At 70.8% G+C, this 113,978-nt stretch carries 99 protein-coding genes and 1 tRNA gene (2 of these 100 only partly in view); 40 read left to right on the top strand and 60 right to left on the bottom strand.

Going from position 1 to position 113,978, the window contains the following annotated elements; translation table 11 throughout:
- The 23 genes from atpD to ACFVT1_RS12480 all read right to left on the bottom strand — a co-directional run.
- On the bottom strand, positions 1-1,188 hold the 5' portion of the coding sequence (gene atpD / locus ACFVT1_RS12590) for a F0F1 ATP synthase subunit beta (RefSeq protein ID WP_389794489.1). It extends 255 nt beyond the left edge of the window; only the first 1,188 of its 1,443 coding nucleotides appear in the window; it begins with the start codon at positions 1,186-1,188; its stop codon lies off the left edge, out of view.
- The gene (locus tag ACFVT1_RS12585) at positions 1,188-2,105 is read right to left on the bottom strand and encodes a F0F1 ATP synthase subunit gamma (RefSeq protein WP_389794488.1); all 918 of its coding nucleotides are present in this window, start codon (positions 2,103-2,105) and stop codon (positions 1,188-1,190) included. The genes atpD and ACFVT1_RS12585 overlap by 1 nt, the downstream gene beginning before the upstream one ends.
- Before the next feature lie 3 nt (positions 2,106-2,108).
- Complete coding sequence (gene atpA / locus ACFVT1_RS12580; RefSeq protein WP_389794487.1) at positions 2,109-3,680, bottom strand: F0F1 ATP synthase subunit alpha; 1,572 nt, start codon at positions 3,678-3,680, stop codon at positions 2,109-2,111.
- A gap of 138 nt (positions 3,681-3,818) precedes the next feature.
- Positions 3,819-4,634, bottom strand: coding sequence for a F0F1 ATP synthase subunit delta (locus tag ACFVT1_RS12575; protein WP_389794485.1), 816 nt, complete (start codon positions 4,632-4,634; stop codon positions 3,819-3,821).
- A complete protein-coding gene (locus ACFVT1_RS12570; RefSeq protein WP_072483719.1) occupies positions 4,631-5,176 on the bottom strand; it encodes a F0F1 ATP synthase subunit B in 546 nt (181 codons plus the stop codon). The genes ACFVT1_RS12575 and ACFVT1_RS12570 overlap by 4 nt, the downstream gene beginning before the upstream one ends.
- 37 nt (positions 5,177-5,213) lie before the next feature.
- Positions 5,214-5,447 (bottom strand): F0F1 ATP synthase subunit C, encoded by a 234-nt coding sequence (locus tag ACFVT1_RS12565; protein ID WP_072483720.1) that lies wholly within the window; start codon positions 5,445-5,447, stop codon positions 5,214-5,216.
- A gap of 72 nt (positions 5,448-5,519) precedes the next feature.
- Positions 5,520-6,356: a F0F1 ATP synthase subunit A gene (gene atpB, locus ACFVT1_RS12560; RefSeq protein WP_389794619.1), complete on the bottom strand. Its 837-nt coding sequence runs from the start codon at positions 6,354-6,356 to the stop codon at positions 5,520-5,522.
- A 210-nt stretch (positions 6,357-6,566) separates the two neighbouring features.
- Positions 6,567-7,004, bottom strand: coding sequence for a hypothetical protein (locus ACFVT1_RS12555; RefSeq protein ID WP_389794484.1), 438 nt, complete (start codon positions 7,002-7,004; stop codon positions 6,567-6,569).
- A 262-nt stretch (positions 7,005-7,266) separates the two neighbouring features.
- Positions 7,267-8,670, bottom strand: a complete 1,404-nt coding sequence (locus tag ACFVT1_RS12550) for an MraY family glycosyltransferase (protein WP_389794482.1) — start codon at positions 8,668-8,670, stop codon at positions 7,267-7,269.
- Between the two features lie 92 nt (positions 8,671-8,762).
- Positions 8,763-10,028: a serine hydroxymethyltransferase gene (gene glyA, locus ACFVT1_RS12545; protein WP_389794481.1), complete on the bottom strand. Its 1,266-nt coding sequence runs from the start codon at positions 10,026-10,028 to the stop codon at positions 8,763-8,765.
- A 328-nt stretch (positions 10,029-10,356) separates the two neighbouring features.
- Entirely contained in the window at positions 10,357-10,998 is a 642-nt protein-coding gene (locus tag ACFVT1_RS12540; RefSeq protein ID WP_389794480.1) for a protein-tyrosine-phosphatase, read from the bottom strand.
- A complete protein-coding gene (locus ACFVT1_RS12535; protein WP_114246670.1) occupies positions 10,995-11,642 on the bottom strand; it encodes an L-threonylcarbamoyladenylate synthase in 648 nt (215 codons plus the stop codon). The genes ACFVT1_RS12540 and ACFVT1_RS12535 overlap by 4 nt, the downstream gene beginning before the upstream one ends.
- Before the next feature lie 64 nt (positions 11,643-11,706).
- Positions 11,707-12,552 (bottom strand): peptide chain release factor N(5)-glutamine methyltransferase, encoded by an 846-nt coding sequence (prmC, locus tag ACFVT1_RS12530; RefSeq protein ID WP_362204641.1) that lies wholly within the window; start codon positions 12,550-12,552, stop codon positions 11,707-11,709.
- Positions 12,553-12,593: 41 nt separating this feature from the next.
- Entirely contained in the window at positions 12,594-13,670 is a 1,077-nt protein-coding gene (prfA, locus tag ACFVT1_RS12525; protein WP_362204638.1) for a peptide chain release factor 1, read from the bottom strand.
- 155 nt (positions 13,671-13,825) lie between these two features.
- Positions 13,826-14,050, bottom strand: a complete 225-nt coding sequence (gene rpmE, locus ACFVT1_RS12520; RefSeq protein WP_351204959.1) for a 50S ribosomal protein L31 — start codon at positions 14,048-14,050, stop codon at positions 13,826-13,828.
- Between the two features lie 142 nt (positions 14,051-14,192).
- The gene (locus ACFVT1_RS12515) at positions 14,193-15,296 is read right to left on the bottom strand and encodes an LCP family protein (protein WP_389794479.1); all 1,104 of its coding nucleotides are present in this window, start codon (positions 15,294-15,296) and stop codon (positions 14,193-14,195) included.
- Between the two features lie 412 nt (positions 15,297-15,708).
- On the bottom strand, positions 15,709-17,724 hold the full coding sequence (rho, locus tag ACFVT1_RS12510) for a transcription termination factor Rho (protein WP_389794478.1): 2,016 nt from the start codon (positions 17,722-17,724) through the stop codon (positions 15,709-15,711).
- Positions 17,725-18,108: 384 nt separating this feature from the next.
- Entirely contained in the window at positions 18,109-19,026 is a 918-nt protein-coding gene (gene thrB, locus ACFVT1_RS12505) for a homoserine kinase (protein ID WP_362204627.1), read from the bottom strand.
- Between the two features lie 358 nt (positions 19,027-19,384).
- On the bottom strand, positions 19,385-20,455 hold the full coding sequence (thrC, locus tag ACFVT1_RS12500; RefSeq protein ID WP_389794476.1) for a threonine synthase: 1,071 nt from the start codon (positions 20,453-20,455) through the stop codon (positions 19,385-19,387).
- Positions 20,456-20,461: 6 nt separating this feature from the next.
- The gene (locus tag ACFVT1_RS12495; RefSeq protein WP_389794475.1) at positions 20,462-21,811 is read right to left on the bottom strand and encodes a homoserine dehydrogenase; all 1,350 of its coding nucleotides are present in this window, start codon (positions 21,809-21,811) and stop codon (positions 20,462-20,464) included.
- Positions 21,812-21,936: 125 nt separating this feature from the next.
- Positions 21,937-23,328, bottom strand: coding sequence for a diaminopimelate decarboxylase (lysA, locus tag ACFVT1_RS12490; RefSeq protein WP_389794474.1), 1,392 nt, complete (start codon positions 23,326-23,328; stop codon positions 21,937-21,939).
- A 26-nt stretch (positions 23,329-23,354) separates the two neighbouring features.
- Positions 23,355-24,350, bottom strand: coding sequence for an ArgS-related anticodon-binding protein NrtL (gene nrtL / locus ACFVT1_RS12485; RefSeq protein ID WP_389794472.1), 996 nt, complete (start codon positions 24,348-24,350; stop codon positions 23,355-23,357).
- Between the two features lie 55 nt (positions 24,351-24,405).
- Positions 24,406-24,888: a response regulator gene (locus ACFVT1_RS12480; RefSeq protein ID WP_362204612.1), complete on the bottom strand. Its 483-nt coding sequence runs from the start codon at positions 24,886-24,888 to the stop codon at positions 24,406-24,408.
- A 170-nt stretch (positions 24,889-25,058) separates the two neighbouring features.
- Here ACFVT1_RS12480 and ACFVT1_RS12475 point away from each other — a divergent pair.
- A tRNA-Arg gene (locus tag ACFVT1_RS12475) sits at positions 25,059-25,130 on the top strand.
- 241 nt (positions 25,131-25,371) lie between these two features.
- Here ACFVT1_RS12475 and ACFVT1_RS12470 read toward each other — a convergent pair.
- On the bottom strand, positions 25,372-25,749 hold the full coding sequence (locus ACFVT1_RS12470; RefSeq protein ID WP_362204602.1) for a hypothetical protein: 378 nt from the start codon (positions 25,747-25,749) through the stop codon (positions 25,372-25,374).
- Between the two features lie 547 nt (positions 25,750-26,296).
- On the opposite strand from ACFVT1_RS12470, the gene ACFVT1_RS12465 reads away from it, so the two are divergent.
- Both ACFVT1_RS12465 and ACFVT1_RS12460 read left to right on the top strand, forming a co-directional pair.
- Positions 26,297-26,656 carry a hypothetical protein gene (locus tag ACFVT1_RS12465; RefSeq protein ID WP_389794470.1) on the top strand — a complete coding sequence of 120 codons (360 nt, stop codon included), beginning with the start codon at positions 26,297-26,299 and terminating at the stop codon, positions 26,654-26,656.
- A 172-nt stretch (positions 26,657-26,828) separates the two neighbouring features.
- Positions 26,829-28,778, top strand: a complete 1,950-nt coding sequence (locus ACFVT1_RS12460) for a protease pro-enzyme activation domain-containing protein (protein WP_389794469.1) — start codon at positions 26,829-26,831, stop codon at positions 28,776-28,778.
- A 277-nt stretch (positions 28,779-29,055) separates the two neighbouring features.
- On the opposite strand, the gene ACFVT1_RS12455 is transcribed toward ACFVT1_RS12460, so the two are convergent.
- The gene (locus ACFVT1_RS12455) at positions 29,056-30,180 is read right to left on the bottom strand and encodes a Ku protein (RefSeq protein ID WP_389794468.1); all 1,125 of its coding nucleotides are present in this window, start codon (positions 30,178-30,180) and stop codon (positions 29,056-29,058) included.
- A gap of 251 nt (positions 30,181-30,431) precedes the next feature.
- Between ACFVT1_RS12455 and ACFVT1_RS12450 the strand changes: the two genes are divergently transcribed.
- From ACFVT1_RS12450 to ACFVT1_RS12405, 10 genes are all read left to right on the top strand, one after another.
- The gene (locus ACFVT1_RS12450; RefSeq protein ID WP_389794467.1) at positions 30,432-30,653 is read left to right on the top strand and encodes a hypothetical protein; all 222 of its coding nucleotides are present in this window, start codon (positions 30,432-30,434) and stop codon (positions 30,651-30,653) included.
- 306 nt (positions 30,654-30,959) lie between these two features.
- Positions 30,960-31,649 carry a hypothetical protein gene (locus ACFVT1_RS12445; protein WP_389794466.1) on the top strand — a complete coding sequence of 230 codons (690 nt, stop codon included), beginning with the start codon at positions 30,960-30,962 and terminating at the stop codon, positions 31,647-31,649.
- 57 nt (positions 31,650-31,706) lie between these two features.
- Positions 31,707-32,603 carry a non-homologous end-joining DNA ligase gene (gene ligD / locus ACFVT1_RS12440; RefSeq protein WP_389794465.1) on the top strand — a complete coding sequence of 299 codons (897 nt, stop codon included), beginning with the start codon at positions 31,707-31,709 and terminating at the stop codon, positions 32,601-32,603.
- Positions 32,604-32,984: 381 nt separating this feature from the next.
- The gene (locus ACFVT1_RS12435; protein WP_389794464.1) at positions 32,985-35,165 is read left to right on the top strand and encodes a PBS lyase; all 2,181 of its coding nucleotides are present in this window, start codon (positions 32,985-32,987) and stop codon (positions 35,163-35,165) included.
- Positions 35,162-35,497: a zinc-ribbon domain-containing protein gene (locus ACFVT1_RS12430; protein ID WP_362200922.1), complete on the top strand. Its 336-nt coding sequence runs from the start codon at positions 35,162-35,164 to the stop codon at positions 35,495-35,497. The genes ACFVT1_RS12435 and ACFVT1_RS12430 overlap by 4 nt, the downstream gene beginning before the upstream one ends.
- Positions 35,498-35,631: 134 nt before the next feature.
- A complete protein-coding gene (locus ACFVT1_RS12425) occupies positions 35,632-36,396 on the top strand; it encodes a hypothetical protein (RefSeq protein ID WP_389794463.1) in 765 nt (254 codons plus the stop codon).
- A 77-nt stretch (positions 36,397-36,473) separates the two neighbouring features.
- Positions 36,474-37,784 carry an ATP-binding protein gene (locus ACFVT1_RS12420; protein WP_389794462.1) on the top strand — a complete coding sequence of 437 codons (1,311 nt, stop codon included), beginning with the start codon at positions 36,474-36,476 and terminating at the stop codon, positions 37,782-37,784.
- Between the two features lie 127 nt (positions 37,785-37,911).
- Positions 37,912-39,291 carry an FtsW/RodA/SpoVE family cell cycle protein gene (locus ACFVT1_RS12415; protein ID WP_389794461.1) on the top strand — a complete coding sequence of 460 codons (1,380 nt, stop codon included), beginning with the start codon at positions 37,912-37,914 and terminating at the stop codon, positions 39,289-39,291.
- A 76-nt stretch (positions 39,292-39,367) separates the two neighbouring features.
- Entirely contained in the window at positions 39,368-40,825 is a 1,458-nt protein-coding gene (locus ACFVT1_RS12410; protein WP_389794460.1) for a peptidoglycan D,D-transpeptidase FtsI family protein, read from the top strand.
- A gap of 67 nt (positions 40,826-40,892) precedes the next feature.
- Positions 40,893-42,083 (top strand): amidase, encoded by a 1,191-nt coding sequence (locus tag ACFVT1_RS12405; protein ID WP_389794459.1) that lies wholly within the window; start codon positions 40,893-40,895, stop codon positions 42,081-42,083.
- Between the two features lie 47 nt (positions 42,084-42,130).
- On the opposite strand, the gene ACFVT1_RS12400 is transcribed toward ACFVT1_RS12405, so the two are convergent.
- On the bottom strand, positions 42,131-43,027 hold the full coding sequence (locus tag ACFVT1_RS12400) for an ADP-ribosylglycohydrolase family protein (protein WP_389794457.1): 897 nt from the start codon (positions 43,025-43,027) through the stop codon (positions 42,131-42,133).
- 118 nt (positions 43,028-43,145) lie between these two features.
- Here ACFVT1_RS12400 and ACFVT1_RS12395 point away from each other — a divergent pair, with 118 nt between their 5' ends.
- Positions 43,146-44,027: an alpha/beta fold hydrolase gene (locus ACFVT1_RS12395; RefSeq protein ID WP_389794456.1), complete on the top strand. Its 882-nt coding sequence runs from the start codon at positions 43,146-43,148 to the stop codon at positions 44,025-44,027.
- 92 nt (positions 44,028-44,119) lie between these two features.
- Here the strand turns inward: ACFVT1_RS12395 and ACFVT1_RS12390 are convergent, their stop codons facing one another.
- Entirely contained in the window at positions 44,120-45,247 is a 1,128-nt protein-coding gene (locus ACFVT1_RS12390) for a ferritin-like domain-containing protein (protein ID WP_389794455.1), read from the bottom strand.
- Positions 45,248-45,427: 180 nt separating this feature from the next.
- Between ACFVT1_RS12390 and ACFVT1_RS12385 the strand changes: the two genes are divergently transcribed.
- The 5 genes from ACFVT1_RS12385 to ACFVT1_RS12365 all read left to right on the top strand — a co-directional run bounded on the left by ACFVT1_RS12385 (position 45,428) and on the right by ACFVT1_RS12365 (position 51,865).
- A complete protein-coding gene (locus ACFVT1_RS12385) occupies positions 45,428-46,363 on the top strand; it encodes a diiron oxygenase (RefSeq protein ID WP_389794454.1) in 936 nt (311 codons plus the stop codon).
- A gap of 47 nt (positions 46,364-46,410) precedes the next feature.
- Positions 46,411-47,166 carry a TetR/AcrR family transcriptional regulator gene (locus tag ACFVT1_RS12380; RefSeq protein ID WP_362200901.1) on the top strand — a complete coding sequence of 252 codons (756 nt, stop codon included), beginning with the start codon at positions 46,411-46,413 and terminating at the stop codon, positions 47,164-47,166.
- A 17-nt stretch (positions 47,167-47,183) separates the two neighbouring features.
- Positions 47,184-47,450, top strand: coding sequence for a hypothetical protein (locus ACFVT1_RS12375; protein WP_351202691.1), 267 nt, complete (start codon positions 47,184-47,186; stop codon positions 47,448-47,450).
- A gap of 82 nt (positions 47,451-47,532) precedes the next feature.
- Complete coding sequence (locus ACFVT1_RS12370) at positions 47,533-50,244, top strand: PQQ-binding-like beta-propeller repeat protein (RefSeq protein ID WP_389794453.1); 2,712 nt, start codon at positions 47,533-47,535, stop codon at positions 50,242-50,244.
- Between the two features lie 433 nt (positions 50,245-50,677).
- Positions 50,678-51,865, top strand: a complete 1,188-nt coding sequence (locus ACFVT1_RS12365; protein ID WP_389794452.1) for an NlpC/P60 family protein — start codon at positions 50,678-50,680, stop codon at positions 51,863-51,865.
- Positions 51,866-52,539: 674 nt separating this feature from the next.
- Here ACFVT1_RS12365 and ACFVT1_RS12360 read toward each other — a convergent pair.
- From ACFVT1_RS12360 to ACFVT1_RS12340, 5 genes are read right to left on the bottom strand one after another with little or no spacing between them, the layout of a single operon-like run.
- The gene (locus ACFVT1_RS12360; protein WP_389794451.1) at positions 52,540-53,778 is read right to left on the bottom strand and encodes a styrene monooxygenase/indole monooxygenase family protein; all 1,239 of its coding nucleotides are present in this window, start codon (positions 53,776-53,778) and stop codon (positions 52,540-52,542) included.
- Positions 53,779-53,808: 30 nt separating this feature from the next.
- On the bottom strand, positions 53,809-54,459 hold the full coding sequence (locus ACFVT1_RS12355; protein WP_389794450.1) for an ATP/GTP-binding protein: 651 nt from the start codon (positions 54,457-54,459) through the stop codon (positions 53,809-53,811).
- A complete protein-coding gene (locus ACFVT1_RS12350) occupies positions 54,440-54,853 on the bottom strand; it encodes a DUF742 domain-containing protein (protein WP_266357999.1) in 414 nt (137 codons plus the stop codon). The genes ACFVT1_RS12355 and ACFVT1_RS12350 overlap by 20 nt, the downstream gene beginning before the upstream one ends.
- A complete protein-coding gene (locus tag ACFVT1_RS12345; protein ID WP_389794448.1) occupies positions 54,850-55,329 on the bottom strand; it encodes a roadblock/LC7 domain-containing protein in 480 nt (159 codons plus the stop codon). The genes ACFVT1_RS12350 and ACFVT1_RS12345 overlap by 4 nt, the downstream gene beginning before the upstream one ends.
- Entirely contained in the window at positions 55,326-58,361 is a 3,036-nt protein-coding gene (locus tag ACFVT1_RS12340; protein WP_389794617.1) for a nitrate- and nitrite sensing domain-containing protein, read from the bottom strand. The genes ACFVT1_RS12345 and ACFVT1_RS12340 overlap by 4 nt, the downstream gene beginning before the upstream one ends.
- A 365-nt stretch (positions 58,362-58,726) precedes the next feature.
- Here ACFVT1_RS12340 and ACFVT1_RS12335 point away from each other — a divergent pair, with 365 nt between their 5' ends.
- Complete coding sequence (locus ACFVT1_RS12335; RefSeq protein ID WP_389794447.1) at positions 58,727-59,512, top strand: protein phosphatase 2C domain-containing protein; 786 nt, start codon at positions 58,727-58,729, stop codon at positions 59,510-59,512.
- Positions 59,513-59,696: 184 nt separating this feature from the next.
- On the opposite strand, the gene ACFVT1_RS12330 is transcribed toward ACFVT1_RS12335, so the two are convergent.
- A complete protein-coding gene (locus tag ACFVT1_RS12330; protein WP_389794446.1) occupies positions 59,697-60,194 on the bottom strand; it encodes a MarR family winged helix-turn-helix transcriptional regulator in 498 nt (165 codons plus the stop codon).
- A gap of 226 nt (positions 60,195-60,420) precedes the next feature.
- Here ACFVT1_RS12330 and ACFVT1_RS12325 point away from each other — a divergent pair, with 226 nt between their 5' ends.
- Both ACFVT1_RS12325 and ACFVT1_RS12320 read left to right on the top strand, forming a co-directional pair.
- Positions 60,421-61,278: a lysozyme gene (locus ACFVT1_RS12325; protein ID WP_389794445.1), complete on the top strand. Its 858-nt coding sequence runs from the start codon at positions 60,421-60,423 to the stop codon at positions 61,276-61,278.
- A gap of 224 nt (positions 61,279-61,502) precedes the next feature.
- A complete protein-coding gene (locus ACFVT1_RS12320; RefSeq protein WP_389794615.1) occupies positions 61,503-62,261 on the top strand; it encodes a polysaccharide deacetylase family protein in 759 nt (252 codons plus the stop codon).
- Positions 62,262-62,603: 342 nt separating this feature from the next.
- Here the strand turns inward: ACFVT1_RS12320 and lon are convergent, their stop codons facing one another.
- The gene (lon, locus tag ACFVT1_RS12315; protein WP_389794444.1) at positions 62,604-65,036 is read right to left on the bottom strand and encodes an endopeptidase La; all 2,433 of its coding nucleotides are present in this window, start codon (positions 65,034-65,036) and stop codon (positions 62,604-62,606) included.
- 289 nt (positions 65,037-65,325) lie between these two features.
- On the opposite strand from lon, the gene ACFVT1_RS12310 reads away from it, so the two are divergent.
- On the top strand, positions 65,326-66,174 hold the full coding sequence (locus ACFVT1_RS12310; protein ID WP_389794443.1) for a nucleotidyltransferase: 849 nt from the start codon (positions 65,326-65,328) through the stop codon (positions 66,172-66,174).
- On the opposite strand, the gene ACFVT1_RS12305 is transcribed toward ACFVT1_RS12310, so the two are convergent.
- Complete coding sequence (locus ACFVT1_RS12305; RefSeq protein ID WP_389794442.1) at positions 66,101-66,949, bottom strand: rhomboid-like protein; 849 nt, start codon at positions 66,947-66,949, stop codon at positions 66,101-66,103. The two genes, ACFVT1_RS12310 and ACFVT1_RS12305, sit on opposite strands and share 74 nt — an antisense overlap.
- A 413-nt stretch (positions 66,950-67,362) precedes the next feature.
- On the opposite strand from ACFVT1_RS12305, the gene ACFVT1_RS12300 reads away from it, so the two are divergent.
- The 4 genes from ACFVT1_RS12300 to ACFVT1_RS12285 all read left to right on the top strand — a co-directional run bounded on the left by ACFVT1_RS12300 (position 67,363) and on the right by ACFVT1_RS12285 (position 74,168).
- Positions 67,363-68,055, top strand: coding sequence for a spermidine synthase (locus ACFVT1_RS12300; protein ID WP_389794441.1), 693 nt, complete (start codon positions 67,363-67,365; stop codon positions 68,053-68,055).
- Positions 68,056-68,278: 223 nt separating this feature from the next.
- A complete protein-coding gene (locus ACFVT1_RS12295; RefSeq protein ID WP_389794440.1) occupies positions 68,279-69,016 on the top strand; it encodes a response regulator transcription factor in 738 nt (245 codons plus the stop codon).
- Positions 69,013-70,089 (top strand): ATP-binding protein, encoded by a 1,077-nt coding sequence (locus tag ACFVT1_RS12290; protein WP_389794439.1) that lies wholly within the window; start codon positions 69,013-69,015, stop codon positions 70,087-70,089. Before ACFVT1_RS12295 ends, ACFVT1_RS12290 begins: the two co-directional genes overlap by 4 nt.
- A gap of 257 nt (positions 70,090-70,346) precedes the next feature.
- Positions 70,347-74,168 (top strand): multifunctional oxoglutarate decarboxylase/oxoglutarate dehydrogenase thiamine pyrophosphate-binding subunit/dihydrolipoyllysine-residue succinyltransferase subunit, encoded by a 3,822-nt coding sequence (locus ACFVT1_RS12285; protein ID WP_389794438.1) that lies wholly within the window; start codon positions 70,347-70,349, stop codon positions 74,166-74,168.
- A gap of 84 nt (positions 74,169-74,252) precedes the next feature.
- Here ACFVT1_RS12285 and fxsT read toward each other — a convergent pair whose 3' ends face one another.
- From fxsT to ACFVT1_RS12245, 8 genes are all read right to left on the bottom strand, one after another.
- Positions 74,253-77,246, bottom strand: coding sequence for an FxSxx-COOH system tetratricopeptide repeat protein (fxsT, locus tag ACFVT1_RS12280; RefSeq protein ID WP_389794437.1), 2,994 nt, complete (start codon positions 77,244-77,246; stop codon positions 74,253-74,255).
- A 79-nt stretch (positions 77,247-77,325) separates the two neighbouring features.
- Complete coding sequence (locus ACFVT1_RS12275) at positions 77,326-78,771, bottom strand: aKG-HExxH-type peptide beta-hydroxylase (protein WP_389794436.1); 1,446 nt, start codon at positions 78,769-78,771, stop codon at positions 77,326-77,328.
- Positions 78,768-79,982 carry an FxsB family cyclophane-forming radical SAM/SPASM peptide maturase gene (locus tag ACFVT1_RS12270; protein ID WP_389794435.1) on the bottom strand — a complete coding sequence of 405 codons (1,215 nt, stop codon included), beginning with the start codon at positions 79,980-79,982 and terminating at the stop codon, positions 78,768-78,770. Before ACFVT1_RS12270 ends, ACFVT1_RS12275 begins: the two co-directional genes overlap by 4 nt.
- Before the next feature lie 225 nt (positions 79,983-80,207).
- A complete protein-coding gene (fxsA, locus tag ACFVT1_RS12265) occupies positions 80,208-80,405 on the bottom strand; it encodes an FxSxx-COOH cyclophane-containing RiPP peptide (protein ID WP_389794434.1) in 198 nt (65 codons plus the stop codon).
- 242 nt (positions 80,406-80,647) lie between these two features.
- A complete protein-coding gene (locus tag ACFVT1_RS12260) occupies positions 80,648-84,211 on the bottom strand; it encodes an SAV_2336 N-terminal domain-related protein (protein WP_389794433.1) in 3,564 nt (1,187 codons plus the stop codon).
- Positions 84,212-84,218: 7 nt separating this feature from the next.
- On the bottom strand, positions 84,219-85,250 hold the full coding sequence (locus ACFVT1_RS12255) for an AAA family ATPase (protein ID WP_389794432.1): 1,032 nt from the start codon (positions 85,248-85,250) through the stop codon (positions 84,219-84,221).
- Between the two features lie 103 nt (positions 85,251-85,353).
- Positions 85,354-87,465 (bottom strand): trypsin-like peptidase domain-containing protein, encoded by a 2,112-nt coding sequence (locus ACFVT1_RS12250; RefSeq protein ID WP_389794430.1) that lies wholly within the window; start codon positions 87,463-87,465, stop codon positions 85,354-85,356.
- On the bottom strand, positions 87,462-88,094 hold the full coding sequence (locus ACFVT1_RS12245; protein WP_389794429.1) for a CU044_2847 family protein: 633 nt from the start codon (positions 88,092-88,094) through the stop codon (positions 87,462-87,464). The genes ACFVT1_RS12250 and ACFVT1_RS12245 overlap by 4 nt, the downstream gene beginning before the upstream one ends.
- A 185-nt stretch (positions 88,095-88,279) precedes the next feature.
- Between ACFVT1_RS12245 and ACFVT1_RS12240 the strand changes: the two genes are divergently transcribed.
- Positions 88,280-88,462 carry a DUF6104 family protein gene (locus tag ACFVT1_RS12240; RefSeq protein ID WP_003961784.1) on the top strand — a complete coding sequence of 61 codons (183 nt, stop codon included), beginning with the start codon at positions 88,280-88,282 and terminating at the stop codon, positions 88,460-88,462.
- Between the two features lie 24 nt (positions 88,463-88,486).
- On the opposite strand, the gene ACFVT1_RS12235 is transcribed toward ACFVT1_RS12240, so the two are convergent.
- Positions 88,487-89,347 carry a hypothetical protein gene (locus ACFVT1_RS12235; RefSeq protein ID WP_389794428.1) on the bottom strand — a complete coding sequence of 287 codons (861 nt, stop codon included), beginning with the start codon at positions 89,345-89,347 and terminating at the stop codon, positions 88,487-88,489.
- A 163-nt stretch (positions 89,348-89,510) separates the two neighbouring features.
- Here ACFVT1_RS12235 and ACFVT1_RS12230 point away from each other — a divergent pair, with 163 nt between their 5' ends.
- Together ACFVT1_RS12230 and ACFVT1_RS12225 are read left to right on the top strand one after the other, a co-directional pair.
- Positions 89,511-90,368: a DUF4097 domain-containing protein gene (locus ACFVT1_RS12230; protein ID WP_389794427.1), complete on the top strand. Its 858-nt coding sequence runs from the start codon at positions 89,511-89,513 to the stop codon at positions 90,366-90,368.
- Position 90,369: 1 nt separating this feature from the next.
- Complete coding sequence (locus tag ACFVT1_RS12225; RefSeq protein ID WP_389794426.1) at positions 90,370-91,407, top strand: helix-turn-helix transcriptional regulator; 1,038 nt, start codon at positions 90,370-90,372, stop codon at positions 91,405-91,407.
- A 100-nt stretch (positions 91,408-91,507) separates the two neighbouring features.
- On the opposite strand, the gene ACFVT1_RS12220 is transcribed toward ACFVT1_RS12225, so the two are convergent.
- From ACFVT1_RS12220 to ACFVT1_RS12200, 5 genes are all read right to left on the bottom strand, one after another.
- Positions 91,508-92,071 (bottom strand): Clp protease N-terminal domain-containing protein, encoded by a 564-nt coding sequence (locus tag ACFVT1_RS12220; protein ID WP_389794425.1) that lies wholly within the window; start codon positions 92,069-92,071, stop codon positions 91,508-91,510.
- A complete protein-coding gene (locus tag ACFVT1_RS12215) occupies positions 92,071-92,280 on the bottom strand; it encodes a helix-turn-helix domain-containing protein (protein ID WP_389794424.1) in 210 nt (69 codons plus the stop codon). The genes ACFVT1_RS12220 and ACFVT1_RS12215 overlap by 1 nt, the downstream gene beginning before the upstream one ends.
- A gap of 124 nt (positions 92,281-92,404) precedes the next feature.
- Positions 92,405-93,811 carry a cellulase family glycosylhydrolase gene (locus ACFVT1_RS12210; protein ID WP_389794423.1) on the bottom strand — a complete coding sequence of 469 codons (1,407 nt, stop codon included), beginning with the start codon at positions 93,809-93,811 and terminating at the stop codon, positions 92,405-92,407.
- A 32-nt stretch (positions 93,812-93,843) separates the two neighbouring features.
- Entirely contained in the window at positions 93,844-94,809 is a 966-nt protein-coding gene (locus ACFVT1_RS12205; RefSeq protein ID WP_389794422.1) for a zinc-binding dehydrogenase, read from the bottom strand.
- A 265-nt stretch (positions 94,810-95,074) separates the two neighbouring features.
- Entirely contained in the window at positions 95,075-96,286 is a 1,212-nt protein-coding gene (locus tag ACFVT1_RS12200) for an NADP-dependent malic enzyme (RefSeq protein WP_362200803.1), read from the bottom strand.
- A gap of 534 nt (positions 96,287-96,820) precedes the next feature.
- On the opposite strand from ACFVT1_RS12200, the gene ACFVT1_RS12195 reads away from it, so the two are divergent.
- The 3 genes from ACFVT1_RS12195 to ACFVT1_RS12185 are packed head-to-tail and all read left to right on the top strand — an operon-like array spanning position 96,821 to position 99,509.
- Positions 96,821-97,771 carry an ABC transporter substrate-binding protein gene (locus ACFVT1_RS12195; RefSeq protein WP_389794421.1) on the top strand — a complete coding sequence of 317 codons (951 nt, stop codon included), beginning with the start codon at positions 96,821-96,823 and terminating at the stop codon, positions 97,769-97,771.
- A 29-nt stretch (positions 97,772-97,800) separates the two neighbouring features.
- Positions 97,801-98,751: an amino acid ABC transporter permease gene (locus ACFVT1_RS12190; protein WP_389794420.1), complete on the top strand. Its 951-nt coding sequence runs from the start codon at positions 97,801-97,803 to the stop codon at positions 98,749-98,751.
- Positions 98,748-99,509, top strand: a complete 762-nt coding sequence (locus tag ACFVT1_RS12185) for an amino acid ABC transporter ATP-binding protein (protein ID WP_389794418.1) — start codon at positions 98,748-98,750, stop codon at positions 99,507-99,509. Before ACFVT1_RS12190 ends, ACFVT1_RS12185 begins: the two co-directional genes overlap by 4 nt.
- Before the next feature lie 61 nt (positions 99,510-99,570).
- Here ACFVT1_RS12185 and ACFVT1_RS12180 read toward each other — a convergent pair whose 3' ends face one another.
- The 3 genes from ACFVT1_RS12180 to ACFVT1_RS12170 form a co-directional block, all read right to left on the bottom strand.
- Positions 99,571-100,329, bottom strand: coding sequence for a hypothetical protein (locus ACFVT1_RS12180; protein WP_389794417.1), 759 nt, complete (start codon positions 100,327-100,329; stop codon positions 99,571-99,573).
- Positions 100,326-100,814, bottom strand: a complete 489-nt coding sequence (locus ACFVT1_RS12175; protein WP_389794416.1) for a SigE family RNA polymerase sigma factor — start codon at positions 100,812-100,814, stop codon at positions 100,326-100,328. Before ACFVT1_RS12175 ends, ACFVT1_RS12180 begins: the two co-directional genes overlap by 4 nt.
- A gap of 154 nt (positions 100,815-100,968) precedes the next feature.
- Complete coding sequence (locus tag ACFVT1_RS12170) at positions 100,969-101,772, bottom strand: class I SAM-dependent methyltransferase (protein ID WP_389794415.1); 804 nt, start codon at positions 101,770-101,772, stop codon at positions 100,969-100,971.
- A 47-nt stretch (positions 101,773-101,819) separates the two neighbouring features.
- Here ACFVT1_RS12170 and ACFVT1_RS12165 point away from each other — a divergent pair, with 47 nt between their 5' ends.
- Positions 101,820-102,449, top strand: a complete 630-nt coding sequence (locus tag ACFVT1_RS12165) for a CGNR zinc finger domain-containing protein (RefSeq protein ID WP_389794414.1) — start codon at positions 101,820-101,822, stop codon at positions 102,447-102,449.
- On the opposite strand, the gene sodX is transcribed toward ACFVT1_RS12165, so the two are convergent.
- Positions 102,353-102,793, bottom strand: a complete 441-nt coding sequence (gene sodX, locus ACFVT1_RS12160; RefSeq protein WP_389794412.1) for a nickel-type superoxide dismutase maturation protease — start codon at positions 102,791-102,793, stop codon at positions 102,353-102,355. The two genes, ACFVT1_RS12165 and sodX, sit on opposite strands and share 97 nt — an antisense overlap.
- 198 nt (positions 102,794-102,991) lie before the next feature.
- On the opposite strand from sodX, the gene sodN reads away from it, so the two are divergent.
- Positions 102,992-103,387, top strand: a complete 396-nt coding sequence (gene sodN, locus ACFVT1_RS12155) for a superoxide dismutase, Ni (protein ID WP_093899557.1) — start codon at positions 102,992-102,994, stop codon at positions 103,385-103,387.
- A 7-nt stretch (positions 103,388-103,394) separates the two neighbouring features.
- On the opposite strand, the gene ACFVT1_RS12150 is transcribed toward sodN, so the two are convergent.
- Positions 103,395-104,546, bottom strand: coding sequence for a tyrosine-type recombinase/integrase (locus ACFVT1_RS12150; protein WP_389794411.1), 1,152 nt, complete (start codon positions 104,544-104,546; stop codon positions 103,395-103,397).
- Positions 104,547-104,570: 24 nt separating this feature from the next.
- On the bottom strand, positions 104,571-105,071 hold the full coding sequence (locus ACFVT1_RS12145; protein ID WP_365726057.1) for a helix-turn-helix transcriptional regulator: 501 nt from the start codon (positions 105,069-105,071) through the stop codon (positions 104,571-104,573).
- Positions 105,072-105,192: 121 nt separating this feature from the next.
- On the opposite strand from ACFVT1_RS12145, the gene ACFVT1_RS12140 reads away from it, so the two are divergent.
- From ACFVT1_RS12140 to ACFVT1_RS12120, 5 genes are all read left to right on the top strand, one after another.
- A complete protein-coding gene (locus ACFVT1_RS12140) occupies positions 105,193-105,387 on the top strand; it encodes a helix-turn-helix domain-containing protein (protein WP_358978449.1) in 195 nt (64 codons plus the stop codon).
- 520 nt (positions 105,388-105,907) lie between these two features.
- A complete protein-coding gene (locus ACFVT1_RS12135; RefSeq protein WP_389794613.1) occupies positions 105,908-107,197 on the top strand; it encodes a DUF3631 domain-containing protein in 1,290 nt (429 codons plus the stop codon).
- Between the two features lie 315 nt (positions 107,198-107,512).
- Positions 107,513-108,088 (top strand): hypothetical protein, encoded by a 576-nt coding sequence (locus ACFVT1_RS12130; protein WP_389794612.1) that lies wholly within the window; start codon positions 107,513-107,515, stop codon positions 108,086-108,088.
- A complete protein-coding gene (locus ACFVT1_RS12125) occupies positions 108,078-109,775 on the top strand; it encodes a relaxase/mobilization nuclease domain-containing protein (RefSeq protein ID WP_389794410.1) in 1,698 nt (565 codons plus the stop codon). The genes ACFVT1_RS12130 and ACFVT1_RS12125 overlap by 11 nt, the downstream gene beginning before the upstream one ends.
- A gap of 193 nt (positions 109,776-109,968) precedes the next feature.
- On the top strand, positions 109,969-110,841 hold the full coding sequence (locus tag ACFVT1_RS12120; protein WP_389794409.1) for a hypothetical protein: 873 nt from the start codon (positions 109,969-109,971) through the stop codon (positions 110,839-110,841).
- Positions 110,842-110,852: 11 nt separating this feature from the next.
- Here the strand turns inward: ACFVT1_RS12120 and ACFVT1_RS12115 are convergent, their stop codons facing one another.
- From ACFVT1_RS12115 to ACFVT1_RS12095, 5 genes are all read right to left on the bottom strand, one after another.
- Positions 110,853-111,737, bottom strand: a complete 885-nt coding sequence (locus ACFVT1_RS12115) for a TIR domain-containing protein (RefSeq protein WP_389794408.1) — start codon at positions 111,735-111,737, stop codon at positions 110,853-110,855.
- 18 nt (positions 111,738-111,755) lie between these two features.
- The gene (locus ACFVT1_RS12110) at positions 111,756-112,331 is read right to left on the bottom strand and encodes a hypothetical protein (protein ID WP_389794407.1); all 576 of its coding nucleotides are present in this window, start codon (positions 112,329-112,331) and stop codon (positions 111,756-111,758) included.
- Positions 112,332-112,555: 224 nt separating this feature from the next.
- On the bottom strand, positions 112,556-113,167 hold the full coding sequence (locus tag ACFVT1_RS12105; protein ID WP_389794406.1) for an HAD domain-containing protein: 612 nt from the start codon (positions 113,165-113,167) through the stop codon (positions 112,556-112,558).
- 31 nt (positions 113,168-113,198) lie between these two features.
- Positions 113,199-113,891 carry a class I SAM-dependent methyltransferase gene (locus ACFVT1_RS12100; protein ID WP_389794405.1) on the bottom strand — a complete coding sequence of 231 codons (693 nt, stop codon included), beginning with the start codon at positions 113,889-113,891 and terminating at the stop codon, positions 113,199-113,201.
- A gap of 1 nt (position 113,892) precedes the next feature.
- Positions 113,893-113,978, bottom strand: the end of a protein-coding gene (locus ACFVT1_RS12095; RefSeq protein WP_389794404.1) for a phosphotransferase family protein. It continues 826 nt past the right edge of the window; only the last 86 of its 912 coding nucleotides appear in the window; its start codon lies beyond the right edge, outside the window; it ends in the stop codon at positions 113,893-113,895.

Below are 113,978 nucleotides of genomic sequence, written 5' to 3'. Positions count from 1 at the left end.
ACCGAGGATCGCGATGATGTCCTGGAGGTCCTTGTACTTCTGCAGGATTCCCTTGACACGGCTGGCCGCGTCGTAGTGCTCCTGCGTGATGTAGCGCGGGTCCAGGATGCGGGACGTGGAGTCCAGCGGGTCCACGGCCGGGTAGATGCCCTTCTCGGAGATCGGACGGGAGAGAACCGTCGTCGCGTCGAGGTGGGCGAACGTGGTGGCCGGGGCCGGGTCGGTCAGGTCGTCCGCGGGGACGTAGATCGCCTGCATCGAGGTGATCGAGTGACCACGCGTCGAGGTGATGCGCTCCTGGAGCACACCCATCTCGTCGGCCAGGGTCGGCTGGTAACCCACTGCGGACGGCATACGGCCGAGCAGCGTGGAGACCTCGGAACCGGCCTGCGTGAAGCGGAAGATGTTGTCGATGAAGAGCAGCACGTCCTGCTTCTGCACATCGCGGAAGTACTCCGCCATGGTCAGGGCGGACAGCGCGACCCGCAGACGGGTGCCCGGCGGCTCGTCCATCTGGCCGAAGACCAGCGCGGTCTTGTCCAGGACGCCCGAGTCGGTCATCTCGTCGATGAGGTCGTTGCCCTCACGGGTGCGCTCACCGACACCGGCGAACACCGACACACCCTCGTGCAGCTTCGCCACACGCATGATCATTTCCTGGATGAGGACCGTCTTGCCGACGCCCGCACCACCGAACAGACCGATCTTGCCGCCCTTGACGTACGGGGTCAGCAGGTCGACGACCTTCAGGCCGGTCTCGAACATCTCGGTCTTGGACTCGAGCTGGTCGAAGGCCGGGGCCTTGCGGTGGATCGGCCAGCGCTCGGTGATCTGCGCCTCGGCCTCCGGCTCGTTCAGGATCTGACCGAGGGTGTTGAACACCTTGCCCTTGGTGATGTCACCGACCGGGACGGTGATGCCCGCACCCGTGTCGGTCACCTGAGCCTGGCGAACCAGACCGTCGGTGGGCTGCATCGAGATCGCGCGGACCAGGCCGTCGCCCAGGTGCTGGGCGACCTCGAGGGTCAGCGTCTTGCGGGCGCCGTCCTCGGCCGGGTCCGCCACCTCGACGTGCAGCGCGTTGTAGATCTCCGGCATCGCGTCGACGGGGAACTCCACGTCGACGACCGGGCCGATGACCCGGGCGACGCGGCCCGTGGCAGCGGCCGTCTCAACTGTCGTCGTCATTACTTGTCACTCCCCGCGGACGCGTCGGCCAGAGCACCTGCACCGCCGACGATCTCGCTGATTTCCTGGGTGATTTCGGCCTGGCGGGCCGCGTTGGCAAGCCGGGAGAGGCTCTTGATGAGATCCCCGGCGTTGTCGGTCGCCGACTTCATCGCTCGGCGGCGGGCGGCGTGCTCGGAAGCGGCAGCCTGCAGCAGTGCGTTGTAGATACGGCTCTCGACGTAGCGCGGCAGGAGGGCGTCGAGAACGTCCTCCTGCGACGGCTCGAAGTCGAACAGCGGAAGGATCTCGCCCTTCGTACCGCTCTCCTCGGCAACCTTGTCGAGCGAAAGCGGCAACATCCGGTCGTCGACCGCGTTCTGCGTCATCATCGACACGAACTCGGTGAAGACGATGTGCAGTTCGTCGACGCCGCCCTCGGCCGAGTCCTTCTGGACGGCCTCGATCAGCGGCGCAGCGACGTTCTTGGCATCCGCATACGTCGGGCTGTCGGTGAAGCCGGTCCAGGAGTCCGCGACCTTGCGCTCGCGGAAGCCGTAGTAAGCGACACCCTTGCGGCCGACGATGTACGTGTCGACCTCCTTGCCCTCACCTGCGAGCCGCTCCCGGAGCCGCTCCGCCGCCTTGATGGCGTTGGAGGAATAGCCGCCGGCCAGACCGCGGTCGCTCGTGATGAGCAGAACCGCGGCGCGGACCGGGGACTCGGCCTCGGTGGTGAGCGGGTGCTTGGTGGTGGAGCCGGTCGCCACCGCGGTCACCGCACGGGTGAGCTCGGTCGCGTACGGCATCGACGCCGCCACCTTGCGCTGCGCCTTGACGATGCGCGAGGCGGCGATCATCTCCATCGCCTTGGTGATCTTCTTGGTCGCGGTGACGGCTTGGATGCGGCGCTTGTAAACGCGAAGCTGAGCGCCCATCGATCAGCCCTCGCCCAGGAGCTTGCCGTCCGAAGTCTCGAACTGCTGCTTGAAGGCGGCGATCGCGTCGGCGATCGACTGCAGCGTGTCGTCGGACATCTTGGCGCCCTCGGCGATGCTGGTCAGGAGGTCCTTGCGCTCACGGCGCAGGTACTCCAGCAGCTCGCTCTCGAAGCGGCGGATGTCCTCGACCGGGACGTCGTCCATCTTGCCGGTGGTGCCGGCCCAGACGGAGACGACCTGCTCCTCGACCGGGAACGGGGCGTACTGCGGCTGCTTCAGCAGCTCGACCATGCGCTTACCGCGCTCCAGCGACGCCTTCGAGGCCGCGTCCAGGTCGGAACCGAAGGCGGCGAACGCCTCCAGCTCGCGGTACTGGGCGAGGTCGACACGGAGTCGGCCGGAGACCTGGCGCATCGCCTTGTGCTGGGCGGAGCCACCGACACGGGAGACCGAGATACCGACGTTCAGGGCCGGACGCTGGCCGGCGTTGAACAGGTCGGACTCCAGGAAGCACTGGCCGTCGGTGATGGAGATGACGTTGGTCGGGATGAACGCCGACACGTCGTTCGCCTTGGTCTCGACGATCGGGAGGCCCGTCATCGAACCGGCGCCCATCTCGTCGGAGAGCTTGGCGCAACGCTCCAGCAGACGCGAGTGGAGGTAGAAGACGTCGCCCGGGTAGGCCTCACGGCCCGGCGGACGGCGCAGCAGAAGCGACACGGCGCGGTAGGCGTCGGCCTGCTTCGAGAGGTCGTCGAAGATGATCAGGACGTGCTTGCCCTGGTACATCCAGTGCTGGCCGATGGCCGAACCGGTGTACGGCGCAAGGTACTTGAAGCCGGCCGGGTCGGACGCCGGGGCGGCGACGATGGTCGTGTACTCGAGCGCGCCGGCCTCTTCCAGGGCACCACGCACGGAGGCGATGGTGGAACCCTTCTGACCGATGGCGACGTAGATGCAGCGCACCTGCTTGTTCACGTCGCCCGAGCGCCAGTTGTCGCGCTGGTTGATGATCGTGTCGACGGCCAGAGCGGTCTTACCCGTCTGACGGTCGCCGATGATCAGCTGACGCTGGCCGCGGCCGATCGGCACCATGGCGTCGACGGCCTTGTAGCCGGTCTGCATCGGCTCGTGCACCGACTTGCGGACCATGACGCCAGGGGCCTGCAGCTCGAGGGCGCGGCGGCTGTCGGTCGCGATCTCGCCGAGACCGTCGATCGGGTTGCCGAGCGGGTCGACGACGCGGCCGAGGTAGCCCTCGCCCACACCGACGGAGAGCACCTCACCGGTGCGCTGCACCGGCTGGCCCTCTTCGATGCCGCTGAACTCGCCGAGAACGATCGCACCGATCTCGCGCTCCTCAAGGTTGAGGGCGAGACCGAGGGTGCCGTCCTCGAACTTCAGCAGCTCGTTCGCCATGGCCGAGGGAAGACCCTCGACCTTCGCGATGCCGTCGCCGGCAACGCTGACCGTACCGACCTCCTCGCGCGAGGCCGCGTCCGGCTTGTACGACTGGACAAAGTTCTCCAGCGCGTCCCGGATCTCCTCCGGCCGGATCGTGAGCTCCGCCATCTGGGTTCCCTGCTCTCCTTGTTGGGCCCGAAGTTTCTTAAGGGGGTCTGGGGGCCGACCCCCAGGAATCTTCTGCAATTTCTGCACGGCCCAACCGGGCCGCTGGTCTTGCTCTGTTCTGTTGCTGCGCTGTGCTCGTCAGCCGGCCATGCGACGGCTCGCCTCTTCGAGGCGCTCCGCGATGGTTCCGTTGATGACCTCGTCACCGACCCGCACCGTGATCCCGCCGAGGACCGTGGGGTCCACATCGAGGTTCAGGTGCATCGGCCGGCCGTAGATCTTCGTCAGTGCGGCGCCGAGGCGCTGCTTCTGCTGATCGCTCAGCGGCACTGCCGAGGTGACCACGGCGACCATGCGGTCCCGGCGCTCCGCGGCGAGCTTGGAGAGGGACTCGAGTCCCGCTTCAAGGCTACGTCCACGCGGCTGGGTCACAAGCCGCACGACGATGCGCTCGGTGGCGGGCCGTGCCTTGCCGCCGAGCAGGCTGCGGAGCAGCTCGCCCTTGGCGGCGGCGGACCCGGACTTGCCGGTGAGCGCTGAGCGCAGCTCCTTGTCGGAGGCGACGATCCGGCCGAACCGGAACAGCTCGTCCTCCACGTCGTCGAGGTCTCCGCCGCGCTGGGCGTCGGTGAGGTCTGCGATGTTCGCCAGTTCCTCGACCGAGTCGACCAGGTCGCGCGACTGGGACCAGCGGGAGCGGACCATGCCCGAGATCAGGTCGACGGTCTCGCCGCCCACCTGACCGCGCAGCAGTCGTCCGGCCAGCTCGGCCCTCGCCTCGCCGGCCTGCGACGGGTCGGTCAGGACCCGTCGCAGTGAGACCTCGCGCTGGAGCAGCGCCGTGACGGCGGCCAGCTCCTCGGCGAGCTTCGCCGCGTCGACCGACGTGCTGTCGGTCAGCGCGTCGAGACGCTCACGTGCGGCAGCCAGTGCCTCGCGGCTCGCGCCGTTCATCGGACAGCCTCGGCCTTCGCCTCGAGCTCGTCGAGGAAACGGTCGACGGTGCCGCTCTGCCGGGCGTGGTCCTCCAGGGACTCGCCGACGAGCTTGCCGGCCAGGTCGGTGGCGAGCTTGCCCACGTCCTGGCGCAGCGCCGAAGCAGCGGCCTTGCGGTCGGCCTCGATCTGGGCGTGGCCGGCAGCGATGATCTCCTCACGCTGCCGCTGGCCTTCCGCCCGCATCTCCTGCAGGATCACGGCGCCCTGCTCCTGAGCCTCCTGGCGCAGGCGCGCGGCTTCGTGGCGGGCCTCGGCGAGCTGAGCCTTGTACTGCTCAAGCACGCTCTGGGCCTCGGTCTGGGCCGCATCGGCCTTCTCGATACCGCCTTCGATGGCCTCGCGACGCTCTTCCAGAACCTTGTTGATGTTCGGGAGGAGCTTCTTGGCGAGGAAGCCGAAGACGATGACAAAGGCGATGAAGCCAATGACGAGCTCAGGGATCGGCGGGACGAGCGGGTTTTCCGGCTTCTCCGCCGCGAGCTGAACCAGAGGGTTCACGTCAGTGCCTTCCGTCGAATGGTCTGTTCCCGACCAGTCAGGAGGTCGGGTAGACGAACGGCATGACCAGACCGATCAGGGCGAGCGCCTCACAGAAGGCGAAGCCGAGGATCTGGTTGGCGCGGATCAGGCCGGCAGCCTCGGGCTGACGGGCGAGAGCCTGCGTGCCGTTACCGAAGATGATGCCGACGCCGACGCCGGGGCCGATGGCGGACAGGCCGTAACCAACGGAGCTGAGGGAACCGGTGACGGCGGCAAGGGTCTGGGACATGCCAGTTCTTCCTTCTCTTTCACGGACCGGCGGGGGTTGGCCACCGGACGACTGGGGGTATGGGAGGCGCGATCAGTGGTGCTCGGCGACAGCGCCCTGGATGAAGGTGCACGCCAGGAGCACGAAGACGTATGCCTGAACGGCCTGGATGAAGAGCTCGAAGGCCGTCATCACGATGACCATCACGAACGACACACCCGCGTAGGCGATACCGATGCCGTTCAGCAGGTACCAGCTGGCGATGGTGAAGAGCAGCAGCAGCGTGTGACCCGCGAACATGTTCGCGAAGAGTCGGACCGCGTGCGTGAAGGGGCGGACCAGGACGTTCGAGAAGAACTCGATGACCATGATCAGCGGCAGAACGCCGCCGAGCGACTTGTCGTAACCCGTCAGATTCTTGAGGCCGCCGACGAAACCGTGCCTCTTGAAGGTGACGCTCATCCAGAGGACGTAGACGATCAGGGCCAGAGCAGCCGGGTACGCGATGATCGACGTCACCGGGAACTGGGCGAGCGGGATGATCGACCAGAGGTTCATCATCCACACGAAGAAGAAGATCGACACCATCAGCGGGACGTACTTCTCGCCCTCGCGCTTGCCGAGCGTCTCGTAGACGATGCCGCGGCGGACGAAGTCGTAGCCGGCCTCGGCGACCATCTGCAGCTTGCCCGGAACGACCTTCGGCTTACGGAAGGCAGCCCAGAAGAAGCCGACGATGATGACCGTACCGAGGAGCGCCAGCAGCATCGTCTTGTTGAAGTAGACGTTGCTGTTCGCGTCACCGAAGATCGGCTCGAACAGGAAAGAGTGCAAGCCAGGACCCGGGAAACCACAACCGGAGTAGATGTGGCAATCGGTCTCGAAGGCGAGCACCTGTGTCGGGTCAGCACTCACCGCGGGCTCCTTCAGCGTGGCGCATAGGTACGGCAACCTCGTTGTGTCGGCGCGGCGCGAAGCCGCGGTTCGGCACTGGACTGGTGTTACGGATGTGTGAGCGGCAGTCAGGCATTGAGCCTCGCGATCGAGCAGGCGTCAGCTCACATGCCCGCGCCCGCAGTGCCGCAGTTGGAACCGGACGATAGCAGGGTCCCGGACTTCCACTTATTCCGCCCCTACCCTTCACGTCTTCGACCCAGTGTTCTTGGGCTTCTCGCCCTTGTCGGACTCGGGTTCGACGTAAAGGATCTTGGCCTTCATGTGCGCACGCGTCTGTGCGCCGATCCACACGAGAGTCGTCGCGACCAGCGTGATCGCGAAGGCCCTCGGGTTGAACATGGTGGTGTTCTTGAATACGGCGACGAAGACGAACAGCAGGAGAAGCTGAGTCGTATAGAGCATCAGCCCCATCGCCTGGAACAGGTGGGGCAGGGACCGCGCGGTCCGCTGCAGGACCATGAGTCCGATCCCCATGAAGAGAATCACCACGATCGTCGCAACGACCGCGCCCAGGGCTCCCTTGCCGCCGGCCAGGCCACCACTGATCGCGGCGGCGACAGCACCGGCGACAGCGGTGGGTACGGCGGCTTGGAGGAGAGTCCGGACGTCGTTGGACGGCATGGCGGCAGCTCCGCTTGGAGGGGGTGGGCAGTGTGTCGTCATGGACGAGCGTAGGCCCGGTCCGAGTCGATGCCTCGGGCCGATGGACCGTGGTACTCAGGTCCTTCAACTCCGTCACCGGGCTTCGTGAACGGTATCACAAACTATTTGATGAGGTCTTTACCAAGAAAGTGTGCCTACTGTCACACGTGAGGGTGAACCTGCCCGTGTGAGCAAGACAACTCATTGCCTTGTCTGGTATTGCCCCTCGATGACCGAATCGTCAACGCGAAGAATCGGCCTTATCTCTGTCCGAAAAACGCGAACGGGGGCCGATCGCAGTCGCCCCGTTGACGCCGGAGACTCCCACGGCGATCGGGGTCCTCTCCTGGAGCTCCTGCCCCTCCTGCCCCATCTGCGTTTCCGGGCACCGCTGTTGGGCCTCGTCCGGAGATGACGCTGCCGCCGGAGATGACGGTTCCGCTTCGGGCGCCTCGCCCTTGCCGCGGTGCCTGCGGTAGCGAGGCGGTACGAACCGTTCCGCCCAGTACGGCGTCTGCGGGGTGAACCGGGGCATCAGCAGCAGTACGAGGCCCAGCGCGCTCAGCCCCATGACGACCAGCACGATCCACAGGGACGCCGAGTGCACCGAGTAGCCGACCGCGCCGAAGGCGATCAGGGCCGACCAGAAGTACATGATCAGCACGGACCTGCTGTGCGAATGACCGATCTCCAGGAGCCGGTGGTGGAGGTGCCCGCGGTCCGCCGCGAACGGCGACTGGCCGTTCCAGGTACGCCGCACGATCGCCAGCACCAGGTCGGCGGCCGGGATCGCGATGATGGTCAGCGGCAGCAGCAGCGGGATGAAGACCGGCAGCATCGCGTGGGTGGCCTCGCGCTCGCTGCCCGCGAAGAGCTTCATCGTGTCCGGGTCGACCTGCCCGGTGACGGAGATCGCGCCGGCCGCCAGCACGAGGCCGATCAGCATCGACCCCGAGTCCCCCATGAAGATCCGGGCCGGGTGCATGTTGTGCGGCAGAAAGCCCAGGCACATGCCCATCAGGATCGCCGTGAACAGCGTCGCGGGGGCCGCCGCCTCGATCATGTGCCCGTACCAGAGCCGGTAGGTGTACAGGAAGAACGCGGCGGAGGCGATGCACACCATGCCCGCCGCGAGACCGTCCAGGCCGTCGACGAAGTTGACCGCGTTGATGGTGATGACGACCAGGGCGACCGTGAGCAGCGTGCCCTGCCACTGGGTGAGCGCGACGGTGCCGACGCCGGGGATCGGCAGCCACAGGATCGTCAGGCCCTGGATGACCATGACCGCGGCGGCGATCATCTGCCCGCCGAGCTTGATCAGTGCGTCGATCTCGAACTTGTCGTCCAGGACACCGATCAGCCAGATCAGCGCGGCCCCGGAGAGCAGCGCCCGAGGTTCGTTGGAGAGCTGGAAGACGCCGTCGAGGTTGTACAGATGGGCCGCGACGATCAGTCCCGCGCACAGTCCGCCGAACATGGCGATGCCACCGAGCCGCGGTGTCGGTTCTCGGTGGACGTCACGCGCACGGATCGCGGGCATCGCCCCGACCGCGATGGCGAACTTGCGCACCGGGCCGGTCAGCAGATAGGTCACCGCGGCCGTGACACAGAGCGTCAGCAGGTAATCACGCACGGGCTGCCCCACAGATTTCGCCGGCCATCTCAGCCCACACCTTAACTACGTCGGACTCATGGTTGAGGACACGGAGACCGGGCGGACGGTTGCACCGACCACGTCTACCCCGGATACGGCGGATATTTCCGGGCCAGCTCCCGGACCGCCGCCCGGATGTCGCCCTCCTCACGTACCGCCGCGCCGAAGAGCACCGCCAGCCGCGCCATGTCGGTGTCGTCCATGCCCTGGGTGGTGACGGCCGCGGTGCCGAGCCTGATGCCCCGGGCGTCCCCGTACGGAAGCGCGCAGGTGTCCAGCACCAGGCCCGCCGCCGCCAGCCGGGCACGGGCGGTGGGCCCGTCGGTGCCGAGCGGTGCCGGGTCCGCGACGATCAGGTGGGTGTCCGTGCCGCCCGTGGTGACCTCGAAGCCCTCGGCCTCCAGACCGGCGGCCAGCACTCGCGCGTGGGCCACCACCCGGTGGGCGTACTCCGTGAACGCGGGTGTCGACGCCTCCCCGAAAGCGACGGCCTTCGCGGCGACGGTGTGCATCTGCGCGCCGCCCTGGGTGAAGGGGAAGACCGCCCGGTCGATCCGTTCGGCCAGCTCCGCACCGCACAGGATCATCCCGCCGCGCGGGCCGCGCAGCACCTTGTGCGTGGTCGCGCAGACCACATCGGCGTACGGCACCGGGCTCGGTGCCGCTCCCCCGGCGATCAGCCCCATCGGGTGGGCGGCGTCGGCGATGAGGTACGCGCCCACCTCGTCGGCGATCTCCCGGAAGAGCTCGTAGTCGGGGTGGCGGGGGTACGAGATCGAGCCGCTGACGATCGCCTTGGGGCGGTGTGCACGGGCCAGGGTGCGCACCTGCTCGTAGTCGATCAGGCCGCTCTCGGAGTCGACCCCGTATCCGATGAACTCGAACCAGCGGCCGGAGAAGTTGGCGGGCGAGCCGTGGGTGAGGTGTCCGCCGTACGGGAGGCCCATCGCCAGGACGGTGTCGCCGGGGCGCAGCAGGGCCGCGTACGCGGCGAGGACGGCGGAGGAGCCGGAATGCGCCTGGACGTTGGCGTGTTCGGCGCCGAACAGCGAGGTGGCCCGTCGGCAGGCGATGCGTTCGGCGGCATCGGCCTGCTCGCAGCCGCCGTGGTACCGGGCATCGGGGTAGCCCTCGGCGTATTTGTTGGCGAGCGGTGAGCCGAGGGCGGCGAGGACCGCGGGCGAGGTGAAGTTCTCGGCGGCGATCAGCTGGAGGGTGGTCGACTGCCGGTGCAGTTCGCCCAGCAGTACGGCCCCGATCTCCGGGTCCTCCCGCAGCAGGGCGCCGAAGTCCTGCGGCAGGGTGGTCCCGGTGTCGGAGGGGGGTGCGGCAGGAGTGGTGACCGGCATCTGACGGCTCCGGGCCTGGGGAGGGGTGCGCTGGCGACAACTTCAAATGTAGGCCCGGGAAGGCCCTCCTGCCCGCTGTGCGGCGACGTCGTACACCCGTTGGGCCCTCTGTACCCGGGCCCCGCGTACGGCTGTCAGAGTGGCGCGGGCACACCCGCCCTTCAGCGCGGGGCCGGCCCGCCGGTGAGCGCCGTGACAACCGGATCGAGGGCCTGGTCGAACACCATTCCCGACGCGCCCCTCGCACCGCTCGGCCCCGAAGGGCCTCCCCGGCTTCGGCCCGCTGCGCCGGCCTCCGGCCGCCGGGACGGGCGGCAGAGCCGCGACCTCAGCGGTCGGCCGTGATGCCCGTCAGGGCGGTGACAACCGGATCGAGAGCCTGGTTGATCTCGTCGCCGACGGACCGGAAGAACGTGATGGGGGCGCCGTACGGGTCGTAGACCTCGTCGGCCTCGGCGGTGGGGGCCAGCAGCCAGCCGCGCAGCGCGGCCGCGGCGCGGACCAGGGCGCGGGCGCGTTCGACGACGCCCTCGTCGCGGGCGTCGGGCAGCGTGGCGGGGTCTATGGCCCGGACCAGCCGGGTGAATTCCTTGAGGGTGAAGGTCCGCAGGCCGGCCGAGTGACCCATCGAGATGACCTGGGCCCGGTGGTCGCGGGTGGCGGTGAGCACCAGGTCGGCGCGGATCACGTGCTCGTCGAGCAGTTCCCGGCCGACGAAGCCGGTGGTGTCGGCGCCGAAGTCGGCGAGGACGATCTCGGCGTTGGCCTCCATGGGGGCGCCTTCGTGGCCCCAGGTGCCCGCGCTCTCCACGATCAGACCGCCCTGCCGCGGATCGCCGAGGCGGTCCACCAGGGCGTGCCGGGTCAGCCGCTCGGTGATCGGTGAGCGGCAGACGTTGCCGGTGCTGACGTGGAGGATGCGGAAAGTGTCGGCCTGCCCCGCTATGCCACGCCCCTCAGGGGCGGTCAATTGGCCACCTCGAGGTCGGGTACCACCTTGCGGAGTTCCTCGACGGAGAGCGCGCCCGCGCGCAGCAGAACGGGGACCTTGCCGGTGACGTCGACGATGGACGACGGCACGATGCCGGGTGTCGGACCGCCGTCGAGATAGACGGAGACGGAGTCGCCGAGCATCTCCTGGGCGGCGTCGCAGTCCTCGGGGGCCGGGTGTCCGGTGAGGTTGGCGCTGGAGACGGCCATCGGACCGACCTCGGTGAGCAGTTCGATGGCGACCGGGTGCAGCGGCATCCGGATGGCGACGGTGCCGCGGGTGTCGCCGAGGTCCCACTGGAGCGACGGCTGGTGCTTGGCGACGAGCGTGAGGGCGCCGGGCCAGAAGGCGTCGACGAGCTCCCAGGCCTGCTCGGAGAAGTCGGTGACCAGTCCGTGCAGGGTGTTCGGGGAGCCGATCAGGACGGGTGTCGGCATGTTGCGGCCGCGGCCCTTGGCGTCCAGCAGGTCGGCGACGCCCTCGGAACTGAAGGCGTCCGCGCCGATCCCGTACACGGTGTCGGTGGGCAGCACGACCAGTTCGCCGCGGCGGACGGCCGACGCGGCCTCACGCAGACCCGTCGTACGGTCGGTCGCGTCGTTGCAGTCGTATCGCCGTGCCATCAGCCGGCCTCCTCAAGCGTGTACGGGTATGGCGGGTACGGGTCGTGCGGGTGGTGGCCACCGGTCACGGCATGGCCTTGCGGGCCGTGGCGAACCGCGGCCGGTTGTTCAGGTCGGGGTGGTCGGCCGCGTCGGCCCAGCCGCGTTCCTCGGTGAAGATCCACGGCACCTGGCCGCCCTGGGTGTCGGCGTGCTCGATGACGACGAGACCGCCGGGGCGCAGCAGGCGGTGTGCGGTGCGTTCGATGCCGCGGATGGTGTCGAGGCCGTCCTCGCCGGAGAAGAGGGCCATCTCCGGGTCGTGGTCGCGGGCCTCGGGCGCCACGTACTCCCATTCGGTGAGCGGGATGTACGGGGGGTTGGAGATGACCAGGTCGACCTGGCCGTCGAGCTCGGGGAGGGCCGTGAGCGCGTCTCCCCGGTGGACGGTGACCCTGGACCCCTCGGCGTTCTTCCTGGTCCATTTGAGGGCGTCGTCGGAGAGCTCCACGGCGTGCACGCGGGAGCGCGGCACCTCCTGGGCCATGGCCAGGGCGATGGCGCCCGATCCACTGCACAGGTCGACGACGACCGGTTCGACGACGTCCATCGCGCGTACGGCGTCTATCGCCCAGCCGACGACCGATTCGGTCTCCGGGCGGGGGACGAAGACGCCGGGCCCGACCTGGAGTTCCAGGTAGCGGAAGAAGGCGCGTCCGGTGATGTGCTGGAGCGGTTCGCGGGCCTCGCGGCGGGCGATGGCCTCCCAGTACCGGGCGTCGAAGTCCGCGTCCGGCACATGGTGCAGCTCGCCCCGCTTGACGCCGTGCACGAACGCGGCGAGTTCCTCCGCGTCGAATCGCGGCGAGGGCACACCGGCGTCGGCCAGCCGCTGAGTGGCCTGGGCCACCTCGGCGAGCAGCAGGTTCATCGCGGTTCTCCGTACGGGTTACGGGGCGGGGCGGGCTTTGCTTACGCGGCGGCGAGCTTGGCGGCCGAGTCGGCGTCGACGCAGGCCTGGATCACGGCATCCAGGTCACCGTCGAGCACCTGGTCCAAGTTGTACGCCTTGAAGCCGACGCGGTGGTCCGAGATCCGGTTTTCCGGAAAGTTGTACGTACGGATCTTCTCGGACCGGTCGACCGTGCGCACCTGGCTGCGTCGTACGTCCGAGGCTTCCTGCTCGGCGGCCTCCTGGGCGGCCGCGAGCAGTCGCGAACGCAGGATACGCATGGCCTGCTCCTTGTTCTGGAGCTGGCTCTTCTCGTTCTGGCAGGAGGCGACGACACCGGTCGGCAGGTGGGTGATGCGGACCGCCGAGTCGGTGGTGTTGACGGACTGGCCGCCGGGGCCCGAGGAGCGGTAGACGTCGATGCGGAGATCGTTGGCGTGGATCTCGACGTCGACCTCCTCGGCCTCGGGCGTGACGAGCACTCCGGCGGCGGAGGTGTGGATACGGCCCTGGGACTCGGTGGACGGCACCCGCTGCACCCGGTGCACCCCGCCCTCGTACTTCAGCCGGGCCCAGACGCCCTGGCCGGGCTCGGTGGCGCCGTTGCCGCCCTTGGTCTTCACGGCGACCTGGACGTCCTTGTATCCGCCGAGCTCGGACTCGGTGGAGTCGATGATCTCGGTCTTCCAGCCGACGCGCTCGGCGTAGCGCAGATACATCCGCAGCAGATCGCCGGCGAACAGGGCGGACTCGTCGCCGCCCGCGCCCGCCTTGATCTCCAGGAGCACGTCCTTGTCGTCGCTGGGGTCGCGCGGGACCAGGAGGAGGCGGAGCTTCTCGGTGAGCTCTTCGCGCTGCTTCTCCAGGTCCTTGACCTCGGCGGCGAAGTCGGGGTCGTCGGCGGCCAGCTCGCGGGCCGTCCCGATGTCGTCCCCGGCCTGCTTCCAGGAGCGGTACGTGGCGACGATCGGGGTCAGCTCGGCGTAGCGCTTGTTGAGCTTGCGCGCGTTTGCCTGGTCGGCGTGGACCGCCGGGTCCGCGAGCTTCTTCTCGAGATCGGCCTGTTCGCCGATCAGTTCCTCGACCGCCTCGAACATCTTCGGGCTCCTGGTTTCTTCACTCAAACGTGCCTGCTGGACGGCGTGGTGCTGTCCGGGCGGGGTGCGGGGACGGCCCGTACCCCGGGCCGGAAAAAAACGCCGGTCTCGGCGCCCCCCGGGAAGAGGGCGCCGAGAACCGGCGCAGTGGCTCGCTACTTGCTGGCGGAGCCGGCAGCCTTGCCGAAGCGGGCCTCGAAGCGGGCCACGCGGCCACCGGTGTCGAGGATCTTCTGCTTGCCCGTGTAGAACGGGTGGCACTCGGAGCAGACGTCGGCACGGATGCTGCCGCCGCCGATGGTGCTCCGGGTCGTGAACGAGGCGCCACAGGTGCAGCTGACCTGCGTCTCGACGTACTCGGGGTGAATGTCGCGCTTCAAGGGTTTCTCCTAGGTTCGGGAGGGCACCGGGTCGTACGCGCGGATTGCGCGTCCGTGAACCGGGGCCGACGTACCAGTCTGCCAGGACCGGCCGTATCTCCCAAAACCGGGGGCAGGCCGCACCTATTCCCGGCCCGCCCGCTCACCGCACGACGCGGCCCGCGACGCCCTTGTCGCCCGCCGACTTCTCGGTGGCGGAGGCGGGGATCGCCCGGTCCTGCTTGAGCGCCGTCCAGACCTGCTGGGCGGACTCCTCCAGCGGTACGACGCGGTTCGGGTCGGCGGGGTCGTACTGCACGGGCAGGGTGACCATGTGGACGTTCTTCGAGGCGAGCCCCTTGAGGCCGTTCGCGAAGCCGGTGAGCTGCTTGACCGAACCCAGGTCGGAGTCGGTGGTGATGGCCTTGGTCGCGGTGTCGGCGAGGTCGAAGAGCGTCTTCGGGTTCGAGAACACCCCGACGCTCTTGGCCTGTTCCATCAGCGCCTTGATGAACGCCTGCTGGAGCTGGATGCGCCCGAGGTCGCTGCCGTCGCCGACGCTCTTGCGGGTGCGGACGAGGCCCAGCGACTGCTCTCCGTCGAGGGTGTGGGTGCCGGGCTCCAGATCCAGATGGCTCTTGGAGTCGTGGATCGCCTCGGTGGTGGTGATCTCCACGCCGCCCAGCTCGTCGATGAGCTTCTTGAAGCCGGTGAAGTCGACTTCGAGGTAGTGGTCCATGCGGATACCGGACATGGATTCGACGGTCTTGACCGCGCAGGCCGGGCCGCCGACCTCGTACGCCGTGTTGAACATGGCGCGCTGCTCGCCCGCGACGGTCTTGCCCGAGGTGTCGCCGGTGCAGTCGGGGCGGGTGACGAGGGTGTCGCGCGGGATGGAGACGACGGAGGCCGTCTTGTGGCCCTTGTTGAGGTGGACGATCATCGCGGTGTCGGAGCGGGCCGAGCCCTCGTCGGCGCCGTAGGCGGAGTTCGCGCCGGAGCGGGAGTCGGAGCCGAGCACGAGGATGTCCTCGGAGCCGTTGTCCACGTTGTCGGGGCGGTCCTTGCCGAGCGCCGCGTTGATGTCGACGGCCTTGAGATTGCCGTTGAGCTTGAGATAGGCGTATCCGAGTCCACCGCCACCGACGACCACGACACCGGCCAGGGTCCAGACGGCGATCACCGTCGCCCTGCGCCGGCGTGACGGCTTCTTCCGGCGCTTGCCGGTGGGACGTATTCGGCCGCCGCTCCCGCTCTGCTCGGTCATCCGTCTCCTTCGGTCGTCAGCTGTTTCCCGGCTGCCCCCAGCAGCGGTGTTCGAGCACGGGCGCATCGGCTCTTTCGTCTGCTTTGGCGACTTGTCGGTACTTCGTACGACGCCGCGGCACGAAGAAGGGTTGCACAGCGACCTGTCACGTCCGGATGAGGACGATGCAGGGACAAAAGGGATGCGCGGCGCCGGTGAACGGCTGGTGATCCCGCGCTCACCTGCGGTTTCTTGTCCAGTGCAGCCATGGGAGCGGCACCGGTCGCGACGCCCGTCATGTGGTGAAGGTCTCGGATCGACCGAAAGGGCCGGATCGACTGCGTCACATCCGCGCACCCCCACGGCACAGGGCCGCCCCCGTCACCGAAGTGACGGGGGCGGCCCTGTGGAATCAGTCGATCCGGTACGGCGGTCAGTCGTTGCCGTTACCCGGAGCCGGCGTCGTCTTCTGGATCTGGAGCAGGAACTCCGCGTTGGACTGGGTCTTCTTCATCCGGTCCAGGAGGAGCTCGATCGCCTGCTGCTGGTCGAGCGCGTGCAGCACCCGGCGCAGCTTCCAGACAATCGCCAACTCGTCGCTGCCGAGCAGGATTTCTTCCTTGCGGGTGCTGGACGCGTCGACGTCCACCGCCGGGAAGATGCGCTTGTCCGAGAGCTTCCGGTCGAGCTTGAGCTCCATGTTGCCGGTGCCCTTGAACTCCTCGAAGATCACCTCGTCCATGCGCGAGCCGGTCTCGACGAGCGCGGTGGCCAGGATGGTCAGCGAACCGCCGTCCTCGATGTTGCGCGCGGCACCGAAGAAGCGCTTCGGCGGGTACAGCGCGGTCGAGTCGACACCACCGGACAGGATGCGGCCGGAGGCGGGGGCCGCGAGGTTGTACGCGCGGCCGAGGCGGGTGATGGAGTCCAGCAGGACGACCACGTCGTGACCCAGCTCGACGAGACGCTTCGCGCGCTCGATGGCCAGCTCGGCGACGGTGGTGTGGTCCTCGGCGGGACGGTCGAAGGTCGAGGAGATGACCTCGCCCTTCACCGACCGCTGCATGTCGGTGACCTCTTCCGGACGCTCGTCGACCAGGACGACCATCAGGTGGCACTCGGGGCTGTTGACCGTGATCGCGTTGGCGATCGCCTGCAGGATCATGGTCTTGCCGGTCTTCGGCGGGGCCACGATCAGGCCTCGCTGGCCCTTGCCGATCGGGGCCACCAGGTCGATGATCCGCGTCGTCAGGACGTTGGAGTCGGTCTCCAGCCGGAGCCGGTCCTGCGGGTAGAGCGGGGTCAGCTTCTGGAACTCCGGGCGGCCGCGGCCGGTTTCGGGCGCCATGCCGTTGACGGAGTCGAGGCGGACCAGCGCGTTGAACTTCTCGCGGCGCTCGCCGTCCTTGGGCTGGCGCACCGCACCGGTGACGTGGTCGCCCTTGCGCAGGCCGTTCTTGCGGACCTGGGCGAGCGAGACGTACACGTCGTTCGGGCCCGGCAGGTAGCCGGAGGTCCGGATGAACGCGTAGTTGTCGAGGATGTCCAGGATGCCCGCGACGGGGATCAGGACGTCGTCGTCGGAAACGGGGACCTCGTTGGCGAACTCCTCCCGCCCACGGCGCCCGCGGCGGTCGCGGTAGCGGCCGCGACGGCCGCGGCGGCCACCCGCCTCGTCGTCGTAACCGTCGTCCTGCGGGCCGCTGCTCTGCTGGCTCTGACGCTGCTGGCGCTGGCCGCCCTGCTGGCCCTGGCCGCCGCCCTGCTCGTCGCCCTTGCCACGGCGGTCGCGCTGACGGTCGCGGCGCTCCCCGCGCTCGCCGCGCTCCTGGCGGTCGCCGCGCTGGCCGCGGTCCTGACGGTCGCCCCGGCGGCCCTCGGCCGTGTCGGCGGCCGCTTCGGCCTTGGCGTCGGCGCGGTCGTCGCCCTTCGGCTCGGCCTGCGTCTCCCCCTTGGCCTCGGCGGACGGCTTGCTCTCCGCCTTGGTCTCCGGGCTGCCCGCCTGAGCGGTGGCACGGCGCCGACGGCGCTCGCCCGCGGGCTGGTCGTCGCTGGCCGGCTGACCGGGAATGTCGATCTGCTGCTGGGCAGCGGCCTTCTCGGCGGGCGCGGCGGCCGCCGCCGCGTCCCCGGTGCGCGCCTTGGAGGTGGCACGGCGCTTCGGCTTGGTCTCGGCGTCCGCGGCGGGCGCGGCGGCCTTGGGCGCGGCCGTGCTACCGGCCTGCGTCTCCTTGATGACCTCGATCAGCTGGCCCTTGCGCATCCGCGCGGTGCCCTTGATGCCGAGGCCGGACGCGACCTGCTGCAGCTCGGCCAGGACCATGCCGTCAAGGCCGGTGCCGGAGCGGCGGCGCCGTGCGGTGGTGCCAGTGGCAGCACCTTCGGCGGGCGCAGCGCTGTCGACGCTCTTGTCGGCAGTCACGCCCATCAGATCGGTGGTGTCGCTCACGAAGGGTCCTTCCCTGGAGCGGACGTCGGCCTTCTGGCTCGGCGACCGGTTGTGCTGTCCGACTGCGGTCTTTTCTTGCGGACCGGGCCGGGGCGGTGGTCCGCCGGGTACGGCGGAGAGATGAAGGTGTGCAAGGGTCCGGCGCGAGCATCCCCCTGCTCGGCCCACTCCTGGACAAGCGAGGGGTGTCGTGCCGGTTCCGGAGCGTGCACGAAACTGCTCAGGCAGGCTGCTCAGGCAGTTGGGGAGGCTCCCGGAAGAATTGGTGGTCCCGGAAAGGGACACGAAGCAACGCGCCACATAGACGTCGGTTGCAGACTTGAGGTTAACACTACCGGCTCCAACAAACATTCCCCCTCTCACTCACCGGCAATCACGTCTCGGCTACGGGGCGAGCGGCAGCACACTCGCACCTGGGGCGTCGAGAGCGAGCCGATTGGCCGCCCATCCCTCGCCCGCCAGCCGTGCGACCTTGTCGGCCGCACCGTCCTCGACCAGTGCGAGCACGGTCGGCCCGGCACCGGAGATGACTGCGGGTACGCCGTCGGCGCGCAGTCGGTTCACGAGTTCCACGCTCTGCGGCATCGCCGGGGAGCGGTACTCCTGGTGCAGCCGGTCCTCGGTGGCGGTGAGCAGCAGCTCGGGGCGCCTGGTCAGGGCCTCGACGAGGAGCGCGGCACGGCCTGCGTTGAAAGCCGCGTCGACATGTGGGACCGCGCGTGGCAGCAGTCCGCGGGCGGTCTCGGTCAGGACCGGTCTGCCGGGGACGAAAACCACCGGAACGATGGAATCGGCGGGGTCCATCCTGATCGCGCGGGCCGATCCGCCGTCCGTCCAGGCAAGGGTGAAGCCGCCCAGCAGACAGGCCGCGACGTTGTCGGGGTGGCCCTCGATCTCGGTGGCGAGTTCCAGCAGCGCGGCGTCGTCGAGGCGGGCGTCACCGCCGGTCGTCACGGCGCGGGCCGCGACGATTCCGGCGCAGATGGCTGCGGAGGACGAGCCGAGGCCGCGCCCGTGCGGGATGCGGTTGGCGCACACGATCTCCAGGCCGCGGGGCTGTCCGCCGAGCAGGTCGAAGGCGGTGCGCAGGGAGCGTACGAGGAGGTGGCTCTCGTCGCGGGGCAGCGTGTCCGCGCCCTCACCCGCGATGTCGATGTGCAGTCCGGAATCGGCTACGCGTACGACGACGTCGTCGTACAGGCCCAACGAAAGGCCGAAGGCGTCGAAACCCGGGCCCAGGTTGGCGCTGGTCGCAGGGACGCGCACCCGGACGGCGGCGGCTCGGAAGGCGGGACCGGCCATCGCTTAGACGACTCTCCTTGTGAGGCGGCGGGGGTGGTGGAGCGGTTTCTCGAAGACGGCGGGAAGTCGTGGCGGCGGGGAGTGGAATTCCGGGGAGACCGACGGCCGCAACGGCCCATGCGCCGCGACAGATGCGGCGGGGTGGGTTGGTTACAGCTTATCGAAGGAAGGTTCTGTCGCGACATAGGGCGCACAGGAGGCGCACGATGCGTGTCGCCCGCCTCCTATGCGCTCTCCGCCCCGAAAAGGGACGGTTGGGCCGGGTTCCTGCCGACAGGTCGCCGCAGTTCCTGTCGGCGGTGCGCCGGGGACCCGCCGCCGGCGGGCCGGGCCGCCCGCCGACGACCGGTCCCGGCCGCTAGACGAGACCCAGCCTCTCGGCGGCGGTGGCCGCGTCGACCGGGACCGTGACCGGCTGCGGAGCACCTGCGACGGCCCAGTCGGGGTCCTTGAGCCCGTTGCCGGTGACCGTGCAGACGATCTTCTGGCCGGGGTCGACCTTGCCCTCCTCGGCGGCCTTCAGCAGACCGGCGACGGAAGCGGCCGACGCGGGCTCCACGAAGACGCCCTCCTGCGAGGCCAGCAGCCGGTAGGCGGACAAAATCTGGCGGTCCGTCACCTCATCGATGAAACCGCCCGATTCGTCCCGGGCGTCCAGCGCGTACTGCCAGGAGGCCGGGTTGCCGATCCGGATCGCGGTGGCGACGGTCGACGGGTCCTTGACGATCTCGCCGCGGACGATGGGCGCGGAGCCGGAGGCCTGGAAGCCCCACATGCGCGGGGTGTGCGTGGCCATGCCGTCGCCCGCGTACTCCTTGTAACCCTTCCAGTACGCGGTGATGTTGCCCGCGTTGCCGACCGGGAGGACGTGGATGTCCGGGGCGTCGCCGAGCGCGTCGACGATCTCGAACGCCGCGGTCTTCTGGCCCTCGATACGGACCGGGTTGACCGAATTGACCAACGCCACCGGGTAGTTGTCCGACAGCGAGCGGGCCAGCGTCAGGCAGTCGTCGAAATTGCCGTCGACCTGGAGGATCTTGGCGCCGTGCACGAGCGCCTGCCCCATCTTGCCGAGCGCGATCTTGCCCTGCGGCACGAGGACGGCGCAGACCATGCCGGCCCGTACCGCGTACGCGGCGGCGGAGGCGGAGGTGTTGCCGGTGGAGGCGCAGATGACGGCCTGCGCGCCCTCCTCCTTGGCCCGCGTGATGGCCATCGTCATACCGCGGTCCTTGAAGGACCCGGTGGGGTTGGCGCCCTCGACCTTGAGGTGCACCTCGCAGCCCGTGCGCTCGGAGAGGACCTGAGCGGGGACGAGCGGCGTACCACCCTCACGGAGCGTGACGACCGGCGTCGTGCTCGTGACCGGAAGGCGGTCCCGGTACTCCTCGATGATGCCGCGCCACTGGTGGGTGCCCTTGCTGGTCATGGGTCCTCACTCCCCTTCAACACGCATGATGCTGGCGACACCGCGCACGGTGTCGAGCTTGCGCAGCGCTTCGACGGTCGCCGAGAGGGCGGCGTCGGGCGCGCGGTGGGTGACGACGACGAGGGAGGCCTCGCCGCCCGCCCGTCGCCCGTCGCCACCCTGCTCGACGGCGGTTTCGTCGCCGCTGCCTGGATTCCTGCCCTGCTGGCGGACGGTGTCGATCGACACGCCCTGCTCGGCGAAGACCGTCGCGACCTGGGCGAGTACGCCAGGCCTGTCGGCCACGTCGAGGCTGATGTGGTACCGCGTGACGACCTCGCCCATGGGGCTGACCGGCAGACGGGTGTACGCGGACTCGCCGGGGCCGGTGGCCTCGTTCAGCTTGTTGCGGCAGACCGCGACCAAGTCGCCGAGGACCGCGGACGCGGTCGGCGAGCCGCCGGCACCGGGGCCGTAGAACATGAGCTGCCCGGCCGCGTCGGCCTCGACGAAGACCGCGTTGTACGCCTCGCGGACGGAGGCCAGCGGGTGGCTCAGCGGGATCATCGCGGGGTGCACACGCGCGGTGACGGACTGCCCGTCGGCAGCCCGCTCGCAGATGGCGAGGAGCTTGACGGTGCAGCCCATGCGGCGGGCCGAGGCGATGTCGGCGGCGGTGACCTCGGTGATGCCCTCGCGGTGCACGTCACCGATCCTGACCCGGGTGTGGAAGGCGATGCCGGCCAGGATCGCGGCCTTGGCGGCGGCGTCGAAGCCCTCGACGTCGGCGGTCGGGTCGGCCTCCGCGTAACCGAGAGCGGTGGCCTCGTCGAGCGCCTCGGAGTATCCGGCTCCGCTCGTGTCCATCCGGTCGAGGATGAAGTTGGTGGTGCCGTTCACGATGCCGAGGACCCGGTTGACCTTGTCGCCCGCGAGGGATTCGCGCAGCGGCCGTACGAGCGGGATGGCACCGGCCACGGCGGCCTCGTAGTACAGGTCCCGGCCGTGCTGCTCGGCGGCGGCGTGCAGTGCGGCGCCGTCCTCGGCCAGCAGCGCCTTGTTGGCGGAGACCACGCTCGCGCCGTGCTCGAAGGCGGTCGTGATGAGCGTACGGGCGGGCTCGATGCCCCCGATGACTTCGATGGCGACGTCGATGTCGCCCCGTTTGACCAGGGCCGTCGCATCGGTGGTGATCAGTGCGGGGTCGATGCCCTCCCGCACCTTGGAAGGCCGTCGCACGGCGACACCGGCGAGCTCGACCGGTGCGCCGATGCGCGCGGCGAGGTCGTCGGCGTGCGTCGTCATGATGCGCGCCACCTCTGAGCCGACCACTCCACAGCCCAGCAGCGCCACCTTCAGCGGACGCGTACGCATCATCCGACCTCGTTTCCTTTACATCTGATGTGTGGTCCAGTCTCACTCACCGGACGGGCGTTCCTGCCACCCGTCCGGATCCTGAGACATCTATGGGGGTCCTGGGGTAAACCCCGGGAAAAACGGCATCAGCCGACATCCAGACGCAGGAGATCTTCCTCCGTCTCGCGCCGGACGATCACGCGCGCCTCTCCGTCGCGCACGGCGACGACGGGCGGGCGAAGAGCATGGTTGTAGTTGCTCGCCATGGAGCGGCAGTACGCACCGGTGGCGGGGACGGCGATCAGGTCGCCGGGCGCCAGGTCGGACGGCAGGAACGCGTCCTTGACGACGATGTCGCCGCTCTCGCAGTGCTTGCCGACGACGCGGACGAGCATGGGCTCGGCGTCGGAGGTGCGCGAGACGAGCGCCACGGAGTACTCGGCGTCGTACAGCGCGGTGCGGATGTTGTCCGACATGCCGCCGTCGACGCTGACGTACGTGCGCAGCCCCTCCAGGGGCTTGATGGTGCCGACCTCGTACAGCGTGAAGGCGGTGGGGCCGACGATGGCGCGTCCCGGCTCGACGGAGATCCGGGGGGTGGCGAGCCCGGCCGCCTCGCACTCGCGGGTGACGATGTCGCCGAGCGCCTTGGCGATCTCGTGCGGCTCGCGCGGGTCGTCCTCGGAGGTGTAGGCGATCCCCAGCCCGCCGCCCAGGTCGATCTCGGGCAGCTCGACGCCGTGCTCGTCGCGCACCTCGGCGAGGAGCTGCACCACGCGCCGGGCGGAGACCTCGAAGCCCGCCATGTCGAAGATCTGCGAGCCGATGTGCGAGTGGATGCCGATGAGTTCCAGACCGTCGAGGGTGAGTGCCCGGCGCACCGCCTCGGCGGCCTGCCCCCCGGCCAGCGCGATCCCGAACTTCTGGTCCTCGTGCGCGGTCGCGATGAACTCGTGGGTGTGCGCCTCGACACCGACCGTCACCCGGATCTGCACCCGCTGCCGCTTGCCGAGCCGCTGCGCTACGTGCGCGACCCGGGCGATCTCCTGGAAGGAGTCGAGCACGATCCGTCCGACACCCGCGGTGATCGCCCGCTCGATCTCCGCGACGGTCTTGTTGTTGCCGTGGAAGGCGATGCGCTCAGCGGGCATCCCGGCGTCCAGCGCGCAGGTCAGCTCGCCCCCGGAGCAGACGTCGAGGTTGAGTCCCTCCTCATGGAGCCAGCGCACGACGGCCCGCGACAGGAACGCCTTGCCGGCGTAGAACACATCGGCGTTCCGCCCGAAGGCGACGGCCCAGGCCCGGCAGCGGGCCCGGAAGTCGCTCTCGTCGAGGAAGTAGGCGGGAGTGCCGAACTCCTCGGCCAGCCGCGTCACTTCGATCCCGCCGACGGTGACCGCGCCGTCCGCGTTCCGGGCGACGGTACGGGCCCAGACCTTCTCGTCCAGGGCGTTGAGGTCGGCGGGCGGGGCCGTGTAGTGCCCCTCGGCCAGGACATCGGCGTGGCGGGGTCCGGCGGGGTGTGCGGATCGGCTCATCGTGTTGCTCTGCTCTCTCGGGTCTCTCAGAGGACTTCGGGTGCGCTGATGCCGAGCAGGGACAGGCCGCCTGCCAGCACCGTCCCGACGGCCTCGGCGAGGGCGAGCCGGGAGCGGTGGGCGGCCGAGGGTTTCTCGTCACCGACGGGGAGCGGCGGGGCACCGTCGTGGAAGTCGAAGAACGCCTGCGCGACCGCTTCCAGCTGCCGGGCGACCCGGTCGGGCTCGCGGTGGCGGGCGGCGGCGGCGAGCACACCGGGATGGTCGGCGAGAAGCGCACCGAGCACGGGTGCCTCCACGCTCTCCTCGTACGCGGCGCCGAACCCGAGCTGCTCGGCGTTCCGGCTCAGGGCGCGGGTCCGGGCGTACGCGTACCGCACCAGGAACAGCGGGTTGCCCTCCCGCTGCACGAGGAGCTCGCCGCTGCCCGCGCCCCGGGCGCGGTCGTGCGGGGCGGGCCGCAGCAGTGCCCAGCGCGCGGCGTCGGTCCCGAGCCGCTCGAAGAGATCACGGTCCGGGGCGGGCACGGGCACCACGTGCAGCGCTTCCCCGCCGGCCGCCCGGTCCCCGACCTCGGCCCCCTGGGCCCGGAGCAGCCGCTCGACGGTCTCGGTGACGACGCGGGCGCGCAGCTCGCCGACGGGCGCGAAGGAGGCCGTGACGCCGGCGAGGGCGTCCCCGTGCCCGTACTCGGTACCGCCCGCCCCGATGGCCCGGACCAGTGCGTCGACGGGGTCCTGGCCGCCGAGGGTGAAGTTCAGGAACCCGGGCCCGGTGACCTCGACGCCGCCGATTCCCGGCGCCCCCTGCACCCGCTCCCGAAGGATCTCGGCGACCTCCCTGGCCGGCAGCGCGGCGGGCCCGGCCAGCTGGAGGGCGACGGCGCAGGCGTAGTCCCCACGCCCGCCGGGCCGGGTCCGTTCCACCCGCACGCGCGCGGGCACGGGCGCGCGCAGGGCGTCCTCGTCGACCGCGCGGCGCACGGCGTGCAGCACGGTCCTGGAGAGATCGGCGGGGGTCACAGGACAAGCGTATGGGAGGACGGGGGCTGCCTCGCGACCCGGTTTCGCCATACGGTCACCCGGTGGCGCTCTCCGCCCTCCCGGCACCGTGCCTGCCGTCGAGCGGCGGCGGGTCCTCCCGGTCCATCAACTGCCGCACGAGCCGCACCAGCTCACTCGGCTCGAAGGGCTTCGCCAGGAACGCGTCGACCCCTGCGGCGACCCCGGTGTCCACCTCGATGGGAGTGCAGGCACTGATGATCGCCACGGGCACATGTCTGGTCCGCGGATCGGCACGCAATCTGGTGGCGGTCTGCAGACCGTCCAGCCGGGGCATGACGACATCGAGCGTGATCACATCGGGACGGACCCCATGCACCAGATCCAGACACTCGACACCATCGGCCGCGGTCACGACCTCGAAGCCCTCAAGCTCGAGGTTGACCCTGATCAACTGCCGGATGACCTTGTTGTCGTCGACAACAAGCACGCGGCCACACGCCCCTGACACCCTTCGAGAGTAGGTGGGACGTAGGGGCTGCGTCCGGGTTTTGCCTATTTCCGACCCCGGACGAGTGGTGCGGGAGGTGGCCGGATGTACGCATGACGTTCCGTCCCCACCCGTTCCGGGGGCCCGCGCAGCCACCCCGGGAGCGCCGAAATACCTGTTCACGGACACCCTGTGGAAGCTGGTAGTGTTTCCCCCGTCGCCGAGCAACACAGCGATACGCCCCCGTAGCTCAGGGGATAGAGCATCGGCCTCCGGAGCCGTGTGCGCAGGTTCGAATCCTGCCGGGGGCACTTCGATCGAAGTGCCTAAAGACCCCGTCATCAGCGGAAACGCTGAAGCCGGGGTCTTCGCGTATGCGCAGGCGCGTACCGCGCGTGAGGCGGTCGATGGCGCCCGTCCATTCCGGCAGCCGGGCCTGCGAACGTTCCGCCGGGCGTCGGGCGTCGGCCTCAGGACCAGTACGTCACGGAGAACCTTGCCCATGGCGGCCTCCGCGTGGGGCCGGGCGGCTTCCGGTGCCGCGTCGGCGGGCTACTGGTCCATGTCCTCCGGTCCGCCGGAGCCGATCTGTTCCGCTCGCAGCGCCAGGTCCTGGAGCACGTCGGAGGAGGACACATCCGTCTGCCCGGAGTCGTGCACCTGGGCCAGCATGGCGAAGGCCAGGGTGAACGCGCCGACCAGCTGCTCCACCGCGCCGCCGACCTCCCGGCCGACGAGGGCCGCGACCTCTTCGATCGAGGCGTCCTCGGGGATCGTGATCCGGGGCATCGTCTCGTTCAGGAGCGCGGTCACCACGCTCGAATCGGTTTCCACGTCGTCACGGTCGACGTTCTCTTCGAGGAGCCGACGGATCTCCCCCGCCTCCGTGAGGATTCCCACCACACGCTTCACTACTTCGCTCTGCTCCATCCAGCGAGCATAGGCGCGGAGCAGTGCGGTCGGTGATCAGCCAGCCCTTCGCGCCACCACCGGTCCGGGTTCGGACGGGACTGCCCGCCCATCCGGCCGCCCGCCCGTGAGCCCCGGAGACGGCGGGAGCGGGCCGGGCCTCGGCGGGTCGGCCGGGTGCAGGTACTGGAACACGTATACGGGAACCTTCCCTGCCCCTGGTGCTGTTCATTGCCGTCACCGCCCTGTCCTCCGTCGTCCTCCGGCCCCGGAGCTGGTCCGCGCCGTCACCGGCTCCGCAGCGGGCGGTCGGAGAGCCGGTCCGATGGGGAGCACGCCCGGCGCCGCTCGGACCGTCCGCCGACGCCCGGCTCTCCGGCGGTGACGCCCCCGGGCGGGCCCGGAGTGTGCCGCTCCCTCGTGGCCGATTCCACAGAGCGCCCCTGCCGAGGCACGCGCCAGTCGCGGGGCACGGGCCCGCGACATCGCCGTCGCCGCGGAGATCGCCGGCACGCGGTCGGCGGCCGGCAGGCATCTGCCGCCCTCGGGACGGGCGGGCGGGGCCCGGATGGAACTGGTCATCAGCAACGACGGGGTCGACGGGGTCGAGATCCTGTACACCGGGCCAGTCACGGGGAGGACCGGCATAGGGGGCTGCGCCGGTTGCAGGTCGTACTCCTGGGTGAGCGGGTCCCTGTCGGCCTGCAAGGCCGAGGGGAAGAGCTATCCGCATGTCACGCTGTGGCTGCCCGCGGGTGAGTACCACTTCCTGCACAAGCGCCGAGGAGGCCCCTCCTCCGGTGCGGGCGTGACGAGTTACGCGGACGGTTCGAAGATCCAGCCCGGGTATCGGTACACCGGCTGCACGTACATGACCAGTTCGCCCTCCCTCGGCATCGGCCCGGCGGACACGGCCTCGAACACCTGAGGGTGCATTTCCACAGATTCTCCACCAACCACCCTATGAATGCGCTCACTTGGTCGATTCTTGGTGAATGCATGCCCCCTACATGAGGGGTTCCTCGCCAGAGTGGCGCATTACATGTGCACATCATCCGGCACATGCACCACACGCGAAGACCCACATCGCAGGGGGTTACATGAGAACCAGCCGCGCGAGAAGTCGCGCCGCGCTGAGCATGGCAGCGACACTGCCGCTGCTTGCCGGTGCACTCGCCCTCGGAATACCGAACGCCAGCGCGGACTCCGCGCCGAGCGGACGGGACGCGCTGCAGGGCACCAAGCCCGCCTGGGCGACCGCCGAGGCCGACCAGGGGGCCACGGCCGGCAGCGGCAAGGTCAGTGTCCGGGTCCATCTGGCCGGACGCGACGCGAAGGGGCTGGCCGCGTACGCCGCCGCCGTGTCCGACCCCCGGTCCGCCTCCTACGGGAAGTACCTGAGCGCCGAGCAGGCGCAGGCCCGGTTCGGTGCCACCCAGCAGCAGATCGACCAGGTCAGCCGCTGGCTGAAGACGAACGGGCTGACCGTCACCGGCACCAACCGGCACTACGTCTCGGCCACCGGTGATGTCGCCGCCGCCGAGAAGACGTTCGGCACCCAGCTGCGCAACTACCGCAAGGGCGGCCGGACCTACCGCGCCCCTGCGTCCACCGCCTCCGTGCCCACCGCGCTGAGCGACGCCGTTCTCGCCGTCTCCGGCCTGGACAACGCGCCGCACAAGTCGAGCCACGACGAGACGCTGCCGCCGCCGGACGCGGTGTTCCGCAACTCCGGCCCCTTCTCCTCGTACTTCGGCTCCAAGACCGCGTCGGCGCTGCCGAGCGCCTACGGGTCGAAGGTGCCGTACGCCGTCAAGGGCTACACCGGCAAGCAGCTGCGCGCCGCCTACGGTGCGGGCAAGTGGACCGGCAAGGGCGTCACCGTCGCGATCACCGACGCGTACGCCTCGCCGACCATCGCGAAGGACGCCGCCGAGTACGCCAAGCGCAACGGCGACGCCCCGTACCGCCGCGGCCAGCTCAGCCAGGTGCTGCCGGCCGACTACACGAAGACCGAGGAGTGCGGGGCCTCCGGCTGGTACGGCGAGGAGACCCTCGACGTCGAGGCCGTGCACGCCGTCGCGCCCGCCGCCGACATCGTGTACGTGGGAGGCGCCTCCTGCTACGACGCCGACCTGCTCGACTCGCTGAACAAGGTCGTCGACAACCGGCTCGCGGACATCGTCTCCAACTCCTGGGGCGACGTCGAGGCCAATGAGACGCCGGACATCGCCGCCGCGTACGACCAGATCTTCAAGATGGGCGCGATCGAGGGCATCGGCTTCTACTTCTCCTCCGGCGACGACGGCGACAACGTCGCGTCGACGGGTACGAAGCAGATCGACGTCCCGTCCAACTCCGCCTGGGTGACCTCGGTCGGCGGCACCGCGCTCGCCGTCGGCAAGAACGACACGTACCAGTGGGAGACCGGCTGGGGAACGCTGAAGGCCGACCTCGCCGGCGACGGCAAGAGCTGGACCGGCTTCCCCGGCGCGTACACCTCCGGCGCGGGCGGCGGCACCAGCTCGACCGTGAAGCAGCCGTTCTACCAGCGCGGCATCGTCCCGGACTCGCTCGCGCGGGCGAACGGGAAGAACCGGATGCGCACGGCTCCGGACATCGCGGCCGTCGCCGACCCGAACACCGGCTTCCTGGTCGGCCAGACCCAGACGCTGCCCGACGGCTCGCTCGGCTACGACGAGTACCGCATCGGCGGTACGTCGCTGGCCGCGCCGGTCATCGCCGGTGTCCAGGCGCTCGCGCAGCAGGCCCGCCACGGGCTGCCGATCGGTTTCGCCAACCCGGCGATCTACGCCCGGTACGGCTCGAAGGCGTACCACGACGTCACCGACCACCCGCTGGGCCCGAACCGCGACCTCGCGGTGGCCCGGGTCGACTTCGCCAACGGCGTCGACGCGGCGGACGGCGTACTGACGTCGGTGCGGAGCCTCGGCAAGGACGCCTCACTCAAGGCGGTCAAGGGGTATGACGACGTGACGGGTGTCGGGACTCCGGCGGCCGGATATGTGAACTCGTACCGCCGGCACTGACGCGTACGCGTCGATGTGCGCCCACGGGCGCCGACCCGCCTCATCATGCGTCGACGGCCGTCCCGGGATTCGGACTCCGGGGCGGCCGTCGGCCGTGTGTAAGGCCGTGTGGGGGCCGTCCGCGCCTCGCCGGTGGGTGCCGTGGGCGGAGCTTTCCGTGCGCGGCGCTTCCCGTGGGCGGTGCTTTGGCCCGGTGGTGTGCGCGGGCTGCGCGGCGCCGGGCACAGGGCTCTCTACCGAGCGTCGTGCGCAAGGCTGCGTGGTGCCTGTCCGGTACTCAGGCCGAGGCTCGCTTGCGGGGGGATGCCTTCTTCGTCGTCGACTTCGCGCCCGCCTTCGGGGCCGACTTCGCGGTGGTCTTCTTCGCCGAGGCCGCTGAGACCGCCGAGGCCGCTGCGGACTTGGCGGACGATTTCCCCGTCGACCGTGCGGCGGTCTTCTTGGCGGGGGCCCTGCTCGCCGCCGTCTTCTTGGCGGCCGACCTTCCGGTGGTCGCCGCGGCCTTCTTCTTCGCTCCGGTGCCGCCCGACTTCTTGCGGCCGGTGAGCGAAGTGACCTTGGCCACGGGCGCGTTCGCCGATTCCTCCTCGGGCTCCTCCGCCGGTTCCGCTGCCGGCTCCTCGCCCCGGGCCTCCTTCGCCGCCCGGACACTGTTCTCCAGCGCTGCGACCAGGTCGATGACCCTGCCGCCGCCGGTTCCCTCCGCCTCCGCCGGCTCCACGCTCCGGCCTTCGGCCTTCGCCGCGATGAGCTCCTCGACCGCCTCGCGGTAGTCGTCGTGGAGCGCGTCCATGTCGACCTCGCCGAGCGTGTCCATCAGCGCGTCGGCCAGGTCGAGTTCGGCGTCGCGGACCGTGACCTCGGACTCCGGGGCGATGCCCTCGGGGCTGCGGATCTCGTCCGGCCAGAGCAGGCCGTGCATGGCGATCACATCGTCGACCACGCGCAGCATGCCGAGCCGTTCACGGCCGCGGAGCGCGTACTTCGCCAAGGCGACCTTCTCGCTCCGCTTCAGCGCCTCGCGCAGCAGGGTGTACGGCTTGGCCGCCGGGACTCCGTTGGCGGAGAGGTAGTACGCCGCGTCCATCTGGAGCGGGTCGATCGAGGCGGCCGGCACGAACGCGACGATCTCGATCGTCTTGGCGGTGGGGAGCGGGAGCGAGCCGAGGTCCTCGTCGGTGATCGGGATCATCGAGCCGTCGGCGTCCTCGTACGCCTTGCCGATCTCGGCCGGGCCGACCTCCTCCTCGTCGATCTCGCAGACCTTCCGGTAGCGGATCCGGCCACCGTCGGTGAGGTGGATTTGGCGGAAGGAGACCGAGTGGTTCTCGGTGGCGTTGACCAATTTGATCGGAATGCTGACCAGCCCGAAGGAGATGGCGCCGTTCCATATGGATCTCACGTTCACCCCTTGTGTCCAACAGCCGCTTGTAGATCCGCGCGGAATCCCAGATCCCGTGGCCGAATCCCACGGACGGCGGCCACTCGGTGGCCGATCGGTCACGGATCAGAGACTCCCAGGTCAGCCTGCACATTCTTCAGAGCGGGACGGAAGTGGTACGGACCTTCCATGGACAGTCTCGCGGCGGTTCGGCCTCTCCGCCACCGGCCCGCTGCGGGGGTGGTTCCTGAGCGGTCACGTTGTCACGCTCCGTGTTCACCGCTCGCGACGAGGAATTCGCGCGCTTGTGGGCCGAGCGGGACATCAAGGTCAACGGCCGCGGGCGCAAGGAGATGCGGCATCCTGACGTCGACGTGCTCACGGTGGATTTCGAAGTGCTCATGCCACTTCAAGATCCGGACCAGCGGTTGGTGATCTACCGCGCCGTGGACGAGGAGAGCCCGTCGGCATTGGACCGGTTGTGCACACGGTGATGCCGAACCATCCATTCATGCACGGTCCGGGTACCGGTCCCGGCCTGATTCCCGATCACGTGCTCGTACGCGTCGAGGCGCGCCTCGACTGCCGCTTCCCTCACCTCAAACAAGGGCGCTGCTCAGGGACTTGAGGACTCGCGCGGTGGCGCCCAGTTCCTTTGTTACCAAGTGCGGACAAGAACTCGGTGAACAACTCCTGCCCGGGTGCCATCTCACGGGTTGCAGCGAACAGCAGATCCGGCCGGACGCCCTGCGGGAGCAGGCGCGGGTGCCGCATCCTGATATCCCATGGGGGCTTCAACAATGACCACTCGCCGTGCTCGCCGTACCGCCCGTTCCATCGGCCTGGTGGCCGTCGCCGCCGCTGCGGCCTTCTCGCTGACCGCCTGCCAGAGCGGGGGCAGCGACGCCGCCGCCGGCCCGGGGAAGAAGATCTCCGACTCCGCCTCCCACTCCACCGGTAGCGGTGAAGCGGCCGGCGTCGCCAAGACCGGCGCATACGAGGTCCAGACCAGCATGTGGACGGGGACGTCCACCGCGCACCGCACCGCCACGTCAGCCGCCAAGGCCAAGGCGGCGTCCCCGGTCCGCACCCAGAAGCTGGCGGACGGCAGCAAAGCCGAGATCTACGAGCTCGGTGCCCTGCACTACCGCGCCAAGATCATCAGCCGCGGTTCGGTTCTGGCCACGCTGGAGACGAAGGGGTACGACGCCGGGCTCGACGCCAACGACATGTTCGTCGTGCTCACGCTGGGCGGCGAGGTCCACTCCTGGATGGGCGGCGGACACACCGGACCGGGCACCTTCAAGCTCGCGGGCGGTTGGACGGCCAAGGTCACGAAGCTCGGCGACCTGCGGTACCGCGCGCAGATCCTCGGCCGCGAGGGCGCGGTGGAAGCCACGCTGGACGCGAACCAGCACGACGCCGGGCTCGACGCCAACGGCGTATACATCGTGCTCAGCGCCGGCGGTGTGATCAGCGCCCACCTGTAGACGCCTGTCCGGCTGCGCGTCGGCCCCTGCAATCCGCGAACGTGTGAGGGTTGTCGTATGACGCCGATCACAGAGGTGGAGGGGCGGCGGCTGGCGCTCAGCAATCTCGACAAGGTGCTGTATCCGGCCACCGGAACCACCAAGGGCGAGGTGCTCCACTACTACGCGATCACCGCGGCGAAACCCCTGCTGGCGCACCTGCGCGACCGGCCCGTGTCCTTCCTGCGCTACCCGGACGGGCCGGACGGGCAGCTCTTCTTCACCAAGAACCCGCCCCCGGGTACGCCGTCCTGGGTACGGACCGCCCCTGTGCCGCACCACGAGGAGAAGCAGGCCACCCAGGTGGTCGTGCAGGATCTCGCCTCCCTGACGTGGGCGGCCAACCTGGTGGTGGAGTTCCACACTCCGCAGTGGCGGGCCGATGCGCCCGGGATCGCCGACCGGATGGTGTTCGACCTGGACCCCGGCGCGCCCGCGACCGTTGTGGAGTGCTGCGCGGTGGCGGTGTGGCTGCGCGGGCGGCTGGCGGCGGACGGCTTGCCCGCGTACGGGAAGACCTCGGGGTCGAAGGGGCTGCATCTGCTCGTACCACTGGAGCCGACCCCCGCCGATCGGGTGTCGGCGTACGCGAAACGGCTCGCCGTCGAGGCGGAGCAGGAGCTTCCGGAGCTGGTGGTGCGCCGGATGAAGCGGGCCCTGCGGCCGGGGAAGGTGTTCGTCGACTTCAGCCAGAACGCGGCGGCGAAGACGACCGCCACCCCCTACACGCTGCGCGCCCGGCCCGAGCCGACGGTCTCGGCGCCCGTCACCTGGGCGGAGATCGAGGAGTGCCGGACGCCGGGGAAGCTGGTCTTCCTGGCCGGTGACATGGGCGCGCGGCTGGAGCGGTACGGGGATCTGCTCGGCCCGCTCATCGACGCGGACCGGGCCCGGCCGCTGCCGATCTCGCGGTAGGCGGAGCCGGGGCGGGACGCCGCTGCCTCCGGGACCGGGGCGAGGGCCAGGGCTGAGGCCGGGGTGAGCGCCGGGGCCGGAGTCGGGGCTGAGGCTGGACGGCGTCGGGATCGGGATCGGGGCCGGAATGGAACGCCCGGGCGTCCGAGGGCGGAGTGGTCGTCCGGCGTCCTGGGGCCGGAACGCGCGCCGACCGGAGGGGCGGCTGTCCGGTCCGGTCCGTCAAGACGGCCGGAATTCGCCCCTTCAACACATAGCGTATGGCGGACGATCTTGTCATGTCCGTAAGGAAAAGGCCGCATGTGGAGGGCGGATCGTCCGAGCCGTGGTGCACACTCCTCGCAGACACTGCTTCGTGGAGTTGCGTGGGGAGGCGATGGCGTGTTCGCAGGGATCGACGAGGTCGACTGGGCCTCGATGGAGCATGCCTACGGGCCTGCCGATGATGTGCCGGTGATGCTGCGGGGTCTCGCGTCCGGTGATCCGGTGGAGCGCGAGGCGGCGCTGGACGGCATGTACGGGGCCGTTCACCACCAGGGTGATGTGTACGCCTGCACGCTGGCCTGCATTCCTTTTCTGTTCGAGCTGGTCGTGGATCCCGGGATTCAGGACCGGGGCAGCATCGTCGAGCTGCTCACCAGCATCGGCGGCATCGATCTGGACGAGGACGACGAGGACGAGATCGACGAGGAGGAGATCGAAGGCGCGGCGAACTACGCGATGGCGGCGACCGCCGTCGCCGCGGGCGCCGGGGTGTTCTGCGAGCTGATGGCCGACGAGGACCCGGGGGTGCGGCTCGCCGCGCCCCTGGCGCTCGCCACGCTCCACAACCACCCGGTGCGGGTTCTCGCCCTGCTGCGGGAGCGACTGCCGGTGGAGCCGGCCGAGGAGGTGCGGCTCGCCCTGGTCGAGGCCGCCGGGCGGGTCGCTCTGCGGCATCGCGCGCTGGCCGAGCAGGCGGCCGGCTGGCTGACCCGGCTCGCCGGTGAGGGGTTCGCCCCGGGGCTGCGGCTCGCAGCCCTGGCCCAGTTGGCTCGGTGCGCGCCGGATGCGCTGCCGGGCGATGTCGTGCGCGTGGTGACCGGGCTGCTGCGGCAGCTGCGCTCGGCGCCGCCGCGCCGGTCCGGGGCGGCCCCCGTCGGCGAGGCGCAGGCCGGCCGGACCGAGCCGGTCGCGGCCGCCGACGCGCCCGACGAGTCGGCCGGGACCGGGGAACCGCCCGCGGACGAGCGGGCCGCGCCGGCGACCCGGGTGGGGCAGCTGCGGGCGTTGTCCGAGGAGGACGCGCCGGGGCCCGGTGCCCCCTGGACGGCGGATCTGCTGCGGACGCTGCACGTCGGGCTCGACGACCGGGTCGCCGAGCGGACGGCACTGCTGGCGGACCAGCTGCGCAGCCCCGACCGCCGGCAGCGCATCGACGCGCTGCGGATGAGCAGCGGGCTGATCCGGGTGTGGCGCGGCTCGTACGAGGAGCTGGTCCGGCTGGTCGGTGAGCAGCTCGCGACCCCGGAACCGCAGCTGGCCGGGGCGGCGGCGCATGTGCTGGAGGAGCTCTTCGGGCTCGCCGCGCCCGCCGCCGACGCGCTGGCCGCGCGGGTGGCGGCGGACCCCGATGCCTGGGTGCGGGACTGGCCGAGCGGCCCCGCGGGGCTCGGCAGCGCGGTGAAGGCGCTGGCCCGGCTGGGCGACGCGCGGGCTGTCCCCGCTCTGGCCGCGGCACTGGAGCGGCCCGAGGTGCCGCACGATGTGGGGTTCGCCATCGGCTGTCTGGGCACGGCGGCGGCCCCCTTGGCCGCGGTGCTGCGCCGCAGGCTCGGCGAGGTCCGGCTCGACGAGGCGGCGTACGACCGGGCGGGCCCGCTGCTCACGGGGCTGGCCGCGCTCCGGGCGGACGAGGCGATGCCGGAGGTGCTGCGGGTGCTGCGCGGCGCGCCGGAGCACCGGGGCCAGTGGCTGCGTACGGCGGCGCTGCGGGCGCTCGGTTCGTTCGGGCCCGCGGCGCACAGTGCCGTACCGGAGCTGCGTACGCTGCTGCGCCGCCCCGGAAGCACCTCGGCGATCGAGGTGGCGGAGGCCCTGTGGGCGGTGGCCGGGGATGCCGACGCGGTGCTGCCGGTGCTCATAGACGGCCTGCAGGCGGAGCGCCTCCACGAGCGGCGCTCCGCGGTGAACGCGCTGGGCAGGCTCGGGACGCGGGCGGCGGTGACCGCGCCCCGGCTGCGCGCGCTGCTCCGGCACGAGGATCCGTTGCTGCGGGTGGACGCGGCGGTCGCGCTGTGGGACGTGTCCGGGCGGGCCGACGAATCCGTGCCGGTGCTTTTGGCGGCCTGGGAGCACCACCGCCATGTTCGGGTCCGGGTGGCGGAATGCCTGGCGCGGAAGGGGGCCGCTGGTGCAGGGTCTGACGCGGAGCACGTGCTGCGCGCCGAGCTCGCCTCCGTACGCCGTCACAACGCGATGGACGGCGGATTCGGCAGCCACGACACATACGAGGACGAAAAGCTGCTGGCGCTCTGCCGGCAGGCTCTCCTGGGTGATACGGGGAAGGGACCCACCATATGATCATCTTCGGTACACGGGGATATCTATACCAACTGGCCATCCTGACGCTGGTCTGCGGCTGGTGCGGCAATCCGGCCGCGCACACGCTGCGCAAGCGCGTCACCAAGTTCACGCTGTTCTTCGTGCCGCTGTTCCCGTTCTCGACGAAGTTCGCCACGCAGTGCACGTTCTGCGGCGGGGAGCAGCAGATCCCGAAGGAGCAGGCCGAGCAGCTGCTGGCGCAGAATGCCGCGTCGCAGGACGGCAACCCGTTCGGTCAGGCGCAGGGGCAGGGGCAGGCGCAGCCGGGATACGCGCCGGGCGGACAGGGGCAGAACCCCTACCAGCACTGACGCAGCACCCCGGGGCGACATCCGGAGCGGCGCCCGAACGGCAGTGAGCGGCGCCCGAACGCATTAAATAGGCATAACAGACTTCCTTCCGAATAAGGTCTATGCAGCATGGATCGCGGGGAAGGGAGGGTGTGATGCGTTCGCAGCGCCGGGTGCGAAACAGCGCGGCGGTGGCCCTCGGGGCCATCGGCGCCGCGCTGCTGACCGGCTGCGGCGTCGGCGGCGGCGGGCTGCGCAGCGCCGGACCCGCCCCGAACGCCGTCGGGCCCGCCCGGCTCTGGCCCGGGCTGCCGCCCGCCTCCGCCGCACCGTACGACTACGGCGAGGGCGAGACCGCGCGCATCCCGGGGATCAAGGTGCCGCACGGCGATGTGCACCGCCTGGACCCGGTCGCGGTGGTGCAGGCCGGCCTGAAGGCCCGGCCCGACCGGTCCAGCGGCACCGCCGACCTCCCCGCCGACACCGTCCGCCGCATCGACACGTGCCGTACCGAGCCGGCCTCCTGTCCGGTGCTGCGGCCCTACTTCCGTGATCTGACGGGCGACGGCAAGGACGACCTGGTGCTCGGCATCCGGCTGGCCGACCACCAGCTCTCCGTACGGGTCTACATGCCGGAGGCGGGCGGGCTGACCCGGATCCTGTCCACCACGGACGCTGTGATCAGTGTCGAGCTGGCCGGGCGGGATCTGATCATGCGGGTGCCGTCGGCCATCACCGGGTACGAGTACCGCACCGCCTGGACCTGGGACGGCCGGCAGCGCGCGATGCTGCCGACCCGGGACGAGATCCTGCGGATGCCGACGTCCCCGCCCCCGCAGCAGCGCCCCGGGGTCACACCGCCCACGGCCACCCCGCCCACCGGCACACCGTCCGCCGGCGTTTCCGCGGAACGCCGATGAGGCGGCGCGAGGCCGGGCGCCGCGGGACCGAACGGCACGAAACGGAGCGGCGCGGGACCGGGTGGCGTGGGCTGCGGATGCCTTCCTGGACCGCGACGCTCACCTGGAAGTCGGCCGTCTTCATCACCGTGATGTGCTGCGCCCTCGCCGCGCTGCTGAGTGTGCTGGTCCACGGCGAGGTGACCCGGCAGACCGTCGCCCAGGCCCGTGAGAAGGCGCTGTCGCGGCTGGCGGACGTCACCATCGCGTACGAGACGGGCGAGGCCCTCCCGCCGGGCTCCGGCATCGATCCGCCGGGGCTGCCCGCCTCCCTGCGCGCCCTGGCGGTGGACGGCGAACGGGGCACGCTCGTCGCCGACGACCACGGGCACCCCGCCATGTGGGCGGCGGCCCCGGCCGACGGCCGCGCGCTGGCCACCCAGGTGGACTACAGCCAGAGCGCCCGCACGATCAACGATCTCGACGGGGCGATCATCGGTTCCTCCCTGCTGGCCACCGGCGCCACCCTCCTCGTCGGCGCGTTCGCCGTCACCCGGGTCACCCGGCGGCTGCACCAGACGGCCCAGGTGGCGCGCCGGATCAGCGCGGGCGACCTCGACGCCCGCGTCGGCGACCCGCACACGACGGATCCTTCGCGCCCGCAGGACGAGGTGGCGATCGTGGCCGGCGCACTGGACACGATGGCGTCCACGCTCCAGCGCAAGCTGCTGGCCGAGCAGCGGTTCACCGCGGATGTGGCGCACGAGCTCCGCACCCCGCTGACCGGGCTGTCGGCCGCCGCCGAGCTGCTGCCGCCGGGGCGCCCGTCGGAGCTGGTACGGGACCGGGTCCGCACCATGCGGGCGCTGACGGAGGATCTGCTGGAGATCTCCCGGCTCGACGCCCGTACGGAACGGGTCGACCTCGATGTGTACGAACTGGCCCCGCTCGTCGAACGCGTGGTGGGCGCGTCGGGGACGGAAACCGAGATCCGTTTCGGGGAGGGCGGCTCGGCGCGCCCGCAGGCTCCCGTACGGGTCGAGACCGACAGACGGCGCCTGGAACGGGTTCTGGGCAATCTGATCGCCAACGCGCACAAGCACGGCCGCCCCCCGGTGGTACTGACGGTCGACGGGCCGACGGTGACCGTACGTGACCACGGGCCGGGTTTTCCGGGCTATCTGCTGGAGGGCGGCCCGCAGCGGTTCCGTACCGAGGGCAGCGGCAAGGGGCACGGTCTCGGGCTGACCATCGCCGTCGGGCAGGCGGCGGTGATCGGCGCCGACCTCGTCCTGCGCAACGCCCGGGACGGCGGCGCGGTGGCCCGGCTGACGCTCCCCGAGTACGTACGGGCGGACGACGAGGCACCGGCGGAACCGGACGATCCGGAACCCGGGCGGCGGCACTGAAGTGACGGTGTGTCAATGTCGCGCCCCCCGGAGGCAGGCCGCCGGACAGACTCCCAGGAACAGGCCGGCTGACACATCCGCTATGACATAAGGGAAATAGACACCACCTCTTGCTACGTTGCGTGGCATGACCGCAACGACGGCGGACGCACCCCCGCCCGATCTACGTCTGCCCAAGCGGCGCGGAGTCGAGTTGCTGCTCCTCATCGGGGCCGTCCTCATCTCCGTCTACGGCTACGCCGCCGTCGGCCTGGCCCGGAACGGCGCGGTCCCGCCCGATGTGGCCGGTTACGGCGCCGGCCTGGGGCTGCTCGCCCTCCTCGCCCATCTCGCGGTCCGCCTACGTGCCCCGTACGCCGATCCGCTGCTGCTGCCCATCGCCGTCCTGCTCAACGGTCTCGGCCTGGTGCTGATCTACCGGCTCGACCTGGAGACCCCGAAGGACCAGGCGGCCCCCGCCCAGCTGATCTGGTCCACGCTCGGTGTGGCGCTCTTCATCGCGGCGGTCGTCTTCCTGCGCGACCACCGGGTGCTCCAGCGGTATGCCTACCTCTCGGTCGCCACCGCCCTGGTCCTGATGATCGTGCCGATCTTCTTCCCGGCGGTGAACGGCGCCAAGATCTGGATCCGGGTCGGCGGATTCTCCTTCCAGCCGGGCGAGTTCGCCAAGATCCTGCTCGCCGTGTTCTTCGCCGCGTATCTCGCCGCGAACCGCAACGCCCTCGCCTACACCGGCCGCCGGATCTGGAAGCTCCAGCTCCCCACCGGCCGGGTGCTGGGCCCGATCGTGGCGATCTGGCTGCTCAGCGTCGGTGTCCTGGTCCTGGAACGCGACCTCGGTACCTCGCTGCTCTTCTTCGGCCTCTTCGTGATCATGCTGTACGTGGCGACCGGCCGGACCGGCTGGATCGCGGTGGGCCTGCTGCTCGCCGCCGTCGGCGCGTTCGTCGTCGGCTCCTTCGAGCCGCATGTGCACAGCCGGGTCCAGGACTGGCTCGACCCGTTCGCCTCCATCAACGCGGGCCTGGGCCCCGGCCAGCTGGCCCAGTCGCTGTTCGCGTTCGCCGCGGGCGGGATGCTCGGCACCGGGCTGGGGCTCGGCCACTCCATCCTCATCGGCTTCGCCGCCAAGTCCGACTTCATCCTGGCGACCGCGGGCGAGGAGCTCGGCCTGACCGGGCTGACCGCGATCTTCCTGCTGTACGCCCTGCTCGTCGCCCGCGGCTACCGGGCCGGGCTCGCGCTGCGCGACCCCTTCGGACGGCTGCTGTCGATCGGCCTCGCCTCGATCCTGGCGCTCCAGGTGTTCGTGATCGCGGGCGGAGTGATGGGGCTGATCCCGCTGACCGGCATGGCGATGCCGTTCCTCGCCCAGGGCGGTTCGTCCGTCGTGACCAACTGGATCATCGTGGCGCTGCTGATCCGGGTCAGCGACCAGGCCCGCCGGCCCCACCCCGGCCCGGTGGAGACCGGAGTCATCGCGACGATCGCAAAGGACGAGCCGTGACCCCGCACCCGCCCGCCGTGCTCGCGCACGGGCCCGCCGCGCTCCCGTATCCGTCACGAGTCCCGGAGGCCAGGCCGTGATCCGTTACATCCGCCGGGCCGCCGCGCTCTGCCTGCTGCTGCTCGTGGCGCTGCTGCTGAACGCCGCCCGCGTCCAGGTCTTCGAAGCGAACAGTCTGGACGCCAACCCGGCCAACCGCCGCCTCACGATCGCCCGTTACCACCAGGCGCGCGGCAACATCCTGGTCGGCGGCACGTCCGTGACCGACTCCGAGAACACCGGCGAGCAGCTCGCGTACGAGCGCACGTACAAGAACGGCCCGCTGTACGCGCCGGTGACCGGCTACGCCTCGCAGACGTACGGCACGACCCTGATCGAGCACGCCGAGGATGGCATCCTCTCCGGCACCGACTCGATGCTCGCCCCGTTCCCGCTGTGGAACGAGATCACCCGCAGCCAGCAGCCCGGCGGCAATGTCGTCACGACCGTCAAGGACTCGGTGCAGCGCGCCGCCTACGACGGGCTCGGCGGGCGCCGGGGCGCGGTGGCCGCCGTCGAACCGTCGACCGGCAGGATCCTGGCGCTGGTCTCCACCCCTTCGTACGATCCCGGACAGCTCTCCGGAACCGGTTCGTCCGTCACCGACGCCTGGCAGCGGCTGAACGCGACGAAGAGCCAGCCGATGCTCAACCGGGCGATCCGGCAGACGTATCCGCCGGGCTCCACCTTCAAGATCGTGACGGCGGCGGCGGCGCTCGACACGGACGTGGTCACCGATCCCGACGCCGAGACCGACACCCCGTCCCCCTATGTGCTGCCCGGCACGACGACCACGCTCCCCAATGAGGCGGAGGGCTGCGAGAACGCCTCGCTCGCCGAGGCGATCCGGGTCTCCTGCAACACCGTGATGGCGGAACTCGGAGTGCGGGTCGGGCTGAAGGGCATGGTGGACGCGGTGCGGAAGTTCGGTTTCAACGACACCGGGCTGAAGATCCCGTCGGGGGTGGCGAAGAGCAACTTCGACACGAAGATGAGCGACGACCAGCTGGCGCTCTCGTCGATCGGGCAGTTCGACACGACGGCGACACCGCTCCAGATGGCGATGGTGGCCTCGGCCGTGGCCAACGGCGGCGACCTCAAGTACCCGTATCTGGTGGACCGTACGACCACGAAAGGCGGCTCGACCGTCCACCGGAACGGCTCGCACACCTACCACCAGGCCATGAGCCCGCGGACGGCCATGCGGCTGCGGAGGATGATGGTCGACGTCGTGGAGCAGGGCACGGGGTCCAACGCCGCGATCGACGGAGTGACGGTCGGCGGCAAGACGGGCACCGCACAGCACGGCATCGACAACACGGGCAGGCCCTACGCCTGGTTCATCTCCTGGGCGCAGGCGCCGGACTCGGGTCGTCCGGCGGTCGCGGTCGCCGTGGTCGTCGAGGACGCCGCCGCGAACCGGGCCGACATCAGCGGCGGCGGCAGCGCGGCGCCGATCGCCCGTTCCGTCATGGAGGCGGCCCTGCGAGACTGACCGCGTGACGGGTGCGGATGCGGGTGCCGATGCGGGCTCGGATGGCGGTACGGGCTCGGGTAGCGGCATGGCTGCTGCGGCAGCGGATGCGGATGGCGGTGCGGGGGCGGTGCACCGGGCGCTGGAGCGGATCGGGCGGGAGGATCCGCGCCTGTGCGCGTTCATCGAGGTGTGGCCCGCAAGGGCACGCGCCGACACGGAACGGGCCCGTCGACTGCCCCTGGGAGGAACGCCGTTCGCCGTCAAGGGACCGGCCGGCATCCGTTCGTACGCGGCCCGGCGGCTGATCGCGGCCGGCGGCGTCCCGGTCGGTTCGACCTCGGTGCCCGGCCCCGGCACACCCTGGCAGACCTGGGGGCTGGGCGCCCACGGCCGTACGGTCAACCCGTGGCGCTCCGACCGCACGCCCGGCGGCTCCTCGGCCGGCTCGGCGGCGGCGGTCGCGGCGGGGCTGGTGGAGCTGGCGACCGGCAGCGACGGAGCGGGGTCGGTACGGATTCCGGCGGCGTGGTGCGGGGTGTTCGGCCTGAAGACGACGAACGGCCTGCTGCCCTCCCCGGACCGGTCCGGTCTCGCGTCCGCCGGGGTCCTGGCTCGTTCAGCGGCTCATGCCCAGATCTATCTGCGCTGCGTCCTGGCCGGTCCAACGGGTCCGAACGGTCCAAAGGGTCCGCACGGTCTGATCGGTCCGGACGGTCTGATCGGTCCGAAGGGTCCAGACGGTCCGTACGGTCCGGAGGGCTGCGAACCCGCGCCGGCCGGTCTCCCGATCCCCGCCGTTCTCAGCCCCGACCTGGGGTACGCGGAGGTCGACCCCGAGGTCGGGTCGGTCGTCCGGCAGGCGGTGCGGCGGCTCGTGGCGGCCGGGGTGGTGCGGCTCGTGGACCGTACGTGCGAGCTACTCGACCCGCGAGAGGCGTGGCAGGCGGTCCGGGACGGTCGTCCGTTGCCGGCCGCCGCGGAGATCCGGCGCGAGAACGACCTCCGGCTGAACGCCCTGTTCACCCGTACTCCTCTGCTGCTCACCCCGGTCACTCCCCACCGTCCGCACGGCCACGACGGTCCGGGCGAGCTCTACTCAACCGCGCTGACCTGGGCCTTCAACCTCAGCGGACATCCCGCCGCGAGTGTGCCCGCCGGATTCACGGCGGACGGCTGTCCGGTCGGGCTCCAACTGGTCGCGGCGCGCGGGGCGGACGTCTCGCTGCTCGGAATGGCCCGTGCGGTGGAAGAGGCGCTGCCCACGGTGCGGCCATGACGCACAGCGCCCCGCGGACCGGCCGCGGACGCGTGGGGCCGCCCGCCTCAGTTCAGCGGCTCGCGGCGTTGCAGCCACTGCGCGGGCACCCCGTCGACCCCGGTGGCCGCGCCGACGACACCGCCGGTGATGGCGCAGGTCGTGTCGACGTCTCCGAGGCCCTCGGCCGTCGCCCAGAGAGCCGCCTCCAGGTCGTCCGGGTGCCGGGCCGCGGTCCACAGGGCGAACGGGACCGTGTCGTCGGCGCGGATGCGCTGCCCGTTGCCCAGCAGGTCGGCCGCCCGCCACGGCTCGGTGGTGAAGGGGACGTCGACGGCTCGGCGCAGGCCGTCGCGTACGAGCCCCTCGGGGGTCCGCTCGGCGACCGCGGCGAGCGTGTACTCGCCGCGGACCGACAGCGCCGCCGCGACCGCGACCGCCACCGCGCCCGCGATGCCTTCCGGATGGGCGTGGGTGACGGCCGCCTGGAGCGCGGCCTGCTCGGCGGCGTGAGCGACGTCCTCGTGGAAGCGGGCGCCGAGCGGTGCGACCCGCATCGCCGCGCCGTTGCCGAGGCTGCCGCCCTCGAAGAGAGCGGGCGCCAGCGAGCGCCAGTCGGCGGGCGAGGTCAGCAGTTCCGGCAGCAGGATGTGCATGCCGTGGCCGTAGCCGCGGGCCGAGTCGGCCTCGAAGGCGAGAGCGAAGCAGAGCGCGAGGCGGTCCTGCACGACTTCGCCGTCTTCGTCGACGGCGCGCAGGAGGGCGCGGGCCAGAGCGGTGTCGTCGGTCCAGTGCCAGACGGGTTCCTCGGGCGTGCGACGCGCCTTGATCTCGTTGTACGCCTGCCGGGGCCGGCGGAAGAGCGGAAACCACCGCTCACCGAACGCGTCGCCGAGAGCCAGTCCTTCAAGGCTCCGGCGGGCGGCCGCGACACCTGCGGGAAGGGAAGGGGTCGGAGTCGTCATACCCGCCATCCTTCCGGGACCGGCGGGCGGCGTACATCCATCATGACCCACGGAAGTGCCCCTTTCCCTCCTGCTGTCGAACGATCTCGGGCCGCATTTCGCGTTCTACCGTTGCTCCATGACGGTTCTTCATGTGCGTGACCACAGCGGCCCCGACGACGACCGGCCCGCTCTTCTCCTGCTCCACGCGGCCTCGCGTTCCCTCGCCGACTGGGACGCCGTCGCCCCGCATCTCACCGCCGGCCACCGGGTGCTCGCCGTCGACCTGCCGGGGCACGGCTTGAGCGCCGCTCCTTCGTGGTCGTTCGACGCGGTGCTGAGCGATCTGGACGAGACCCTCGCCGCCCTCGGGGTCACCGGTGCCGTGGTTCCCGTCGGGCACTCGCTGGGCGGGATGGTCGCCGCGCTGTACGCCGCCGAGCGGCCGGACCGGGTGCCGGGGGCGGTGAACCTGGACGGCTTCTGGTGGGGCAGTCCCGGCCAGTACCCGGGCCTGGACCCGGACGAGGTGACACGGCGGCTGGCCGACATCGGGGACATGGCCCGTGCGTCGGCGGGGCAGCGGATGCCCGCGGAGTATGTCGAGCAGCAGGCGCGGTACAGCGTGGGGCTGGGCATCCCGTACGAGCGGGCGGAGGCGTCGTTCCGCGCGAGCGTGCGAGAACTCCCGGACGGCGGCTGGCAGTTGCTGCCGGAACGGGAGTGCGCCCTGGAGATGCTGGATGCGCTGGACGCCCTCGACCTCTTCGCGCTGTTCCGCCGCGTTCCCTGCCCGCTGCTGCTGGTCCGGGCCCTGCACCGGGTGCCGCCGACGCCCGGCCTGGAGTGGCTGGACGAGCTGATGGCGGCGTACGGGCACGGCCTGGCCCGGGATCTGGCGGTGCTGGTGGCGGAGCGGACGGGCGTCACGGCCGAAGGCATCGGGGCGACGCACGCGATGCTGCTGGAGGATCCGGAGCGGGTCGCGGAGCTGGTGCGGGACTTCGCCTCGCGGCTCTGATGCCTCCGCCCCGCCCCGCCCCGCCCGGTCCCGCGACGGGCCCGTTCCCCGGCCGGCCCCAGTCCTCCGACGGGATCGCCCCCCGGCCCGCCTCAGTCCTCCGACGGGATCGACGGGCCCGACGCGCCCTGCTGCACCGCCTCCTCGACCTCCGCGACCCTGGCCTGCTCCTCCGCCGCGAACCGGTCCCGGTCCAGCTGCTCGGCCAGTTCCTCGTCCTGGGTCATCAGCAGATCCAGGCTGGAGTCGCCGAGCTCGAAGACACCCATGTCGACGTAGGCCCTCTGGAGCCGTTCGCCCCACAGGCCGATGTCCTTGACACACGGGACTATCCGGCTGAACAGCAGCTTGCGGAAGAGCCGCAGGAACGGCGACTGCTCGGAGAGTTCCCCGGCCTCCCGCTTGCCGATGCCGAAGTTCTCCAGCACCTCGGCGCCCCTGAGCCGGTCGCGCATCAGATAGCAGCCTTCGATGACGAACTCCTCGCGTTCGCGCAGTTCGGCGTCGCTCAGCTGCTTGTAGTAGTCGCGCAGCGCCATCCGCCCGAAGGCGACGTGCCGGGCCTCGTCCTGCATGACGTACGCGAGGATCTGCCTGGGCAACGGCTTGGTCGTCGTGTCGCGGATCATGCCGAACGCGGCCAGGGCGAGGCCCTCGATGAGGACCTGCATGCCGAGGTACGGCATGTCCCAGCGGGAGTCCCGCAGGGTGTCGCCGAGCAGCCCCTGGAGGTTGTCGTTGACCGGGTAGAGCATCCCGATCTTCTCGTGCAGGAACCGGCTGTAGATCTCCGCGTGCCGGGCCTCGTCCATGGTCTGGGTCGCGGAGTAGTACTTCGCGTCCAGGTCGGGGACGGACTCCACGATCCTGGCCGCGCAGACCATGGCGCCCTGCTCACCGTGGAGGAACTGGCTGAACTGCCAGGCGGTGTAGTGGGTGCGCAGATCGCTCCGGTCCTTCTCGGTCATCTTCGCCCAGTGCGGTGTGCCGTACAGGGTGAGGACGTCGTCCGGCGTGCCGAGCGGGTCGGCCGGATCGACCTCCAACGACCAGTCGATGCGCTTGTTGCCGTCCCACTGCTTGTCCTTGCCCTTCTGGTAGAGGGCGAGCAGGCGTTCGCGGCCGTCGTCGTAGTCCCAGCCGAGGCGGGCCGCGCCGGAGGCGGGCACCTGCCAGAGCGGTGTGTCCGGGGCGGTGGTGTAGAGGTCGTGTGTCGACACGGACGGCTCCTTTTCGCCTTGCGTGCTCCGGCAAGTTGCGTGGCGGTTGCGCCAGTTGGCAGGTTCACACGTTGGTAGACGCCGGGTCAACAAGTCGTGCGCAAGGGATTGACTACCTTGCTGACGGAGAGTCTCATAAGAGGTGACCGCCGGTAACCCATGGGTGAGGTGCCTCCAGCCATGACCACAGTGTCCGAACGCGACGTGCAGTTGCTCCGCGACGCACTCGGCCCGCTCCGGGACCGCGAGCAGACCGCCGAACGGCTGCTCGCGTCCTCGGCCAAGCATTCCTTCGATCCGGACAAGGAACTCGACTGGGACTCGGCGATCGAGGACGGCAAGTGGTTCTGGCCGCCCGAGCTCGTCTCGCTCTACGACACCCCGCTGTGGCGGAGGATGTCCGAGGAGCAGCGGATGGACCTGTCCAGGCACGAGGCCGCGTCGCTGGCCTCGCTGGGCATCTGGTTCGAGATCATCCTCATGCAGCTGCTGGTCCGCCACATCTACGACAAGCCGGTGACCAGCAACCACGTCCGCTACGCGCTCACCGAGATAGCCGACGAGTGCCGGCACTCGATGATGTTCGGCCGCATGATCAAGTGGAGCGGGTCGCCCGACTACCCCGTACCGCGCGTCTACCACAACCTCGCACGGGTGCTGAAGACCGTGTCCACCACGCCCGGTTCGTTCGCCGCGACCCTGCTCGGCGAGGAGATCCTCGACTGGATGCAGCGGCTGACGTTCCCGGACGAGCGCGTCCAGACACTGGTGCGCGGCGTGACCCGCATCCACGTCGTCGAGGAGGCGCGACACGTCCGCTACGCCCGCGAGGAGCTGCGCCGCCAGATGGTGACCGCGCCGCGCTGGGAGCGCGAACTCACCCGGGTGAGCTGCGGCGAGGCGGCCCGCGTCTTCTCCGTCTGCTTCGTCAACCCGCACGTGTACGAGAGCGTCGGCCTGGACCGCCACGAGGCCGTCGCCCAGGTGAAGGCGAGCGGTCACCGGGCGGAGGTCATGCAGAGCGGAGCCAAGCGGCTGACGGACTTCTTCGACGACATCGGGGTGCTGAACGGGGTGGGACGCAGGCTGTGGAAGCGGTCGGGCCTGCTCGCGTGAGGCGATGCCCCGTTGCCCATGCGCCCGCAGCGCCTAGGCTTCATGGCATGACGACTGCCGCGCCGCCGACCCGTGCGTACCGAAGGCTCAGCGTCGAGGAGCGCCGCACCCAGCTCCTCGGTGCGGCCCTCACCCTGTTCGCGCACCGGGCCCCCGACGAGGTCTCGCTCGACGAGGTGGCGACGGTCGCCGGGGTCTCCCGCCCGCTCGTCTACCGCTACTTCCCGGGCGGGCGGCAGCAGTTGTACGAGGCGGCGCTGAGGTCCGCCGCCGAGCAGCTGATCCTGTGCTTCACCGAGCCGCCCGTGGGACCGCCCACCGAGCGGGTGCTGCACGTGCTGGACCGCTATCTCGCCTTCGTCGACGAGCACGACACCGGTTTCAGCGCGCTGCTGCGCGGCGGCAGTGTCGTGGAGACCTCCCGCACGACGGCGATCGTCGACGAGGTGCGGCGGGCGGCCGCCGAGCAGATCCTGCTGCACCTGGGCCGGGGCGGCACGGGTGCGGGGGACGCGCCGGGGCCCAGGCTGCGGATGATGGTGCGCACCTGGATCGCGGCCGTCGAGGCGGCGTCCCTGATCTGGCTGGACGAGGGCAAGCAGCCCGCCGCGGCCGACCTGCGCGACTGGCTGGTCGACCAGCTGATCGCGCTGCTGGCGACGACGGCGGCCTCGGACCCGGAGACCGCGTCGGCGGTGACGGAGCTGCTGCCGCTGGAGACCGCCGCGGGCCCGGCCGGACGGCTGGCGGAGCGGCTGATCCCGGTCGTCGGCGGAGCGGCCCATCTGCTGCCCCGGGGCTGATCGGTCAGACTGGGGCGGTGAGAAGCGAGAACACCCCCTTCACCGGCGGCCCCCTGGACGGGCGGGTACTGCCCGTCCTCGTCGGCCCGACCGGCCACCCGCCCAAGTGGTACGAGGTCCCGGTACCGGCCGCCGACGGCGGGCCCGCCACCGTGTACGCGTACCGCCGGGTCCCGGCCGGCCACTCCAAGCGGCTGGGGATTCCGCGCGGCTGGGTGTACGAGTACGCCCCCGAGGGCCGGGAGCGGCACAGCCCCAAGTGGCCCTGGTCGAAGCCGGACTGAGGATACGGGGCCGGGCGCGGCCGAGCGGCCGGTCTAAGATCGACGCTCTGGTGCCAGGGCACGGTCAGCAAGGGGGTGCGCCATGGAGGCGCTGCGTCAGGACGATCCACGCCGCATCGGTCCGTACACCGTGCTGGCGCGGTTCCGCGAGACCGCGAGCGCCGTGCAGTACCTCGCACACGACGCGGCCGCCGGCAGACCCGTGCTGCTCACCGCCGCCCGCCCCGGACTCGCCGCGCTGCCCGCCTTCCGGCGCCGTTTCCTGGCAGAGGCCCGCATCGCGGACCGGCTGGCCGGCGACCGGGTCCCGCCGCGGTCGGACGCCCCTGCCGATGCCCCTGCCGATGCCTCTGCCGATGCCCCGGACAACGAGGCGGACGACGGCCTGCTGTGGACGCTCGGCCCCTACGTACCCGCGCTGACGCTCTCCGAGGCGATCGAGGTCGCGGGTCCGCTTCCCGAACGGGCCGTGCGGATTCTGGGCGCGGGCATCGCCGAGACCCTCTCCCGTGTGCACGCCACCGGAGCCGTACTCCAGGGATTGGCACCCCGGACGGTCCTGCTGGCCGAGGACGGACCGCGGCTCGCCGCGTTCGGCCCGCTGGCCGCCGCGGCCGCCGCCGAGGCCCGGCCCGGCGGGCAGTTGTCCGTACGGCTCGCCCACCTCACCCCGGAGCAGGTCGAGGGCGAGAAACCCGGACCGGCCTCCGATCTCTTCGTCCTGGGCCTGCTGTTGGCCTACGCGGCGACCGGCACGACCCCGTTCGCCGACGGCCCGGCCACCGAGGGCGCCGAGCGCATCGCCCGCACGGACCCCGAACTCGGCGCCGTCCCGGCGGAGTTGCGCGACCTGATCGCCCGTTGCCTGGCGAAGGACCCGGCCGACCGGCCGAGCGCGGGAACGGTGGCGGCGGAGCTGGCCCCGGAGGGAGCGGCGGGCCCGGCGAAGAACGGCTGGCTGCCGGGGCCGCTGGCGGCCGCGGTGGCGGAACAGGGAGTACGCGTACGGGAGTTGGCCGACGCTGGGCATCCGGAGGACGCGCCGGTGAGCGGCCCGGCGGACGGGCCCGGCGGCGCATCGGCCGGTGAGCCCGTCGACGGGCCTGCGGACGGGCCTGAGAACGGACCTTCGGACGAGCCCGTGGACGGGCTTACGGACGGGCCTGCGGACGGGCCTGCGGACAAGGCAACCCCGGCCGGCGCAGCGGCCCGCGAACCCGCCCCGGAGCCCGGCCCCGCCCGGGACACCCGTACCGCTCAACTCGGCGACATCGGGCGCCACGTACCGAGGAGCGACCGGCCGACGACCCAGTTGTCCGTCCCGCACGAGCTCACCGGCGCGCCTGCCGGGCCCGCCGCCGGGCTCCCGGCGGTGCTCCCGCCCGTCGCGCCGATACCGCCCCACCCGCTTCCGGCCCACACGGCCCCCGCGGCCTCGGCCGCCCCCCACGCCACCCGAGCCACCTCCGCCTCCCCCGTCCTCGACCGGCGCGGCCTCTTCATCGGTCTCGCCGCCGGGGCCGCGGGACTGGTGGTCGGCGGTGGTGGGGCGCTCGCGCTGGGCTCCGGTGACGGGGACACGGACGACGCCAAGCCCGCGCCGGGCCGGAGCGGCCCCGCCGTCGCGGGGCTGCCACCGCAGCCGCGTTGGGTGTACCGGCACCCGGCGACCGAACCGCCACCGCTCACCGCCGCCCTCTGGAACGGCCGGCTGCTGGTGCTGACCAGCGAGAACGGGGCGACCGGCGTCGATCTGCGCACCGGGCGCCGGGTCTGGGAGAGCGCGGACGCCGCCAAGGGGCGCGCCGCGCTGCCGGCCGGGAAGGACCTCTGTTTCGTCGCGGGTCCGTCCGAGTTCCTGTGGCTGTCGCCGAAGGACGGCAAGACCGTGCACCGGGCGGGCTACGCGGACCAGTTCACCGGGGCGCCGAACCTCGCGGTGTCGGAGATCGTCGGCACGCTCGGTCCGGTGGTCTGGTTCACCGGCTCCCACAAGGCCACCGTCAAGGCCCCGCCCCCGAAGAAGGGCAAGAAGCGCGGCAAGGACACCCAGGTCGTCAAGGCGTACCTCTTCGCCTACGACATTCTCCGGCGCAAGGAGCTGTGGCGGACCCCCGTACCCGCCGGGCGCGGCCCCGCCGCCCCCGTGTACCGGCTGGTCTCGACCGGACAGGACGGTTTCGTCGTGTGCCAGAGCCCGGCCACGCTCACCCCCGGCGACGTGAAGGCCGCCAAGGGGAAAGCCGTCTTCCGGAGCTTCGACCAGAAGACCGGGAAGCAGCTGTGGAGCCGGTCGTTCGGCACGGTCGCGGCAGACGCGGCGGCCCTGGGCGACGACCGGGACCTGCTGTACGCGGCGGTGGGCGACGATCTCCAGGCGTTCGAGCTCCCCGCGGGCAAGCCGAAGTGGACGCTGAACGGCACCACCGGAACCCCGTACGGAACCCCCGTGGTCACTGGCACGCTTCTGCACACCACCAACCGCAACCAGGAAGTGGGCGCGGTCGAGCGGGAGACCGGCCGGCTGCGCTGGCGGCGCTCGACGGAGGCGGCACCCGGCACCGCCGCCCCCGCGGTGGCCCTCAGCGCGACCGGCAGGACGCTGCTGGCCGCGGACGCGTCCCAGGTCACCGCATTCGCGGCGGAGGACGGGCGGCGGCTGTGGAAGTTCCAGGACATCGGCTCCCAGGACCCGAAGGGGCCCACCGTCACCGCCCCGTACCGGGTGCTGCCGTCCGGCAGGACCGCCGTCGTCCAGCGCGAGCGGATCTTCTACGCGTTCCCGGTCGCCTGAGCCGTCTCGTTCGGGCCACCGAGCGAGCCGCTTCGTCCCCGGCCGTTCCGCCGGACCGTCCGTTCCTGCCGTTCCCGCCGTCCCCCGCCGGTCGGGCCGTTCTCTCCGGACCGCCCGTTCCCGCCGGACCGGCCGGTGCAGAAACACGGTCGGCCGCGTGGTGGGCGCCACCCGGTTGAAGCGGTGGCGCGGCCTCGCCGCCCGCCACGGGACGGCCCCGGCCGTCCACCCCGCCGAATTCCGCATCGCGGGCCGCCGGACAGGCCGGAGCCGAAGCCCCGGGCATCCGCGCCCGCTCACCGCCTTCCGGGCGAACCCTCCCGCCGCCACACCGCCGGGTTCTTGCATCTCTCGGCGCCGAGTGACCGTATGGACGCGTTGCGCTCGCTTATGGGGGAGTCCCATGATTCGCCCCGCCCCCGGAGGTGATGTCGTGTCAGGCGGAATCCTGCGCGTGGCCTGCGCCACGGCACTGGCCACGATCGCCGTAGCCTCGCCGGCGACAGCCGCACCCGTGGAGCCGGGCCCCGCGGCGAGCGGCGCCGCGAAGCCGCCCGCCGCTCCCGCACCGGCCCCGCCGGCCGCGAGCAACGGTGTCGCCCGGCTGCTGACCAATCTGCAGAAGCTGTACCAGCAGACCGAGGAGGCCACCGAGACGTACAACGGGACCGCGGCGGAGCTGAAGAAGCGCACGGCGCAGGCGAAGAAGCTCCACGCCTCCCTCGCCGCCGCCCGGGTCGCGCTGGCCGACAGCCGTGACGCGGCGGGGCAACTGGCCCGGGAGCAGTATCAGGGGCGGTCGGGCTTCTCGTCGTACCTGCGGTTGCTGCTGGCCCGTGACCCCGCGCACCTCCTGGACCAGGAACATGTGCTCCGGCACGCGGCAGCCGGGCGGGCGGCGACGGTGAAGCGGCTCACCGGCGCCGAGAAGCGCGCCGACGAGCTGGCGGCCGAGTCGCGCAAGGTGCTGGACCGGCAGCAGGTCCTGGCCGCGCGGCAGAAGAAGCAGCGGGACGCGGTGCGGTCGCGGCTCAAGGCCGTCGAGGCGAAACTGGCCACGCTCTCCGCCGTTCAGCTCGCCGAGCTGTCCCGACTGGAGCAGCAGGGCGCGGCGAAGGCCCAGGGCGCGCTGGTCGCCTCGGGCGCGATGTCCTCGGTCAGGCCGCCGTCCCGGGCGGGCGGCGAGGCGGTCGAGTACGCGTTGGGCCAGGTCGGCAAGCCGTACGTGTGGGGCGCGGAGGGGCCGGATTCGTTCGACTGCTCGGGGCTCACGTCGCAGGCCTGGGCGAAGGCGGGCCGGACCATTCCGCGGACCTCGCAGGAACAGTGGCGGCAGCTGCCGAAGGTGCCCCTGAACGCGCTGCGCCCGGGTGACCTGGTGATCTACTTCCCGAAGGCCACCCACGTGGCGCTGTACATCGGCAACGGCCTGGTGGTGCAGGCGCCCCGGCCGGGCACGCAGGTGAAGGTCTCCCCCATGGCATCGAACCCGCTGCTGGGCGCCGTACGACCGGATCCGCAGGCCGCGCCGCTGTCCGCGTACCGGGCGCCGGAGCTCCCGCAGGGTGCGACCGCCGGCTCGGACACGGGGTACGGCTCCTCGTCGGCGCCCGAGGAATAGGCCCCGGGGCCGTGACATGCGCACAGGACAGCCGGGCCGGGTCGGAGAAACAAGCCACTCACGGTCAGAGGCCCCTCGCCTGCGAACTCTCCGCAGATGAGGGGCCTCTGACATTCCGTGGGCCGACTGCGGGCCGTCAGCCCCGAACCGGGAGCCTGCGGTGGGCCGTCGCGATGCCCTCTGCCGCTCTGTCGGCCACGGCCCCATGTCCGGGGGTCATGCCCTGGGGGTCACGCCCAGCCCTTGTGCGAGTCCCTGGTCCGCTGCCCCGCGCTGCAGTGCCCCACTTTCCCCCGAGCCGCCTCTGCGGCGCAGTACGACCAGGCACGCCCCGGCCGCGGCCGCGAGCAGAACCACCGTGGAAACAATCGAGATCACGGGTCCCCCGTTTGTCTGGCGGAACCGTCCCGCGGTCCCTTGCTGATCCGTTACTGTCAGTATCGGCGCGATGGCGGAGTCTGTGAATACCACGACCACCGCGTCTTGGCGTGGGCGCCCGGAAACCGCCCGCCACCGTGTCTGCCCAAGGGTTTGGGGGCACGAGCCCCTGACTGTCACGGGGGGTGCCAGGGCCGCTCGCCGCGTCGGTGGCCGGGCCGTCCGTGGGCCGTCCGACGACGGCCCGCAGCCGCCGACGTTCACCAACGTTGACCGCTACTGTGCGGGTCGGACGCCTACACGGCCGCAGAGACCTCGGCGAGGTACGCGTTCGTCTTCTCCGGGTCGAAGAAGAAGTTCTCGAAGTCCGCCGGGTTGTTGAAGCCGTTGGCGAAGCGGTTGGCGACCGGCTGGAGCTGGCCGGCGGCGCCGATCAGGTTCAGCACGTGCTCCGGCGGTACGCCGAGCATCGCGTTGGTCCACTTCACGACGTGCTGCGCGGTGTCCCAGTAGCGGTCGAACGTGGCCTGCATCCAGTCCGCGTCGAACTCCCGGTCGCCGTGCTCGATGATCGAGTCCAGGTACGCGTTGGCGCACTTGGAGGCCGAGTTGGAGCCCTGGCCGGTGATCGGGTCGTTGGCGACGACGACGTCGGCCACCCCGAGGACCAGGCCGCCGCTGGGCAGCCGGCCGATCGGCTTGCGGACGGTCGGGGCGTAGCGGCCCGCCAGGGTGCCGTTGGCGTCGGTCAGTTCGACCTTGGTGGCACGGGCGTACTCCCACGGCGTGAACCGCTCCATGAGCTCCAGCGTCTTGGCGAGGTGCTCGGAGGGGTCCTTGATGCCCTGGAACGCGTCGAGCGGGCCGCCCGGGACGCCCTCCCAGAACAGGATGTCGGCGCGGCCGGACGTGGTCAGGGTCGGCATCACGAAGAGCTCGCCGACGCCGGGGACCAGGTTGCAGCGGACCGCGTCGAACTCGGGGTGCTCGGGGCGCGGGCCCATGCCGTGGACGTACGCGACGGCCAGGGCGCGCTGCGGGGCGTCGAACGGCGAACGGGACGCGTCCCGGCCGAACATGGAGACCAGCTCGCCCTTGCCCGCGGAGACCATCACCAGGTCGTAGGTGCGGGAGAAGTAGTCCAGGTCGGAGACGGCGGCGCCGTGGATGACGAGCTGTCCGCCGCGCTGGGCGAACGTCTCCATCCAGCCGGCCATCTTCACGCGCTGGTCGACGGACTGGGCGAAGCCGTCCAGCTTGCCGACCCAGTCGACGGCGCGCGAGGAGTCGGGCGCGGCGACCGAGACGCCGAGGCCCTCGACGCGCGGGGCCTGGGACTCCCAGAAGTTGAGCTGGTAGTCGCGCTCGTGCTGGAGCGCGGTGTGGAACATGCACTGGGTCGACATGACCCGGCCGGACCGGATCTCGTCGGCGGTGCGGTTGGACATCAGGGTGACTTCGTACCCTCTGGACTGCAGTCCGAGGGCGAGCTGGAGACCGGACTGGCCGGCTCCGACTATGAGTATCTTCCGCATCGCGGTTCTCCGTTACGTATGGCGTGCGAGCTATGCCGGGGTGGCGTCGAGTGCGTGGCCCACGAGGGCCAGCAGCGACTCGACGACGGTGATCCTGTTACGCGCGTCCATGATCACAACAGGCACGTGCGGGGGGACGGTCAGGGCCTCCCTGACGTCCTCCGCCTCGAACCCCGGCGTTCCCTCGAAGTGGTTGACGGCGACGATGTACGGCAGGCTGCAGCTCTCGAAGTAGTCGAGTGCGGGGAAGCAGTCGGCGAGCCGCCGGGTGTCGGCGAGGACGACCGCGCCGATCGCGCCGCGCACCAGGTCGTCCCACATGAACCAGAAGCGCTGCTGGCCCGGTGTGCCGAACACGTACAGCACGAGGTCGTCGTCGAGCGTGAGCCGGCCGAAGTCCATCGCGACGGTCGTGGTGACCTTGTCGGGCGTCGCGGAGAGATCGTCGGTCTCCTCGCTGGCCTGGGTCATCATCGCTTCGGTCTTCAGCGGGGTGATCTCGGAGACGGACCCCACGAAGGTCGTCTTGCCCACGCCGAATCCGCCCGCGACCACGATCTTCGTGGCGATGGGGGCCCTGGTGTGGTCCAGCTGCCAGGCCTGCAGCGATTCCTCGGCCTGGTCCTCGGCCCTCGGCCGGCGCGGGGCGAAGAGCGGCGACTCAGAGACGGCGGAGTCCATTGAGCACCCTTTCGAGCAGTGCGCGGTCGGGCTGGCCGGTGCCGTGCCCGGTCCCGTACACGCGGATCTTTCCCTGGTCGGCCAAGTCGCTGAGCAGCACCCGGACCACGCCGAGGGGCATCTTCAGCAGGGCGGAGATCTCCGCGACCGTACGCATCCGGCGGCAGATCTCGACGATGGCCTGGAGCTCCGGCATGACACGGGTGGCCAGGTTGCCGTTGGTCAGCTCGCGGCGCTCCTCGGGCGCTTCGAGCGCGGCGACGAACGTCTCGACGAGCAGGACGTGGCCGAAGCGGGTGCGGCCGCCGGTGAGGGAGTACGGGCGGACCCGTGCGGGCCTTCGGTCGGACCCGCGGACGGGGAGCCTGCGGGCGGGTTCAGCAGGGGGCGTCACTGGGCGCTCTCCATCGATTTGCGCAGTTCACTGCGGAGTTCGGGGGTGAGTACGTGTCCGGCTCGGCCGACGAAGAGCGCCATGTGGTAGGCGATGACGCCCATGTCGCAGTCCGGGGTGGCGTGCACACCGAGCAGCGAGCCGTCGCTGATCGACATGACGAAGACGCTGCCCTCGTCCATGGCGACCATCGTCTGCTTGACGCCGCCGCCGTCCATCAGCTTGGCGGCGCCGGCGGTGAGACTGCCGATGCCGGAGACGATGGTGGCCAGGTCGGCGCTGGAGCCCTTGGGGCCGTCCTGCCGGCCGGTGGCCTGGGTGGCGAGATGGCCGGGGTCGGAGGAGAGCAGCATCAGTCCGTCGGAAGAGACGACCGTGACCGAGTGGACCCCTGGCACCTCCTCCACCAGATTGCTCAGCAACCAGTGAAGGTTCCGGGCCTCGGTACTCAGCCCGAATGTGCTGGGCGCAGTCAACTGCGTGCCTCCTCGACTGTGTCCCCCGTCTCATCGGTTCGGCCGTCGGTACGGTCGGCCGACTCACTGTGCTCGGTGTGTGCGGGGCGTCCGGCGTGTGCCGCGGCCCCGGGGAACGGCTGGTTCGCCGTGATCTCGGCGATCTCCGCCTCGACGTCCCGGCGGCCGTCCCTCGCGCCCTGGTGGAAGCCGCCGAGCCGACGGCGCAGCGCCTCCTTGTCCAGGCTGCCCTTGCGCTCGGCGCTGGGCGCCGTGGTGGGCTTGACGACCTTGGGGGTGCGCTTGGGCAGCCCCTTGTCCGTGATGCGCTCCTGCTGCGGCTGGTGCTCCTGTGGCTGCTGCTCCGGCTTCCGGGGACCGGGCAGGGCGTCGGCGACGGGCGCGGGGGCCGGGACGGGGGCGGTGTACGGCTCCGGGGCAGGAGCGGGGGCCGGGGCGGCGTACGGCGCGGGTGCCTGGGCCTGAGCTTGGGCTTGGGCTTGGGCTTGGGCCTGCGCCTGCGCCTGCGCCTGCGCCTGCGCCTGCGCGGTGTACGGCTCCGGGAACTCGTCGGCCGTGCGCTCGTGGCGGTCGGGGCCGACGGTGTACGGGTCGGGCGCCGTGAACTCCGAGGTGTCCGCGAACTCCGGAACCACCGGAAGGCGGACCTGCATCGTGATCTCCGCCTCGGCCTCGGCCGCTGCCGGGGCGGGCGCGGGGGCGCTGTCCGGGGCGTGCTCGGGCACGGGCTCGGAAGCGGCCCCGGACTCGCGGATCGTCTGCTCCGCCGCCGCGATCAGCGGGTCGCCCGGCAGGGCGAGCGTGCGCGTCGGCAGCGCGTTGGAGTTGGCCTCGGCGACCGACCCCGGAAGGTTCAGCGCGGGCGCGTCTCCGGAGACCTGCACCGGCGGCGGCGTGGCGGCCGGTGGTGCCTTCGGCAGCAGGGTCTTGGGCAGGACGACGACCGCCGTGACCCCGCTGCCGCTGTGGTCGCGCAGCTGGACCCGTACGCCGTGGCGCGCGGCCAGCAGGGAGGTGACCTGGAGGCCGAGTCCGGCCCCGGGCGCCCCCTTGTCGTCCCGCTCACCCGCATCGAACAACGTCGGGTCGCCGAGCCGGGTGTTGAGCTCGCTCAACCGCGCGGCCGACATCCCGATGCCCTCGTCCTGGACGGAGAGCATCACCTCGCCGGTCTCCAGCAGCCAGCCGGAGAGCTGGACATGGGAGTCCGGCGGCGAGAAGGAGGTCGCGTTCTCCAGGAGTTCGGCGACGAGGTGGCTGAGGTCGTCGGCGGCGAAGCCGGCGATCTGGGCGTGCGGCGGCAGGGACTGGATGGTGACCCGCTCGTACCGCTCGATCTCCGAGACGGCCGCGCGCAACACGTCGACCAGCGGGATCGGGCTCGCGTGCCCGTGCCCGTGCTCGGCGCCCGCGAGGACCAGCATGTTCTCGCTGTGCCGGCGCATGACCGTGGCCATGTGGTCGAGCTTGAAGAGGGTGGCCAGCCGCTCCGGGTCGTGCTCCCGCTCCTCCAGGCTCTCGATGACCCCGAGCTGGCGCTCGACGAGGCCGAGGGTGCGCAGTGAGAGGTTGACGAAGGTGTGGTGGACCGTGTTCTTCAGCCGCTCCAGCTGGGCGGTGAGGTCGGAGGTCATGACCTGGAGTTCGGCGCGCTGGAGGGTGAGCGCCTCACGTCCGGCGACCAGCTCGGCGTGTTCGGTCTCCAGGCTCTCGAAGCGGCCGTTGAACTCGTGGAGCAGTCCGTGCAGCTTGCCGTGCAGGGCGTTGATGGACCGTACGACCTGGGCGAACTCGTCGTTGCGGCCGGTGTAGCGGATCGGTTCGGCGGTGTCGGGCTCCGCGGCGAGGCGGGCGGCACCGATGCGCAGGACGGCGAGCGGCTGGGTGAGGGTGCGGGCCACGGCGGTGGAGACGCCGACGGCGATCAGCAGACAGCCGCCGAGCAGCGCGATCCGCAGTTCGAGCGCGGTGACGTCGTCGTCGCGCAGCTGCTCCAGACGCTGGACCTGTGCGGTGCCGAGGGCCGATTCGACACCCCGCATCCGGTCGATCCGGGCGGAGAGCGCCGCCTCGACCTTCTTGCTGCTGACCCGCTGGTCGGAGTCGGACAGCTCGGGGCGGTCGGTGAGGGAGTTGAGGTACTTCTCCGCGCTGTTGACCTCGGGCCCGGTGACGGTGGACGACAGCTTGTCTCGGGCGGTGGAGCCCGCGGCCTGGTCGAAGTCGGCGAGCGAGGAGAGCTCGCCCACCCGGGCCTGCTGGGCGGCGGCACTCAGCTCGTCGCGGGTGCGGTCGTCCTTGCTGCTGCCCTGGTCCTGGCCCTGGACGGGCAGGCCGGTGAACGGGTCGGTCTGCGGGACCGACGCCTTTCCGGGCACGGAGAGCGCGGCGAGCAGCAGCCCCCGGGTGACGGAGGCCTGCTCGGTGGCCCGGCCGAGGGCGAGCGGGGCGCGGGTGGCCTCGGCGGCGCGCGGCGGGGTCTTCTCGGCGAGTTCGTCGGCGAGGTCGTGGAGCTTGGCGATGACCTCCGAGTACGCCTGATGGGCCTCCAGCGCCGTGCCCTTGCCGCTGAGCGCGTCGCGGCGCAGGGAGGGGATGGTGGAGAGGTCGCGGCGCAGTGCGGCCGGGGCCGCACCCCTGATCTCGTCCACCTGCTGGTCGACGCGGGCGCTCCGGCTGCCGGGGTCGCCCTTGCCCTTCGCCCCCGGGCCGGACTTCTCGTCGCGGCCGGCCGCGATGTAGGAGGTGACCTCGTCACGTTCGTCCGCGAGGGCGTGGGCGAGCGCGATGGCCTGCTGGTTCAGCTCGGCGAGGGTGACCAGCCGCTGCGACTCGTTCAGGTCGGAGGAGGCACCGAGGGCCGCGGGCGCGCCCGCGGCGATGACGGTGATACCGACGACCGCGACACCGGCGACCAGCCGACTGCGTACGCGCGCGGTGCGCCGGGTGCCCTCGCTCTCGGCGGGTGCCGGAGGCGTCACCCCGGAACCGCTGTGCCTGCTGCCCTTGCTCCGAGGCCGCTTCTTCTGCACCGGTGCTCGCATTCTTGACTCGTCCGCCCTTGAAGCAGAGGTGACGCACGGTCACATGTGAACGAGCGCCCCGACCGCTGGTACGGCTTCTGACCATTCCAGTGCTTTTGAGAGGGGGGCGCACATCAACCACTCCGCCACCTGAACGAGTGAACATCACTCCGGAGTTGACGAACAAGTCTGCCCTCGGAGCGCGTCCGGCACACCTGGACCGCTGGCTGGAACTTCCGCCCGCGCTTTGGCAAGATGCCCGCCCGCATCCCGCACGGAGCCTCTCCTTCCGCTCCAGGCACCCGCCTGACCTGCTGGTACAGGCCAATCTTGGGTCGTGCAGGGCCCGTGAAGGCATCGTGCAGACTGACCGCATGCGCATCGAACTCGCCACCGTCGCCGGCAGCACCGACCGCCCGAACGAGGACTGGGTCGCCACCGCCCTGCCCGCTTCCGGCCAAGGTGGGACGCTGATCCTGCTCGACGGAGTGACTCCGCCGCAGGGTGCCGACGGTTGTGTGCACTCGGTCCCCTGGTTCACCGCACGACTGGGTGGCTCACTGGTCGAACTGTCTGATTCGCGACGCGATCTGACCCTCCAAGAGATTTTGGCCGAGTCCATTCGACGCACCGCCGATGCACACCGCTCCTCGTGTGACCTTTCTCACGTAAGGACGCCGCAGGCGACGGTCGTCATGGTGCGCTGGGACGAACGTGAGATCGAACATCTGGTGCTCTCCGATTCAGTACTCCTGTTCGAGGCGCTCGACGGATCCGTGCGCCCCCTCCTCGACGACCGGCTGAACCGCCTGCCGGCGGGCTCGCTGGCCAGTGAGGCGATCGCCGACGCCACGGTGCGGAACAAGGAGGGCGGCTTCTTCACGGCCGCCGCGGACCCCTCCGTGGCGACCCGCGCGGTCACCGGACGCACCCCGCTCGGCCGGGTCCGGGCGCTGGCCGCGATGACCGACGGGGCGGCCCGCTGGACGGAGATGTTCCGCGAGGGCGGCTGGGCGGACTGCCTCGGGGTGCTCCGCAAGGAGGGGACACAGGGACTGATCGACCGGGTCAGGGCACTGGAGGACGCGGACACGGAGCGCGCGCGTCTGCGCCGCAGCAAGACGCATGACGACGCGACGGCGGTCTACGCGGTGCTGTGACGGGAAGCGACGGGAAACGGGGACGGGCCAGGGACGGGCCGCCGACGGGGCGGGGCCGGACGCCCGACGGGGGTCAGGCGCCCGATCGGGGCCGGGCGCCGAACCGCCGGACCCCGGGACAACGAACCGTGATCCGGTACCCCGAGGCCCGTGATCCGGTACCCGGGGCTCAGGGCCCGACGCGTCAGTCCTCCGCGCGGGCGTTCAAGTGGTGCAGCAGCCGGGCCAGTTCGGCCACCTCGGCCCTGTCCCAGTCGGCGAGCTTGCGCACGTAGCGGTCGCGGCGGGCGTCGCGGACACTGCGGTAGCGGGCCAGCCCCTCGGCGGTGAGGCGGACGAGGAAGGCCCGGCCGTCCGCCGGATCGGGCTCGCGTGCCACCAGCCCGAGGTCTTCCAGGGCACGCAGTTGACGGCTCATCGTCGCCTTGCCGACGCCGAAATAGGCCGCAAGATCAGTGGCCCGCTGCCGCCCTGCCGACTCCAGCCGCACGAGAAGTCCGTAGGCGGCGGCCTCCAGTTCGGGGTGGACCTCGCGCGCCATCTCCCCGGAATTGGCCCGTGCCCGGCGCAGGAAAACGGCCAACTCCCGCTCCAGCGCAAGGAATGCGTGGTCCACACCACTTTCTCCGGTCGCGCCGGGTTCACTACCGCTTTCGCTCCCGTGCACGTCAACACCCCTCATGAGCTTTCCCGCCACTGAAAGTTTCTTTCGCCGCTGGTCATCGCCGCAGCTCGGCCAGTATTTCGCAGGCGTAGACCAACGGCAGCGCCCAGACCCCCTTCCGCGACATGGGTCTACGTGCGTAGCGTCATGCCATGGCATGTTCACACCATGGCATGTCTACAGGGGTGCCCCCCGCGCCCCTGGGATCAGCGCGTCCCCCCACCGAGGCCTCGGAGGCACTCACATGCCGGTGCTCAGATCCGGATCCGGAACGTCCCGCCGCCCGCGCTTCGCGGCGGCAGGAACCCTGCTCGCAGCCCTCTCCCTCCTCCTCACCCTGCCCGGCGCGGCAAACGCGGCGGGTGCCCACGACTCCGCCGCCGCGGCCAAGAAGCCCGCGCGGGGCACGGCCACGATGGGCATGGGCGTCGTGGCCCACGACGGCCAGGGCGGACTGCCGCGCGACACCCGCGCCGCCCAGACCGAAGGCGTGGACGTCGCCAGCTACCAGGGCAACGCCGACTGGCCGTCCCTCTGGAACAGTGGCGTGAAGTGGGCCTACACCAAGGCCACCGAGGGCACCTACTACACGAACCCGTACTTCGCCCAGCAGTACAACGGCTCGTACAACGTCGGCATGATCCGGGGCTCGTACCACTTCGCCACCCCGAACACCACGAGTGGCGCCGTCCAGGCCAACTACTTCGTGGACCACGGGGGCGGCTGGTCCAAGGACGGCAAGACCCTGCCGGGCGCGCTCGACATCGAGTGGAACCCGTACGGCGACCAGTGCTACGGCCTGAGCCAAGCCTCCATGGTCTCCTGGATCCGCGACTTCGTGAACACCTACAAGGCGCGCACCGGCCGCGACGCGGTCATTTACACCGCGACCAGCTGGTGGCAGGCCTGCACCGGGAACAACGCGAGCTTCGGCGCCACCAACCCGCTGTGGGTGGCCCGTTACAGCAGCACGGTCGGCGAGCTCCCGGCCGGCTGGGGCTTCTACACGATGTGGCAGTACACCTCGTCCGGCCCGTACGTCGGCGACCACAGCCACTTCAACGGCGCGCTCGACCGCGTGCAGGCTCTCGCCAACGGCTGAGCCGGCCCGCCGCGCCCGCGCGGTCCGCCACGTCGCACAATCGAGCCCCGGTGACCCACCCAGTCGCCGGGGCTCTCCTCTATTCACCCCTGTGGCCAGGCATTTCTCCCGCCGGGCCGAGACCGAAGACCTCTATGCATCTGATGTATACACCACATGTATAGTCCTTCTAAGTCGCACATCGTGTGCCCTGTTCAGCAACGGAGGAGTGACCCGCCTTGTCCATGAAGACGAAGTCGATCGGTACGGGGTTGGCCGCCGCCCTTGTGACGGCACTCACCCTGACGCTGAGCGGCTGCTCCATGCAGACCACCGCGCCGGGCTCGGCGCGCGGTGACGCGGGCTCCGACGCCAAGGGCACCTTCGGCCCGGTGGACTGCCGCAAGGCGAAGTGCATAGCGCTGACCTTCGACGCGGGGCCGGGCGAGGACACCCCGCATCTGCTGGACATCCTCAAGGAGAAGAAGGTGCACGCGACCTTCTTCCTGCTGGGCAAGAACCACGTCAAGCAGCACCCCGACACCGTGCGCAGGCTCGCCGCCGAGGGGCACGAGGTGGCCAACCACACCTGGTCCCACGAGATCCTGACGGACAAGAAGCCGGCCGAGATACGCGCCGAGCTGAAGAAGACGCAGGACGCGATAGCGGAGATCACCGGCACGAAGCCGCGTCTGATGCGCCCGCCGCAGGGCCGCACCGACGACACCGTCTCGGACATCAGCAAGGACCTGGGACTCTCCCAGATCCTGTGGAGCGCCACCGCCAAGGACTACTCCACGACCGACTCGGCCCTGATCAAGAAGCGCATCCTGGATCAGGCGAGCAAGGACGGCATCATCCTGTTGCACGACATCTACAAGGGGACGGTGCCCGCCGTGCCCGGCATCATCGACGCGCTGAAGAAGCAGGGCTACACCTTCGTCACCGTCCCGCAGCTGATGGCCCCCGCCGAGCCGGTCCCGGGGACCATCTACCGCCCCTGATCCGGAGTACCGACCGCTGATCCGGAGTACCGTCCGCAGGGATCCGTACTCCGGATCCCTGCGGACGGAAGGGAAGTGCACCCGGCGCACGCACGACGGCGGAGGTGCGAGAGCGCCCGGCGCGCGCGACGGCGGACGTACAAAAGCACCCACCGCACCCCGGACGGCGGACGGCGGACGGCGGACGGCGGACGGCGGACGTGCGAGGACACCCGCCGCACCCCGGCGGCGGAGGCGCGAGAGCACCCCGCGCGCACGGAACGGCCCACCCACCCGTCGCCGGGAAGGCGGGCCGTCCGTACCGGTCGCGCACGTGGTGCCACGCCCGTCACGCCATGGCGCCTACGCCGCGGCCGGGATCCTCTCCCCCGGCCTGGCCGCGGAGGCCGGCGCGAGGGCGATCTCCAGTACCTGGCGCACATCCGTCACCGGGTGGACCTCCAGGGTGTCCAGAACCTCGGCCGGGACATCGTCCAGGTCCGCCTCGTTCCGCTTCGGGATCACCACGGTGGTGATCCCGGCCCGGTGCGCGGCCAGCAGCTTCTGCTTCAGGCCGCCGATCGGCAGCACCCGTCCGGTCAGCGAGACCTCACCGGTCATCGCCACATCCGTCCGGACCAGCCGTCCGGAGAGCAGCGAGGCCAGTGCCGTCGTCATCGTGATGCCGGCGCTCGGGCCGTCCTTCGGGACCGCGCCCGCCGGGAAGTGGATGTGCGCCCCCCGGTCCTTCAGGTCCGCGACGGGCAGCTCCAGCTCCGCGCCGTGCGACCGCAGGAAGCTCAGCGCGATCTGCGCGGACTCCTTCATGACGTCGCCGAGCTGACCGGTGAGGGTCAGTCCGGACGCCCCGGTCTCCGGGTCGGCCAGCGACGCCTCCACGAACAGCACGTCGCCGCCGGCGCCGGTCACCGCGAGTCCGGTGGCCACGCCCGGCACCGCGGTGCGGCGCTCGGCCGGGTCCTGGGCGGACTCGGGGACATGGTGCGGCCGTCCGACCAGACCGCGCAGATCCGCCTCGGTGACCGTGAACGGAAGCTCCCTGGCGCCCAGTTCGTGCTGGGCGGCGACCTTGCGGAGCAGCCGGGCGACGGCCCGCTCCAGATTCCGTACGCCCGCTTCACGGGTGTACTCCCCGGCCAGCTTGCGCAGCGCGGACTCGTCGAGCGCCACCTCGTCCTTCTCCAGACCGGCCCGCTCCAGCTGACGCGGAAGCAGGTGGTCACGTGCGATGACGACCTTCTCGTCCTCGGTGTAGCCGTCGAGCCTGACCAGCTCCATCCGGTCGAGCAGGGCCTCCGGGATGGCTTCGAGGACGTTGGCCGTCGCGAGGAAGACGACGTCGCTGAGGTCGAGCTCGACCTCCAGGTAGTGGTCGCGGAAGGTGTGGTTCTGGGCCGGGTCGAGGACTTCGAGCAGAGCGGCCGCCGGGTCGCCCCGGAAGTCGGAGCCGACCTTGTCGATCTCGTCGAGCAGGACGACCGGGTTCATCGAACCGGCCTCCTTGACGGCCCGGACGATGCGTCCCGGCAGCGCACCGACGTAGGTGCGCCGGTGTCCGCGGATCTCCGCCTCGTCCCGCACACCGCCGAGCGCGACGCGGACGAACTTGCGGCCCATGGCGTGCGCGACGGACTCACCGAGCGAGGTCTTTCCCACGCCCGGAGGGCCCACCAGCGCCAGTACGGCACCGCCGCGCCGTCCGCCGACGACGCCGAGACCGCGCTCGGCACGCCGCTTGCGGACGGCCAGGTACTCGGTGATCCGCTCCTTCACGTCCTGCAGGCCCGCGTGCTCGGCGTCGAGGATGCGCTGGGCGCCGGGGATGTCGTACGCGTCCTCGGTCCGCTCCGTCCACGGCAGTTCGAGAACGGTGTCGAGCCAGGTCCTGATCCAGGAGCCCTCGGGGCTCTGATCGGAGGAGCGCTCCAGCTTGTCGACCTCCTTGAGCGCGGCCTCACGGACGTGCTCGGGAAGTCCGGCGGCCTCGACGCGCACCCGGTAGTCGTCGGACTCGTCTGCGCCGGAACCAGGACCGCCGTTGAGATCGGCGAGCTCCTTGCGTACGGCGTCGAGCTGGCGCCGCAGCAGGAATTCGCGCTGCTGCTTGTCGACGCCCTCCTGGACGTCCTTGGCGATGGACTCGGCGACATCCTGTTCGGCGAGGTGTTCACCGAGCCACCGGATGGCGAGCTTCAGCCGGGCGACCGCGTCGACGGTCTCCAGGAGCTGCACCTTCTGGGCCGTGGTGAGGAAGGGCGAGTAGCCGGAGTTGTCGGCGAGCGCGGAGATGTCCTCGATCTGCTGGACCCGGTCCACGACCTGCCAGGCACCGCGCTTCTTCAGCCAGCTGGTGGCGAGAGCCTTGTACTCCTTGACCAGCTCGGCGGCGGCCCCGGGGAGCGGGTCGGGGACGGCCTCGTCGACCCGTGTCCCCTCCACCCAGAGCGCCCCGCCCGGTCCACTGGTCCCGGCTCCGATCCGCACCCGGCCACGGCCGCGGATGAGCGCGCCCGGATCCCCGTCCGAAAGCCGTCCGACCTGCTCGACGGTGCCGATGACACCGGTGCCGGCGTACGTCCCGTCGACCCGCGGCACCAGAAGCACCTCGGGCTTGCCACCACCCTCACGGGCTGCGGCCTGTGCGGCCTCCACGGCGGCGCGTACATCGGTGTCGGACAGGTCCAGAGGCACCACCATGCCCGGCAGCACGACCTCGTCGTCGAGCGGCAGCACAGGCAGGGCGAGCGGAGTGACCGCATTGGAATCGATAGCCATGATCTCCCCTTCGGCAGTCAAGTTGAGCTATGCAGACTCAATGCTTGTGAGCCGCCCCTTGTTCCCCAGGGCATGTTCGCCGTGAGCGATCGCCTGAGGCGTTCGCGCGCCGGACGGCCGCGTCGGACCCCGCACGCAGGCTGAACCCCACGCGCGCCCCCTTGATTCCGGACCGTCCGAGCCGCTCCGGTCGATTCCGAGCCGCTCCGGTCGATTCCGGACCGTCCGAGCCGCTCCCGTCGGCGAAAACCCATCGGCAACCGGCCGGAACACCGGGCAGAGTGCCGACATGAGCGAGAGTGCGAGTACGGGTACGGGTACGAACGACGGCAGAGGGCTGAGCCCGGACGGAACGATCCGGCGGGAGGGCTCGCTGAGCCGGGTGCCGGTGGTGTTCGCCCCCGTGGTCGAGGCGGCCAGCGCCCGGATCACCGAGGCGTTCGACGACGCGCGGCTGCACAGCGCGTACATCTACGGGAGCATTCCGCGCGGCACGGCTGTTCCCGGTGTCTCCGATCTGGACCTGCTACTCGCCCTGCGCGCCGAGCCCACCGAGGCCGACCGGGCGGCGGCCCGGGCCATCGAGGCCGAGCTGGACAGCTCGTTCGGCCAGATCGACGGGGTCGGTGTCCTTCTCGCCGCCGCCGAGACCCTCACCAGCACATTCGAACGCAATGATCTCGGCTTCTTCCTCGCCTGCCTCTGCACCCCACTGCTGGGCGAGGACCTCGCCGCACGGCTGCCGCGCTACCGCCCCACTCCACTGCTCGCCCGGGAGACCAACGGGGATCTCCACCTCTTGCTCCCCCGCTGGCGGCGGCGGTCCGCCGAAGCCACCACGGACGCCGAACGCCGAAGCCTCAGCCGTGGCGTCGGCCGCCGCCTCGTCCGGTCGGGCTTCACGCTGGTCATGCCGCGGTGGGGCGGCTGGACCAGCGACCTGACCGAGTCCGCCGAGGTGTTCGCCCGCTACTACCCGGACCACCCGGAGCGGATCGAACAGATGCGGACGGCCGCGCGCACGGGCCGCACCCCGTCCGCCGACCCGGCCGTCCTCGCGCTGCTCATCGACGATCTGGCGCCCTGGCTGGCAGCCGAGTATCTCGCCGTCCACGGCAAGAAGGCCCCGCGCCCCTGACCCCCGCGCCCCCCGCCGCACCGGCGCGGCGCAGCAGCGGTCGGCAGGCCAGGCCCACCAGCAGCGCCAGCGGGTGGCCCCAGGCGGCGAGGGGGTTGCCGACATCGAGCAGATCACGCAGCAGCATCGCGCCGACCGCGCCGAGTACCAGCCCCCGCGGCCACGGCGTGAGCAGCCCGGCGAGCGCACCCACGCCCGCCATCACCCCGAAGCTGATGCCGTAGTCGAGCTGGTGCAGTGAGGACTCCGGCAGACGACCGGCCGCCACGGACAGTCCGACCGGGATCTCGGTGGCGAGGGTCGCCACGACATGGCCGAGCAGGAACACCCCGGCGGCGCGCCGTCCCCCGACGCGGCGTTCCAGCGCGGTCAGCACCAGAGCGAAGCCGAGGACGTACGGGGAACCGAGCCCGCCGACGACCCACAGGGCACTGGCGACCAGGACCAGCAGCGGGGTTTCGCGCAGATGTGCGACGTCCGTGCTCGATTCACGCAGCACGGTGGAGACGGTGTCCGGATCGCCGTACTCCATGAAGAGGGACGTGGCGACGAGCACCAGCAGGTACCCGAAGGTGAACGGGGTACCGGTGGGCGTCGGCAGCAGCCGCAGGCACCGGCGGGCCCACCGCGCCGTACCGCCCGCCCGGAGTTCCCGGACAGGTGGAGAGGCGATGCCTTCCGTACGGCGCCGGCGCGGAACGGCGTCGGGCAGCGGGGCCGCGGGCCCGTCTTCGCGAACCGCCCTGCCCCTGCCCCTGCCCCTGCCCTGACGCACCGCACGAGGCCCCTTCCGTACAAGCCCGCGAAGCAACGTGATCATCTCCGTGCTGTCCATGACCCGAGCGGCGTGCGAACCGGCCGCACGTCCTCTTATACGCACCGTGCCTGTGCGCCGGTTATACGCGCCGTGCCCGTGCGCCGGTCATACGCGCCGTGCCCGTGCGCCGGTCATACGCATCGCGCCCGCGCGCCGGCCATGCCCGATGGCCTCTACGGACCGCGCCTGCGCACCGGCCATGCCTGACGGCGCCTTGTACGAATCCAGCAATCCGCCGGCCTTCGGATGAATCCGGCAATCCGCTGGCCCCTGGACGCGCGGACCGACCAGGATGGCGGGGACCGCGGCGGTCACCGCATCCGCCGCCCGCGTCCGTCCCTCACGTCCGCCATCGACCGGAGAGCCACACCATGCCCGAGATCCACGGCCCCGACCCCCTCGCCCCCCTCACGCTCGACCGCCGGGAAGGCCCGTACGGCGAAGTCGTCCTCCGGGAGCGGGGGGACGACTTCGAGATCATCGCCAACGGATGCTTCCTCATGGACACCTCGGACGGGCGCTCCGAGCGGCTGCTGATCGACGCGGCGCTGGCCGCCCTGCCCGACGGCCGGACGGCACCCGCGGTGCTCATCGGAGGGCTCGGGGTCGGGTTCTCGCTCGTGCGGGCCGCCGCCGAGCCGCGGTGGGGGCGGATCGCCGTCGTCGAGCGGGAGCAGGCGATCGTGGACTGGCACCGGGCGGGGCCGCTGGCCCGGATCTCCGACGCGGCGCTCGCCGATCCGCGGACCGAGATCCTGACGACGGATCTCGTCTCGTACCTGCGCACGACTACGGACCGTTACGACGCTCTGTGCCTGGACATCGACAACGGACCGGACTGGACCGTCACCGAGGACAACACGAGCCTGTACTCCCCCGCCGGTCTGGCGGACTGCCGGGAGCGGCTGACGCCGGGCGGCGTTCTCGCGGTCTGGTCCGCACAGCCGTCCGCGGATTTCGAACAGGCTCTGCGGAATGCCGGATTCAGCGGGGTACGGACGGAAGAGGTGCGTGTTGCCCGAGGTGTTCCCGACGTGGTGCATCTCGCACTTCGGACACTCTGAGAGCCCTCGTCGGGCATTCTCGGCCCCCGGACGCCCGGGGGCCAAGCGCCACAAGGCCGACACTCCGCCACTTCGTCGCGCCCCTGCCGTTACACCCTGCGTAGCCGAGAGCGGCCCGCTGCCTTTACGCTGCTGACCGGTGACGGGATCACCCGTGAAATCCACAAGCGAAGACCGTGCGTCCGGGGGAATGACCCCCGTGAGAACGGGCAGGGGCGGGGCGATGGAACAGACACACACCACCCACAACGGTGTCGCGGCCACCCCGGGCGCGCAGCGCCGGGTGCTGGTGGTCGAGGACGACGCCACGATCGTCGATGCCATTTCCGCCCGGCTGCGGGCGGAGGGCTTCCTGGTGCAGACCGCACTCGACGGGCCCGCGGCCGTGGACGCGGCCGAGGCGTGGCAGCCCGATCTGATGGTGCTCGACATCATGCTTCCCGGCTTCGACGGCCTGGAGGTCTGCCGCCGCGTGCAGGCCCAGCGGCCGGTGCCGGTGCTCATGCTGACCGCCAGGGACGACGAGACCGACATGCTGGTCGGTCTCGGGGTCGGCGCCGACGACTACATGACCAAGCCGTTCTCGATGCGTGAGCTGGCGGCCCGGGTGCACGTACTGCTGCGCCGGGTGGAGCGGGCGGCACTGGCCGCGGTCACTCCGCGCAGCGGCATACTGCGCCTCGGAGAGCTGGAGATCGATCACGCGCAGCGCCGGGTCCGGGTGCGCGCCGACGACGTCCACCTCACGCCGACCGAGTTCGATCTCCTGGTCTGCCTGGCCAATACGCCGCGCGCGGTGCTCTCCCGGGAGCAGTTGCTGGCCGAGGTCTGGGACTGGGCGGACGCCTCCGGCACCCGTACCGTCGACAGTCACATCAAGGCGCTGCGCCGGAAGATCGGTGCGGAGCGGATCCGTACCGTGCACGGAGTCGGCTACGCCCTGGAGACCCCGTCCCCATGACTCGGCCCGGTTCCGGACTGCGCCCCTTTTCGGTCAAGGCCAAGCTGGGCACGCTGGTGGTGGTCTCGGTGTTCATCACCACCGGGCTGCTGATGGTGGCCCTGCGCACCCGGACGGAGCTCCGCTTCATCACGGTGTTCTCGGTGATCGCGACCCTGCTGATCACCCAGTTCGTGGCGCACGGCCTGACGGCGCCGCTGGACGAGATGACGACCGTGGCCCGGTCGATCTCGCACGGCGACTACACCAGACGGGTGAGTGGTGCCGACCGGCGCGACGAGCTCGGCGACCTGGCCCAGACGATCAACCTCATGGCGGACGATCTGGAGGCCGTGGACCGGCACCGCAAGGAGTTGGTGGCCAATGTGTCGCATGAGTTGCGGACCCCCATCGCGGCGCTGAGAGCCGTGCTGGAGAACGTCGTGGACGGGGTGTCCTCGGCCGATCCCGAGACCATGCGGACGGCGCTGAAGCAGACGGAGCGGCTCGGCAGGCTGGTGGAGACGCTGCTGGACCTGTCCCGTCTGGACAGCGGGGTGGTCACGCTGAAGGCCCGCCGTTTCGAGGTGTGGCCGTATCTGTCGGGCGTGCTGAAGGAGGCGAACCTCGCCGCCTCGCACCGCCGGCTGTCCTCCGGTTCGGGGAACCACACCCGTAAGGACGTACATCTGCATCTGGATGTGTCGCCGCCCGAGCTGACCGCGCACGCGGACGCGGAGCGGCTGCACCAGGTGGTGGCGAATCTGGTCGACAACGCTGTCAAGCACAGCCCGCCGCACGGCCGGGTCACCGTCCTGGCGCGGCGCGGCGCCGGGCCGGAGTCGCTGGCGCTGGAGGTCCTGGACGAGGGGCCGGGCATTCCGGAGTCCGAGCGGCACCGGGTCTTCGAGCGTTTCAACCGCGGCGAGGTGCCGTCCCCGCACGGGCCGGGCAGCGACGGCGGTACGGGCCTGGGCCTGGCGATCGCGCGCTGGGCGGTGGATCTGCACGGCGGACGCATCGGCGTGGCCGAATCTGCTCGCGGTTGCCGCATTCAGGTCACTCTTCCGGGGATTCCGCAACCGCGAGGTTGACATATGGTTCGAACCGGAAGGGCACGTTCTGCGTGTTCCTTTCAAGGGGTACGGTCCAAGGGGCCGTAGCTGCGGTCCCGCGTACCCGGAGTGAAGCGGAACCATGCTTGTTTCCCGCCAATTCCTGCGCCGAAACCCGCCTTCCGATGTGACTTGCACGACGAAGACCGGCCCGGCCTGCATGGAACGGCTGGGGAGGCGTAGCCTTGATTTCCGCTGTCCATCACCTTGTGAAGCGGAAGAGGGCGGTTGCCGCCGTGTCGTCTCAGTCCCCCAGTAACTCGAGCATCTCGACCGACCAAGCCAGCCCGGGTTCCGACCCGGCTGCGGCTTTCGGCCCCAATGAGTGGCTCGTCGACGAGATCTACCAGCAGTACCTCCAGGACCCCAATTCGGTCGATCGCGCCTGGTGGGACTTCTTCGCCGACTACAAGCCGGGTACGTCCGGCACGGCGGACAAGCCCGTTCCCGGCGCCGCGGCCGCGGGGGCTGCGGTGACCCCGGCCCCGGCCGCCACCGCACCGGTCACCACGCCCCAGGCCGCTCCGGCGCAGGCCCCGGCTCCGGCCGCGCAGGCCCCCGCGCCCGCGGCTCCGGCGCCCGCACAGGCCGCCCCCGCCGCCGCTGCCCCGGCAGCCCCGGTGAAGGCCGCGCCGGCCGCCGAGGCCCCGGCCAAGCCCGCGGCGGCTCCGGCCACCGAGGCCCCGGCCGGCCCCGAGTACGTGACGCTGCGCGGCCCGTCGGCCGCCGTCGCGAAGAACATGAACGCCTCGCTGGAGCTGCCGACGGCCACGTCCGTGCGCGCCGTTCCGGTGAAGCTGCTCTTCGACAACCGCATCGTCATCAACAACCACCTCAAGCGCGCCCGGGGCGGGAAGATCTCCTTCACGCACCTCATCGGGTACGCGATGGTGCAGGCCCTCAAGGCCATGCCGGCGATGAACCACTCCTTCGCGCTGAAGGACGGCAAGCCGACCCTGGTCAAGCCGGAGCACGTCAACCTCGGTCTGGCCATCGACCTGGTGAAGCCGAACGGCGACCGCCAGCTGGTCGTCGCGGCCATCAAGAAGGCCGAGACGCTGAACTTCTTCGAGTTCTGGCAGGCCTACGAGGACATCGTCCGCCGCGCCCGCAACGGCAAGCTCGGCATGGACGACTTCACCGGAGTCACCGCCTCGCTGACCAACCCCGGCGGCATCGGCACCGTGCACTCGGTGCCCCGCCTTATGCCCGGTCAGGGCCTCATCATGGGCGTCGGCGCGATGGACTACCCGGCCGAGTTCCAGGGCACCTCCCAGGACACCCTGAACAAGCTGGGCATCTCCAAGGTCATGACGCTGACCTCGACGTACGACCACCGGGTCATCCAGGGTGCCGCCTCCGGCGAGTTCCTGCGGATCGTCGCCCAGCTCCTGCTCGGCGAGAACGAGTTCTACGACGAGATCTTCAAGTCGCTGCGCATCCCGTACGAGCCGGTCCGCTGGCTGACGGACATCGACGCCTCGCACGACAACGACGTGACCAAGGCCGCGCGGGTCTTCGAGCTGATCCACTCCTACCGGGTCCGCGGCCATGTCATGGCCGACACCGACCCGCTGGAGTACCGCCAGCGCAAGCACCCCGACCTGGACATCACCGAGCACGGCCTCACCCTGTGGGACCTGGAGCGGGACTTCGCGGTCGGCGGTTTCGCCGGCAAGTCGATGATGAAGCTCCGCGACATCCTCGGTGTGCTGCGCGAGTCGTACTGCCGCACCACCGGCATCGAGTTCATGCACATCCAGGACCCGAAGCAGCGCAAGTGGATCCAGGACCGGGTGGAGCGCACGCGCACCCAGCAGCCCGAGCGCGAGGAGCAGCTGCGGATCCTGCGCCGGCTCAACGCCGCCGAGGCGTTCGAGACGTTCCTGCAGACCAAGTACGTCGGCCAGAAGCGGTTCTCGCTGGAGGGCGGCGAGTCCGTCATCCCGCTGCTCGACGCGGTCATCGACTCCGCCGCCGAGGCCCGCCTCGACGAGGTCGTCATCGGCATGGCCCACCGCGGCCGGCTGAACGTGCTGGCGAACATCGTCGGCAAGTCCTACGCGCAGATCTTCCGCGAGTTCGAGGGCAACCTCGACCCCCGGTCGATGCACGGCTCCGGCGACGTGAAGTACCACCTGGGCGCCGAGGGCACCTTCACCGGTCTGGACGGCGAGCAGATCAAGGTCTCGCTGGCCGCCAACCCCTCGCACCTGGAGGCGGTCGACCCGGTCCTGGAGGGCATCGCCCGCGCCAAGCAGGACCTCATCAACAAGGGCGGCACGGACTTCACGGTCCTGCCCGTCGCGCTCCACGGCGACGCGGCCTTCGCGGGCCAGGGCGTCGTCGCCGAGACGCTCAACATGTCGCAGCTGCGCGGCTACCGCACCGGCGGCACCGTGCACGTGGTGATCAACAACCAGGTCGGCTTCACCGCCGCCCCGGAGTCCTCGCGCTCCTCGATGTACGCCACCGACGTGGCGCGCATGATCGAGGCGCCGATCATCCACGTCAACGGTGACGACCCCGAGGCCGTCGTCCGGGTCGCGCGCCTCGCCTTCGAGTTCCGGCAGGCGTTCAACAAGGACGTCGTGATCGACCTCATCTGCTACCGCCGCCGCGGTCACAACGAGGGCGACAACCCGGAGTTCACCAACCCGCAGATGTACACCCTGATCGACAAGAAGCGCTCGGTGCGCAAGCTCTACACCGAGTCCCTCATCGGTCGCGGCGACATCACGCTCGAAGAGGCCGAGCAGGCGCTCCAGGACTTCCAGGGCCAGCTGGAGAAGGTGTTCGCGGAGGTCCGCGAGGCCACCTCGCTGCCGGCTCCGACGCACACCCCCGAGGTCCAGCCCGAGTTCCCGGTCGCCGTGACCACCGCGGTCTCCCAGGAGGTCGTGAAGGTCATCGCGGAGTCCCAGGTCAACATCCCCGACCGGATCACCGTCCACCCCCGCCTGATGCCGCAGATGCAGCGTCGCGCGGCCTCGGTGGAGAACGGCACGATCGACTGGGGCATGGGCGAGACCCTGGCCATCGGTTCGCTGCTGATGGAGGGCACCCCGGTCCGGCTCGCCGGCCAGGACACCCGCCGCGGCACCTTCGGCCAGCGACACGCGGTCCTCGTCGACCAGGTGACCGGCGAGGACTACACCCCGCTGCTCTACCTCGCCGACGACCAGGCCCGTTACAACGTCTACGACTCGCTGCTCAGCGAGTACGCGGCGATGGGCTTCGAGTACGGCTACTCGCTGGCCCGTCCGGAGTCGCTGGTCATCTGGGAGGCCCAGTTCGGTGACTTCGTCAACGGCGCGCAGACCGTCGTCGACGAGTTCATCTCCTCGGCCGAGCAGAAGTGGGGCCAGACCTCCGGCGTCACGCTGCTGCTGCCGCACGGCTACGAGGGCCAGGGCCCGGACCACTCGTCCGCCCGCCCGGAGCGTTTCCTCACGCTGTGCGCGCAGAACAACATGACGGTCGCCATGCCGACCCTGCCGTCGAACTACTTCCACCTCCTGCGGTGGCAGGTGCACAACCCGCACCACAAGCCGCTGATCGTCTTCACCCCGAAGTCGATGCTCCGCCTCAAGGCGGCCGCGTCGAAGGTGGAGGAGTTCACCACCGGCGGCTTCCGCCCGGTGATCGGCGACGACTCGGTGAACGCGAACGACGTCCGCAAGGTCGTCTTCTGCGCGGGCAAGGTCTACTACGACCTGGAGGCCGAGCGTACGAAGCGCGGCGCCACGGACACGGCGATCATCCGGCTGGAGCGCCTGTACCCGCTGCCGGGTGCCGAGCTCCAGGCCGAGATCGCCAAGTACCCGAACGCCGAGAAGTACCTCTGGACCCAGGAGGAGCCGGCCAACCAGGGCGCCTGGCCGTTCATCGCCCTGAACCTGATCGACCACCTGGACCTGGCCGTCGGCGCCGACGTCCCGCACGGTGAGCGCCTGCGCCGCATCTCGCGGCCGCACAGCTCGTCCCCGGCGGTCGGCTCGGCCAAGCGCCACCAGGCCGAGCAGGCGCAGCTGGTCGCCGAGGTCTTCGACGCCTGACCGCCTGCTGTACGAACCAGGGGCCCGGTCCCGCGACTCGATCGCGGGGCCGGGCCCTTCGGCGTGCGTACGGGGCGGGCCGGTTCAGATGATCGAGGGCTCGAAGTCCCAGTACGGACGGTTCCGGGAGCGGGCCGAGACCGTGTGGACGTGCTGGACGCCCAGGGTCGCCACCAGGTCCCCCAGCGCCTCGCTCTCGACCTTCTCCGCCCGCTGCCGGTCGCGGATGCCGCGCAGGTCCGCGGCGTGGGCGATCCGGGCGGAGAGGGTCAGCGGATGGGTCCGGCCGAGTACCTCGATCGCCCGGTTGATCACCGAGTCCGTCAGGGCGGCCGCGGATTCCGGGTCGCCCACCAGGTTGCGCAGCGCCGAGGCGTTGACCGCGCAGCCGAGGGTCCAGGGATGGTTCTCGCCCACGGCCTCCGCCATGTCGGCGAGCGCCTGTTCCAGGAGCGCGTGCGCCTGGTCCCGCTCCCCCACGTTCCGGAGGATCAAGGCGTGGTTGGCCCGGGTCCCGGCCACGTAGGGGTGCGTCTCGCCGAGCATCTCCGTATAGCCCCGGACGACCTTCTCGCTTATGTCCCTGGCCCGGTCGATGTCGGCGTGCTCACGGGCGAAGCAGCTCTGGCCGGCCGCGAACATCATGGTCAGGGGGTCGCCCTCGCCGAGCACGCGTTCGCATCGCTCCAGGACCCGGGTGAACAGCTCCGCGGCCCTGGGGCGTTCCCCCGAACGGTAGTGGCACAGCGCGAGGTTGTGTTCCGCTCGCAGGGTCTGCGGGTTGTCGGGCCCCAGAACCAGCCGGTGCACCCGGGCGCTCTGTGTCTGGAGCGACAGGGCGTCGCCGTACCGGCCGAGCAGGCGCAGGTCGGTGGCGTAGTTGATCTCGGAGTACAGGGTCCAGGTGTGACGCGGGCGCAACAGCTGCCGCCGGGCCTCCAGGGTCAGCCGGTTGAGCTCCAGGGATTCTTCGTACCTGCCGAGCAGTCGCAGTGAGATGGCCAGGTTGTTCTGCGCGCTGAGCGTGCGCGAGTCCTGGTCGCCCAGCAGTTCGCGGTAGGCCGCGAGGATCCAGCCGGACATCTCCAGCGCCTCGCCGTACCGGCCGAGGCCCCGCAGGTCCGCGGCGAGGCCGCCCGCAGCGCGCAGGTGTTCCAGGTCCTGGGGGCCGCGTTCAGTGCGCAGGTGGTCGACGGCGGCCCGCTCGATGGCCTCCGTACCGGCGTAGTCGCCCACGGCCCGCAGCACGTTGGCGTAGTTGTAGCTGAGGTCCCAGACCCTGGGGTGGTCCTCGCCGAGGAGCCGACGCCAGGCCTTCATGGCGCGTTCGCCCAGTTTGATGCCGGCCCGGTACTCGCCGGAGAGGTACATGTAGCGCAGGCAGTTGAGCACCAGGGTCTGCACCGCGGGGTCGGTGCTGTTGAGCACGTCGGCCCACTTCAGGTGCGGGGTGATCTCGGCGTAGGCGGGCCACAGACGGGTGTCGGTGGGGCGGCCGGGGTCCGCGGCGGCGAGCGCGCGGCGGACCACGTCGATGAACTCCTGGCGGTCCCGGTCCGGCATGTCCTTGCCGATGATCTGGTGGACCATGCGGTGCATGTAGAGCGATTCGCCGGACGACGCCTCGTCGGCCACCGACTCGTGGGACTCCAGGCGGACCACGGAGTACTGGCGGAGCTGGCCGATCGCCTTGTTCCACAGCAGCGGGTCGTTCATCAGGCCGGAGACCTGTTCCGGCAGCGCTCCGGGGGGCAGTTCCTTCAGCAGCCGCACGGGGATGGAGCCGGGCGCGAAGAAGCTGCACAGGCGCAGCAGGTCGACGGACTCGGGAACGGTGTCCTTGAGCTTGTTCAGCAGTATCGACCAGGCGGTCTGGAAGGCGAGCGGGAAGTCCGCGGAGACCTTGACGACGTCCTGGTCGATACCGCCTTCGAGGAGTCCGATGTACTCGTCGACCGACATGTCGGAGTCGTTGAGCCAGCCGGCGGTCTGGTCGAGGAGGAGCGGGAGGTCTTCGAGGGCGTCGGCGAGCTGGTCGGCCTCGGCCGGGGTCAGGCGCGGCGCGCGGCGCCGGATGAAGGCGACGGACTCGTCCCGGTCGTAGACGGGGATCTCGACGAGGTTGCTGTTGTGTTCGCTCCACTCCGGATTGCGGGAGGTGATCAGGACGTGTCCGGGGCCGGTGGGCACCAGGTCCCAGATGTGTTCGGGCTCGTCGGCCCCGTCGAGGACGAGGAGCCAGTGGGAGTGCGGTTCGCCGCGGCGCAGCGCGTCCCGTACCGCGCGCAGCCGCTCGCCGTACTCGGCACCGGTCGACAGCCCCAGTTCGGGGGCGAGTTCGGCGAGTTTCTGGCGGTAGAGGGCGCGGCGGTCGGCGGGCACCCACCACACGACGTCGTACTCGGAGCCGAAGCGGTAGACGTACTCCGCGGCCAGCTGGGTCTTGCCGACGCCGGACATGCCGTGCAGCGTCACGACGCCGGCGCCGGGGCCCGCGTCCTGGAGGGCCTGGTACGCCTTGGTGAGCAGTTCCTCACGGCCGGTGAACCGGGTGTTGCGCCGCGGCACCCCGCCCCACACCTCGGGGGTGTCGGCCGGATACCGGGGGCCGGGCCGGGCCTCGACGGACTCCGGCAGCGGGTCGGCGGGCAGGCCCAGGCGGACGAGGAGCCGCCGCTCGGCCTCGTCGGCGCCGACGTTCGTCAGGTCGGCGGCGCCGAAGACCGAGGTGGCGCCGGGCAGCGCGGACGTGGTGACGCAGACGGCGGCGAAACGGTCCGGGTCGGGGGCGACGACCTCGCGCAGCGCCCTGTTCCACTCGTCGTGGCTGCGGGGGCCGAGCTGGAAGTACCAGTCGCTGAGGAGCACCAGGACGCGGCCGCGCGACAGCGTCAGATCCCGCAGCGACTCCTCCAGCGGAACCTCCACCGGGGGGTCCCACCGCTGCTGGACGACCGTCACCCCGCGCCGCTCCAGGCGGTCTCCGATCCACGCCGACCACGCGCGGTTGAAACCGGCGAAACTGATGGTGACGGTCTGCGCCCCGGTTGCTCCAACTTGCTTACGCGTTCCGGGCATTCAGCCGTCTCCCTGCCTCGATGCGAGCTTGTCAACATACACCGGAGCATGGTCGCTCCGGCCGGTGTCGCGGGTCCACTCACTGCGTTCGCGAGCCGTTCCTCTGCTGCCATATCACCTTGGCGGTGGCCACGTACGCCTGCGCGCGCGCGAGGTGACCCGTGGGGGGCGGACAATCGTCCAGACGGTGGTAGAGCGTGATCATCTCGTTGACCAGGACCCGGCCTTCGCGGGTCAGTGCCGCCGACCCGGCCAGCACGGGCAGGACGGCTCCGACCTGTTCGCGGCAGCGGGCGTGCTCGGCCCAGGCGAGGTCGCGGTGGGTGACGCGCCGCGCGCCGCGCGCGAACCGCTGCCAGTAGTCGGCGAGCGCGAGGTGCGAGTAGGCGCCCTGGAGGAGGCCGTCGAAGGGCCTGGGGTCGGATCGCCAGGGGGCGAAGTGGCGTGGTGTCGCGTCCTCGTGGTGCAGCGGTACGAGGGCGGCGAGCGCGGCCAGTTTGGTGTGCTGGAGTTCGTGGACCAGCGTGGAGGCGAAGTAGGCGGGGGTGGCCGGCTTGCTGCTGAGGACGGCACCGAACGCCTCGCGCCTGGTGCCGCTGCAGTGGGCCGCGCCCTCTCCGGCGGGGCCGGAGCCGGGCGGCGGGCCGAGCGGCACCAGGCAGCGCAGCAGCACGGCCGCTTCGGTGAGGCGGTGCTCGCCGCCGACGCGGAGCAGGGGCGCCACTCCGGCCCAGGACTCGGCCCAGGCCTTGCGTTCGTGGTCGTCGACGTGGGTGGCGGCGCTCAGTCCGTGGCGTCGCAGCCCGCTGCCGTCGGTGCGGTACGGGTCGACGTCGTCCAGGGGCACGGGTCCGAGGCCGGACCGCAGGGCGGGCAGGGCGAGCACCGGCAGCCAGCGCGGATCGGCCGAACCGGCCGTTCCGTCCGGTTGCGCGCGCAGGGTGAGGAGCAGCCCCCCGCCGGCCTCGCGGACCGTCAGTTCGCCGTCCTCGAAGGTGATGCCGAGCGGGCCGGATTCCGTGCGCAGGGCGCCCAGGGTGGGCAGGGACAGCAGCCCGTCGTGTGCGGTGAGCCGGGTCGTGAACGTGATTCCCGCACGGATCGCGGCCGCGGCGGCCAGCGCGCTCAAGTGGTCCAGGTCGGCGCGGAGTCCGGGGCCGGGACCGGCGGTGGTGCCGGTGCCGGTGCCGGAGAGGCCGCGCAGGCAGCGCTGTGCCCAGGGGCCGGTGAGGGGGTGGAACAGGACGGTGCGCACGGCGCTCCGGTCGGTGCGCTCGGCCTTCTCCAGCAGCGCCCAGTCCTGCCGCAGCCGGTCGAGCGCCGGGGGCGGGCAGAGGGCTGCGGGGGCCGCCCCGGCCGCGTCCAGCAGGGCCCGCAGGAGGAGGAGCCGGCGGGTGTCCTGATCGCGCACGAGGACGCCGAGGGTGCCGGTGTCGCCCTCGGTGCGGCCGAGTTGGCGCAGCATGTGGTCCGGGAGCGGGGGTATCGGTGGGGGGATAAGCGGGGGGATGGGTGCGGGGCTCATCGGTGTGCTCCTGCGGTTGCGTCGGACAGCCGGGCCGCGATGTGGCGGACCAGCCGTTCGAGATCGGCGCAGTAGACGGACGGGTTGGTGAAGCCGTTGTCTGCGCGGTAGCGGTGTGCGTAGTGCCCGCCGCCGCAGACGGTCAGCAGCGGGCAGGCGCGGCAGGTGGCGGCGAGCGCGTCGGCGCCTGCCTGGCGGGCGGCGACGCCGGGGTGGCGCAGGGCGTCGTCGAAGGTGTGGCGGAAGATGTCGAGTCCGGTGGCGGCGGCCGTGTCGTAGGCGGACTTGAGGGAGTCCACCTGCTCGATCGTCCCGTCGGTCTCGACCACGATCGCGTTGACCGGGTCGAGACCGAGGGATTCGGTGGCGGCGGGCAGGCCCAGCAGCAGGGCGACGCACTCCTCGAAGAGCCGGACCCGGGTCTCCCTGCGCGCGGCCGGCCACCAGCGGTCGAAGACGGTCGTGAGCCAGTCGCCGTACGGGGTCGGGCGGCCCGCTCCGGGCCCCGTGGGGGCTGCCCCCGCGGCGGGCAGTCCCGGCGGCGGGTTCGTCCAGTTGCCGTGCGGCAGCAGCAGGTCCAGGGCGGGCGGGTGCAGGGCGAGCAGCGACTCGTACATCTCGATCGGGTCGGTCCGCGGGTCGACGACCGTGAGGATGCCTGCGTACGCGCCGGGGTGCCGGTCGGCTAGGAGCCGGGCGCCGCGCGAGGCGGCGGGCCAGGAGGGGCGTCCGGCGCGGTCGGTGCGCCGGGTGTTGTGGGCGGCCAGACCGCCGTCGAGGCTGATACCGATGCGTATGCCGTGCCGCGCGAGGGTGGCGGCACGGGCGTCGGTGAGCAGGGTGGCGTTGGTCTGCACGGTGGTGTGGACGGCGCAGCCCCCGGGCACCAGGTCGCGCACCCGGTCGGCGAAGGCGGCCAGCCGTCCGGCGCCGGCGAGGAGGGGTTCGCCGCCGTGCAGGACGAGGGCGACGTCACGCAGTCCGTGGGCGGCCGCGTGTTCGGCGATCCGGTCCGCGGCGCGATCCAGGACGGCGGGTGCGGCGGCCGCCGGGCGGGCCCGCCAGGTGTGGTCGGGGCCCTCGTAGAGGTAGCAGTAGCGGCAGGCGAGATTGCAGCGGCCGTGCACCTTGACGACGAACTGCCCGAAGGGGACGGCGGGCCGGCCGCCGTCGGCACGCGGGGGCGGTTGCGGCGTCGCCTTTCGAGACACTCCCGCACCCCCGTGCCGCACATTCACCGGTGCGGCCCCCGTTGCCGCCCCGAAGCGAGTATCCCTGGCCTGCCGCGCGGGCAAACCCGCCCCGTGCCAGGATGTCCTGTTCATCCGGACCCCGGACCGAAATCGTGCGACCCTGCCCCGGCCCCGGTGCGACTCCGGGCACCGCGGCCGGAGTCGGACACGGCGCGGACGTGCCCGGCGCCGAGGGGGCAGCGCTCAGAAGGCGTTGGTGAATCCCCACAGCATTTCCCGCGGCTGCTCGGCCCGGCCGCGCAGATCCGCCACCACCTCGGAGAGCACCGGGTGGTCCAGCGTCCGCAGCGCCTCAAGATCGAGCCCCAGCAGGTCCGGCAGCGCCTCCGGCCCGCCGCCCGGCCCGCCGCCCGGCGCGCCCGTGTGTACCGACTCGCTCATCACGCCTCCCCGTAGTACCGCATCGTGTTCCCCGGTGCGTGCTCGCCGTCGAGCACACCCCCGTCGAGCCTGCGTCCCTGCCCCGCGGACCGCCGCGGATCCGGCCGGCCCCGGCCGCCTCTGTACCGATGCCCCGCACAACCCGGCCTACGCCTGGTGGGGCATTCCGTCGACCGATGCCGGCCGTACGCCGGTCGCACGGCGGCAGCACACCCTGCGCCGAGCCCTCCTGGCCGAGCGGGTCAGCGTTCCAGTTCGGCCAGCCGTTCGGCGGTCGACCCGCCCGCCGCGCCGCCGCCGTCCGGCAGTTTGCGCCATTCCCGGCGGGCCGCCCGGTATGCCTCGCGGGCCGCCCGGGGGCGTCCCGCCCTCTCGTAGGTCATACCCCGCCAGTGGTTGGCTGTAGCACCCAACTCGACTGCCTGACGGATCTGTTGCGGACCTTCCGACTCCGCTTCGGCCGTGCCGGCCGCCTCGACCGCGCCCCGGAACGCCTCCGCCGCGTCGTCGAGCCGGGCCGGGCGTTGCAACACCCGGGAGGCGTCGAGGTGGGACAGGCCCAGTTCCAGCCAGCAGCGCGCCTCGGTCAGCGGGTCGGCCGCCTCCTGGGCCGCGAGCCCGAAGAGGTGCTCGGCCTCCCGCAGGTCGACCCGGTCCTCGGTGGCGCGGTGCCGCAGCATCAGCGCCCGGCCCAGCATCAGCAGCCGCTCTGCCTGGCGCGCACCCCCCGCCGCCGTCTCCGTGCGGCAGTCGCGCAGCACCCGTACCGCGGCACCGATGTGCGCCCGCCCGTCGGGCAGTTGGGCGCGGCGCAGCAGGGTGCCGCCCCATTCGGCGAGCAGATCGGCGTGGGCCTGCGAGTCGCGCGGGACGCCCCGCGCGGCGCGGGCGAACCAGTCGGCCGCTGCCACGAGTTCGCCGGGATCCCCGGTGTGTTCGTAGCGGGCGACCCGGACCCGGGCGGCCCGGGTCCGGAGCGAGGCGAGCAGTCGCTGGTCCCGTACGGTCTCCAGGGCCTGCTCGATCAGGACGCCCGCCTCGTCCGGCTCCTCACCGGAGCCGAGCAGGGCGTCCACCAGGTCCAGCAGGATGCGCACCTCGGTGCCCACGGTGTGGCGGCCGCCGCCCTGCTCGAAGGCCGTGCGCAGGGAGCGCGCCGCCTGACCGGCGTACACCCGGGACTGTTCCGTGTCGGCGGTGGCCCCGGCCAGTTTCAGCAGGGTGCGGCCGTGTGCCAGCGGCAGGGCGGCCGGGCGGTTCTCCTGGTCGGGCCAGACGTCGGCGAACGCCTCCAGCATGCCGCACGCGGCCTGCAGCAGGGCGGTGTCGCCGTCGAGCCGCCACTGCGCCTCCAGGGCCCGGACCCGCTCCAGGGTGAGCCGGAGGGCCTCGGCGGGTTCCAGACCGGGGTCCGCGCAGGCGGCCGTGTACTCGCGGTCGGCGCGGCGCAGCAGCTCCAGTGCGCCGCGCCGGTCGCCGCGGCGGCGGCGGTCGTCGGCCGCGGCGTGCAACACCTTGGCCAGTACGGCGCGTTCGCGTACCGCCCCCGGGTGCGCGGCGGCCCGTTCGGCGGCGTACTCGGCCTCGCGGAGCAGTTCGGCGTCGCCCTGGACCTCCCACAGGCGCAGGACGCAGCGCGAGTACTCCGCCCACAGCTCGGGGTCGGCGCCCGGCCGTTCCTCGCGTTCGGTGGCCCCCCGCAGCAGCTGCACGGCGTCCATCAGGTACTGCACCATGCCGTCCGATTCGAAGTGCCGCAGCAGGACGCGGGCGCTCTCCACCGCCGCGTTCGGGGTCTGGACGGTGTTCTGGCGGTCGTCCCCGCCGGTCTGGACGACGAACTGCTCGGGCAGGGGCATGAACCGCTCCAGTACGCGGACCGCGACCTCGGCGAAGGGATGGGGGACGTGCGAACCGCCGCTTGCGCCGCCCTCCCCGTTCTCGTCGCCCTCTTCGACGTCCTCGTCGGGTGCGCCGTTCTCCCTGGTGTCCGTGGTGCGGGTCGCCCGCGACGGCCCGTACCGGCCCTCACCGAGCTGGGCGAAGGCCAGGGCCGGGAAGTTCGGCCCGCCCTTCCCGAACCGCTGCTCGATGTACTGCGAGCAGTGCTTGAGTACAAGCAGCGCCTCGTCCCGGCCCAGCGGGCCGAGCAGCGCCTCCCGTACCCCGGGCGCGAACTCGTACCACTGGCCGCCTTCTTCGCCGCCGTCCGCGCCCCTGGTCCGCGACAGCAGTCCGCTCAGCAGCACCTCGGCGAGTTCGGACGGTCCCGAGCCGGGCAGCATCGTGCGCTGCACCAGCTGCATCACCGGGAGGTACAGCGGGGCCGCCGCCAGGTAGACGGCCAGCTGTCCGGCGGCCGGGGAGGCCGCGGAACGGAACCGGCTGACCAGCTGGAGCGAGGACAGCCCGTCGCCGGGGCGCTGCGCGGCCGCGGCGGGCTGATCGGCCCGCACCCAGCCGACGGCTCCGGAGATCTGTCCCGCGCCGGTGCCCGACAGCAGTCTCGCCCAGGCCGCCAACGCGCCTTCCACCGGTGGGAGTACGGGAATCGCGAGGGCCCCCGGATGCACGGCGTGGCCCGTTCCGGCGTGCTCCGTGACCTTCAGTACGGCGGCTCCGCCGGGCCCCTCGCCACGCGTCAGCGCACCGTAGGTGACCGGCAGCCTGGTCCGGTTCCACATCCGCTGCGGCAGGGGCTGGAGCACGGCGGTCGGGGCCTGCCCGGCCAGCTGGTGCAGCAGCCGGTGGGCCCGGCCGCTGTGCCAGAGCGGGCCGGCGCAGTCGCTGACCAGGACGGTGACACGACGGCCGGTCGGATCGCTCAGCCGGTCCGCGGAGTTCAGCGGCGCGGCGGCCGGATCGGGGCTGCGGCTCACCGCGGCCGCGCCGTCCGGCCCCTGGTGCAGATAGCGCACCTGGACATCCCGGAATGCGCCCAACTGGCTGAAGATATCCTGGAGTTCACAGAACATCCGGTCCCACACCAGCATCGAGGACGAGGCGTCCATGACGCACTGCAGCAGCGCCTCGCCCCGGGACGCGCCCCGGAACACCGGCATGATGATGCCGCCGGCCCGTGCGCTGAGCTCGGCGGTCGCCGTCTCGTCCAGGGTGCGGCGCAGCGGCGGTACGGCGGGGCGGTAGCGCTGCAACGGGCGCAGCGCCCGCTGGAGTTCGAGCGGCGCCGGGAGGGCGGGGGCGGCGGGTACGCCCAGGGTGAGCGCTCGTGTCCGGCCGCCCCGGGCGATGCCCCGCCCACGCCCGGCCGGTCCGTCCGGGCGCGGGGCGCCGGGTGGCGCGGTACGGGGTACGGGGTAGAGGGCCACCCGCCGGTCGGCGTCCCCGAGATCCTGCTGTCCGACCGGCCCGTCGTCGTCCACTGCGGGGCCCGGGGCCTCCTCGCGCCCGGCCGCCGCGGTGGCCGGGTGCCCGCCCGGCCGGTCCTTCCGGGCCGGGGCCCCGGCCCACGGCGCGGCGCCGTCGGCGCCGTCGTCGTCCGGCGCGTCGGGGTCGCGAGTCCAGCGGGCCAGCCAGAGGGCGTCGCAGAGCTGCTCGACGTCGGGGTCGAGCCCCGCCTCGCGCAACCGGGCGACGAACGCGGGGAGCAGGCCCCCGTCGTACGGGGCGCCGCCCCTCACCGATGCGTGACGCGACTCCCCGGCCCCGCCCGTCGTCACCGCTGCGTCGCGCAACTCCGCGGCCCCGCCCGGGGCGTTGCGGTCGCGCGACTCACCGGCCCCGCCCGCACCGCCGTCGGGGCCGCCTTCCTCGTCCGGTCCGTGCCGCGGCATGCCCCTGGCCATCAGCGCATCACCTCGGCCGGTCGAGTCGCTGGATGAGCAGGTCGGCGAGGCGGTCGCGGCCGGCCGGGGCGGCGGCGTCGGTGAGATAGATCGCATTCAACAACTGGTCGGTGGCGAGGAGTTCACTGCGGGAGCGCTCCAGGAAGTGGGCGATGAGGTCGTCCCCGGAACGCGCCGCCTCGTCGCCGAGGTGGGCGCGTACGAAGGTCGCGAGCCGCTGGTGGTCGGGGCGTCCGAGCTCCAGGTGGATGCACCGGCGCATCAGGGGGGCCGGGAAGTCCCGCTCGCCGTTGCTGGTGAGCACCACGAAGGGGAACGCCCGGCACTGCACCCGGCCGCCCGTCACCTTCACCTTGTTGCCGTCGTCGTCGAGGACCTCCGCCTCGCCGCCGGGCAGCCGGTCGGCGATCCGCTCCAGCTCGGGAATGCCGAACTCGCCCTCCTCCAGCACATTGAGCAGGTCGTTCGGCAGGTCGATGTCGCTCTTGTCGAGCTCGTCGATGAGCAGGACGCGCGGCCGGTCCGAGGGCAGCAGCGCGGTGCCGAGCGGCCCGAGCCGGATGTAGCTGCCGACACTCGTCGCGGAATCGGCGCCGGCCGTTCCGGCCGCCGCGCTGTGCGCGGCGATCTGCACGTCCTGGAGCCGGGCGATCGCGTCGTAGTGGTAGAGGCCGTCCTGGAGCGCCGAGCGGCTGACGATGGGCCAGCGCAGGACCCGGCCGAGACCGAGCTCGTGGGCGACGGAGTGGGCCAGCGTGCTCTTGCCCGCGCCCGGACTGCCGGTGACCAGCAGCGGACGCCGCAGGTAGAGCGCGGCATTGATCATTTCGAGCTCTTCGGCACCCGGCCGATGGAGTTCGGCGATGTGCCGGTAGCCGCCGAACCGGCGGTCGGCGGATCCGTCCCCGCCCGGATCGTCGGGGGCCGGGGCCCCGCGGCCCGCGAAGTCCCGCCACGGCGGCGGGGGCGGCAACTGCTCGATGCCTCCGTGCGGTTCGCCGGCCCCTCGGTAGATGAGCCACTCGCTGGGTTCACTCATAGCGTGGTCCTCGTCGTCACTCGTCCGCCAGGGGCAGCAGTCGAACGTGCATCACGGTAGCGATCCGTCGTACACCCCGTAAGGGGCTTGCGACCCCGCCCGTTCACGGCGCCTCCAGGAACTGGCCGGAACCGGGCAGCGGATGATGGGGATCTTCGTACAGCAGTGCGACACCGTCCGACCAGTACGCCTCGGTACGGCTCGCACGTACCCCCTGCCTCAACTCATGCACCATTCGCGGGAGTTGATCAGCGGTGCGGGCCTCGGCGACGGTATCGGCGGCGCGCCGGTGGAATTCCGTGCAGACCGCGGCCGGTTCGGCGGTCCGGCGCCGCCACAGGGCCACCCCGAAACCGGCGTCGAGCACCCGCCCGAGACCGGCCGCGGCCTCCGGGTCGGCCCGGTCGCCGTAGCGGCAGAGCACCGGGACGGTCTCGTACGCCAGTCCGCGCAGCTCCTCCACCACGGGCACGGGTACCCGCATTCCGTCCTCGCAGTCGACGACGGCGGACCGCATCGCGGCGGACACGGTCCGGTTCCAGCGCGCCTCGCGCTCGTCCGTCCCGTCGTCGGCCGGGAACGGACGGTGGTCCAGTCGGCGGACGACGACGGGGCGCTCCACCCCGAGCGGCTGCCCGTCGGGCGGCACCTGCCATGCGTCGACCGCCAGGTCCATGAGGGTCCGGTCCACGGCGACCTGGAGCACGGCGGGGCTGCCGGGTTCGTCGCACCGCCGGAACGCCTCCGCCAGCGGTCCCGCGAGCCGGGCGGGCAGGGCGTCCGGCGCGGTGCCCCGGCTGTCCTCGGCGACGGGCAGGACGTCGCCGGCGTGCTGGGCGACGCCGATCCGCCAGTCGTAGCGGTCCGGTTCCCAGCCGCGCGGCTCCAGTTGCAGCAGGACGAACGGGACGGTGCGGGCCCTGGCGGGTTCGAGCGTCGGCGCCGGGGTGCGCAGGTGTTCGCGGCCGGGGGCGTACCGGCCGCTGTGCCGGAGCCCGGCGAGCTCATGGCGGAACTTGCGGGAGAGCCGGTCCTCCGCCATCCGCTTCACCCAGTCCCACAGGGACGCCTCGGCGTACCGGGTGGACGGCAGGACGTAGGGGCGTTCGGCGGACAGGGCGCTCATGCAGTAGCGCAGGATCAGCTCCAGTGCGCCGTCGCCGCCGGGGGCGTCGTACAGCGTCCCCAGTCCGTCGCGCCAGCCGCGCGGGGCGGCGTGGTGCTCGGTCGGATGGGTGTCCGGCAGCCGGTCCAGGAGGTCGAGGAGACTGCGGGTGCTGAGCGGGGGCGGGAGTTCGGCGAGCCGGCCGAGCAGGTCGACGCGTTGCTGGGGGCTGAGGGCGAGCCCCGCTCCGGCGCCCAGATCGCGCTGGAGATCGGCCCAGGTCCGCTCGGTGCCGACGGAACTGGTGTGCCGGTCGGCGTGGTAGCGGTCGTGGGCGTGGAACACCGCCTGGTAGGGGTCGTCGGTCTCGGCGGCGACCGCGGCGGGCGGCACGGGCAGCGTACGCAGCCGCTCGACGCCGATCGAGGTCCCGCCGGTCGTGCCGTCGGCACGCGACTTGAGTACGCCGACGACCTCGCCGCGGGCCAGGTCCACCACGGGGCCGCCGGACAGGCCCGGGTACATCCGGTCGCCGTCGAGCCGCATCTGCTCGTCGTCCTCGGCCCAGTCGCCGAAGGTGCCCATCACCTGGCAGCGCCCGCTGAACCGGGTCAGCTGCCCCGATCCGCCGTCGGTCCAGCCGGTGTAGAGGACCGAACCGCCGCCGAACATGCCGGCCGGGCGCTCGGTGACGTACACGCAGGGGTGCTCGACCGGCCGCAGCAGCCGGATGAGCGCGAGGTCGGGAGCGGGCCAGCCGCCCGACGGCGTCGGAACCCGTGCGCCGCCCGGCCCGGCCGCTCCGGTCCGGCTCTCGGGCAGGGCGGCCACCACGGTGCCCTCGACCGCGGTCTCGGCGCTGCCGGGGTCCGGCTTGAAGACCACGTTCACGTGACGCCCCTCCCCCTCCATCGCCACGTGCGCGCACGTGAGGACCCAGCTCGGGGCGATGAAGAAGCCGCTCCCCAGGAAGCCGCTGTCGGATCCGTCGGGGGCATACCCGGGCTCCGGGCGGTGGATGCGTACGGTCGCCGCCATCACGAGGCCCGCCAGCGCACGGTACGTGCTCTCCGAGCCGCCCCCCGCACCCCTGCCCGGCGGCTGGGTCATGACCCGCTTCCGGCGTCGGGCCCGGCTCCGTCCGGATGCACCGGTGCGCCGGTGGATGCCCCGGGGTCCGGGCCCCCGGCGGACGCGGCGGCGTCCGGGGAGGCCGCGGGCGCGCCGTCCGGGGGCGCGGCAGACGCCGTCGGCGGCGTCGTCGGCACGGGCGGGGGCGTGGGCGGCTCGGCGGGCGGGGGCGGCACGGGCGGGGTGGGGCAGGGCGGCGCCTGCCCCGCGCCGCGCGCCCCGCTCTGCGCCGGGATCGCCGGATCGACGGGCGGGCCCCCGCCGTTCCACGTCAGGGTGACCTTGATGCCGCCCTTGGCCTCGCCGTCGGCGAGGAGGCCGACGACCTTGCCCGCCTTCGCGGTGAGCTCGATGCCGAATTCGACGCTGACCTCGTCGGGCCGCACCGCTCGCAGCGGTTCGGCGAGCGAGCGCGCGACGCTGGTCACGACGGCCCGCAGGCTCTCGACCCGGGCCTGCACCTGATCGGCGAAGTCCCCGTACCCGATGTCCGTGAACGCCGGACCCCGGGCGGGCTTCGCCAGCTCCTCCGCACCGGTGATCCGTGCCCAGACGGGTGTGCCGTCCGGCATCTCGATGCGCGTGATACGGGCTCCGCTGTCGCCCATGAAACCCCCCGTTCCCCCAACTACCCGCAGGTTAACGGCAGTACGCGGCCGACGCGAGGTACATGGCCCATGACACCGGCACCCCGCGGGCCGGTTCCCGGCGGATGCGCACGACCGCCGCGGACCGCGTTCCGCACCGCTCTCCCGGCCGCCGCGGGGCTGTCACCAGGCATTAGGCTTGCCGCATGTACTTCACCGACCGCGGTATCGAGGAGCTGGAGAAGCGGCGAGGCGAGGAAGAGGTCACTTTCGAGTGGCTCGCCGAGCAGCTGCGTACGTTCGTCGATCTCAATCCCGACTTCGAGGTGCCGGTCGAGCGCCTCGCCACCTGGCTGGCCCGCCTCGACGACGAGGACGAGGACGAGTAGGCGGACGAGCGGGCGGGCAGGGCGTCAGTCCGGCCGGTCGGACCGGGCCGACGCCCCCCGCCCTTCGGTCCTGAACCTGTCGTACGCGAGGCCGAGCGCCCCGTGCGCCACCAGCAGCGCCCCCGCGAAGGCCCAGCCACCGCTGCGACGCCCGATTCCCCAGAGGGCGAGCGGCACTCCGGCCGCCACCTGCGCGCCGCCCAGCACCCGGGCCCTGGGGCCGCGCATCCAGGGGCCGAGACGGCTGTTCTCGACCGCGTCGAGCTCGGCCGCCACCGCCTCGCGCCAGCCGGTCCAGGCGACCTGTTCCGCTTCGGGCCGCTCGCCGGCCGCCGCGTAGAGCCGGTCGCCGGGCGTCTCGGGGTCCAGTCCGGGCGGGAGGGCCAGTCCGATGCGGGTGAGGACCGCGAGCAGCCCGCGCAGCCGGACGCGGGCATCGGCGTCCGGGTCCGGGCGGATCAGCCCTTCGAGCGCCTGGACGTCCAGTACCGGGTCGAGGCCCAGCCGCTCGGCGAACGTACTCATCGCCTCGTCCTCACCGACCGGTGTGCCGTCCGCCAGCCACACATAGCCGACCGGGCGGCGGAAACCCGACGCGAGCGTGTGACCGGCCCGGTCGCCGTCCCACCACAGGGCCAGGACGGGCCAGGCCGAGCCCACCGCGAGCGCGGTGGCCCAGCCGGTCACGACCCGGTCGACCGGGTCCGCGTCCGCGCCCCCGGAGCCGCCGTCCCGCCAGGGCCTCCCCTCGGGCACGAGGACGGACCACCCCTCTCCGGCGGGCACGAGCAGCATCCGCTCGCGCAGCAGATGGGCCACCGGCCGCACGGCCGCGGGTGCGGCCCGGCACAACAGCAGGGCCCCGACAGGGGATGTCGCGTTCATGCCTCACACGCTAGGGCAATGTGCCCATATCCGGCGCCATGCGACGCCCCTTGATCGACCGACGCCGTCACGGCATCCCTTGACTTCCCAGATCCGCGATATATCGTGTTCTGCAAGAGACGCGATATGTTGCGTCATCCCGCGCTCCTTGGAGGTCAGATCCATGCCTGTGTCGACATGGGCCGTCGCCGAGCCCCGGAAGCTGACCTTCGACGACCCCGTGACCTCGCTCAATGTGCGCATCGTCGGGGGCGCGGTCAACGTCGTGGGCACCGACGAGCCGACCGCCCGGCTGGAGATCTCCGCGATCGAGGGCCCGCCGCTGATCGTGACCCAGGAGGGCGGCACCCTCACGGTCGCGTACGAGGGCCTGCCCTGGAACGGCTTCCTCGAATGGTTCGACCGCAAGGGCTGGCACCGCAGCGCGGTCGTCTCGCTCGCCGTGCCCGCCGGGTCGGCGGTGGAGGTCGGCGTGGTCGGCGCCGGGGCCGTCGTGTCCGGAATCCGGGGGCGCACGGACATACGGGGCGTCAGCGGCGACTCCACGCTCGTCGGGCTCGCCGGTCCGGTCCGGGCCGAAACGGTATCCGGCAGCGTGGAGGCCCAGGCGGTCACCGGCGAGCTGCGCTTCCAGACGGTCTCGGGCGACCTGACGGTCGTCGAGGGCGCCGGCGTCTCGGTACGGGCGAACTCCGTCAGCGGCAACATGGTGCTGGACCTGGACCCGACCGGGAAGCCCACGGACATCCAGCTGAACACGGTGTCCGGCGAGATCGCCATCCGCCTGCCCCACCCGTCGGACGCGACGGTCGAGGCGAACACCGCGAGCGGCTCCGTCTCCAACGGCTTCGAGGATCTGCGGGTCAGCGGCCAGTGGGGGGCGAAGAAGATCACCGGCACGCTCGGCGCCGGGACCGGGAAGCTGAGGGCGACGACCGTCTCGGGATCGATCGCCCTGCTGCGCCGCCCATCGGCCGCGGACGATCCGTACGATGCCGAGCCGACCGGAAAGGTGCTCTGACATGTCCCCCGTATTCGCCCACGGCCGCCTCCGCCTCTATCTGCTGAAACTGCTCGACGAGGCCCCTCGCCACGGCTACGAGGTGATCCGGCTCCTGGAAGAGCGCTTCCAGGGGCTGTACGCGCCCTCGGCGGGCACGGTCTATCCCCGGCTGGCCAAACTGGAGGCCGAGGGCCTCGTCACGCATGCCACCGAGGGGGGCCGCAAGGTCTACTCGATCACCGAAGCGGGCCGCGCCGAACTGGCCGGCCGCACCGGCGAACTGGCCGATCTGGAACAGGAGATCAAGGACTCCGTCTCCGAACTCGCCGCCGAGATCCGGGACGACGTACGCGGCGCCGCCGGCAAGCTGCGCAGCGAGATGCGGGCTGCGGCGCACGAAACCAGGCACAGCTCCGCCGGCTCCGGGACCGGCTCAGGGACTGGCACTGGCACTGGCACCACTGGCTCCGGCACCGGCACTGGTCGCAAGAGCGACTGGGAGTCCGCCTTCGGCGATTTCGGTGACTTCGCGGACAAGGAGGCATGGCGCGCCGCGAAGGAGGAGCTGCGCAAGGCCAAGCAGGAGTGGAAGGAGCAGGCCCGCCGGGCGAAGGACGAGTCCCGCCGCGCCCGCGAGGATGCCCAGCAGGCCCGCCGCCAGGCCAAGGAGGCCCAGGACCGGGCGCGCGAGCAGATGCAGAACGCCGCCCGCCAGGTCCAGGAGCACTTCGCGCGGGGCGACTGGCCCTCGGGGGTGCGGGAGGGGCTGGCCGAGATCACCAGCCAGCTGGGCAGCTTCGCCAGGACGGGCGGCCGGCCTCCGTACATCAAGCCCGAACCCGCCGGCGCCGATCCGGAATGGGGCAAGGACACCGCCACCGGCGACCCGGCCCGCGACCTGGACCGCCTGCTCGACCGCTTCCGCGACGACATCCGCGACGCCGCCCGGGACCGGGGCGTCACGGAGGATCAGTTGACGGAGGCCCGCCGCCATCTGTCGACGGCGGCGGCCCACATCGGGGCGCTGCTGAGGAAGGACGACGGCGGGGAGAAGTGAGCCGGTGTCCAGTCCACCCGGACACCGGCACGGGACTCCCGCCCCCAGCCCCCAGCCCCCGGCTCTCAGCTCTCAGCTCTCAGCTCTCAGCTCTCAGCTCTCAGCTGCCGGACGGGGCGGCATCGTCCCCGTTCCCGTACAGCGCGCGGTTCACCGTCCCGTACGTCGCGCCGTGGCCGGCGAGTACGTCGGCGACCACGCCGGGGCGGGCGGTAAGCGCCAGCAGGAGGTGTTCATCGCCGATGAAGCGGTCCCCGCGCCCCACCGCGATCCGCAGCGTCTTCGCCAGGACGTCCTTCGACCCGCGGGCGAACGGGCGGCGCCCCGCCCCGCGTCGCCGCCCCCTGTCCAGCGCGCCCTCCCCGTGGGCCTCCTCGACGCGGGCGACGATCTCGGTGACATCGATGCCGATGTCGGCGAGTGCCTCCGTATCGGCCCGGGTCAGCCCGCCGCGGCGGCGCGCGGTGACCAGATCGGCCTCGATCGCCGCGCGGCGGTCGGCGAGGCCCAGCGAGGTGATGGCGAAGGAGGCCCGGCCGCCGCGCCGGTCCAGCAGGGAGAGCAGCAGATGCTCCTCGGTGACCGATGCGGCGTCGGCCCGTTCGGCGTGGGTCACGGCACCGGTCACTGTCGCCCGGGCGCTCTTGGTGAATCGTTCGAACATCAACGCCTCCCGTACTTCTTGTGCACGGCCTGTCGGCTGACGCCCAGCTCGGCCGCGATCTCCTGCCACGACCAGCCCTTCGCACGGGCGCTCGCGACTTGTACGGATTCGAGTTGCTCCAGCAGCCGTCGCAGTGCGGCGACCGCCCGCAACCCCACCCGGGGATCGCGGTCGCCGACGCGTGCGGCGAGATCCGTTGCTTCGGTCATGATGTCAACTTACGTTGACACGACCTTCGCGTCAACCACGATTGACACGAGGACACGAGGACACGAGGACATAAGGACATAAGGGCATAAGGACACAAGGGCATAAGGCTCTGCGGCGACCGCCTCAGCCTCGCGCCGCCCACGTCACCGTGACCGTGACACGCGCACCCTCGCGGGCCCGGACACGCACCTCTCCCCCGTGCCTGCGGACCTCGGCGTGACCGTCCGCCGAGACGTGCCACTCCCCCGTCGTCGGCGGCAGGGAGACCTCCGTGTCGCCGCGGCGGCCGGCCGTGTAGGAGAGCCGGTAGACGCCGGCGGCGGCGTCGTACGTGTCGGAGCGGACGGTTCCGGCGACGGCGGGCGCGTACGGTGTGGCGGTCCTCTCCTTGTTCGCCGCGAAGGCCCCGTCCTCGTCCAGTGCGCAGTAGCCGCCGCCGTAGCACCAGACATAGCCCGCCCAGCCCGAGGTGTAGCGGCTCAGGGAAGCCATCGCGTCCCGGTAGAAACGGCCCATCCGCGGGAGCGTGTTGTTCAGCGGGCCCCATTCACCGACGACGACCGGGATGTGCCGCTGCTCCGGGTACGCGGTGACGGCGGCCTCGTACGACTCGATCCAGCCCGCCGACGGGTCGTAGTCGCCGCCCGCCTCCATCGCGGTGTTGTAGAAGTGCGGCGCGTAGACGGTCCGGCGGTCCCGGACGGCCCCCAGTCCGGTGGGGACGCCCTCGCCGACGACGGGCGTCGGTTCGATGAACAGCCAGTTGGTGCGGTCGACCGTACGGACCGCGCGGGCCAGCCGGTTGTACATCGGGGTGAGCTGCCGGGCCTCGATGCGGCGGGCGGCCGTGGCCAGGTCCTCGCCCTCCTCGATCTCCCCCATCGGCTCGTTGATGAGGTCGTAGCCGAGGACGGCGGGGTGGTGCTCGAAGCGGTCGGCGACGACCTGCCACATCCGCGCCTGGGCACGCTGGAGATCGGGGTCCTCGTAGAGATGGGTGAAGGCACGCTGCACGGCGGGCTCGAAGTACTCCGCGAACCAGTCGCCGGGGTGCGGGGTGAAGGGCAGCCCGTCGGTACGGGTGGCCCAGGCCGGGATGCCGCGGTGGCCGAACGCGGGGCCGAAGACGTCCTGGTGGGCGTCGAGCAGCACCTGGATGCGGTACTTCCGCGCCCAGTCCAGGATCCGGTCGATCCGGCGCAGATACGCGGCGCTGTACTGGCCCCGGCGCGGCTCCAGATCGTCCCAGAAGATGAGCAGCCGGGCGAAGCCGAACCCCTTGGCGCGCAGATCGCGGAAGTGCTTCTCGGTGATGGCGGTCAGCGCCTGGTCGCCGCGGTTCGCCTTGTCCTCGACGTTCCACCCGCGCAGGGTGAGCGTGCGTCCCTGTCCGTCGGTGAGACGGGGGATGCCGGACCGGTCCGGTGGTGCGGGATGTGCGTCGGCGGCGGGGGCGAGCGCCCCCGCCGCGAGCACCGACGAGACGACGACCGAGGTGAGTACGCTGCCGATCCGCATCCGCATTCGCATGGCGCAGATGAGAGCAGCACACCCCGCACACCTCAAGAGCAGGTGAGCACAATCTTTCCGAACTGGTCGCCCGCGGCCAGCCGTTCGAACCCCTCGCGGGCCCGGTCCAGCGGCAGCACCTCGTCGATGACGGGCCGCACCCCGGTCGTCGCGCAGAACGCCAGCAGATCCTCCAGCTCGTCCTTGGACCCCATCGTCGACCCGACGACCTTCAGCTCCAGGAAGAAGATCCGGGTGAGCTCGGCGTGCGAGGGCCGGTCACCGCTGGTCGCGCCGGAGATGACGAGGGTGCCGCCGGGACGCAGGGACTTCACCGAATGGGACCAGGTGGCGGCACCGACCGTCTCGATGACCGCGTCGACACGCTCCGGCAGCCGCGCGCCGGGCTCGTACGCCTCGACCGCGCCGAGTTCGACCGCGCGCTTGCGCCTGGCCTCGTCACGGCTGGTGGCGTGGACCCGCAGCCCGGCCGCCCGGCCGAGCACGATCGCGGCGGTGGCGACGCCGCCGCCCGCGCCCTGGACGAGGACCGAATCACCGGGACGCACCCCGGCATTGGTGAAGAGCATCCGGTACGCGGTGAGCCAGGCGGTCGGCAGACAGGCCGCCTGCTCGAAGGTGAGCTCCTTCGGCTTGGGCAGCACGTTCCAGCTGGGAACGGTGACCTGCTCGGCGAAGGTGCCCTGGTAGCGCTCCGTGAGGATGGACCGGGGTTCCTTCGGCCCGACGCCGTGTCCGGTCTGGCCGATGACGGAGTGCAGGACGACCTCGTTGCCGTCCTCGTCGATCCCGGCGGCGTCGCAGCCGAGGATCATCGGCAGCTTGTCCTCGGCGAGGCCGACGCCGCGCAGGGACCAGAGGTCGTGGTGGTTGAGGGAGGCGGCCCGGACGCTGACGGTGGTCCAGCCGGGACGTGCCCCGGGGGCAGGGCGCTCGCCCAGCTCAAGGCCGTTGAGGGGCTGGTCGCGGTCGATGCGGGATGCGTAGGCGGCGAACATGGCCTCGACGATAGGCCGGGGCGCCGACCGGCGTAACCAGGCGCCGGTGTGACACGCGCCGCCTCTTCCCGCACCGGGTTACGCGCCTCGCGCGTCGGTGAGGCCGGCTCTCCGGCCCCTTCGGCGACCGAGGAGCGGTGACCAGGGAGCGGTGACCGGGGAGCCGTGGCCGGAGGACGGAACCCCCGGCCAGGGGAAAGGGCGGGTGGGGGAACAGCCCACCGCAGGCGCACCCCGCACCCGCACCCCCACACCGCCCCGGGACTCAGCGTCGGGCGACGCCCTCCGCCCGCGCCGCCGCGGCCACCGCGGCCGTCACCGCAGGCGCCACCCGCTCGTCGAACGGCGACGGAATCACGTAGTCCGCCGCGAGCTCGTCACCCACGACATCGGCCAGCGCGTTCGCCGCGGCGATCTTCATGCCCTCGGTGATCCGGGAGGCCCGGACCTGAAGGGCACCGGCGAAGATGCCGGGGAAGGCCAGCACGTTGTTGATCTGGTTCGGGTAGTCCGACCGGCCGGTCGCCACGACGGCCGCGTACTTGTGCGCGACATCGGGGTGGACCTCGGGGTTCGGGTTGGCCATGGCGAAGACGAACGCTCCGGGCGCCATCGAGGCGACGGCCGCCTCGGGCACGGTGCCGCCGGAAACCCCGATGAAGACGTCCGCGCCGGCCAGCGCGCTCTCCAGCGGACCGGAGATCCCGGCCCGGTTGGTGAGCTCGGCCAGCTCGCGCTTGACGTCCGTCAGGTCCGTGCGGTCCCGGCTGACGATGCCCTTGCGGTCGGCCACGGCGACATCGCCGAGCCCCGCCTCCAGCAGGAACTTGGCGATGGCCACTCCGGCCGCTCCGGCACCGGAGATGACGGCGCGCAACTCGCCCAGGCTCCGCCCGGACAGCTTTGCGGCGTTGCGCAGGGCCGCGAGCGTCACAACGGCGGTGCCGTGCTGGTCGTCGTGGAAGACCGGGATGTCGAGCCGCTCCTGGAGCCTGCGCTCGATCTCGAAGCAGCGCGGCGCCGAGATGTCCTCCAGGTTCACCCCGCCGAAGGACGGTGCGAGCCGGACGACCGTCTCGACGATCTCGTCCGCGTCGGTGGTCGCGAGCGCGATCGGCACGGCGTCGACGCCGCCGAACTGCTTGAACAGGATCGCCTTGCCCTCCATCACCGGGAGGGACGCCTCGGGACCGATGTCACCGAGGCCGAGCACCGCGGTGCCGTCCGTCACGACCGCGACGACCTGCGACTTCCAGGTGTAGTCGTGGACCAGCTCGGGGTTCTCGGCGATGGCGCTGCACACCTTGGCGACGCCGGGCGTGTACGCGAGGGACAGGTCGTCCTTGTCACGGACGGGAACGGTGGCCTGCACGGCCATCTTGCCGCCGCGATGGAGCGCGAAGGCCGGATCGAACGGCTCATCGGTGGTGCTGTCAGTAGTGCTGTCGCTGCGAGGATTGACGATCTCCGCTGCCATGGTGTTGACCCCTTAAGTCTTCATCGTTTGAGGGTGGCCACTCCTGGTTGAGGAGGGGTGGGCGGGCACCGCGTACGTCCCCTGCGCCCGGCGGTTGGCCCGCCCCGGCAGGGGGAGATGCATACGCGCGGGCGCGCCGCACACGCGCCCTGAGCCCCGGATGAGGGGTGTAAAGGTCTTTCTTACCCGACGGACCGCATCGCGGACGAGTCCAAACCGGCGCGGTGACGTGACTCATAGTCGAATATCCGTATAAGTCAGCCAAGCGGCGAAAGGGCGTCCGCCAGTCGAGACGCGCCGCAGATCCTCCGGCATGAAGAAGGAACGCCCACCGATGGTCCGGCCGTCTGCTGTACCGGCCCCTGAGGTTCCTCTGAGGTTCGGGGATCGCCCGTTACCCGATTTTGACATGACTGGCCCCTTGTTCGGGCAAGTCCGAATGGCAAGATGCCGTAAATCGCACGGGGCGGCGACATCCGACAGCGCGTGTCAGCCACCGAGCAACACCACCCTCACCTGCGGAGGAGCCCGATCATGACCGCACGCACCACACGCCGTACGGCCGCGAAGTCCCGGATCGCAGCAGTCGGCGCCATCGCGGTCGCCGGCACCATGCTGTTGACCGCCTGCGGCGACCAGACCAAGAGCGGATCCAACAGCTCGACGAAGACCAGCGGCACCGCGGCCGCGGATCTGCTGCCGCGGGAGATCAAGGCCAAGGGCGTCATCAGGGTCGGCTCGGACATCGCGTACCCGCCGGTCGAGTTCAAGGACAAGTCCGGCACGACGGTGGGCATCGACCCCGACATCGGCGCCGCGCTCGGCAAGGAGCTCGGGGTGACGTTCCAGTTCGAGAACGGCACGTTCGACACCCTGATCACCGGCCTGCGCTCCAAGCGCTACGACCTGGCGATGTCGTCGATGACCGACACCAAGGACCGCCAGCAGGGCATCGACTCCGAGACGAAGAAGAAGGTCGGCGAGGGCGTCGACTTCGTCGACTACTTCACCGCCGGCGTGTCGATCTACACCCGGAAGGGCGACGACCAGGGCATCAAAACCTGGGCCGACCTCTGCGGGAAGAAGATCGCCGTCCAGCGCGGCACCGTCTCGCACAACCTCGCCAAGGCCGAGTCGAAGAAGTGCACGGGCGGCAAGAAGATCGCGATCGAGACCTTCGACAACGACCTGGAGGCCCAGACCCGGCTGCGCAGCGGTGGTGCCGACGCCGGCTCCTCCGACTTCCCGGTGGCCGCGTACGCGGTGAAGACCTCGGGCGGCGGCAAGGACTTCCAGATCGTCGGCGAGCAGGTCGAGGCCGCCCCGTACGGCATCGCCGTCGCCAAGGGCAACGACCAGCTGGCCAAGGCCGTCCAGGCGGCCCTGGACGCGATCATCAAGAACGGCGAGTACGGCAAGATCATCTCCAAGTGGGGGGTGGAGGCCGGCGCGGTCACCGAGGCCAAGCTGAACGGCGGATCCTGAGAAGGCACCGGCGCGGAAAGGTTTTTCCTGTGACTGACATCGAGAAGTCGGGCCCGGCCGACCGGCCGCGCATACCGCCCACCTCGTCGGCCCGGCCGGAGGCGATCAAGGCCATTCCGGTCCGGCACTACGGCCGGTACGTCTCGGCCGTCATTGCCATCGCCGCGCTCGTGGCGATCATCTACGCGTTCAGCCAGGGCAAGATCAATTGGGGCGCGGTCCCCGACTACTTCTTCGACGACCGCATCCTCAAGGGCGTCTCCCAGACCCTGCTGCTGACCGCCCTGTCCATGGTCATCGGCATCGTCGGCGGCATCCTGCTGGCCGTGATGCGGCTGTCGAGGAACCCGGTGACCTCGTCGATCGCCTGGTTCTACATCTGGTTCTTCCGCGGCACCCCGGTCCTGGTCCAGCTGTTCGTCTGGTTCAACCTGGGCCTGGTCTTCGAGTACATCAACCTCATGCCGATCTACAAGGACTACTGGTCGAGCTTCATGACGCCGCTGCTGACGGCGCTGCTCGGCCTGGGTCTCAACGAGGCCGCCTACATGGCGGAGATCTGCCGTGCGGGGCTGCTCTCGGTCGACGAGGGCCAGACGGAGGCATCGCACGCGCTGGGCATGAGCCACGGCAAGACGCTCCGGCGCGTCGTGATCCCGCAGGCCATGCGGGTGATCGTGCCGCCGACGGGCAACGAAGTCATCAACATGCTCAAGACGACGTCGCTGGTGGCGGCCGTGCAGTTCTACGAACTGTTCAAGTACGCCCAGGACATCGGGCAGGGGTCCGGAGCCCCGGTCGAGATGTACTTCCTGGCCGCGGCCTGGTATTTGATCATGACCTCGGTGCTGAGCATCGGCCAGTTCTATCTGGAGCGGTACTACGCACGCGGGTCGAGCCGCAGCCTGCCGCCCACCCCGCTGCAGAAGGTCAGGGCCAACCTGCTGTCCCTGGGCCGCCCGAAGGGAGGCATGGCATGACCGCCATGGTGAAGGCCGAGGGCGTCCACAAGTCCTTCGGCACCGCGCACATCCTGAAGGGCATCGACCTGGAGGTCGCCCCGCGCGAGGTCTTCTGCCTGATCGGCCCGTCCGGTTCCGGCAAGTCGACCTTCCTGCGGTGCATCAACCACCTGGAGCAGATCAACGCCGGCCGGCTGTACGTCGACGGCGAGCTGGTGGGCTACCGCCAGAAGGGCGACAAGCTCTACGAGCTCAAGGACAGCGAAGTCGCCCTGAAGCGCCGGGACATCGGCATGGTCTTCCAGCGCTTCAACCTCTTCCCCCACATGACGGCGATCGAGAACGTCATGGAGGCCCCGGTCCAGGTCAAGCGCGAGTCCAGGGCCGTCGCCCGGTCCAGGGCGGAACGGCTGCTGGACCGGGTGGGCCTGGCCGACAAGGCGAAGAACTACCCCTCCCAGCTCTCCGGCGGTCAGCAGCAGCGGGTGGCGATCGCCCGCGCCCTGGCCATGGAGCCGAAGCTGATGCTCTTCGACGAGCCGACGTCGGCGCTCGACCCGGAGCTGGTGGGCGATGTCCTGGACGTCATGCGCGGTCTCGCGGAGGACGGCATGACGATGGTCGTCGTGACCCACGAGATGGGCTTCGCCCGTGAGGTCGGCGACGCGCTGGTCTTCATGGACGACGGCGTGGTGGTCGAGGCGGGCCACCCGCGCGACGTGCTGACCAACCCGCAGCACGACCGGACGAAGTCGTTCCTGTCGAAGGTGCTGTAGCAGCGCAGGAGCCGGAAGGGCGGTACGGAGGCCGACTCCGTACCGCCCTCTTCCGTACCCTCTACTTCTTGGGCAGCAGCTCCGGGCTGAGCAGCAGTTCCCGCAGCTGGGCACGGGTCAGCGGCGGCGTCTTCATGAGCGGGCCCTGGGCCCGCCCGCCCTTGAAGCCGGTGCTGTCACGGACGGCCAGCACCCCGCCGTCCTTCAGGGTGAGCCGGCCGACCAGCTCCTTGCCCCACTGCGGCGCGCCCTCGTGGTTCATCGGGTCGCTCCAGGTCGTGAGCACCCGTCCGTCCGGCAGCTTCTCGTTCACGCAGTCCGCCAGACCCGGCTGCCCCTGGGCGGGCTTGCACGGATCGCCGTCCGGGGCCGCCGCGCCGGCCTTCCCGGTGTCCAGGTAGCCGATGACGAGGTAGCCGACGCCGCCGTCCTTGCGTACGGAGAAGTGCCCGTCCAGCGGCCCCGCCAGGTGCTCCATCTCCTGCTGGGAGGTGTCGCCCTTGAGGATGACCGACAGCGAGACCTGCTCGACGGTTCCGACGTCCTTCGGCAGCACCTTCGCCAGCGTCTTCGCCCGGCCGCCGTTGCCCGCGAGCTCGACCGGGGCCGCCGCCGTGGCCTCCTGCGGGTCGCCCTTCGGTGCCAGGTCCGGCACGGCGACGGCTCCGGCCGCGACCACGGCGGCCGCCGCGACCGAGACGGTGACCCGGCGCCGCAGCCGCACCCGGGCGGCCCCGGCGAACACCGTCCGGGTGGTGGCGGCCGGCTCTCCCGCGTCGTCGGCGGCCCGCCCCAGCAGCTCGTGCACGTCGTTGCTCATACCAATTCCTCCGCCATCTCGGCGCGCAGCGCCGCCAACCCCCGAGCCGCGTGGCTCTTGACCGTGTTCTCCCGCATCCCGAGCAGTCCGGCCGTGGCCTCGACGCTCAGGTCCTCCCAGTAGCGCAGGACCAGTACGGCCCGCTGCTTGTCCGTGAGCCGGGCGAGTGCCGCCCGCACCGCCAGGCCGGTGTCCGTGTCCGGCGCCCGGTCGGCGCGGTCGGGCAGTTCGCCGTAGGACTGTTCGCGCCGCCAGAACCTGCGGCGGGATGCGATGAAGGTGTTGATCAGCGTCTTGCGCGCGTACGCCTCGATGTTGTCGAGCCGTCCGTACCGCCGCCCACCGAGCACCACCTTGACCAGCGTCGCCTGGACCAGGTCGTCGGCCTCGTGCCGGTCGCCGCAGAGCAGGTACGCGCTGCGGAACAGCGCGGCACGTCTGCCGTCGACGAAGGCGTGCAGCGCGGCATCGTCATCGATCCGCATCGTCGGCGCCCCTCTCCGGGTCCGCGGGTGCGGACCGTCTCACCCTTCCAGTGCGGTGGGAGGCACGGCGGGTTGCAGCGGAAGCCGGAAAACCGGAAAACAAGAGGCGGTACGGGCAACCTCCCCGTACCGCCCCTCACCGCACGACCCGCCGCTACTTCACGGCGAGCACCAGGCTGTCCGACGGAGACGCCCAGACGGCGCGTGCCTCGCCGAACCCCGCCTCGCGCAGGGTGTCGGTGTGCCACCGTACGGACGGCATGTCGCCTTCCGCGTGCTCGCCGTAGATCTTGTACCGCTCGGCGGTCGGCCCGGCGAGAACCGGATCCTTGGCGGCGAGCGCCCACCAGTCCGCCCAGTCGAGAGCGCCCGCGGCCTTGGCGCGGTCCATGGTCGCGTGCCGGTGGGCACGCTCGGCCGCGTTGATGCGGGGCGTCTCGGTGTCGATCATGTGGTCGGCGTTCATGAACACCCCGCCGTCCCTGACGAGACCGCCGATCCGCCGGTAGAGCGCGGTGAGCGGTTCGGTGTGCAGCCAGTGCAGGGCGGTGGCGGTGAGGACGGCGTCGTACGAGTCGTACGGCAACTGCCCTGCCCAGTCGGGGTCCTTGAGGTCGGCGGTGACGAAGGTGACGCGCTCGTCGCCGTCGAAGTGGCCGCGGGCGATGGCGAGCAGTGCCGGGTCCAGGTCGACGCCCGTGCTGGTGGCTTCCGGGAACCGCTTGAGGAGCCGGTCCGTAATACTTCCCGTACCGCATGCGAGATCCAGCAGTCTCGGCCGGGGCCCCACCACGGCCTCGACCATGTCCAGCATCACCCGGAACCGTTCCTCACGGTCGGGCATGTACCACTCCTGCTGGCGGTCCCAGCTCTCCTGCCAGGCCGCCCAGTCAGTACCTGTCGTTGTCTCCGCCACGAGGACCCTCCCATGTAATACCCTGAGGCCGTAGAAGCCCATTACATCGCTCGCTGCATCACTTTAGACCGACGCCGTAAGGACTACAAGTGGAACTGGCCTATTACTCGGACTATGCCGTGCGTCTGGTCAACACCGAGGAGCCGACCCGCAACAAGGACTCCCTCACCGCCGTCGAGGCGGTCCGCGAGCTGTTCGGCGTCAACCAACAGGCGGCCCGGCGGGCCACCGACGCGGATGTGACCCGCTTCCGGTCCGTACGGGCGCGGCTGCGCGCGGTCTTCGAAGCGGCCGACGGCGGCGACGAGACACTCGCCGTCGACCTGCTCAACTCACTGCTGCTGGAGTTCCCGGTCAGCCCGCAGATCTCCGGGCACGATTTCCGCGACGAGGACGGCAAGCCGGACTGGCACATGCACCTCGCCGACCACCCGTCGAACGCGACGGCCGGATACGCCGCCATCGCGGCGATGGGCCTCGCCTTCCATCTCACCTCGTACGGTGTGGACCGGCTCGGCCTGTGCGAGGCGGCGCCCTGCCGCAACGCCTACCTCGACACCTCGACCAACCGCTCCCGCCGCTACTGCTCGGACCGCTGCGCGACCCGCGCCAACGTGGCCGCCTACCGGGCCCGCAAGCGCCTGGAGACGGAACGCGCCGCAGAGACCGGCCGCAGCGCGGAGACCGCCCAGGCCACCACGCCCCACAGCGACCGCTGATCCTTCTTCAGCGGCCGGTAGCGCACCCGGGCCCTGGCCAGCACGAGCTCCTCGGGCACCGTCCCGTAGTCCGTGCTGTCACCCCCGGCGAAGCTGTTGTCGGCCAGCACCCACCAGCCGCCCCGGCGGCGCTCGGCGGCCCGCTTGACGACCAGCAGATCCTGCTGGAACGGATGGCGCAGAATCACCACGTCCCCGGGACGCACCGTTGCCCCGTACTGCACGAGCAGCCAGTCCCCGTGATGGAGCGTGGGCACCATCGACGGCCCCGTCACCTCCACCACCTGGAACGGCACGCGCCCGGCCGGCCCACGCCCGCGCTGCTCCTGCGTCAGCTCAGGCATCTCAGGCACCTCCCGCATCTCTCCGACACCTCCCCGGTCCGTCCAGTACACCCTCCTGTACAGCGTTCCGTACATTCGGCCACCGGACCCATCCTCACCCCGGACTTTTGGCCTAAGCCCATGGGGGCAGCCACGAAAACCCGTCACTCACGGAGTAATGTCCCACCTGAGAAGACGATCACGAGGAAGGACAGCTCAATGCTTTCCCGCCTGTTTGCCCCCAAGGTGAAGGTCAGCGCCCACTGCGACCTGCCCTGCGGCGTGTACGACCCGGCCCAGGCCCGCATCGAGGCGGAGTCCGTCAAGGCCGTCCAGGAGAAGTACCAGGCCAACGAGGACCCGCACTTCCGGGCCCGCGCCGTGGTCATCAAGGAGCAGCGTGCCGAGCTCGCCAAGCACCACGTCTCGGTGCTGTGGAGCGACTACTTCAAGCCCCCGCACTTCGAGAAGTACCCGGAGCTGCACCAGCTGGTCAACGACGCCCTGAAGGCGCTGTCGGCCGCGAAGGCCTCCACGGACCCGGCGACGGGCCAGAAGGCGCTGGACTACATCGCCCAGATCGACAAGATCTTCTGGGAGACCAAGAAGGCTTGATCTTCGATCATGCCCTCTGACCTGCAATTTCCTTGGTTGCAGTGTCTCCGAGTCCGCACCCGGTCCGCAGGCCGCCGAGCACGGCGTCCATGACGGCCCGGGTGCGGTCTTCTTCGCCGGGCCACAGGTGCGCGTAGATCCGCAGCGTGATGACGGCGGACGCGTGCCCGAGGACCAGCTGCACCTGCTTGACGCTCGCGCCGCCGGCGATGAGCGCGGAGGCGTAGAAGTGCCGCAGGTCGTGGGTGACCATGTGGGGCAGCTCGACGGCCCGGCCCTCCCGCTCGGCGGCCCCGTTCTCTGCCGCCTGGAGCGCCTTGCGGGCGCAGCTCCACTCGGTCTTCCACCGGCGGTAGTTGAGCGGCTTCCCCTCCTCCATCGTGAACAGCCACTCCTTGGAGGGGCGTGCGGCGAGATGCGCGAGGAGCGCGTCGGTGACGACCTCGCCGACCGGGACCGCGCGCCGGGACTTGGCGGTCTTCGGCGGGCCGATCTTTCCGGACTGGAGCCGCTGCCGCTCGACGCGGATGGTGCCGGCCTTGAAGTCGACGTCCGACACCTTGAGGCCCAGCAACTCGCCTATCCGCAAGCCTGAACCGGCGAGCGTGACGATCGCCGCGCGGATGTACGGCGGCATCACGCGGGCCATGGCCTCGACCTGGGCGACCGTGGGCGGGGTGACCTCCTCATCCGACGTGGGCGGGAGGGTGATCCGGCGACACGGGCTGGACGCGATGACCTTGTCCTCCACGGCCGCGGTCATCACGCGCACGAGGACGTCGTAGACGTTGCGCACACTGCCGGGGCCGAGCAGTTCGGACAGGTTCTTGAACAGCACCTGGATGTCGTTGCGGCGTATCGCCGCCATGGCGCGGGAGCCGAGCGCCGGGACGAGGTGCAGCCGCAGCGCGTTGTCGGTGATGCGCTCACCCGCCTCGCTGGCGATGAGCGACTCCTCCCACTTCTTCGCGTACTTCTCGAACGTGATCCGTCCGGCACGCGGATCGACGTACTGGCCGGTCACGATGCTGGCCGTGACCTCGTCAAGCCAACGCTGGGCATCGAGCTTCCGCTCGAAGCGGCGGGCGTGCTCCTTGCCGTCGAGGTCTCGGTAGCGGGCCCGCCATTTGCCGTTGGGGCGCTTCTGGATGTTGGCCAAGTGGCCTCTCCTTCGTGTCGGTTGTCAGTAGTGGCCGCCGTCCTCGATGTCGCTGCTGAGCGTGCGAGCGTCCCGCTCGTCGCCCATGAGTCGGAGGCACTGCTCGTGGATCGCCCGCGAGCTGTCGGGATGGGCCTTGATGTGGTCGGCGATGGCGACCACGGCGTGGTGTAGGCGGTCGCGCGCGTCTCGGGCCTCGTAGAACGCTTCGACGGCCTCTTGAACGAGTCGCCGACTGTCGATGTCGAGCCCCTCCAGGGGCGGTGACATCAGTTCTTCGAGGGGGAGTTCGAAGACGCGGGAGAAGGCGAGAGCCTCGTCGAGATTGATGCGTCGGCGGGGGGTGCCGTTCTCGATGCGCCAGACCGCTGTCTGGTTCATCTTGATGCCGGCTCTGGTCACCCGCTCCGCCAGCTCGGTCGTGCTCCACCCTCTGACCTCGCGCTCCAGGGCGACGCGCGCGGCCACGTTCCCTTCGCTGTAGAGCAGCGGCACCTCGCCGCCCTCGGGTCTATCGCCTGCCATCGAACCTCCATCGCCACCGTCGCTATCCCAATTGAAACATGCGCTTCCCGATTTGGGTAACCGCCGATCCTGGGGTACAACTTTATGCAGATCGAATCGCTACCTAGCCGAATGGGAATGCATGCGATACCTGACCACCGCCGAGGTCGCCGAGCGCTACCGCACAGCCGAAAGCACCGTCCGCTACTGGCGCCACATCAAGAAGGGGCCGCTCGGCATCAAGGTCGGCAAGAGGGTGCTGTACCCCGAGGCTGAGCTGCTGCGTTACGAGCGCACGCTGATCGACGGCCGAGACGAGTGGGGCCTGGCCTCGTGAGCCGCCAGCAGTCCCGGACACAGCAACGGCCCCCGGCGCGCCAACGCCGAGGGCCGGAGATTCCCCTGCACGTCGCCCATCCCTGAACGAACGAACCGGTGAAGGTCGGGACCTTGCCCGTCCCGTCCCTCACCTGAGAGGAACGTCGATGGAGGACTCTACGTCCCCCTCCACCTCGAACACATCCCACAAGGTCGTCTGGCCTATCGCTGCGGTCCCCGGCCAGGGCATCCCGTGGCTCGGTCAAGATCGAGCGGACGGCCAGCCCGCCTTTCCGGGGACCGGCGATCGACCGGACCGTGTCGCTGGTCCGGTCGGTCTGGGACCGGACGGACCCGCGACCGAAACTCGGACCGAAGTTCCGGACAACCCTGACCAGGAATCCGGACCGACGGAGACCGCGCAGCTCAGCGGCCTACCGGACCGGATCGGGAACCCGGACCACGGCCCCGGTCCGGAAGCCGAGGACCGGACGGAGAGTTCCGGTCGGTCGGCCGGGGAACCCGGACCGTCGGTCCGGATTGACCATAGTCACCACGGTGCTCCGGGGACGGTCCCCGAACCCGGACCGGGGACCGAGGATCGTGAGCGTGCTGGCTTCTCGGCGGACCGGGACCAGGACGGGACCGTCGTACTGGACGAGCTGCGCGCCGCGATCGGCCGCTACGTGGTGCTGCCGAGCGAGGAGGCCCTGACCGCGGTCACCCTGTGGGTGGCGGCCTCCCACATCCAGCCCGCCCTCCAGCACGCGCCGCGCCTGGCGGTGGTGGGGCCGACCAAGGGCTGCGGCAAGTCCCGAGTCCTGGACGTGCTCCACGAGACCGTGTCCCGGCCGATGATGACCGTGAACACCTCGCCGGCGGTGGTCTTCCGGATCATCGGCGAGGACCCGCCGACGCTGCTGGTGGACGAGGCCGACACCATCTTTGGCCCCAAGGCTGGCGACAAGGAGGACCTGCGCGGCCTGCTGAACGCCGGACACCAGCGCAACCGCCCCGCCTGGCGGATATCCGGCCCTGAGCACAAGCCGACCGCGTTCCCGACCTTCGCCATGGCCGCGCTGGCAAGCATCGGCGACCTACCGGACACGATCATGGACCGCGCCGTCGTGCTCCGCATGCAGAAGCGCAAGCCCGGCGAGAAGGTCGCTCCCTTCCGATCCCGGCACTCCGTCCCGGAACTGAACGCGCTGCGTGACCGACTGGCCGCGTGGCTGACCCCACTGCGCGGGACAGCGCACCGGCTGGTGCCACCGATGCCGGTCGAAGACCGGGCCGCGGACACCTGGGAGCCCCTGGTCATCGTCGCCGACCTGGCCGGCGGCCACTGGCCCGCGCAGGCCCGTGCCGCCTGCCTGGCGATGACCAGGAACGAGGTGGTCCAGGACGAGCAGACGACGCTGAAGACCCGGTTGCTCCGGGACATCCGCCGCGTGTTCGAGCAACAGGGCGACAAGGAGGCGCTGCGCAGCCAGGGCCTGCTCGCCGCCCTCCTCCAGGACGCCGAGGCACCCTGGGCCGAGTACGGCACCAAGGGCCTGAACGCCTACCACCTGGCCAATCTGCTGCGCGACTTCGGCATCAGCCCGGCCAACCACCGCTTCGAGAACGGCAGGCAGGCGAAGGCGTACGCCCGCAACCAGTTCCTCGACGCCTGGGCCCGCTACTGCCCCGACCCTGCCCCACCGGCCCCCGCAGCCGGCGAGACCGTGGTCGCACGTCGAGCCCAGGGCAAGCCACCGACACCTCTGTCCGGGACGCTGCCCATCGGTCCGCCCGGCGGGCCTGCCGGCCCCAGGCCCACTCGCTGACACCAGCTCCGTATCAATTCGTCGCATCCGTCCCCGCGCAGGTCAGCGCGGGGACGGAGTTCCTTGCCGATACGGATCACTCCGTACCTGCGACCGTCTCCGTACCTGTCCTGACCAGCTACGGGACGGATGCAACGGATGTGACGAAGCCCCACCGCACACGACTACCGGAGCAGCACCATGCCCGAAACGAGCACCGATAACGCCCCCGCCCGTCGCCGCAAGGGATTCTTCGGCCTGACCCGCCGATCAGCAGCAAGCTGGAGCGAACGAGCCTCTAACGAGGCTTCGTCCGCGCTTGCCCCCGCCCCGGGGGTGGCGGAGGAGAAGGCCGAGCGCCAGGGGGCGCCCGAGCCGGAGGAGGGCATAGCCGAGATCGGCTGCCCGCCCGCACCCGACTCCGTCGCCCCGGGCACTCAGCCGCCGGCCGATGTCCAACCGCCCGCCGAGCAGCCCTCCTGGCGAGATCTGGATGCCCCCGTCCTGCCCGCGCTGATGAACCGCAAGCGCACGGTGGAGAAGCGCGACCAGGAGAAGACCATCCGCTTCACGCGGACCGCTGTGAGCGTGATCAGCGCCGCCGCTCACCAGCGCGGTCAGAAGTTCGCCGGATTCGTCGGGGACGCCGCCCTCGCCGTAGCCCTGGGCAAGGCAGGGCTGGTCGGCGGCCCGGAGGACGATCCTCTCCGCCCGCTGATCGAGGCCGTCGAGGCACACACGGTCGCGCTGAACCGCATCGGCGGCAACCTCAACCAGATCACCGCAGCCATCCACCGTGGAACGGTGCCTGAGCGTGCCGAGGCGGTGCTGGACCGCGTTGAGCAGGCGGCCGAGAGCAGCTACCGACTGATCGACCAGCTTCTGACGGAGGGCACCGCGCATGGTTCCTGACGTCTCCACCGGCTCCGACACCCGCGGACTGATCGTCTACCTCTTCGGCCCCGGCCGCCGTGACGAACACACCGACCCTCATATCGTCGCCGCCTGGGACATGGCCGGCGCCCCCGACCCCGGCCGCGACCCGGCAGCCACCTACTCCCCGCTCGCCAAGCGCCTCGACCACCACGTCGACCTGCGCACCCGCGAACTGGGCGGCAAGAAGCCACCTCAGCATGTCTGGCACTGCCCGGTCCGCACCGCGCCCGGCGACCGCTACCTCACCGACGCCGAGTGGGCCGAGGTCGCCCGCCGCATCGTTCACGCCACAGGCATCGCTCCCGAAGGCGACGACAAGGCATGCCGGTGGATCGCCGTACGCCACGCCGACGACCACATCCACATCATGGCCACCACCGTCCGCGCCGACGGGCGCCGCCCACGCACCCACCGCGATGGACAGCGGGCCCAAGCAGAGTGCCGCAAGATCGAGGCCGAGTTCGGCCTGCGCCGCCTGAAGTCCGGCGACCTCACCGCGCCCCGCACTCCCACCGGCGCCGAACGCGCCAAGGCGGAACGCCAGGGCCAGACGGTCACGGCACGGCACTGGCTGCGCGAGCAGGCGTACGCGGTCGCCGCCGCCGTACGCAACGAAGCCGACTACTTCACCGTGCTGCAGTCCCTCGGCATCAAGGTCAAAACACGCCTCGGCCCCGAGACCGGCGACATCATCGGCTACAGCCTCGCCGCCTCCGGCGACACCAACACAGCCGGCGAACCCATCTGGTACGGCGGCTCGAAGCTCGCCCCCGACCTCTCCGTCAACCGCCTACGCGAACGCCTCCCCGACCAGGAGGTAGCCGACCACCCCCGGTATGTGGCGGACCCCGCCGACCCATGGCGTCACGCCACCACCGCCATACATACGGCGCACTCCATCCTCGACTCCGATGACGATGCCGCCGCCCAGGGCCACCTGGCCGCCTTCAGCGATGCCATGTACAACATCGCCAGCGCAACGACCGGCCCACACCGGGCGGAACTGCGGGCGGCGGCGATGGCATTCAACCGCGCCCGCCGCTCCGCCACCCGCGCCGACCACCAGGCCGCCACCGCCCTGCGCAAGGCCGCCAAGCAACTCGCCTACGCCTCCAGCGAGCCGGGCGGACTCGCCATCGCCCTGCTCTTCGCAACCGTGCACTTGGCCCACGCCGCCGCCAAGTGGCACGAGCAGCGGGGCCACGAACAGCAGGCCGCTGCGGCCGAAGAAGCCTTCCGCCACCTCCAGGCGGGCTACCAGCAGGCCGCCGCACCCGTCCTGGCGGACTTGGCCCGCCGCGCACCACGAGCCGCAACCGCCCGCCGCTTCGAACAGGACGTTCGCGCGGCCATCCCCGACCACGCCGACCGGATCCTCGCCGACCCCACTTGGACCGCCCTGACCACAACCCTCGCCCACGCCGAAACCGCCGGCCACAACCCCCGACGTCTCCTGGCCGAAGTGGGCACCCAGCGGGAACTCGACAGCGCGGAGCGCCCCGCCGAGGTCCTCAACTGGCGCATCACCACTCAGCCGAACAGGCGGACGCAAGCGGCTCGCAGCCGAAGCACCATCACCGGAACGTCGCCCATGCCCGCCATGCCAAACCCACCGGCCACACCAGTGGCTACGAGGCCCGACGAGCGCAGTCGGCACCGCTGACCCGGTCGAATGCCCTCGCACGCGTTTTGGCGGGGCGCCGCCCAAGGCGTGCAGCACAAGACCTGTAGCCCAACTCGTTCTGAAACGACCAATTACAGCACCAGAGGCACCCAAACAGCTCTTCCCTGACGAGAGTTGATCACTTTCGATCAGAAATGAGAAGTTCGGGTATCGGTGACCTTAGGATCAGAGGATGACTAACGCCACCACAGAGCCGGAAGAGCCGGAGCGAAAACTCGCTTCACGGGTCGTCAAGGTAACCCCCGAGGTTGCCGAGATCTTCCTGTCCCAGACTTCGGTCAATAGACGCCTGGATATGGGGCAGGTGAAAGCCCTGGCCGAGACCATTCTCCGTGGCGAATGGAAGTTGACTCATCAGGGAATCGCTTTCGATGAAGTTGGTGCACTTCTCGATGGTCAACACCGCCTCCGTGCAATTATCGAGGCCAACACTCCCGTAGAGATGCTCGTTTTCGACGGCCTGTCAAGAGACATTTTCCCGGTTCTTGACACCGGAAAGCGCCGGAGTGCAGCAGATACGCTGCTGTCGACTGGCGCGAAGTACCTGCCGCTACTTTCCTCCACAATCCGTCACGTGATTCTCTTCAAGACGATGCCGAACGCCCCCTGGAGTGGTGCCCGGGCCCAGCTATCGAACGACCGGATCCTGGCCGCATACAACAGTGATAAAGACAGGTACGAGGAAGCGGTGGCCATCGGGCGCGAGCTTTCCAGGCACCTGTTCGCAAGTCAGACAGCCGTGGGGGTGGGGTTCTTTCTGACCACTGAAGTGGCGCCAGCCGCAGATGTCGACGAGTGGATCTCAGGTCTCAAGTCGGGCGCGAATTTGGATCCTAGCGATGCACGGCTCGCCTTGCGAGAGGTACCGAAGGATACACGGAAGCGGGGTTCCAGGCGCAGGACGGGCATGCGAGACCAGGTGTCAATTTACATCAAGGCATGGAACGCCTGGGTTGAGCTGGATAAGGCCAGCGAATTGCGCCTTCGGCGCCTAAGGAAGGGGGAGAAGATGCCAATGCCGGTCGAGGTTAAATTTGAGCGCTAAGAAGGCTCCAGTTAGGGTAGATTGCTGCGAACAATCAATTCCCCAGCCTCCCCCATCACAACTACCTCCCGACCCAGAGATTTTGCGAGCCGCTCGACAAAATCGCGCGAAATCGACTGCACAGACCCACCTGAACTCAGCGCTGCAATGACTACACTTTCACCCTCCCAGGAGGAGCGAACAGCATCCCATCCGATCTTTGCGAATGAGGACGCAATGAACTTCTCTTCACTGATCCGGCGAATTTCCCGAGACGGTCGCCTCGGTGCCCCGTCTGCCCGTAGTGCATATCTCTCGATCTCCGCCATACGGTGATCGAGTTGCCGGGAAATGAGAAGGATCTCCTCCGTCATGTCAGCTTCGGATCGCTGCACCCTATTCGAGATGTTGTCCCTCAACGAGATTGCACCGATGCCCCTAATGGTGTTCTCGAACTCCGGCCAGCTCCTTTGGAAGGCGCGCTCCAACCTTTCACGCGGGATTGCCAGGCCACCCGAGACGTCATTGATGTCAAAGAGAAGCTTCTGTACATCATCTTTACTGCTTCCAATGACGGCCTGGAACTGACTAAGAGGACTGATGAGATCGGTAGTTTTCATACCGATCAGGAACGGGACAACGTAGCCGCCCTCGACCTGCTTAGAAAGGGCCCCGGCTTCGAAGTTGATCCAAGTGGAAGTTTGGTTCTCCGGGGTCACGCAAATGATTCCGAAATTTGTTTCGGAAAGTTCGTCAGTAATCTCTCGCACCCCTCTCCTCCCTGCAGAAATGTCCAGACTGGAAAGCCAGGGGTCGATGTATTGGAGAACGTCCGGCAACCAGGACCACAAGGTCTCAGCGGTCTTCTTGGAGCGCTCTCCGGACCAGCTCAGGAATAGCTTGATAGCGACCTCCATCCATTTCGACAAGCGCGCCTATTGCTGGAATCCGATCCGATTCTCCTCACGAGCTGCTTTGAGGAGGAGCGCATGTTCCGCCTTGAGTGAACCGTACGACTCGCGAACGTAAGACAGGAACCTACTTCCCGGATGGCGGACCAGTGTGGATTTACTCGGCCCAGCTCCGTCCCAGTTCGCCAGAAGGGCATCATAGGTCGCTGCGTGCGCACAAAATTCCAGGACCACGGGCGGCATCTCCCCCTCGACGATCAGATCGCCCCGGGTAGTAATAACCTCCCGCATTTTCTGGGCCGTCGGCGCGAACACTGCTTCCACCCACGTGCGCCAGCGCGCCTCTTCCAATTCCGACAACGGAATAGAGGCAGGGCCTTCACCAGTGGGTGTGATATAGCGTTTACAGTACTCACTCCACGCCTTCTCGTTCGTTTCCGTCAGAACGAGAAGTGGACCGTAGAGATCCTTCAACTGGCTGCTCACCCGGTCAATTCGCGCCTCCCGCCGAGATCTTCGACTCTCACCTTGATGGTTCAACCAGTAGGCAATGATGGCAATCAGGATGCTGGCACAGGCCGTTACGATTGCTGTGATCATCAGAATCTCCATGACGCCGCTTCGCGTGGTATTGAAGCATGGCATAGGAGGATCCCGCCACCCTGCGAGTAGCACCTTCTCAGCACTCAAAGTGGAAATCGCGAAGATTCGCTAATAGCGTCTTCCTATTTTTTGCCGTGATGTTTCCATCCGTCGCGACGATCGTTGCATATTTAGCAAAGTCCTTATGGAACTCCGGGAGGACGCAGTCTCAACGCGCCTCATCAGGGCAACTGCACCCCTCTGTGCGGGTTCGCTTCAGGCTGCCTAGGTTTCGTTCGGAGCAGTGGGGCAACAGACCGAGCAGCGAGAAGCCGCGCCGCCCACTCCCGGGCCTCTGCCAGGTGTTCGGCCTGGAGCCCGGCGCAGGGGTCAGGTTGAATCAAGAGAGTCGCGGCCCCGCGGTTGGTCCGCTTCGCGGCCCAACCGCGGTCGAGGCCGGTGAAGTCGTCGTCGATCCAGACGGCGGGGGCGTCGCCCAGCCAGGCGTCGACGTGGTCACGCTTCCACAGGTAGCCGTTGGGGTGGCTGGTGGTGATCTGCGGACGCGGGAGATCGACGTACGACAGGGTCGGAAGGCCGAGGAGCGGCCCGATGAGGGTGGTGGCGTCTTGGCGCCAGCTGGTGCACCAGACCGGGGTGACCAGGCCGGTGCGGATCACGTCCATGAGCAGGCGGCCGTGGTCAGGGTCGAGCCAGACGGTGACCGGGTTGTCGGCGCTCCGGCCGGCGGGGACGACGTCGTGGCGAGCGTGTGTGGGCGGGGTGTTCCCGTCGACGTCGGGGAAGGGTATGAGGACGCCGTCGATGTCGAGGAGCAGGTAGGGCGGGCGCATCGGTCCTCCATAGGCCGGATGAACGCGGCTGTCAGAGCTTGCGGGCGCGGATCAGCAGGGTGGTGGGCCAGTGGCCCATGCGGGGGTCGTTGAACTCCTGGGCCGAAGTGAGCCAGTAGCCCGCCCGGCTGAGGTGCCTCTCCCAACGGTCGGTATCGAACTCCCATCGGGCGATGGGGAGCCGAGTGCGGTCGGGCAGGGTGACGAAGTCGCGGCGGGGCCGGTCGTCGCCGGAGGGGCTTCGACCGCCGCGCTGCGGGTGGGGGACAGAGAAGGCCAGCACTCGCCCGGGCATGAGGCGCTGGGCAATGGCCGGGAGAAGGAGCTCGGGCGCGACGAGCCCGACGGCGCCGAAGACGGAGTAGATCGCGTCGAACTGCTCGTCGGAGGCGGGCAGGTAGTGCAGAGCGTGCCCGGCGACGAAGGTGAGGTTGTTCAGCCGTCCGTAGTGGGAACGGGCGCGGCGGACCTGGAGGCCGACCAGGTCGACGCCGGTGACGTGGGCGCCGTGGCGGGTGGCGAGGTGGGCAGCGTTGTGGCCGGGACCGCAGCCGAGTTCCAGGAGTCGCTTGCCGCGCAGATCGGGGCCGAAAATCTCAACTCCGGGCCCTTGGCCCGGTCTCGTGGTCCATTCCATCCGGGCGGGTACGGAGAGGGGCTCGGCAAGTCCGGCAGCAGTGCGCTGGGAGGCGTGGGCGTGCCAGGGGGATGCCTGGGCGAGCACGTCAGATGTCCAGGAGGTGGAGGGCGTCGCTGAGGTGGCGACGGACGGCCTTGACGTAGGTGGGGTCGGTGGCCGGGTCGTCGATCC

The organism is Streptomyces sp. NPDC057963, assembly GCF_042887155.1.
Classification (GTDB): domain Bacteria; phylum Actinomycetota; class Actinomycetes; order Streptomycetales; family Streptomycetaceae; genus Streptomyces.
This window is presented reverse-complemented; position numbering and strand designations above follow the sequence as displayed.

Bases quoted from the DNA above. Each gene is read 5' to 3' on its own strand.
- ACFVT1_RS12585 (WP_389794488.1), bottom strand. From the start codon at position 2,105: ATGGGCGCTCAGCTTCGCGTTTACAAGCGCCGCATCCAAGCCGTCACC.
- atpA (WP_389794487.1), bottom strand. From the start codon at position 3,680: ATGGCGGAGCTCACGATCCGGCCGGAGGAGATCCGGGACGCGCTGGAG.
- ACFVT1_RS12575 (WP_389794485.1), bottom strand. From the start codon at position 4,634: ATGAACGGCGCGAGCCGCGAGGCACTGGCTGCCGCACGTGAGCGTCTC.
- ACFVT1_RS12565 (WP_072483720.1), bottom strand. From the start codon at position 5,447: ATGTCCCAGACCCTTGCCGCCGTCACCGGTTCCCTCAGCTCCGTTGGT.
- ACFVT1_RS12555 (WP_389794484.1), bottom strand. From the start codon at position 7,004: ATGCCGTCCAACGACGTCCGGACTCTCCTCCAAGCCGCCGTACCCACC.
- glyA (WP_389794481.1), bottom strand. From the start codon at position 10,028: ATGCCGGTCACCACTCCTGCCGCACCCCCCTCCGACACCGGGACCACC.
- ACFVT1_RS12535 (WP_114246670.1), bottom strand. From the start codon at position 11,642: ATGGCACGGCGATACGACTGCAACGACGCGACCGACCGTACGACGGGT.
- prmC (WP_362204641.1), bottom strand. From the start codon at position 12,552: ATGAACCTGCTGCTCGCCGAGGTGGCCCAGGCCACTCAGCGGCTGGCC.
- prfA (WP_362204638.1), bottom strand. From the start codon at position 13,670: ATGTTCGAGGCGGTCGAGGAACTGATCGGCGAACAGGCCGATCTCGAG.
- ACFVT1_RS12515 (WP_389794479.1), bottom strand. From the start codon at position 15,296: ATGACCGAGCAGAGCGGGAGCGGCGGCCGAATACGTCCCACCGGCAAG.
- thrB (WP_362204627.1), bottom strand. From the start codon at position 19,026: ATGGCCGGTCCCGCCTTCCGAGCCGCCGCCGTCCGGGTGCGCGTCCCT.
- thrC (WP_389794476.1), bottom strand. From the start codon at position 20,455: ATGACCAGCAAGGGCACCCACCAGTGGCGCGGCATCATCGAGGAGTAC.
- ACFVT1_RS12495 (WP_389794475.1), bottom strand. From the start codon at position 21,811: ATGATGCGTACGCGTCCGCTGAAGGTGGCGCTGCTGGGCTGTGGAGTG.
- lysA (WP_389794474.1), bottom strand. From the start codon at position 23,328: ATGAGCCGATCCGCACACCCCGCCGGACCCCGCCACGCCGATGTCCTG.
- ACFVT1_RS12470 (WP_362204602.1), bottom strand. From the start codon at position 25,749: ATGGAGCAGAGCGAAGTAGTGAAGCGTGTGGTGGGAATCCTCACGGAG.
- ACFVT1_RS12465 (WP_389794470.1), top strand. From the start codon at position 26,297: ATGGAACTGGTCATCAGCAACGACGGGGTCGACGGGGTCGAGATCCTG.
- ACFVT1_RS12460 (WP_389794469.1), top strand. From the start codon at position 26,829: ATGAGAACCAGCCGCGCGAGAAGTCGCGCCGCGCTGAGCATGGCAGCG.
- ACFVT1_RS12445 (WP_389794466.1), top strand. From the start codon at position 30,960: ATGACCACTCGCCGTGCTCGCCGTACCGCCCGTTCCATCGGCCTGGTG.
- ligD (WP_389794465.1), top strand. From the start codon at position 31,707: ATGACGCCGATCACAGAGGTGGAGGGGCGGCGGCTGGCGCTCAGCAAT.
- ACFVT1_RS12430 (WP_362200922.1), top strand. From the start codon at position 35,162: ATGATCATCTTCGGTACACGGGGATATCTATACCAACTGGCCATCCTG.
- ACFVT1_RS12425 (WP_389794463.1), top strand. From the start codon at position 35,632: ATGCGTTCGCAGCGCCGGGTGCGAAACAGCGCGGCGGTGGCCCTCGGG.
- ACFVT1_RS12420 (WP_389794462.1), top strand. From the start codon at position 36,474: ATGCCTTCCTGGACCGCGACGCTCACCTGGAAGTCGGCCGTCTTCATC.
- ACFVT1_RS12415 (WP_389794461.1), top strand. From the start codon at position 37,912: ATGACCGCAACGACGGCGGACGCACCCCCGCCCGATCTACGTCTGCCC.
- ACFVT1_RS12405 (WP_389794459.1), top strand. From the start codon at position 40,893: ATGGCTGCTGCGGCAGCGGATGCGGATGGCGGTGCGGGGGCGGTGCAC.
- ACFVT1_RS12400 (WP_389794457.1), bottom strand. From the start codon at position 43,027: ATGACGACTCCGACCCCTTCCCTTCCCGCAGGTGTCGCGGCCGCCCGC.
- ACFVT1_RS12395 (WP_389794456.1), top strand. From the start codon at position 43,146: ATGACGGTTCTTCATGTGCGTGACCACAGCGGCCCCGACGACGACCGG.
- ACFVT1_RS12385 (WP_389794454.1), top strand. From the start codon at position 45,428: ATGACCACAGTGTCCGAACGCGACGTGCAGTTGCTCCGCGACGCACTC.
- ACFVT1_RS12380 (WP_362200901.1), top strand. From the start codon at position 46,411: ATGACGACTGCCGCGCCGCCGACCCGTGCGTACCGAAGGCTCAGCGTC.
- ACFVT1_RS12370 (WP_389794453.1), top strand. From the start codon at position 47,533: ATGGAGGCGCTGCGTCAGGACGATCCACGCCGCATCGGTCCGTACACC.
- ACFVT1_RS12360 (WP_389794451.1), bottom strand. From the start codon at position 53,778: ATGCGGAAGATACTCATAGTCGGAGCCGGCCAGTCCGGTCTCCAGCTC.
- ACFVT1_RS12355 (WP_389794450.1), bottom strand. From the start codon at position 54,459: ATGGACTCCGCCGTCTCTGAGTCGCCGCTCTTCGCCCCGCGCCGGCCG.
- ACFVT1_RS12335 (WP_389794447.1), top strand. From the start codon at position 58,727: ATGCGCATCGAACTCGCCACCGTCGCCGGCAGCACCGACCGCCCGAAC.
- ACFVT1_RS12330 (WP_389794446.1), bottom strand. From the start codon at position 60,194: ATGAGGGGTGTTGACGTGCACGGGAGCGAAAGCGGTAGTGAACCCGGC.
- ACFVT1_RS12325 (WP_389794445.1), top strand. From the start codon at position 60,421: ATGCCGGTGCTCAGATCCGGATCCGGAACGTCCCGCCGCCCGCGCTTC.
- ACFVT1_RS12320 (WP_389794615.1), top strand. From the start codon at position 61,503: ATGAAGACGAAGTCGATCGGTACGGGGTTGGCCGCCGCCCTTGTGACG.
- lon (WP_389794444.1), bottom strand. From the start codon at position 65,036: ATGGCTATCGATTCCAATGCGGTCACTCCGCTCGCCCTGCCTGTGCTG.
- ACFVT1_RS12310 (WP_389794443.1), top strand. From the start codon at position 65,326: ATGAGCGAGAGTGCGAGTACGGGTACGGGTACGAACGACGGCAGAGGG.
- ACFVT1_RS12300 (WP_389794441.1), top strand. From the start codon at position 67,363: ATGCCCGAGATCCACGGCCCCGACCCCCTCGCCCCCCTCACGCTCGAC.
- ACFVT1_RS12295 (WP_389794440.1), top strand. From the start codon at position 68,279: ATGGAACAGACACACACCACCCACAACGGTGTCGCGGCCACCCCGGGC.
- ACFVT1_RS12290 (WP_389794439.1), top strand. From the start codon at position 69,013: ATGACTCGGCCCGGTTCCGGACTGCGCCCCTTTTCGGTCAAGGCCAAG.
- fxsT (WP_389794437.1), bottom strand. From the start codon at position 77,246: ATGCCCGGAACGCGTAAGCAAGTTGGAGCAACCGGGGCGCAGACCGTC.
- ACFVT1_RS12275 (WP_389794436.1), bottom strand. From the start codon at position 78,771: ATGAGCCCCGCACCCATCCCCCCGCTTATCCCCCCACCGATACCCCCG.
- fxsA (WP_389794434.1), bottom strand. From the start codon at position 80,405: ATGAGCGAGTCGGTACACACGGGCGCGCCGGGCGGCGGGCCGGGCGGC.
- ACFVT1_RS12260 (WP_389794433.1), bottom strand. From the start codon at position 84,211: ATGGCCAGGGGCATGCCGCGGCACGGACCGGACGAGGAAGGCGGCCCC.
- ACFVT1_RS12255 (WP_389794432.1), bottom strand. From the start codon at position 85,250: ATGAGTGAACCCAGCGAGTGGCTCATCTACCGAGGGGCCGGCGAACCG.
- ACFVT1_RS12250 (WP_389794430.1), bottom strand. From the start codon at position 87,465: ATGACCCAGCCGCCGGGCAGGGGTGCGGGGGGCGGCTCGGAGAGCACG.
- ACFVT1_RS12245 (WP_389794429.1), bottom strand. From the start codon at position 88,094: ATGGGCGACAGCGGAGCCCGTATCACGCGCATCGAGATGCCGGACGGC.
- ACFVT1_RS12240 (WP_003961784.1), top strand. From the start codon at position 88,280: ATGTACTTCACCGACCGCGGTATCGAGGAGCTGGAGAAGCGGCGAGGC.
- ACFVT1_RS12235 (WP_389794428.1), bottom strand. From the start codon at position 89,347: ATGAACGCGACATCCCCTGTCGGGGCCCTGCTGTTGTGCCGGGCCGCA.
- ACFVT1_RS12230 (WP_389794427.1), top strand. From the start codon at position 89,511: ATGCCTGTGTCGACATGGGCCGTCGCCGAGCCCCGGAAGCTGACCTTC.
- ACFVT1_RS12225 (WP_389794426.1), top strand. From the start codon at position 90,370: ATGTCCCCCGTATTCGCCCACGGCCGCCTCCGCCTCTATCTGCTGAAA.
- ACFVT1_RS12220 (WP_389794425.1), bottom strand. From the start codon at position 92,071: ATGTTCGAACGATTCACCAAGAGCGCCCGGGCGACAGTGACCGGTGCC.
- ACFVT1_RS12215 (WP_389794424.1), bottom strand. From the start codon at position 92,280: ATGACCGAAGCAACGGATCTCGCCGCACGCGTCGGCGACCGCGATCCC.
- ACFVT1_RS12210 (WP_389794423.1), bottom strand. From the start codon at position 93,811: ATGCGAATGCGGATGCGGATCGGCAGCGTACTCACCTCGGTCGTCGTC.
- ACFVT1_RS12205 (WP_389794422.1), bottom strand. From the start codon at position 94,809: ATGTTCGCCGCCTACGCATCCCGCATCGACCGCGACCAGCCCCTCAAC.
- ACFVT1_RS12200 (WP_362200803.1), bottom strand. From the start codon at position 96,286: ATGGCAGCGGAGATCGTCAATCCTCGCAGCGACAGCACTACTGACAGC.
- ACFVT1_RS12195 (WP_389794421.1), top strand. From the start codon at position 96,821: ATGACCGCACGCACCACACGCCGTACGGCCGCGAAGTCCCGGATCGCA.
- ACFVT1_RS12185 (WP_389794418.1), top strand. From the start codon at position 98,748: ATGACCGCCATGGTGAAGGCCGAGGGCGTCCACAAGTCCTTCGGCACC.
- ACFVT1_RS12180 (WP_389794417.1), bottom strand. From the start codon at position 100,329: ATGAGCAACGACGTGCACGAGCTGCTGGGGCGGGCCGCCGACGACGCG.
- ACFVT1_RS12175 (WP_389794416.1), bottom strand. From the start codon at position 100,814: ATGCGGATCGATGACGATGCCGCGCTGCACGCCTTCGTCGACGGCAGA.
- ACFVT1_RS12170 (WP_389794415.1), bottom strand. From the start codon at position 101,772: ATGGGCTTCTACGGCCTCAGGGTATTACATGGGAGGGTCCTCGTGGCG.
- sodX (WP_389794412.1), bottom strand. From the start codon at position 102,793: ATGCCTGAGCTGACGCAGGAGCAGCGCGGGCGTGGGCCGGCCGGGCGC.
- sodN (WP_093899557.1), top strand. From the start codon at position 102,992: ATGCTTTCCCGCCTGTTTGCCCCCAAGGTGAAGGTCAGCGCCCACTGC.
- ACFVT1_RS12145 (WP_365726057.1), bottom strand. From the start codon at position 105,071: ATGGCAGGCGATAGACCCGAGGGCGGCGAGGTGCCGCTGCTCTACAGC.
- ACFVT1_RS12140 (WP_358978449.1), top strand. From the start codon at position 105,193: ATGCGATACCTGACCACCGCCGAGGTCGCCGAGCGCTACCGCACAGCC.
- ACFVT1_RS12125 (WP_389794410.1), top strand. From the start codon at position 108,078: ATGGTTCCTGACGTCTCCACCGGCTCCGACACCCGCGGACTGATCGTC.
- ACFVT1_RS12120 (WP_389794409.1), top strand. From the start codon at position 109,969: ATGACTAACGCCACCACAGAGCCGGAAGAGCCGGAGCGAAAACTCGCT.
- ACFVT1_RS12115 (WP_389794408.1), bottom strand. From the start codon at position 111,737: ATGGAGGTCGCTATCAAGCTATTCCTGAGCTGGTCCGGAGAGCGCTCC.
- ACFVT1_RS12110 (WP_389794407.1), bottom strand. From the start codon at position 112,331: ATGATCACAGCAATCGTAACGGCCTGTGCCAGCATCCTGATTGCCATC.
- ACFVT1_RS12105 (WP_389794406.1), bottom strand. From the start codon at position 113,167: ATGCGCCCGCCCTACCTGCTCCTCGACATCGACGGCGTCCTCATACCC.